At 71.5% G+C, this 109,849-nt stretch carries 94 protein-coding genes and 1 pseudogene; 35 read left to right on the top strand and 60 right to left on the bottom strand.

All coding sequences use genetic code 11. The features are described 5' to 3' along the window. Window positions 1–470: 470 nt before the first annotated feature. Window positions 471–1,496: an AI-2E family transporter gene (locus tag ABZ459_RS44035; protein WP_357984373.1), complete on the top strand. Its 1,026-nt coding sequence runs from the start codon at window positions 471–473 to the stop codon at window positions 1,494–1,496. Here the strand turns inward: ABZ459_RS44035 and ABZ459_RS44030 are convergent. The 4 genes from ABZ459_RS44030 to ABZ459_RS44015 all read right to left on the bottom strand — a co-directional run bounded on the left by ABZ459_RS44030 (window position 1,473) and on the right by ABZ459_RS44015 (window position 6,009). Further along, on the bottom strand, window positions 1,473–2,195 hold the full coding sequence (locus ABZ459_RS44030; RefSeq protein ID WP_357984370.1) for a helix-turn-helix transcriptional regulator: 723 nt from the start codon (window positions 2,193–2,195) through the stop codon (window positions 1,473–1,475). The two genes, ABZ459_RS44035 and ABZ459_RS44030, sit on opposite strands and share 24 nt — an antisense overlap. A 36-nt stretch (window positions 2,196–2,231) precedes the next feature. Continuing rightward, the gene (locus ABZ459_RS44025) at window positions 2,232–3,086 is read right to left on the bottom strand and encodes a hypothetical protein (protein ID WP_357984367.1); all 855 of its coding nucleotides are present in this window, start codon (window positions 3,084–3,086) and stop codon (window positions 2,232–2,234) included. 86 nt (window positions 3,087–3,172) lie between these two features. Further along, entirely contained in the window at window positions 3,173–4,951 is a 1,779-nt protein-coding gene (locus ABZ459_RS44020; protein ID WP_357984364.1) for a hypothetical protein, read from the bottom strand. Beyond that, a complete protein-coding gene (locus ABZ459_RS44015; protein ID WP_357984361.1) occupies window positions 4,948–6,009 on the bottom strand; it encodes a MoxR family ATPase in 1,062 nt (353 codons plus the stop codon). Before ABZ459_RS44015 ends, ABZ459_RS44020 begins: the two co-directional genes overlap by 4 nt. Window positions 6,010–6,240: 231 nt before the next feature. Between ABZ459_RS44015 and erm the strand changes: the two genes are divergently transcribed. Continuing rightward, window positions 6,241–7,068 carry an ErmE/ErmH/ErmO/ErmR family 23S rRNA (adenine(2058)-N(6))-methyltransferase gene (gene erm / locus ABZ459_RS44010; RefSeq protein WP_357984358.1) on the top strand — a complete coding sequence of 276 codons (828 nt, stop codon included), beginning with the start codon at window positions 6,241–6,243 and terminating at the stop codon, window positions 7,066–7,068. Here erm and ABZ459_RS44005 read toward each other — a convergent pair. Further along, complete coding sequence (locus ABZ459_RS44005; RefSeq protein ID WP_357984354.1) at window positions 7,054–8,397, bottom strand: hypothetical protein; 1,344 nt, start codon at window positions 8,395–8,397, stop codon at window positions 7,054–7,056. The genes erm and ABZ459_RS44005 overlap by 15 nt on opposite strands. Window positions 8,398–8,514: 117 nt before the next feature. Between ABZ459_RS44005 and ABZ459_RS44000 the strand changes: the two genes are divergently transcribed. Next, window positions 8,515–10,101 (top strand): molybdopterin-dependent oxidoreductase, encoded by a 1,587-nt coding sequence (locus ABZ459_RS44000; RefSeq protein ID WP_357984351.1) that lies wholly within the window; start codon window positions 8,515–8,517, stop codon window positions 10,099–10,101. On the opposite strand, the gene ABZ459_RS43995 is transcribed toward ABZ459_RS44000, so the two are convergent. The 6 genes from ABZ459_RS43995 to ABZ459_RS43970 form a co-directional block, all read right to left on the bottom strand. Continuing rightward, window positions 10,088–11,914 (bottom strand): glycoside hydrolase family 18 protein, encoded by a 1,827-nt coding sequence (locus ABZ459_RS43995; protein WP_357984348.1) that lies wholly within the window; start codon window positions 11,912–11,914, stop codon window positions 10,088–10,090. The genes ABZ459_RS44000 and ABZ459_RS43995 overlap by 14 nt on opposite strands. Continuing rightward, on the bottom strand, window positions 11,911–13,569 hold the full coding sequence (locus ABZ459_RS43990) for a carbohydrate binding domain-containing protein (protein ID WP_357984345.1): 1,659 nt from the start codon (window positions 13,567–13,569) through the stop codon (window positions 11,911–11,913). Before ABZ459_RS43990 ends, ABZ459_RS43995 begins: the two co-directional genes overlap by 4 nt. Before the next feature lie 76 nt (window positions 13,570–13,645). Further along, complete coding sequence (locus tag ABZ459_RS43985; protein ID WP_357984342.1) at window positions 13,646–15,334, bottom strand: carbohydrate-binding protein; 1,689 nt, start codon at window positions 15,332–15,334, stop codon at window positions 13,646–13,648. Further along, the gene (locus tag ABZ459_RS43980; protein ID WP_357984339.1) at window positions 15,331–17,151 is read right to left on the bottom strand and encodes a glycosyl hydrolase family 18 protein; all 1,821 of its coding nucleotides are present in this window, start codon (window positions 17,149–17,151) and stop codon (window positions 15,331–15,333) included. Before ABZ459_RS43980 ends, ABZ459_RS43985 begins: the two co-directional genes overlap by 4 nt. A gap of 510 nt (window positions 17,152–17,661) precedes the next feature. Then, window positions 17,662–19,491: a M14 family zinc carboxypeptidase gene (locus ABZ459_RS43975; RefSeq protein ID WP_357984336.1), complete on the bottom strand. Its 1,830-nt coding sequence runs from the start codon at window positions 19,489–19,491 to the stop codon at window positions 17,662–17,664. Window positions 19,492–19,565: 74 nt separating this feature from the next. Next, on the bottom strand, window positions 19,566–20,258 hold the full coding sequence (locus ABZ459_RS43970; RefSeq protein ID WP_357984333.1) for a nitroreductase family protein: 693 nt from the start codon (window positions 20,256–20,258) through the stop codon (window positions 19,566–19,568). A 94-nt stretch (window positions 20,259–20,352) separates the two neighbouring features. On the opposite strand from ABZ459_RS43970, the gene ABZ459_RS43965 reads away from it, so the two are divergent. Genes ABZ459_RS43965 through ABZ459_RS43955 form a run of 3 tightly spaced genes read left to right on the top strand, consistent with a single transcriptional unit; the run spans window position 20,353 to window position 22,539 of the window. Continuing rightward, on the top strand, window positions 20,353–20,829 hold the full coding sequence (locus ABZ459_RS43965; protein ID WP_357984330.1) for an Lrp/AsnC family transcriptional regulator: 477 nt from the start codon (window positions 20,353–20,355) through the stop codon (window positions 20,827–20,829). Window positions 20,830–20,869: 40 nt separating this feature from the next. Further along, the gene (locus ABZ459_RS43960) at window positions 20,870–21,781 is read left to right on the top strand and encodes an ATP-binding cassette domain-containing protein (protein WP_357984327.1); all 912 of its coding nucleotides are present in this window, start codon (window positions 20,870–20,872) and stop codon (window positions 21,779–21,781) included. Next, window positions 21,778–22,539 carry an ABC transporter permease gene (locus tag ABZ459_RS43955; protein ID WP_357984324.1) on the top strand — a complete coding sequence of 254 codons (762 nt, stop codon included), beginning with the start codon at window positions 21,778–21,780 and terminating at the stop codon, window positions 22,537–22,539. The genes ABZ459_RS43960 and ABZ459_RS43955 overlap by 4 nt, the downstream gene beginning before the upstream one ends. A gap of 10 nt (window positions 22,540–22,549) precedes the next feature. On the opposite strand, the gene ABZ459_RS43950 is transcribed toward ABZ459_RS43955, so the two are convergent. Then, window positions 22,550–25,723: a BTAD domain-containing putative transcriptional regulator gene (locus ABZ459_RS43950; protein ID WP_357984321.1), complete on the bottom strand. Its 3,174-nt coding sequence runs from the start codon at window positions 25,721–25,723 to the stop codon at window positions 22,550–22,552. 149 nt (window positions 25,724–25,872) lie between these two features. On the opposite strand from ABZ459_RS43950, the gene ABZ459_RS43945 reads away from it, so the two are divergent. Continuing rightward, window positions 25,873–26,775, top strand: a complete 903-nt coding sequence (locus ABZ459_RS43945; RefSeq protein ID WP_357984318.1) for a hypothetical protein — start codon at window positions 25,873–25,875, stop codon at window positions 26,773–26,775. A gap of 225 nt (window positions 26,776–27,000) precedes the next feature. Here ABZ459_RS43945 and ABZ459_RS43940 read toward each other — a convergent pair whose 3' ends face one another. Continuing rightward, window positions 27,001–27,609 carry a hypothetical protein gene (locus tag ABZ459_RS43940; protein WP_357984380.1) on the bottom strand — a complete coding sequence of 203 codons (609 nt, stop codon included), beginning with the start codon at window positions 27,607–27,609 and terminating at the stop codon, window positions 27,001–27,003. 2 nt (window positions 27,610–27,611) lie between these two features. Further along, complete coding sequence (locus ABZ459_RS43935; protein ID WP_357984316.1) at window positions 27,612–29,003, bottom strand: selenium-binding protein SBP56-related protein; 1,392 nt, start codon at window positions 29,001–29,003, stop codon at window positions 27,612–27,614. A 106-nt stretch (window positions 29,004–29,109) separates the two neighbouring features. Between ABZ459_RS43935 and leuE the strand changes: the two genes are divergently transcribed. Together leuE and ABZ459_RS43925 are read left to right on the top strand one after the other, a co-directional pair. Further along, complete coding sequence (gene leuE, locus ABZ459_RS43930) at window positions 29,110–29,763, top strand: leucine efflux protein LeuE (protein WP_357984313.1); 654 nt, start codon at window positions 29,110–29,112, stop codon at window positions 29,761–29,763. Between the two features lie 202 nt (window positions 29,764–29,965). Next, window positions 29,966–30,607, top strand: a complete 642-nt coding sequence (locus tag ABZ459_RS43925; RefSeq protein ID WP_357707198.1) for a VC0807 family protein — start codon at window positions 29,966–29,968, stop codon at window positions 30,605–30,607. Here the strand turns inward: ABZ459_RS43925 and ABZ459_RS43920 are convergent. Both ABZ459_RS43920 and ABZ459_RS43915 read right to left on the bottom strand, forming a co-directional pair. Beyond that, window positions 30,515–31,483, bottom strand: coding sequence for a hypothetical protein (locus ABZ459_RS43920; protein WP_357984310.1), 969 nt, complete (start codon window positions 31,481–31,483; stop codon window positions 30,515–30,517). The two genes, ABZ459_RS43925 and ABZ459_RS43920, sit on opposite strands and share 93 nt — an antisense overlap. A 16-nt stretch (window positions 31,484–31,499) precedes the next feature. Continuing rightward, window positions 31,500–32,675: a histidine kinase gene (locus ABZ459_RS43915; protein ID WP_357984307.1), complete on the bottom strand. Its 1,176-nt coding sequence runs from the start codon at window positions 32,673–32,675 to the stop codon at window positions 31,500–31,502. A 392-nt stretch (window positions 32,676–33,067) separates the two neighbouring features. On the opposite strand from ABZ459_RS43915, the gene ABZ459_RS43910 reads away from it, so the two are divergent. The 8 genes from ABZ459_RS43910 (at window position 33,068) to ABZ459_RS43875 (ending at window position 42,558) form a co-directional block, all read left to right on the top strand. Beyond that, window positions 33,068–33,685, top strand: coding sequence for a DedA family protein (locus tag ABZ459_RS43910; protein WP_357984304.1), 618 nt, complete (start codon window positions 33,068–33,070; stop codon window positions 33,683–33,685). A 36-nt stretch (window positions 33,686–33,721) separates the two neighbouring features. Then, complete coding sequence (locus ABZ459_RS43905) at window positions 33,722–34,534, top strand: DMT family transporter (RefSeq protein WP_357984301.1); 813 nt, start codon at window positions 33,722–33,724, stop codon at window positions 34,532–34,534. Window positions 34,535–34,621: 87 nt separating this feature from the next. Then, window positions 34,622–35,827: a glycosyltransferase gene (locus ABZ459_RS43900; protein ID WP_357984298.1), complete on the top strand. Its 1,206-nt coding sequence runs from the start codon at window positions 34,622–34,624 to the stop codon at window positions 35,825–35,827. Beyond that, window positions 35,824–36,498, top strand: a complete 675-nt coding sequence (locus tag ABZ459_RS43895) for a DUF998 domain-containing protein (RefSeq protein WP_357984295.1) — start codon at window positions 35,824–35,826, stop codon at window positions 36,496–36,498. The genes ABZ459_RS43900 and ABZ459_RS43895 overlap by 4 nt, the downstream gene beginning before the upstream one ends. A gap of 58 nt (window positions 36,499–36,556) precedes the next feature. Continuing rightward, complete coding sequence (locus ABZ459_RS43890) at window positions 36,557–37,312, top strand: cytochrome P450 (protein ID WP_357984292.1); 756 nt, start codon at window positions 36,557–36,559, stop codon at window positions 37,310–37,312. Beyond that, complete coding sequence (locus tag ABZ459_RS43885) at window positions 37,309–38,055, top strand: isocitrate lyase/phosphoenolpyruvate mutase family protein (protein ID WP_357984289.1); 747 nt, start codon at window positions 37,309–37,311, stop codon at window positions 38,053–38,055. The genes ABZ459_RS43890 and ABZ459_RS43885 overlap by 4 nt, the downstream gene beginning before the upstream one ends. 7 nt (window positions 38,056–38,062) lie before the next feature. Continuing rightward, window positions 38,063–41,017, top strand: a complete 2,955-nt coding sequence (locus ABZ459_RS43880) for a BTAD domain-containing putative transcriptional regulator (RefSeq protein WP_357984286.1) — start codon at window positions 38,063–38,065, stop codon at window positions 41,015–41,017. A 35-nt stretch (window positions 41,018–41,052) separates the two neighbouring features. Continuing rightward, window positions 41,053–42,558: an MFS transporter gene (locus tag ABZ459_RS43875; protein ID WP_357984283.1), complete on the top strand. Its 1,506-nt coding sequence runs from the start codon at window positions 41,053–41,055 to the stop codon at window positions 42,556–42,558. On the opposite strand, the gene ABZ459_RS43870 is transcribed toward ABZ459_RS43875, so the two are convergent. After that, window positions 42,527–43,765, bottom strand: a complete 1,239-nt coding sequence (locus ABZ459_RS43870) for an MFS transporter (RefSeq protein WP_357984280.1) — start codon at window positions 43,763–43,765, stop codon at window positions 42,527–42,529. The genes ABZ459_RS43875 and ABZ459_RS43870 overlap by 32 nt on opposite strands. Before the next feature lie 229 nt (window positions 43,766–43,994). Here ABZ459_RS43870 and ABZ459_RS43865 point away from each other — a divergent pair, with 229 nt between their 5' ends. Then, window positions 43,995–46,544: a PEP/pyruvate-binding domain-containing protein gene (locus ABZ459_RS43865; RefSeq protein ID WP_357984277.1), complete on the top strand. Its 2,550-nt coding sequence runs from the start codon at window positions 43,995–43,997 to the stop codon at window positions 46,542–46,544. Window positions 46,545–46,579: 35 nt separating this feature from the next. Here ABZ459_RS43865 and ABZ459_RS43860 read toward each other — a convergent pair whose 3' ends face one another. From ABZ459_RS43860 to ABZ459_RS43820, 9 genes are all read right to left on the bottom strand, one after another. After that, the gene (locus tag ABZ459_RS43860) at window positions 46,580–47,482 is read right to left on the bottom strand and encodes a serine hydrolase (RefSeq protein WP_357984274.1); all 903 of its coding nucleotides are present in this window, start codon (window positions 47,480–47,482) and stop codon (window positions 46,580–46,582) included. An 81-nt stretch (window positions 47,483–47,563) separates the two neighbouring features. Next, window positions 47,564–48,508 (bottom strand): zinc-binding dehydrogenase, encoded by a 945-nt coding sequence (locus tag ABZ459_RS43855; RefSeq protein WP_357984271.1) that lies wholly within the window; start codon window positions 48,506–48,508, stop codon window positions 47,564–47,566. 40 nt (window positions 48,509–48,548) lie between these two features. After that, complete coding sequence (locus tag ABZ459_RS43850) at window positions 48,549–49,442, bottom strand: alpha/beta hydrolase (protein ID WP_357984268.1); 894 nt, start codon at window positions 49,440–49,442, stop codon at window positions 48,549–48,551. 60 nt (window positions 49,443–49,502) lie between these two features. Beyond that, window positions 49,503–50,897, bottom strand: coding sequence for an FAD-dependent oxidoreductase (locus ABZ459_RS43845; RefSeq protein WP_357984265.1), 1,395 nt, complete (start codon window positions 50,895–50,897; stop codon window positions 49,503–49,505). A 176-nt stretch (window positions 50,898–51,073) separates the two neighbouring features. Then, entirely contained in the window at window positions 51,074–51,868 is a 795-nt protein-coding gene (locus ABZ459_RS43840; RefSeq protein WP_357984262.1) for an ABC transporter permease, read from the bottom strand. Window positions 51,869–51,882: 14 nt separating this feature from the next. Further along, window positions 51,883–52,734, bottom strand: a complete 852-nt coding sequence (locus ABZ459_RS43835) for an ABC transporter permease (RefSeq protein ID WP_357984259.1) — start codon at window positions 52,732–52,734, stop codon at window positions 51,883–51,885. A gap of 2 nt (window positions 52,735–52,736) precedes the next feature. Continuing rightward, the gene (locus ABZ459_RS43830) at window positions 52,737–53,930 is read right to left on the bottom strand and encodes a spermidine/putrescine ABC transporter substrate-binding protein (RefSeq protein ID WP_357984256.1); all 1,194 of its coding nucleotides are present in this window, start codon (window positions 53,928–53,930) and stop codon (window positions 52,737–52,739) included. Between the two features lie 48 nt (window positions 53,931–53,978). Next, window positions 53,979–55,046 (bottom strand): ABC transporter ATP-binding protein, encoded by a 1,068-nt coding sequence (locus ABZ459_RS43825; protein ID WP_357984253.1) that lies wholly within the window; start codon window positions 55,044–55,046, stop codon window positions 53,979–53,981. A 15-nt stretch (window positions 55,047–55,061) separates the two neighbouring features. Further along, window positions 55,062–56,495: a gamma-aminobutyraldehyde dehydrogenase gene (locus ABZ459_RS43820; protein ID WP_357984251.1), complete on the bottom strand. Its 1,434-nt coding sequence runs from the start codon at window positions 56,493–56,495 to the stop codon at window positions 55,062–55,064. 203 nt (window positions 56,496–56,698) lie between these two features. Between ABZ459_RS43820 and ABZ459_RS43815 the strand changes: the two genes are divergently transcribed. Continuing rightward, window positions 56,699–57,190 (top strand): Lrp/AsnC family transcriptional regulator, encoded by a 492-nt coding sequence (locus ABZ459_RS43815; RefSeq protein ID WP_352322709.1) that lies wholly within the window; start codon window positions 56,699–56,701, stop codon window positions 57,188–57,190. Here the strand turns inward: ABZ459_RS43815 and ABZ459_RS43810 are convergent. The 3 genes from ABZ459_RS43810 to speB are packed head-to-tail and all read right to left on the bottom strand — an operon-like array spanning window position 57,187 to window position 60,277. Beyond that, window positions 57,187–57,843: a cyclase family protein gene (locus tag ABZ459_RS43810; RefSeq protein ID WP_357984377.1), complete on the bottom strand. Its 657-nt coding sequence runs from the start codon at window positions 57,841–57,843 to the stop codon at window positions 57,187–57,189. The genes ABZ459_RS43815 and ABZ459_RS43810 overlap by 4 nt on opposite strands. Next, window positions 57,843–59,348: a cytosine permease gene (locus ABZ459_RS43805; protein WP_357984248.1), complete on the bottom strand. Its 1,506-nt coding sequence runs from the start codon at window positions 59,346–59,348 to the stop codon at window positions 57,843–57,845. Before ABZ459_RS43805 ends, ABZ459_RS43810 begins: the two co-directional genes overlap by 1 nt. Next, entirely contained in the window at window positions 59,345–60,277 is a 933-nt protein-coding gene (gene speB / locus ABZ459_RS43800) for an agmatinase (RefSeq protein WP_352322711.1), read from the bottom strand. The genes ABZ459_RS43805 and speB overlap by 4 nt, the downstream gene beginning before the upstream one ends. 70 nt (window positions 60,278–60,347) lie before the next feature. On the opposite strand from speB, the gene ABZ459_RS43795 reads away from it, so the two are divergent. Beyond that, window positions 60,348–61,802, top strand: coding sequence for a PucR family transcriptional regulator (locus tag ABZ459_RS43795; RefSeq protein WP_357984245.1), 1,455 nt, complete (start codon window positions 60,348–60,350; stop codon window positions 61,800–61,802). A gap of 9 nt (window positions 61,803–61,811) precedes the next feature. Here the strand turns inward: ABZ459_RS43795 and ABZ459_RS43790 are convergent, their stop codons facing one another. Genes ABZ459_RS43790 through ABZ459_RS43775 form a run of 4 tightly spaced genes read right to left on the bottom strand, consistent with a single transcriptional unit; the run spans window position 61,812 to window position 67,682 of the window. Beyond that, complete coding sequence (locus ABZ459_RS43790) at window positions 61,812–64,538, bottom strand: alpha-mannosidase (RefSeq protein ID WP_357984243.1); 2,727 nt, start codon at window positions 64,536–64,538, stop codon at window positions 61,812–61,814. Beyond that, on the bottom strand, window positions 64,529–65,617 hold the full coding sequence (locus ABZ459_RS43785; RefSeq protein WP_357984241.1) for a Gfo/Idh/MocA family oxidoreductase: 1,089 nt from the start codon (window positions 65,615–65,617) through the stop codon (window positions 64,529–64,531). Before ABZ459_RS43785 ends, ABZ459_RS43790 begins: the two co-directional genes overlap by 10 nt. Next, window positions 65,614–66,513: a TIM barrel protein gene (locus ABZ459_RS43780; protein WP_357984238.1), complete on the bottom strand. Its 900-nt coding sequence runs from the start codon at window positions 66,511–66,513 to the stop codon at window positions 65,614–65,616. Before ABZ459_RS43780 ends, ABZ459_RS43785 begins: the two co-directional genes overlap by 4 nt. Beyond that, window positions 66,504–67,682 (bottom strand): CehA/McbA family metallohydrolase, encoded by a 1,179-nt coding sequence (locus ABZ459_RS43775; protein WP_357984236.1) that lies wholly within the window; start codon window positions 67,680–67,682, stop codon window positions 66,504–66,506. Before ABZ459_RS43775 ends, ABZ459_RS43780 begins: the two co-directional genes overlap by 10 nt. Window positions 67,683–67,907: 225 nt before the next feature. On the opposite strand from ABZ459_RS43775, the gene iolC reads away from it, so the two are divergent. The 5 genes from iolC to ABZ459_RS43750 all read left to right on the top strand — a co-directional run bounded on the left by iolC (window position 67,908) and on the right by ABZ459_RS43750 (window position 73,482). After that, complete coding sequence (gene iolC / locus ABZ459_RS43770; protein ID WP_357984233.1) at window positions 67,908–68,846, top strand: 5-dehydro-2-deoxygluconokinase; 939 nt, start codon at window positions 67,908–67,910, stop codon at window positions 68,844–68,846. Next, window positions 68,843–69,748: a deoxyribose-phosphate aldolase gene (locus tag ABZ459_RS43765; protein ID WP_357984230.1), complete on the top strand. Its 906-nt coding sequence runs from the start codon at window positions 68,843–68,845 to the stop codon at window positions 69,746–69,748. The genes iolC and ABZ459_RS43765 overlap by 4 nt, the downstream gene beginning before the upstream one ends. After that, window positions 69,745–70,584 (top strand): 5-deoxy-glucuronate isomerase, encoded by an 840-nt coding sequence (gene iolB, locus ABZ459_RS43760; protein ID WP_357984227.1) that lies wholly within the window; start codon window positions 69,745–69,747, stop codon window positions 70,582–70,584. Before ABZ459_RS43765 ends, iolB begins: the two co-directional genes overlap by 4 nt. Continuing rightward, a complete protein-coding gene (iolD, locus tag ABZ459_RS43755; RefSeq protein ID WP_357984224.1) occupies window positions 70,581–72,416 on the top strand; it encodes a 3D-(3,5/4)-trihydroxycyclohexane-1,2-dione acylhydrolase (decyclizing) in 1,836 nt (611 codons plus the stop codon). The genes iolB and iolD overlap by 4 nt, the downstream gene beginning before the upstream one ends. Window positions 72,417–72,477: 61 nt before the next feature. Beyond that, window positions 72,478–73,482 (top strand): AI-2E family transporter, encoded by a 1,005-nt coding sequence (locus ABZ459_RS43750; protein ID WP_357984221.1) that lies wholly within the window; start codon window positions 72,478–72,480, stop codon window positions 73,480–73,482. On the opposite strand, the gene ABZ459_RS43745 is transcribed toward ABZ459_RS43750, so the two are convergent. Next, on the bottom strand, window positions 73,463–74,056 hold the full coding sequence (locus tag ABZ459_RS43745; protein ID WP_357984218.1) for a PadR family transcriptional regulator: 594 nt from the start codon (window positions 74,054–74,056) through the stop codon (window positions 73,463–73,465). The two genes, ABZ459_RS43750 and ABZ459_RS43745, sit on opposite strands and share 20 nt — an antisense overlap. A 66-nt stretch (window positions 74,057–74,122) precedes the next feature. On the opposite strand from ABZ459_RS43745, the gene ABZ459_RS43740 reads away from it, so the two are divergent. Together ABZ459_RS43740 and ABZ459_RS43735 are read left to right on the top strand one after the other, a co-directional pair. After that, window positions 74,123–75,694 carry an FAD-dependent monooxygenase gene (locus tag ABZ459_RS43740; RefSeq protein ID WP_357984215.1) on the top strand — a complete coding sequence of 524 codons (1,572 nt, stop codon included), beginning with the start codon at window positions 74,123–74,125 and terminating at the stop codon, window positions 75,692–75,694. Between the two features lie 3 nt (window positions 75,695–75,697). Further along, the gene (locus ABZ459_RS43735) at window positions 75,698–76,345 is read left to right on the top strand and encodes an HAD-IA family hydrolase (protein WP_357984212.1); all 648 of its coding nucleotides are present in this window, start codon (window positions 75,698–75,700) and stop codon (window positions 76,343–76,345) included. Between the two features lie 24 nt (window positions 76,346–76,369). Here ABZ459_RS43735 and ABZ459_RS43730 read toward each other — a convergent pair whose 3' ends face one another. Continuing rightward, complete coding sequence (locus ABZ459_RS43730) at window positions 76,370–76,870, bottom strand: DivIVA domain-containing protein (RefSeq protein ID WP_357984209.1); 501 nt, start codon at window positions 76,868–76,870, stop codon at window positions 76,370–76,372. A 137-nt stretch (window positions 76,871–77,007) separates the two neighbouring features. On the opposite strand from ABZ459_RS43730, the gene ABZ459_RS43725 reads away from it, so the two are divergent. From ABZ459_RS43725 to ABZ459_RS43715, 3 genes are read left to right on the top strand one after another with little or no spacing between them, the layout of a single operon-like run. After that, a complete protein-coding gene (locus ABZ459_RS43725; RefSeq protein ID WP_357984206.1) occupies window positions 77,008–77,766 on the top strand; it encodes an ATP-binding cassette domain-containing protein in 759 nt (252 codons plus the stop codon). 37 nt (window positions 77,767–77,803) lie between these two features. After that, window positions 77,804–78,475, top strand: coding sequence for a hypothetical protein (locus ABZ459_RS43720; RefSeq protein WP_357984203.1), 672 nt, complete (start codon window positions 77,804–77,806; stop codon window positions 78,473–78,475). A 31-nt stretch (window positions 78,476–78,506) separates the two neighbouring features. Then, window positions 78,507–79,214, top strand: a complete 708-nt coding sequence (locus tag ABZ459_RS43715) for an SGNH/GDSL hydrolase family protein (protein WP_357984200.1) — start codon at window positions 78,507–78,509, stop codon at window positions 79,212–79,214. A 60-nt stretch (window positions 79,215–79,274) separates the two neighbouring features. Here the strand turns inward: ABZ459_RS43715 and rlmN are convergent, their stop codons facing one another. Beyond that, the gene (rlmN, locus tag ABZ459_RS43710) at window positions 79,275–80,375 is read right to left on the bottom strand and encodes a 23S rRNA (adenine(2503)-C(2))-methyltransferase RlmN (RefSeq protein WP_357984197.1); all 1,101 of its coding nucleotides are present in this window, start codon (window positions 80,373–80,375) and stop codon (window positions 79,275–79,277) included. 173 nt (window positions 80,376–80,548) lie between these two features. Between rlmN and ABZ459_RS43705 the strand changes: the two genes are divergently transcribed. Beyond that, the gene (locus ABZ459_RS43705; protein WP_357984194.1) at window positions 80,549–81,571 is read left to right on the top strand and encodes a suppressor of fused domain protein; all 1,023 of its coding nucleotides are present in this window, start codon (window positions 80,549–80,551) and stop codon (window positions 81,569–81,571) included. Here the strand turns inward: ABZ459_RS43705 and ABZ459_RS43700 are convergent. The 6 genes from ABZ459_RS43700 to ABZ459_RS43675 all read right to left on the bottom strand — a co-directional run bounded on the left by ABZ459_RS43700 (window position 81,551) and on the right by ABZ459_RS43675 (window position 87,596). After that, window positions 81,551–82,390, bottom strand: a complete 840-nt coding sequence (locus ABZ459_RS43700; protein WP_357984190.1) for a phosphatidate cytidylyltransferase — start codon at window positions 82,388–82,390, stop codon at window positions 81,551–81,553. The genes ABZ459_RS43705 and ABZ459_RS43700 overlap by 21 nt on opposite strands. Window positions 82,391–82,447: 57 nt before the next feature. Beyond that, a complete protein-coding gene (gene frr / locus ABZ459_RS43695) occupies window positions 82,448–83,005 on the bottom strand; it encodes a ribosome recycling factor (RefSeq protein ID WP_352350337.1) in 558 nt (185 codons plus the stop codon). Window positions 83,006–83,048: 43 nt separating this feature from the next. Continuing rightward, entirely contained in the window at window positions 83,049–83,747 is a 699-nt protein-coding gene (gene pyrH, locus ABZ459_RS43690; protein WP_221762026.1) for a UMP kinase, read from the bottom strand. A gap of 145 nt (window positions 83,748–83,892) precedes the next feature. After that, window positions 83,893–84,726 carry a translation elongation factor Ts gene (gene tsf, locus ABZ459_RS43685; RefSeq protein WP_357984188.1) on the bottom strand — a complete coding sequence of 278 codons (834 nt, stop codon included), beginning with the start codon at window positions 84,724–84,726 and terminating at the stop codon, window positions 83,893–83,895. A gap of 1,074 nt (window positions 84,727–85,800) precedes the next feature. Then, entirely contained in the window at window positions 85,801–86,739 is a 939-nt protein-coding gene (rpsB, locus tag ABZ459_RS43680) for a 30S ribosomal protein S2 (protein WP_357984186.1), read from the bottom strand. 242 nt (window positions 86,740–86,981) lie between these two features. Then, the gene (locus tag ABZ459_RS43675; protein ID WP_357984183.1) at window positions 86,982–87,596 is read right to left on the bottom strand and encodes a winged helix-turn-helix domain-containing protein; all 615 of its coding nucleotides are present in this window, start codon (window positions 87,594–87,596) and stop codon (window positions 86,982–86,984) included. A gap of 171 nt (window positions 87,597–87,767) precedes the next feature. Between ABZ459_RS43675 and ABZ459_RS43670 the strand changes: the two genes are divergently transcribed. Further along, a complete protein-coding gene (locus tag ABZ459_RS43670) occupies window positions 87,768–89,090 on the top strand; it encodes an MFS transporter (RefSeq protein ID WP_357984180.1) in 1,323 nt (440 codons plus the stop codon). A gap of 246 nt (window positions 89,091–89,336) precedes the next feature. Then, a complete protein-coding gene (locus ABZ459_RS43665) occupies window positions 89,337–89,477 on the top strand; it encodes a hypothetical protein (protein WP_357984177.1) in 141 nt (46 codons plus the stop codon). Here the strand turns inward: ABZ459_RS43665 and ABZ459_RS43660 are convergent. Further along, window positions 89,474–90,712, bottom strand: a complete 1,239-nt coding sequence (locus ABZ459_RS43660; protein ID WP_357984174.1) for a GNAT family N-acetyltransferase — start codon at window positions 90,710–90,712, stop codon at window positions 89,474–89,476. The genes ABZ459_RS43665 and ABZ459_RS43660 overlap by 4 nt on opposite strands. Before the next feature lie 23 nt (window positions 90,713–90,735). Here ABZ459_RS43660 and ABZ459_RS43655 point away from each other — a divergent pair, with 23 nt between their 5' ends. Next, window positions 90,736–92,355: a peptidoglycan DD-metalloendopeptidase family protein gene (locus ABZ459_RS43655; protein WP_357984171.1), complete on the top strand. Its 1,620-nt coding sequence runs from the start codon at window positions 90,736–90,738 to the stop codon at window positions 92,353–92,355. Between the two features lie 1,610 nt (window positions 92,356–93,965). Here the strand turns inward: ABZ459_RS43655 and ABZ459_RS43650 are convergent. The 13 genes from ABZ459_RS43650 to rpsP form a co-directional block, all read right to left on the bottom strand. Then, the gene (locus ABZ459_RS43650) at window positions 93,966–94,982 is read right to left on the bottom strand and encodes a tyrosine recombinase XerC (RefSeq protein WP_357984168.1); all 1,017 of its coding nucleotides are present in this window, start codon (window positions 94,980–94,982) and stop codon (window positions 93,966–93,968) included. Between the two features lie 299 nt (window positions 94,983–95,281). Then, the gene (gene dprA / locus ABZ459_RS43645) at window positions 95,282–96,535 is read right to left on the bottom strand and encodes a DNA-processing protein DprA (protein WP_357984165.1); all 1,254 of its coding nucleotides are present in this window, start codon (window positions 96,533–96,535) and stop codon (window positions 95,282–95,284) included. Between the two features lie 91 nt (window positions 96,536–96,626). Further along, window positions 96,627–98,168 (bottom strand): YifB family Mg chelatase-like AAA ATPase, encoded by a 1,542-nt coding sequence (locus tag ABZ459_RS43640; RefSeq protein ID WP_357984162.1) that lies wholly within the window; start codon window positions 98,166–98,168, stop codon window positions 96,627–96,629. After that, complete coding sequence (locus ABZ459_RS43635; protein WP_357984159.1) at window positions 98,169–98,522, bottom strand: YraN family protein; 354 nt, start codon at window positions 98,520–98,522, stop codon at window positions 98,169–98,171. It lies immediately after the preceding gene. Window positions 98,523–99,692: 1,170 nt separating this feature from the next. Then, window positions 99,693–100,016, bottom strand: a complete 324-nt coding sequence (locus ABZ459_RS43630) for a DUF2469 domain-containing protein (protein WP_026215037.1) — start codon at window positions 100,014–100,016, stop codon at window positions 99,693–99,695. Window positions 100,017–100,055: 39 nt separating this feature from the next. Beyond that, window positions 100,056–100,724 carry a ribonuclease HII gene (locus ABZ459_RS43625; protein WP_357984156.1) on the bottom strand — a complete coding sequence of 223 codons (669 nt, stop codon included), beginning with the start codon at window positions 100,722–100,724 and terminating at the stop codon, window positions 100,056–100,058. 50 nt (window positions 100,725–100,774) lie between these two features. Further along, the gene (lepB, locus tag ABZ459_RS43620) at window positions 100,775–101,371 is read right to left on the bottom strand and encodes a signal peptidase I (protein WP_357984153.1); all 597 of its coding nucleotides are present in this window, start codon (window positions 101,369–101,371) and stop codon (window positions 100,775–100,777) included. Then, complete coding sequence (lepB, locus tag ABZ459_RS43615) at window positions 101,371–102,228, bottom strand: signal peptidase I (protein WP_357984150.1); 858 nt, start codon at window positions 102,226–102,228, stop codon at window positions 101,371–101,373. Before lepB (ABZ459_RS43615) ends, lepB (ABZ459_RS43620) begins: the two co-directional genes overlap by 1 nt. A gap of 142 nt (window positions 102,229–102,370) precedes the next feature. Beyond that, complete coding sequence (gene rplS / locus ABZ459_RS43610; RefSeq protein ID WP_357707128.1) at window positions 102,371–102,733, bottom strand: 50S ribosomal protein L19; 363 nt, start codon at window positions 102,731–102,733, stop codon at window positions 102,371–102,373. 137 nt (window positions 102,734–102,870) lie between these two features. After that, a complete protein-coding gene (trmD, locus tag ABZ459_RS43605) occupies window positions 102,871–103,650 on the bottom strand; it encodes a tRNA (guanosine(37)-N1)-methyltransferase TrmD (protein ID WP_357984147.1) in 780 nt (259 codons plus the stop codon). Further along, window positions 103,650–104,150, bottom strand: a complete 501-nt coding sequence (rimM, locus tag ABZ459_RS43600; protein ID WP_357984144.1) for a ribosome maturation factor RimM — start codon at window positions 104,148–104,150, stop codon at window positions 103,650–103,652. Before rimM ends, trmD begins: the two co-directional genes overlap by 1 nt. Before the next feature lie 74 nt (window positions 104,151–104,224). Next, window positions 104,225–104,470: an RNA-binding protein gene (locus ABZ459_RS43595; RefSeq protein WP_020546537.1), complete on the bottom strand. Its 246-nt coding sequence runs from the start codon at window positions 104,468–104,470 to the stop codon at window positions 104,225–104,227. A gap of 1 nt (window position 104,471) precedes the next feature. Then, window positions 104,472–104,921 (bottom strand): 30S ribosomal protein S16, encoded by a 450-nt coding sequence (rpsP, locus tag ABZ459_RS43590; protein WP_352329496.1) that lies wholly within the window; start codon window positions 104,919–104,921, stop codon window positions 104,472–104,474. 254 nt (window positions 104,922–105,175) lie between these two features. Here rpsP and ABZ459_RS43585 point away from each other — a divergent pair, with 254 nt between their 5' ends. Continuing rightward, window positions 105,176–106,540: a hypothetical protein gene (locus tag ABZ459_RS43585; protein ID WP_357984141.1), complete on the top strand. Its 1,365-nt coding sequence runs from the start codon at window positions 105,176–105,178 to the stop codon at window positions 106,538–106,540. Window positions 106,541–107,147: 607 nt separating this feature from the next. Here the strand turns inward: ABZ459_RS43585 and ffh are convergent. The 4 genes and pseudogenes from ffh to ABZ459_RS43565 form a co-directional block, all read right to left on the bottom strand. Next, on the bottom strand, window positions 107,148–108,701 hold the full coding sequence (gene ffh, locus ABZ459_RS43580; RefSeq protein WP_357984138.1) for a signal recognition particle protein: 1,554 nt from the start codon (window positions 108,699–108,701) through the stop codon (window positions 107,148–107,150). A gap of 56 nt (window positions 108,702–108,757) precedes the next feature. Further along, complete coding sequence (locus ABZ459_RS43575) at window positions 108,758–109,318, bottom strand: ATP/GTP-binding protein (protein WP_352350493.1); 561 nt, start codon at window positions 109,316–109,318, stop codon at window positions 108,758–108,760. Between the two features lie 7 nt (window positions 109,319–109,325). Then, complete coding sequence (locus ABZ459_RS43570) at window positions 109,326–109,718, bottom strand: DUF742 domain-containing protein (protein WP_352350303.1); 393 nt, start codon at window positions 109,716–109,718, stop codon at window positions 109,326–109,328. Window positions 109,719–109,723: 5 nt separating this feature from the next. Then, window positions 109,724–109,849, bottom strand: a pseudogene (locus ABZ459_RS43565) (roadblock/LC7 domain-containing protein); the annotation flags it as partial.

The raw sequence follows: 109,849 nt of genomic DNA, 5'->3' as shown, positions 1-109,849 counted from the left end.
AGATTTGGACGGGGTTATGCATGTGTTTCATGCACTGGCTTTTAACACACTGTTGAGTTCTCAAGAAACGGACGCGTACTTCCTCACCAGAACCCGTTCCCGGATCCTCGTTCAGAGGCGTTCATTTCGTCTTGCGTTCTTTCGTTGTGTCTTAATTCTTTCAGCCGTTCAAGTCTCTGTCAAATTGACCGGACTTGCTCGACCTGCTGGAATTAAGTCGCGCCCCGCTTCCGGGACAACCCCTCTAACTTACTCCCAAGTCTGACTCTTGTCGAATCGACCTTCCGTTGGACGCGGACGTCCGCCGGAGTGGCAGTGTCTGGAGGTGGCCCCCGAGTGAGGTCGGCGATCAACGCCTTCCTCGTGGGACTGGTGAACTCTATGTACGGTCCCCAGAACCGTCAAATCGGCGGGCCGCCACACGTCGGCAAGGCATGGTGGGTAGGTATTCCGGCGTGCGAGATCAATCCGTGCCGAGAGCACTCATCCTCCTGGTGGGCATCGCCGGCGCGGTGATCGCCCTGTTCGGGCTGCGCGAGGTGAATTCCATCGTCGGGCCCGTCGTCCTGGCGCTCGTGCTGGTCATCGCCGTGGCGCCGGTGCGTAACTGGCTGACGGCGCGGCGGGCGCCCATCTGGGTGCAGGTGGCCGTGCCGTTCCTGATCGTGGTGCTGGTGCTGCTCGGCATGGTGGGGATCCTGACGATCTCCGTCACCCAGCTCGCCTCGTTGCTGCCGACGTACGCTAAACAGTTCGAGGAGCTGCTGGCGGCGTCGCAACACTGGGCCAGCACCCACGGTCTGGGCAACGACGTGCTGGCCAAGGCGGTGCAGGCGTTCGACCCCGGCCGGATGCTGGGGCTGGCGCAGAGCCTGCTCGGGAGCCTGATCGGCGTGTTGTCGAGCCTGTTCCTGATCGTGGTGCTGTTGCTGGCGATGTGCCTCGACGCGCCGGTGACGGCGCGGATCCTCACCACCGGCGAGGGCAACCGGCCGCAGCTGGTGACGGCGTTGGCGACGTTCGCGCACAAGACGCGGCGGTATCTCATCGTCTCGACCGTCTTCGGACTGATCGACGCGGTTCTCGACGTCATCGTGCTGTCGTTGCTGGACGTGCCGTTGCCGCTGTTGTGGGGGGTGCTGGCGTTGATCGCCAACTACATCCCGAACATCGGGTTCGTCATCGGGCTGCTGCCGCCCGCCCTGCTGGCGCTCCTGCACGGCGGCGTCAAGACGATGGTGCTGGTCGTCGTGGCCTACATCGTCATCAACGTGGTCACGCAGTCGTTCATCATGCCGAAGTTCCTGGGGGACGCGGTGGGGCTCTCGACCACGATGACGTTCCTGTCGCTGATCGTGTGGACGTTCATGCTGGGGCCGCTCGGCGCGATCCTGGCGATCCCGCTCAGCCTGCTGGCGCGGGCGGTGCTGATCGACAGCGACCCGAGCGCGAAGTGGGCGCAGGCGCTGGTGTCAGGGAAGATGCCGGACGGGTGAGAGCAGGCGGCCCAGCGGGACGCCGCTCAGCCGCTTCACGTCGTGGGACAGGTGGGCCTGGTCGGCGTAGCCGGCGCGGACCGCCGCCTCCGCCGGTGGGACGCCCGCGCGGGTCAAGGTGAGCGCGCGCTGGAAGCGGACGATGCGCTGGAGGGTCTTGGGCGAGTAGCCGAAGGAGGCGACGCTGCGGCGGTGGAGCTGGCGTTCGCTGAGGCCGATGGCCCAGGCGACGTCGCGCACGCTGCGGCCCATGCGCAGCGCCCCGGCGATGGCGGGCGCGGCCCGGTCGGGGGCGGGGGTCTCACGCAGGCGGGTCAGGACGGCGGCGCGCATGGCCGCGAGCCGCGCCGCCATGTCGGGCGCGGGCGTCGCGTCGGACAGCAGGCGGGACGGGACGGCGAGGGCGGGCAGGGCGGCGAGCGGGACCCGGCGGTCGCGCAGCTCGTGGATCGGGACGCCGAAGACGGCGCCCGCCGCGCCGGGCTTGAACCGGATGCCGACGTAGGCGTCGCCCGGCGCCATCGGGGTCGGCACCGGGCCGGTGTCGGGGCCGGCCACGAAGAGGCCGCCGGGGCCCCAGATGAGGTCGACGCAGGCGTCGGGCACCACGAGCTGCGTGGTGTCGCCCTCGCTGACCTGGTGCCACACGCAGGCGACACGGCCGGCGAGAGCGTCGCCCGGGGGCCGTTCCGCGTACATGCCTCCAACGTACGCGACCCCGCCGACAGAATCCGTTCAGGCGGGCAGGCGGCCGTACGCGCGCAGGGTCTTCAGGTGCGCCACGGTCAGGTAGCCCGCCCATTCGTGCGCGACCAGCGGGGTCCAGGCGTTCCAGTTCGGCTGCCAGCCGCCTTCCGGGGACTGGGCGGCGGCCATGGCGTCCAGGTGGGTGTCGAGGGTGGCGGCGTCGAAGAGGGGCAGGGCCGACGGCGCGGGCGCGAAGTCGAGGGGGTGGTGGACCGCGCCTTCGGTGTGCGGGTCGAAGGTGACCGTGGCCAGGACGGCTTCGCGCAGCCGGGCGAACTCGGCCTGCGCGCGCTCCCGGTCGGGGACGTGTTCGAGGAACACGAGCAGGGCGCGGGCCTCGTACGGAGTGGTGTGCGTGAGCCCGGCGATGCGCGACCAGCAGAAGTCGGTGGCGGGCCCGAGCCAGGGGTGGGTGACGCCGTGCTTGTGCAGCAGCGCGGCGAGCACGGCGGTGGGGTTGAGGTCGCCGGGCGGGTCGTCGGGGGTCTGCCACCAGGGTGCGCGCGGCGTGTCGCGGACGGACGGCAGCACGAACGGCACCCCGCCCCCGGCGGCCGTGATGTCCGTCAGGTAGTCGCAGGCGGCGGCGACCATCGGCGAGTCGAAGGCGTCGAGCTCGTCGAGGATCCAGAAGGCGACCTCGACCGGTTGCGGCTGGCTGGCGGCGCCGCGCAGGTCGGGCTCCAGGGCGTTGCCGAAGCCGCCGTCGGCGTTCTGGTAGCAGCGCAGGGCGTCGAGCACGCGGGCGCGGGAGCCGTCCGCGAACAGGGCCTCGAACCTCAGTCTGTCGATGAGCCTGCCGTGGAGTCGCAGGAACTGTGCTGCTCGGTCGAGTGTGTCCATGTCCGCGCTTCCGTCGAGAGGGTCGTGTCCGGCGACGCTACCGTGGAGGGCGCGGACGGCTCTTGTCGGAATCGGACGCGTCCGGGTCACTTCATGAAGAAGACCGGGCCGCGCGGCCGGAAGGGCAGCGGCGCGCCCTGGGGCACCAGGAAGGCGTGCTCGCGGCGGATGCGGAGCACGTCGCACTGCCCGTCGGTGATCAGCAGGATGGGGCCGTCGGGCGGGAAGTCGTCGGCGCGTTCGAGCAGCTTGACGCCGGGCTGGAGGATCGTGCCGCCGCGGCCGCGCACCCTGACCCGGCCGGCGATCTCCTCGACCGGCAGGTAGCCGGCGTCGTAGGCCGTGGCGTCGCAGAAGACGACCCTGGCCCGGGGCACGTCGCGGGCGGCGGCGTAGGAGGCGATGGCGCCGAGGGCCTTGCCGAGCAGCTTGACGTCCATGGAGCCGGAGGTGTCGAGGACGACGCCGAACGTCTTCCTGCGTACGACCTCCTCTGGCCGCACCCGGCCGGGGCGCGGGATGCCGGGGCTGGCGGCCTGGCGGCGGGAGGCGCGGGCGTAGGAGCGGCGCGACTCCTCGGGCTGGAAGTGCTCGTCGAACCAGCGGGCGAGCTGGGCGTCCCAGGGCAGGGGCGGCTGTTCGAGCGCGCGGATCTCCTGTTCGAGCCCGGCGGGCAGCAGGCCGCGTCCGCTGGACTGGTGGTAGGCCAGGCCGGTGCACAGGGCGTTGCGGTAGTAGTCGTCGAGGTCGACGTAGCCGCCGCGGGCCTGGCGGGCCGGGCGGTCGAGCACGTCGCCCATGCCCCGGCCGCGCAGGGTGGCCAGCTTGCGCATGCGCCGCAGGTCGCCGGCGATCTGGTCGTAGACGGCCTCGGCGGACATCGTGCCGAGCGACTGGTCGAACAGCAGCCCTTCGGGCATCTCGCCGACGCCCATCTCGACCAGCCAGCCGTTGATCACGTAGTCGCAGGCGACGTTCCACAGGTACGGGTCGCGCATGCCGGCCCGTTCGCCGTGCCGCAGGGCGGCGTGCAGCATCTCGTGGGCGAGCACGAAACGCCATTCGGGCTCGGTGTGCGTGGCCAGCGGGTTGACGTAGATCTCGGCCGCCTCGGCGCTGACGGCGGCGATCGAGATGTCCCAGGCTCTGGCCAGCTCGGCATCGGAGACGATCTTCATGCCCGCGGCCAGCGCGCCGAGCAGCGGGTACGACGACATGAACCAGCGCAGCGCGCCGTCCCAGGGGCCCTTGACGTGGCCTTCGACGGGGGTGCGCGGCGCGCCGGCCCGGTCGAGCGCGGACGTGGCGGACCAGGCGACGCCAATCGCGAAGCCGCGCTGGAAGTCGAAGTGCTCGGCGTCCTCCTCGGTGCCGATGTGGAAGTCGGCCGGGCCGAGCGGCTGGAACCGGGGCGGGACGCCGACCCTGCGCCACCGTTCGGAGAGCGTCACCTCGTCCTCCTCGGGCAGCTCGTCGGGCAGCGGCGCGGGGCAGTGTCCGATCTTGACGGTGCGCAGGAAACGTTCGACCGCCACGCAGCAGGCGGCGTGGTAGGCGGGGTCGGGCAGGTCGCCGTCGACGTCCTTGGGGGCGCAGACGCGCGGGTCGGCGTGGCCGAAGCCCAGGTGGAGCAGCAGGTGGGCGAAGACCCATGCCCACTCCGCGGCGGGGGCGCGGCGCTTGGGGTGGAAGCTGACGTCGCCGTCCTCGCTGACGACGGCCCACGTCTCGGGCGGCAGCCGGCCGTCGGCGGCCTCCAGCAGGGTGCCGTGCAGGCCGGCGAACAGCGGGTGGCGGTTGACGGCGGCCCAGCCGTTCATGACCTCGGCCCGCCAGGGGTCGGCCTTGGGCTTGCGGCGGCTCACGCGCGGGCCGCCATGAGCCGGGGCACGTCTCTGCCGATCTCGACGAGGAACCAGGTGGGCAGCGCGGGCGCGCCGTCGGCGTCGTTGGCGATGACGAGCTGGGCGCATTCGAGGGAGATCTCGGCCAGCTCGACGAGCAGTGTCTTGGCGCGGAAGCCGAGGTCGCGGCCGCGGGCCGAGGCGCCGCGCTTGTCGGCGGGCAGCTCCTTGATCAGGCGGGCGCGGAAGGTCTCGGCCAGGAAGTAGAGCAGGTCGCGCTCCTCGGGGCGGCGCGGCCAGGGCGCCTCGCCCTTGAGCACGGCGTCGAGGTCGTAGGCGTGCCGGACGGTCCTGACGTAGGCGCGGAAGGCGGAGGCGTGGGCGGTGGAGAGGGTGCCGAAGGCGAGCATCGCGAGGGTCTCGTCGCCGACGTCGTCGCCGTAGGAGGTGAGCACGTCGGAGAGCATGTGCCAGGCGCGCGGCGAGGAGAACGGCTCCTCGGTCTTGGGCGGCGGGCTCCACAGGTGGTCGGGACGCTGGACGAGGTAGTCGACGATCCAGGGGTGGATGCCGGAGGCCGCCGCCCACTTCAGCCAGTCGTCGGCCGAGGCGCGCAGGTGCACGTGGACCAGGCGGTTGATCAGGGCCGAGGCCATCGGGCGGGCCAGCGCGTTGTCGGTGGCCCGGTTGCCGGCGCCGATCACGACCGAGCCGGCGGGCAGCTCGTACGTGCCGATGCGGCGGTCGAGGATCAGCGAGTAGAACGCCTTCTGCACCTCGGGCGCGGAGGCGTTGAGCTCGTCGAGGAACAGGCAGTAGGGCTCGTCGCGGGCGATGGACTCCGGCGGCGCGAACCGGCTGCGCCCGCCGACCAGCTCGGGCACGCCGATCAGGTCCTCGGGGGCGAGCTGGGTGCCGAGCAGGGTCACGCAGTCGAGACCGAGCGAGCCGGCGAACTCGCGTACCAGCGAGCTCTTGCCGATGCCGGGCGCGCCCCACAGGAAGACCGGGCGGACCACGGCGACGTGCAGCAGCACCTCCGGAAGCTGCGCCGGGGTGACGGTGACCGTTGCCTGCATGCGTCCAAGGGTGACGAACCGGGCGTGCCCGCGCATCACATTAATCGTTTGCCCTGGTGACGCCGTCCGGCCTACTGTCGGCGGCATGTGTTCCATGTTCTGCACCGTGTTCATCCGCATCCGCCGCGGCCGGGCTCTGGCCCGCTAGCGGACGGCTGACACCGCGCGTCCGCCGGCGCGCCCAGGGCCCTTCGAGACCTGTTCATCTCGAGGACCCGAAAGGGCAGTGCTGTGGCGCAGAACTTCGCGCACGGAAACTATTCACACACCCAGAAGAACGTCAGGAACGGCGGCGGCGGTCGTACGCCCGCCGACCGGCTCAGGCGTGAGCTCTCGCAGAACTTCCTGGCCGACCGGCATGCCGTGGAGCTGATGGTCAAGGCGGCGGCGCCGGAGGGGCTGGTGCTCGAGCCCGGCTCGGGGCCGGGCGTGCTCACGCTGGCGCTGGCCGAGGCCGGGGCGCACGTGGTCGGCTACGAGCTCGATCCCCGGCTCGCCGGGCGGCTGGCCTCGCGTACGCGCAACGATCCGCGGATCGAGGTGGTCAGGGGTGACTTCACGGCCGCGCGGGCGCCGCGTGAGCCGTTCGCGGTGGTGGGCAACATCCCGTACTCGATCACGTCGAGGATCGTCGACTGGTGCCTGCGGGCGCGGGAGCTGACCTCGGCGACGCTGCTCACCCAGCGGGAGTACGCGCGCAAGCGCACCGGCGACTACGGCCGGTGGAGCCTGGTCACGGTGTCGTCGTGGCCGTGGTTCGACTGGCGGCTCGGCGACACGATCGGCAGGGAGAGCTTCCGTCCCGTGCCGTCGGTGGACTCGGCGATCCTGCGCCTGCGGCGGCGGCCCGAGCCGCTGGTGAGCGACCGCGGGAGCTACCTGGAGCTGGTCGAGCTGGGTTTCGGCGGGGTCGGCGGCTCGGTGCGCGCCTCCCTGCGGCCGCACTACCGGGGGGTGGACGCGGCGCTCGGCGAGGCGGGCGTGGCCCGCGACGCCGTCGTGGGCCACGTGCACCCTGACCAGTGGGTGGCCTTGTGGCGGCGGCTAGACCGCCGTTGAGGTGATCTTCGGCGGGACGGCGGCGACTCTGTCCTGGGCCGTCGACACGCGACGGGCCCAGGGCATGGCCAGCAGCAGCACCGGCAGCAGCACGATGGAGGCCCGTGACCAGTCGCGGTGGAGGTACCACCAGTCGTTGGTGCTGAACTGCGTCATGTACAGGTAGCCGAAGGCGGCCCAGAAGGAGACGCCGATGATGGCCGGCCAGGCCCACCTGGTCGGCCTGGCCACCAGGAACGGCATGAACCACAGCAGGTACTGGGCGCCGAGGCGGGGCGTCATGACCATGAAGACGAGCAGGATGGCCGTGGTCAGGTCGATCGGGTCGGCCCGCCGCCACAGCAGCAGGACGCCGATGACGCTGACGTAGATGAGCTTCGTGCCGAACGAGGCCAGCCCCGGCATCAGGGCCCAGTCGCCGCCGGTGAACCATGGGGTGTAGCCCCATTCGCCGACGATCGGACGGATGTCCTGGATGGTACGGATGACGGCGGGGATCTCGTCGAGCGTGGTGCCCGCGAAGATCGGCGAGGTGAGCAGGAAGAACACCGGGACGATGCCGGTCATGACGAGGGCGGCGATCCTGGCGCGCAGGTGGGGCAGGAGCAGCAGCATGCCGGGCACCAGCCAGATCGGCCAGCTCTTGGCGCACAGCGCGAGGCCCATGAGCAGCCCGGCCAGCATGGCGCGCCGCAGGTCGGCACGATCGTCGGAGCCGGGCATGAGGGCGCGGCGCAGCATGGCGACAGGGCGGCGTGCCACGGCACGAAGGCCGTCGGCGTCGATGGTGGCGCCGGGACGGTCGGGCGCGCCGGGGCCGCGGGCGACCACGAACGCGGCCACGCCGAACACCAGCGCGACCGGCTCGACCTGGCCGTGGACGCTGGCGATGAGCACGGCCAGCGGGTTGAGCGCGTACTGCAAGGCGCGCAGGGACGCCTTGGGGCCGCCGGCCAGCTTGGCGACCAGCGGGACCAGCACGATGTCGGCGACGACGGTGACCAGGCGGCCGGCGTACTCCCACGGGATGCCGAGCCACAGCAGGATGCCGTAGACGTAGGGGATGGTCGGCAGGAAGTGCCAGCCGCCCTCGCTGGCCAGCACCGGGTCCTTGCCCTGCAGCACCGCCTCGCCGGCGGGCTTGAAGCTCTCCATGAAGTCGACGGGTTGCCATGAGTCGATCGCGGAGGTGTACATGATCAGCACGCGGACGGCGATGCCGACGAGCACGGCGACGTAGAGCGGCGGCCGCCAGTCGCGCCACTGTGCGACGACGGCGAGCACGACACCGGTGACGAGGACGACCCCCGTGAGAACTGCGTAATCCATGGCGGCCCCTAGCCTGCCGTAACAATCTGAGTGCCGCCACCTGGGCTTCCAATTCTTATCCCCGACATGCGGACACGTAACGCGATAGAACATGACTGTCTGTGTTGAACTTTTTCCATGGGGGGATCGCAGGTCAACCAGGCACTGGTCAGGCTCTATTTCGAGGTGAGGGACGGGGTCCGTGACCCGGTCGCGGCCTGGGCGAAACTCACAGGCAACTCTCAGGTCTACCAGGCGCGGCGCGGTGAGCGGCGGGTCCCGCTGGACGACGCCACGGCGGCCGAGCTGGCGGCGGCGGCGATCGTGCACACGGCGTCGGAGCACGGCGCGGACCGGGTGGCGGCGCTGGCGACGTCGCCGCTGGCGGGCGTGGTCGACGGGCTGGGCGGCGCGCTGCTGACCGAGCATCCGTGCGCGTCGGAGCAGGTGCTCGGGCCGCGGTTCACGGGGCCGGGGGCCGAGGACTGGGCGCGGGCGGCGTACGTGCTGCTGTGGGGGGAGAACAACCGGCTGGCGCGTACGGCGGACACGCCCTGGGTGATCGCCGGGCGGTACAAGGGCCAGAAGGTGGTGGCGATCGGCACCCATCCGACCCGGTTGTCGGACGAGACGCTGGTCGTGCGGCCGGGCACGGACGGCGCGCTGGCGATGGCGATGGGGCACGTGCTGCTGAAGGAGTTCTTCCTGGACCGGCCGCCGTTCGCCGCGCACGCGATGGAGCGGACGGACCTGCCGTTCCTGGTGCGGCTGCGCGAGCGCGAGGACGCGTACGTGCCGGGCGGGCTGCTCGGCCGGGCCTGCGACCGGCTCAGCGTGTACGGCGGCGAGGCGGTGCAGGTGCTGTTGCCGCGCTTCGACTTCGGGCCGGGCGTGCTGCGGCGCGGCGTGCCGGTCGTCAGGGACGGCGGCGAGCTGGTGACCACGGTGTTCGACCTGCTGCTGGCCGCCTACGGCGTGGCACGTGACGGGCTGCCCGGGGTGTGGCCGCAGGGGTACGGGGACCGGGAGCCGTACACGCCGGGCTGGCAGGAGATCTACACCGGGGTGGCCGCCTCGCGGACCGTGAAGACGGCGCGGGAGCTGGGCGTGACGGCGGAGAAGACCGGCGGGCGGTGCATGATCGTGCCGGGCCGGCTGGAGACGCCGCACGCCGACACCGCCTACCGGGCGATGCTGGCGCTGCTGGTGCTGACCGGGTGCGGCAGCGGGTGGGCGCAGCCGGCGGGCGGCGCGGGGATCCCGCTGGTGCCGTACCTGTGCCTGCACGCCTGCGGCGAGGACCGCGCCGACGTGGGCGCGCTGAGCTGGGCCCTGTGCGAGGGCCTGTTCGCGCGCCGCACGTCGCGGTCGGTGCTGCTGGAGGCGGTGCGCGACGGGTGGCCGATGGCTCCCTCGCCGCGCGTGCTGGCCATCCCCCGGCCGATCTACCCGCTGCCGCCGGAGGTCGACCTGCTCATCGGCCCCGACGAGCAGTGCGACCTCGCGCCGCCGGACGCGGGCCTGGTGGCCGAGGCGGTGGCCCGGCTGGCCGGGCGGACGTCCCGGGCGGACCCGGACGGCACGCCGGCGGACGGGCGCATGCGCCTGATGGTCGACCACGCCTGGATGCACGAGTACGGCGAGGCGCTGCCGACCTACCGTCCGCCGGGGTTGGGGGTGCCGCTCAAGCCCACCCAGCTCGTCCGGCCGTTCACAGGCCGTTGAGGTAGGCCCGGTGCCTCCTTGAGAACTCGAAGGCGTTGTACTTGTCCCAGTTGATCGACCAGGTCATCAGGCCGCGCAGGTTCGGGTAGACGCCGCGTGGCTTGTAGCTGCCGCAGTTGCTGCCCTTGGCCAGGCAGTCGAACGCCTTCTGGACCTCGGCGACGGTGGTGAACCCGTTGCCCGCGTTGGGTGAGGCGGGCAGGCCGATGGCCACCTGGTCCTGGCGCAGCGGCGGGAACACGTTGTTGGGGTTGCCCATGATCGGGAAGCCGGCCAGCAGCATGTCCGTCATGGCGACGTGGAAGTCGTGGCCGCCCATCGTGTGGTACTGGTTGTCCAGCCCGGTGATCGGGCCGGAGTTGTAGTCCTGCACGTGCAGCAGGGTGAGGTCGTCGCGCAGGGCGTGGATGACCGGCAGGTAGGAGGCGGCCCTGCTGTCGGCCGAGCCGTTCGGGCCGGGGCCGTAGAACTGGTAGCCGAGCTGTACGAAGAACGTCTCGGGCGCCATGGTGAGCACGAACTTGGCGCCGTAGCGGCTCTTGAGCGCGCGCAGCGCGGAGATCAGGTTGACGACGACGGGCGTGGTGGGGTTGGCCAGGTTCGTGTCGCCCTGGTTGAGGTAGAGGGAGTGGCCCTCGAAGTCCACGTCGAGGCCGTCCAGGCCGTACCTGTCGATGATGGCCGCGACCGACTCGACGAACTTGTCCCTGGCAGCCGTGGTGGTGAGCTGCACCTGGCCGTTCTGGCCGCCGATGGAGATGAGCACCTTCTTGCCCTGGTCCTGCTTGGCCCTGATGGCGGCGACGAAGTCCGCCTCGGGCTCGACGTTCGGGCACTCGGCGGCCGGGCACTGGCGGAAGCGGATGTCGCCGGAGGTCACCGAGGTGGGCTCGCCGAAGGCGAGGTTGATGACGTCCCATTCGGCGGGCACGTCGGCCATGCGGATGTAGCCGGAGCCGTTGGCGAAGGAGGCGTGCAGGTAGCCGACCAGGACGCGCTTGGGCAGGCCGCCTCCCCCGCCGCCGCCGGCGGTCGTGGTGCCGGTGGCCTCGGCGGTGTAGGGCGAGCAGTTGCCGGCGGCGTCGCAGGCGCGGACCTTGAAGCGGTAGGAGGTGGAGGCGGCCAGGCCGGTGGCGGTGTGGCTGGTGGCGGTCACGGCGGCCGGGGTGCCGCCGTCGCGGGAGACCTCGTACCGGTCCACGCCGACGTTGTCGGTGGAGGCCGACCAGGTGGCGGTGAGCGTGCTGCTCGTCGCGCCGCCCACGGTCAGGTTGCCGGGGACGGTCGGAGCCTGGTTGTCGCCGCCGCCTCCGCCTCCGGGCGCGCCGTCCAGGACGACGTCGTCGGCGGTGTAGGCGCTCTGGCCGTACCAGGCGTTGAGGTAGATGGTCACGGACGTGGTGGTGGCGCCGGTGGTGAACGTGGTGCGCAGCTGCGTCCAGGCCGAGCCGGGCGAGCCCCACGTCTGGGGGTCGGTGCCGCCGGTGCCGGTGGCGCCGAGGAAGACGTAGCCGCCCTGCACCCAGGCCGACAGCGTGTACGACGACGACGGCTGCACCTTGATCTGCTGCTGGCAGCGGGCGAGGTCGGCGCCCGCCGGGGTGGCCTTGAGTGCCTTCGTCCCGCCGTGGACGGGCGAGGTGACGGCGGCGGCGCCGGAGGAGGCGCTGCAGGTCCAGCCGGTCAGCCCGTCCTCGAAGCCGGGGTTGACGGCGATGTTGGCCGCCAGGGCGGGGGTGGCGGACAGGCCCGCCGTGCCGAGGGCGAGCGCGACCGCCGCGACGGCGGTGCGCCACCTGAAGATGCCGCTCATCCGGTGAACCCCTTGAAGATGTTCGTGAACTCGTAGCTGGACTGGGAGATCCCGCTGCAGGTCGGGGAGACCTGGCCGTTGGGGCAGCCGCCGTTGTCGCGGGCGGCGGACCAGAAGCCGACGAATCCGATGTGGTTGCTGTTGGCCCAGGTCAGGAGCTTGCGCGCGTCGGCCTGGGTGGTGGTCATGCCGGTGTCGTTCTTGCCGATCATGGGGGTGACGCCGAGCGCGCGCCTGAGCTGGGCGTCGCTCCTGGCCGGCCAGACGCCCTTCATCTGGCCGAGCGTGGCCTGGGCGGCGGCGGTCATCGCGTCGCCCCAGTTGCCGGTGTAGCCGAAGTTCATCAGCATCGGGTTGACGATCACGTCGAGGCCCTTGGCGGCGGCGTCCTGGAGGATCTGCAACGAGAACGGGTCCACGCCGTAGTCCTGGCCCTGCACGCGCAGCGTGTAGCTGATCACCGTGCCGCGCTCGGTCTGGAGCTGCTTGAGCGCGGTGTTGACCTTGTTCGCGTCGATGCTCGCCTCGACGTCGATGTCCAGGTGGTTGGTGCCGACGGTGTCGAGCACCTTCTTGTAGGCGGCCAGCAGCGCCGCCGAGGTGCCGCAGGCGTGCTCCAGGTACGGTCCGACCGCGCCGCCGCTGGCCACGACGACCTGGCCGCCCTGGGCCTGGAGGGCCTTGACGTCGTTGACGATCCGGGTGTCGGCGAGCGGGATCGTGCCGCCCCAGGCAGGGTTGCAGCCGCTGCTGTCGCCGAGGACGAACGCCAGCGTGTAGTTCTTCACGCCGGTCGCGTTGGCCGCGCCCACCAGGGACGGGCTGGTCATCGTGATGTCGATGTAGGGGGCGTACCTGATGTCGCCGGCGGGCGGGACGGTGTCCTTGGAGGTGCGGCCGCTGACCGGGGGCGAGTAGGCCGAGCAGTTGCCGGCGGCGTCGCAGGCCCTGACGCGGAAGGCGTAGGAGGTGTCGGGGGTGAGGCCGGTCGCGGTGTGGCTGGTCGTGGTGGCGGCGACGGGGGCGGCCTCGTCCCTGGAGACCTCGTAGCGGGCCACCGAGCCGGAGTTGTCGGTGGAGGGCGACCAGGTCACGGTCAGGCTGGTGCCGGTGGGGCCGCCGACGGCCACGCCGCCGGGGACGGTCGGAGCCTCGGTGTCGGGCGGGCCGCCGGGGCCGTCGAGGACGATGTCGTCGGCGGTGTAGGCGCTCTGGCCGTACCAGCCGTTGACGTACACGGTCACGGAGGTGGTGGTGGCGCCGGTGGTGAAGGAGGTCCTGAGCTGGCCCCACTGGTTGCCGGGGGCGCCCCACGTGCTGGCGTTGACGCCGGCGCCGGTCGCGCCGAGGAAGACGTAGGAGCCCTGGGCCCAGGCGGAGAGCTGGTAGGCGGTGCCGGGCTTGACGGTGACGGTCTGCTGGCAGCGGGCGAGGTCGGAGCCCTGCGGGGTGGCCTGGAGCGCCTGCGCGCCGCCGTGCGCGGGAGTGGTGACGGCCTGCGCGCCGGCCGGGCAGGTCCAGCCGCTCAGGCCGGACTCGAAGCCGGGGTTGGACAGGATGTTCGCGGCGGCGGCCGGGGTGGCGTGCAGGACGGTGAGTCCCAGTGCGGCCAGGGCCGTGGCCGCCAGTCCGCGCAGTCTCGTGCGGGGTCTCATGCGGGTCCTTTCGGGGGGTGCGGACCGCGCGCCGGTGCGGCCCGCCACCGGGGGGGTGGCGGGCCGCCTCAGCGGGTCAGAAACCAGCGGTGATCTTGGTGAACTCCCAGTTGTCCTGGGCGATGCCGCTGCAGTTCTCCGCGACGCCGCCGCCCGGGCAGGGGCGGTCGCGGTTGACCGACCAGAACGCGAGCCTGGTCAGGCCGTGGGAGTTGGCGTAGTCACGGATCTGGGTCCAGGTGCTCTGGTTGGTGAGCTCCTGCTGGTCGGACAGGCCGTTCATGCCGGAGATGCCCATGTGGGCGTACGCCTGCGCGTCGGTCCAGCCCTGGGCGGTCTTCAGGGCGTTCTTGAGCCCTTCGGCCGCGTTGACGGTGTTCTGGTACATGTTGGCGCCGCCGCCGAAGTCGAACGGCATGATCGTGTAGTTGTCGATCGGCACCGCCAGTTCCTTGGCGCGGTTGATCAGGCGGGTGCCGTAGTAGGTCGGGCCGGTGGTCGCGGTGCCGAAGGTGACGGCGATCTTGACGTTCGGGTTGGCCGCCTTGACGATCTTGAGGGCGTTCAGGATGCGGTCCTGGACGGTCAGGTTCTCGAACTCGTCGGTGTTCTCGATGTCGAAGTCGACGACGGCCGGGCCGACGGCGTTGATGACCTTCTGCACCGCGCCGGCGAACAGTTCGGGCGTGGAGCAGTTCGGGCCGAGCTTGTTGCCCTGCCAGCCGCCGAAGGACACCTGCACGCTGCCGCCGGCCGCCTTGATGGCCGAGATGGCCTGCGCGTCCTGGCCGCCGGACAGCGGGCGCTGCCCGTCCCAGGCCGGGTTGCAGCCGTTGCTGGCCAGGATGAAGGCCATCGTGAACGACTTGATGCCGGTCGCGCTCATCACCGTGGTGGGAGAGGGCGGGTCGCCCCAGCCGGTGTAGAGGTAGGGGGCGCCGGGCATCTTGCCGCCGGTCGGGCAGCCGGTCGTGGTCGCCGAGACGTCACGCCCGGCCGACTCGCCCACCGAGTTGTACGCCTTGACGGTGTAGGTGTGGCTCTGGCACGCGCTCAGCCCGGAGATCGTCGTGCTGGTCCCGGTGACCTCGGCCTTCTGGGTCGCGCCCTCGTAGACGCGGTACCCGGTCACCGTGCCGGAGGAGGCGCCCCACGACAGCGCGATGCTGGTGTCGGTCACGGTCGTGGTGACCGTGCCGGGCTGGCCGGGCGCGCCGTTGCCACCGGGGGTGGTGACGCTGAGCGCGTTGCTGACGCCGGACAGGTTCCCCGCGGCGTCGCGGGCCCGGACGGTGTAGCTGTAGGTGGTCGAGGCCGTCAGCCCGTTGTCGGTGTACGTCGTGCCGGTCGCGGTGCCGACCTGGGTGCCGCCGCGGTAGACGTTGTAGCCGGTCACGCCGACGTTGTCGGTGGAGGCGTCCCAGGCCAGGCCGGCGCTGGTGGCGGTGACGGTGGTCGAGCGCAGGTTGCCGGGCACCGACGGCGGGGTGGGGTCGCCTCCGCCGCTGCCCTGCTTCCACAGCGCGGGCACGTTCGGCGGCTCCCAGCCGGGCTGGGAGGTGTGACCCTGCAGGGCCACGTAGTCCACGCCGTTGTAGGTGACGGCGGCGCCGGTGGCGTAGGCGGTCCACGGCGCCCAGGCGGCGGCCAGCTGCTGCTGGGCGGCGGCGCCGTAGGCGGTGGGGACGCCCGTGGCCAGGCCGGCCCCGGTGAGGGCGATGGCCAGGCCGGCCACCGAGCTGATCAGTCTGCTACGTAATCTCATGGCATTCCCTGAAGGTGCGGCTTGACGGTCTTGGAGAAGGACCAGTTGTTGCTGGCGTCCCAGTTGATGGACCAGGTCATCGCGCCCCGGATGTCCGGGTAGGCGCGCGGCGGCACGAAGGATCCGCAACTGGTGCGCTTGGCCAGGCAGTCGAGCGCCTGGTTGACGAGGGAGGGCGAGACGACGCCGCCGCCCGCGGCGCCGGGCCCGGCCGGCAGGCCCAGTGCCACCTGGTCGGGGCGCAGGCCGTTCTCCAGCTGGATGCAGGCCAGGGCGGTCATGAAGTTGACCGTCCCCTGCGAGTACGCCGCGGACTGGTCGCAGCCGAGCATGGAGCCCGAGTTGTAGTACTGCATGTTGACGACCGTGAGGATGTCCTTGATGTTCAGGGCGAGCTTGAAGTACTCCATCCCGGTCGACTGCATGTCGATGGTCTGCGGGGCCATCATGATGATCAGGCCGCTGCCCGCCTTGGCGCGCAGCGCCCGCAGGGCCTGGCCCATGTAGGTGGCGTTGAGGCCGTTCTCCAGGTCGATGTCCACGCCGTCGAAGCCGTAGCTCTGCATCAGCGCGTACACCGTGTCGGCGAACTTCGTGGCGGCCGCGCCGCTGGAGACCTGCACGCGGCCGGCCTCGCCGCCGACCGACAGGATGACCTTCTTGCCGCGCTGGTGCAGGGCCTGCACGTCGGCCTTGAACTGGGCGTCGGTGTAGCCGCCGAGCGCGGTGGAAAGGCCCGGGTCGACCGAGAAGACGACCTCGCCGGCAGTCGAGGTGGCCTCGCCGAAGGCGACGGCGACGACGTCGTACTCGTTGGGCACGGCCGACAGCTTGAGCTCGGTCGCGGCGTTGACGAAGTTGTGCCAGTAGCCGGTGAGGAAGTGCTTGGGCAGCGGGTCGGTGGTGCAGCCCGGGGTGGTGAAGGTCGCGGCGTCGCTGGGCGGGCCGTCGCCGGTCGCGTTCGACGCGGTGACCGTCAGCGAGTACGAGGTGCAGGCGGTCAGGCCGGTGAGGGTGTGGGAGGTGCCGGTGACGGTGGCCACCTGGGAGCCGTTGAGGCGGACCTTGTAGCCGGTGGCTCCGGCGACCGCCGGCCAGCCGGCCGTGGCGCCGGTCTGGGACGTGCCGGTCACGGTGATCGGGCCGGCCTTGCCGGGCACGCCGGTGCCGCAGCCCGTGGTGGTCGCGGTCACGGCGTCGCCGGCGGCCGACTCGCCCGCCGAGTTGTACGCCTTGACGGTGTAGGTGTGGCTCTGGCACGTCCCGAGGCCGGAGATCGTCGCCGTGGTGCCGGTGACGGTGGCCTTGACGGCGCTGCCTTCGTAGACGCGGTAGCCGGTCACCGTGCCGGCGGAGGCGCCCCAGGAGAGGGCGATGCTGGTGTCCGTGCTGGTCGCGGTGGCCGTGCCGGGCTTGCCGGGGACCTCCACGGTCGTGCCGCCGCACGAGGAGCCGTTCAGCGTGCAGCCGGTGATGCCGGGGAAGTTCCCCGGGGCGCCGTTGAAGCCGAAGCTCGTGCTCGCCCCGGCCGCCAGCGGTCCCGCCCAGCTCGGCGCGGTGAAGGTGTAGTGCTGGCCGCTCCTGGTCAGGACGGCGTCCCAGGCGGACGGGATGGAGAACCCGGCCGGCACGTCGAACTGCACGTTCCAGGCCAGGGGGGCGGTGGTGCCGTTGACGACGGTGACCTTGCCCTCGAAGCCGGACCCCCAGTCGGCGACCTTGACGAAGGTCGCGGTGGCGGCGGCGGCATGGGCGGGCAGTGCCAGGAGACTCAGTGCGAGGGTCGCGAGCGCTAAGAGGATCGCGCGAAATCTCACTGTCGATTTCCGTTCTTCTGGCGTGCCGTACGGCTTGCACCGGGGGGTGAGAGCGCAAGCCGTACGGCACGGGCCCGTGGAGGTGAGACACGGGCCTTTTCGGGGGGTGTCAGCGCAGGCCGGTGGAACGACAGGCGCGCGCGGAGCTTGCAACGGCAGTCAGGGCCGGTGCGTCCGGCCGGACCGCGTGACCGCTCCAGCGGCTGGGAAAAGGTGGGGGGTGTGCACGCCCGCAGCGCCGGGGGCGTGGGAGAAGAGGTCGTTCGGGCGGATGTCTCCGCAGCTCAGCGGCGAGTCATGCGGGCGGCGAGCGGGTCATGGGCCATCCGATCCATGATTTCTTTTAGGAAAGTTTCCTAAGAGTTGTCGCGATCGTAGCCTTGACACCCTGTGCTTACAAGACCCAATCACGTGACGGCCCGTGACGTGCCGAAACGCGGGGTGCCGGAGCCAATGGCAGCGCCCCCTCGCCCGGACCGGGGTCCGGAGCGAGAGGGCGCGGTGGTCGGGTCAGGGCTGTTGAGTGATCTTGACGTCGTCCACGCCCGCCTCCACCAGGGAGGCCCCGGAGGCGTCGGCCGCGTCGATGAGGATGCGGACCGTCTGGCCCGCATAGGCGGTCAGGTCGGCCGACGCCACGGCCCAGGCGCCGTTGCGGTTCGTGGCCGCACCGGCCTGCTGGAACACGGTGGTCGTGGTGCCGCCGACCACGCGGACCCGGAAGTAGTCCGCGCTGGAGGCGTTCGAGCCGTGCGCCAGGTACCACGACAGCGACAGGCTCAGCGTGCCCGTCGAGGGCAGCGTGATCGGCGGCGACTGGATCGAGCTGACGCCGCCGTCGAGGTCGTAGTCACCGGCCGCGGTGCCCGCCAGGCGGCCGGTCACCAGGTCGTTCGTGCCGCTGACCGTGGTGCCGAGCTGCTTGGCGCCCGAGGAGGTGGTCGCCTCGGGGTCGCCGCGCTCCCACGCGCCCGTGGTGGCGGTGTCGGTGCCGGACGGGTTCGCCGTCCAGCCGGTCGCCGTCTCGAACGTGTCGGACCAGACCGTCACCGGCGGCGTGCCGGTGCCGCAGTACTGGGACTCCTTGCCGATGATCCGGTAGACGCAGTCGGAGTACTCCAGGAAGCGCAGCACCGCCTCCTTGTTGCGGGTGGTCTGCGGGACGATCTGCTCGTCCGGCGGGTAGAAGCCGGGGCTCGCGCCGACCGGGTACATCTCGAACGTGAAGCTGAAGATCTTGTACTGGCCCCACATCCAGTCGTCGATCGTCCCGTCGGTGATGTAGAGGTCGCTGGACTGCTCGGGCGTGTAGCCGTTGGTGCCGGCCATGTTCTGGCCGAGGGTGGCGTGGGCGTCCCGGTCGTCCTGGGTCAGGCCGGGGGCGGTGTCGTTGTAGGTGAAACCGTAGGGCCACAGGACCAGCTCGCTGTAGGTGTGCCAGTCGAGGTTCGTCCTGATCTGCTGCACGCCGCCGACGACCCGGCTGCGCACCCAGTCGGCCGCCGCCTTGACCTCGGGGGCCGACTCGGCGCTCGCGCCGCGGTAGGTCTCGCTGGAGGTCGAGCCCGAGGAGCCGCCGCAGCAGCCCCACTGGTAGGCCCAGTTGCGGTTGAGGTCGGTGCCGACGGCCGAGGAGCCGGAGTTCGGCTGCCGGTTCTTGCGCCAGGAACGGTAGGTGCCGCTGGCGATGTCGTACTCGCCGCCGTCCGGGTTGAGGTCCGGCATGATCCAGATCTCGCGGGTGTTGACCAGGTTCGTGATCCTGGCGTCGGTGCCGTAGTTGTCGGCCAGCAGGTGCATGATGTACAGCGCCATCTCGACCGTGAGGTGCTCACGGGCGTGCTGGTGGGCGGTGAACAGCACCTCGGGCTCGGCCTCGTCCGTGCCCACGTTGTCGCTGATCTTGACCAGCCGCATCGGCCGTCCCTCGTACGAGGTGCCGAACGTGCTCTGGCTCATGATCCCCGGATGGGCCGCGACCATGGTGTTGATCTCGGCCGTCATCTCCGCGTAGTTGTGGTAGCCGGAGTCCGACGGCGGGAAGTCGAACGTCCCGACGGCGTCCGGCGGCGCCGGGCGCGGCGCCTCCGTCACCCGGTAGCCGAGCCGCCTGATGGCCGCGATCTCGGCCTGCGTGGCGGTGACCAGCACCGAGTTCGGCTGCACGTCCTCGATGGCGGCACCGGTCGCCGCGACGGCGCTGCGCTGCCGCGCGTCGGCCGGGCCGGAGACCCGGTACTGCTTGTTCGCCGGTGGTTCCGCGCCGGCCCCGGCGCCGGTCATGCCGGTGAGGCTGACCATGCTCAGGACCGCCAGCAGGATGAGTAATCGGCGTTTCACCTCGTCCTCCTCGCCCGCGCGGGACTGGGGGGTTTTGACCCGCGCCTGAACTGAGAGTGAAGACGATGGGTGCCCTAGGAAAGGCCCAATTTTCCGTCGAACCGGATCAGGGCCTCTTCCAGCGGTTTCCTGGCAAGATCAGGCACCTCGGCGTCGGGGGCGGCGTACCCGACGGGGAACAGGATGTAGGGCCGCTCGTTGGCCGGGCGTTCGCAGATCTCGCTGAGGAAGGCCATCGGGTTGGGGGTGTGGGTGAGCGTGGACAGGCCCATGGCGTGCAGGGCGGTGATGAACAGGCCGCAGGCGATGCCCACGCTCTCGTTGACGTAGTAGTGCTTGACCTTGCGGCCGCCGGGGCGCACGCCGTACTTCTCGGCGAAGCACACCACCAGCCACGGCACGACCTCCAGGTAGCCCTTGTCGGAGGTCGTCTCCAGCGGGGCCAGCGCCTCGCGCCACTCCTGCGGCAGCCGGCCGCCCTCGTAGTTGCGGCGCTCCTCCTCCTCGGCGGCCTCGCGGATGCGCCGCTTGGTCTCCGGGTCGCCGATCGCCACGAACTTCCACGGCTGCTGGTGCGCGCCCGACGGCGCGGTGTTGGCCGCCCGTACGGCCAGCTCGACGCACCGGTACGGCACCGGCTCGTCGCTGAAGAACCGCACGCTGCGCCGCCGGTCGGCCAGCGCGTGGAACTCCTCCCCGCGCTTGATCATCTCGTCGGCGTCGTAGCGTTCTGGCCGGTAGGGGACGAACGGAAACTGGTGCTCCATAAGATCCGCAGTCTCGGCACGACTGGCGGCTGTGACAACACCGCTCGCCGTATGCTGCCGATCTGACAGCCGAATCGGCTTTTGGGAGGCGAATATGCCGGCACGTCGCCGCGGGCTCGACGATCTGGACCTGCGCGTCCTGCGCCTGGTCGCCGACCGGCCGCGCAGCGGGCTGCTGGAGATCGCCCGGCTGCTCGGGGTGGCGCGGGGGACCGTACAGGCCAGGCTGGACCGGATGGCCGCGGACGGCGTGATCATCGACTACGGCCCGAACCTGTCCCCCGCCGCCCTCGGCTACCCGGTGCAGGCGTTCACCACCCTGGAGGTCGAGCAGGCCGCCCGCGAGCACATCTCCAAAACCCTGGAGTCCATCCCCGAGCTGCTCGAAGCCTGCATCGTGACCGGTCAGGGCGACGTCTGGTGCCGCGTCGCGGGCCGTGACAACGAGCACGTCCAGCGGGTGATCGACCGGATGCTGACGATCCCGGGCGTGCGCCGGAGCACCACCGTCATCGCGCTGTCGACCGTCGTGCCGCACCGGGTCCAGCCACTGGCGGCGGCTGACAGGTAGCTGCCAGAGCGCTGCCAGCGCCCCCCGCGACCGTAGGGGCATGACATACGCGATCGAAGCGGAAGGGCTCGTCAAGCGGTACGGCGACAAGACCGCGCTGGACGGCGTCGGCCTGCGGGTCAGGACCGGCACCGTGCTCGGCGTGCTCGGCCCCAACGGCGCGGGCAAGACCACCGCCGTCCGCATCCTGGCCACCCTCGCCGCCCCCGACGCCGGCCACGCCACGGTCGGCGGGCACGACGTCGTCACCCAGGCCCGCCGGGTCCGCGAGCTGATCGGCCTGACCGGCCAGTACGCCTCGGTCGACGAGAAGCTGACCGGCACCCAGAACCTCGTGCTCGTCGGCCGCCTGCTCGGCCTGTCCAGGCCGGCCGCCAGGGCCAGGGCCGCCGAGCTGCTGGCCAGGTTCGGCCTGGAGGAGGCGGCGGGCCGGGCGGCGGCCGGCTACTCGGGCGGCATGCGCCGACGGCTGGACCTGGCGGTCAGCCTGGTCAGCCGGCCCCGGATCCTGTTCCTCGACGAGCCGACGACCGGCCTCGACCCGCGGGCCCGCGGCGACCTGTGGGACGTGGTCAGGGAGCTGGTCGCGGACGGGGTGACGGTCCTGCTGACCACCCAGTACCTGGAGGAGGCCGACCAGCTCGCCGACGACCTGCTGGTCATCGACCGCGGCCGGGTGGCGGCGAGCGGCACGCCGGCCGAGCTCAAGTCGCTGGCCGGCGGGCACCGGCTGGACGTCCGGCCGCTGCACGCCGCCGACCTGGAGAAGGCCGGCTCGATCCTCGGCGCCACGGCCGTGGACGGGCTGCTCAGCGTGCCCGTGCACGACCTGGCCGCGCCGCCCGACCTGCTCAGGCGGCTGGACGACGCCGGGATCGTGCTGGCCGAGCACGCCCTGCGCCTGCCCTCCCTCGACGACGTCTTCCGCACACTCACCGGAGCAAGCTCATGACCACCGCGCTCTCCCAGGGGCTGACGCTCGCCTGGCGCAGCCTGATCCCGCTGAAGAACAACCCCGGCCAGCTCGCCGGGCTGCTGCTCCAGCCCGTCTTCATGATCGTCATCTTCGTCTACCTGTTCGGCGGGGCGGCCGGGGGCGACCGGGCGGGCGCGGTGTCGTACATGCTGCCCGGCGTGCTCGTCCAGGTCGCGCTGATGGCGACGATCACGACGGGCATGAACCTGGCCACCGACATCGGCAACGGCGTGTTCGACCGGTTCAGGACCATGCCGATCGCCAGGTCGGCGCCGCTGGCCGGGCGCATCTTGGCCGACCTGCTGACCCTGCTGATCACCGTCGCCATGTCGCTGGCCGTGGGGTACGCCGTCGGCTTCCGCGTGCGGACCGATCCGCTGAGCGCGCTGGCCGGGATCGGCCTGGTGCTGCTCATGGTGACGGCACTGAGCTGGGGGTCGGCCTGGATCGGGCTGGTGGCCAAGTCGGTCGCCTCCATGCAGGGCATCGCCACCGCCGTGCTGCTGCCGCTCACGTTCGGCAGCAGCGCCTTCATCCCCGCCACCGACCTGCCGGGCTGGCTGACCTGGTGGATGGGCGTCAACCCCGTCTCGCACCTGGCCGGCGCGCTGCGCGGCCTGCTGGTGGGCGGCCTGGCGGCGTCCGACGTGTGGATCACGCTCGGCTGGGCCGCCGCGCTGCTCGCCCTCTTCGCCCCCTTCGCCCTTCGTGCCTACAACAGGAAAGTGCGGTGACCGCGCCCTCCTACGTGGTGCTGCCGACCATCGAGTAGAGCTCGGCCGGTGGCAGGGCGGCGCCCTCGGCGAAACGGCGTTCGAAGAGCTCGTCGCCGAGTGCCTTCCTGGCCGCCGCGCGTCCCTCGGTGGTGTCGGGCGAGGTGTCCTGGGGGACGACCGCCGACGCCCCGCCGAACAGCACCGCCGCCCGTTCCTGGTCGCCCGCGGCCTGCGCCGCCAGCGCGAACCCGGCCAGCGTCATCGACAGCAGCGGCCGGTCCGGGCTGACGTCGCCGAGGACGTCGAGCGCCTGCCGGTGCCGGGCCAGCGCGGCCTCCAGGTCGCCGGCGCGGGCCAGCGCCCGGCCGTAGGAGGTCAGGTACACCGCCGTGAGCTGCGGCACCCGGGGAGCCGCGGCCACGACGCCGTCCATGTCCCGGTAGATCGCCAGGCTGCCGTCCAGGTCGCCGCGCTGCGCCTGGTACGCGGCCTCGCCCAGGCCGAGCAGCACCAGCGTCCACGGCGACGTCTCCTCGCCCACCCGGGACCTGGCCATGGCGAGGTCGGCGCCCGCGCCGTCCAGGTCGTCGACCCGCAGGCGGAGCTGGGCGACCCGGATCAGGGTGGAGATCGACTCGTCGTCGCTGACCCATTGGCTGGTCAGCGACCTGGTCTCGGCGATCAGGTCGTCGGTGCTCGCGCCGCGCTCGGCCCGCAGGTCGGCCAGACCCAGCAGCGCCTCGCTCAGCCCCCAACGGTCGCCGAGCCGCCTGAACCCCTCGACCGCCCGTTCCAGCTCCCGCTCTCCCCCCGCCTGCATCCGGCCGCCGATCATCAGCGCGGCGGACGACAACCACAGGTCGTCGCTGCCGGCGTAGTCGCCGATCAGCGCGGCCGCCCGCTCGTCCTGCCCGGCCGCCGCCGCCATGACGGCCCTGCTGATCAGCAGCAGCGGGTGCACCGGCCCCTCCCGGACCGCCCGCTCCACCAGCTCCTCCATCCGGCCCGACAGCTCCAGCATGGCCGCGCGGTCGTTGCTGATCGTCCCGAACACGTCGACGCCGTAGGCGAACATGCAGGACGTGTACGCCGCCGCGAGCCCCGGCGGCGGCGTGTCCCCGGCCAGGTCGAGCGCCTGCCTGGCCCACACCGCGCTCTCCCGGCGGTAGCCGCACATCCACCAGTACCAGTTGAGCGCCCCGCACAGCCGCAGCGCGGGCCCGGCGTCGCGCCGGTCGATCAGCCAGCGCAGCGCCGCCGCGAAGTCGTCGCGTTCCGCCGCCAGCCGTTCGATCCACTCCACCTGCGTGGCGGTGCGGAGCTCGGGCACCGCACGTTCGGCCAGGTCGAGCAGGTGGCGGGCGTGCCGGTCGCGGTACTCGGCGGTCTCGTCCGCCTCGGCCAGGCGTTCCAGGGCGTAGGCGCGGATGGTCTCCAGCATCGAGTAGCGGCCTTCGGGCGACAGGCGCACCAGGGACTTGTCGGCCAGCGCGCCGAGGACGTCGGCCGTGCCGCCGCACACCTCCTCGACCGCCTCCAGGGTCGCGCCATCGGCGAACACGCCGAGCCGCCTGGCCAGCACGCGTTCCCGCTCGTCGAGCAGGTCCCAGCTCCACTCCACGACCGCCCGCAGCGTCTGCTGGCGCGGCAGCGCGGTACGGCTGCCGCCGTCGAGCAGCCTGAACCTGTCGTCCAGCCGGTCGGCGAGCCGGCGCGGCGTCATCGTGCGCAGCCGGGCGGCGGCCAGCTCGATGGCCAGCGGCATGCCGTCGAGCCTGCGGCAGAGCGCGACCACGGCCGCCGCGTTGCTCTCGTCCACGGCGAACGACGGCCGGGCCGCCGCCGCCCGGTCGACCAGCAGCCGCACCGCCGGGTACACCGCCGCCTCGGCGGGGCCTGCCCCGACCGGCGGCGGTTCGAGCGGCGGGAGGGGCAGCAGCCGCTCGCCCGGCACGTTGAGCGGCTCCCTGCTGGTGGCCAGTACCCGCAGCTCGGGGCACTCGTCGAGCAGCCGCTCGACCAGCACGGCCGCGGCCGTCACCACGTGCTCGCAGTTGTCCAGCACGACCAGCGCGGGCCGCTCGCCCAGCGCCTCGGCGACCTGCTCGACCACGTCCTTGGCCGCCTCGGGCGGGCGGTAGCCGGGGCGGTCGTCACGCAGGCCGAGCGCGTCCAGCACGGCACCGGGCACGCCGGCCGGGTCGCTGACCGAGGCCAGCTCCACCATCCACGCCGCGGCCGCCCGCCGGCCGCCGGGCTCCCCTGCCGTCCGCGGTGTGGAGGGTTGGAGGGCCGCCTCGGCGCGGGGTTCGGGGCGGGGTTCGGGGCGGGGTTCGGTGGCCAGTCGGAGGGCTGCCTCGGTCGCCAGCCTGGTCTTGCCCGCGCCGCCGGGGCCTACGAGCGTGACGAGCCGGTCGTGGCGGAGCAGGCCGGTGAGCCGTCCGAGCTCGGCCTCGCGGCCGATGAAGCTGGTGCGCGGCTTGCGTACGTTGCCCTTCGGCCGGCTCCTCGGCCACGCGACCGGGCGCGGCTCCGCCGACAACACCGCCAGGTGCGCGGCCCGCAGCTCGGCGCCGGGGTCGACGCCCAGCTCGTCGGCCAGCCGGTGGCGGGTGCGTTCGAACAGCTCCAGCGCCTCGGCCTGCCGTCCGGACGCGGCCAGCCCGCGCATGGCCAGCCCGACCAGCCGCTCGCGCAACGGGTGCGCCGTCACCTCGGCGGCGAGCTCGACCGGCCGCCCGGCGGCCAGCAGGCGCTCGGCCCTGGCCTCGACCGTCGCCAGCCGCTCCTGCTCCAGCGCGGTCGCCGCGTCGGCCAGGTACGGGACCGACGTGAGATCCGCCAGTGCCGCCCCACGCCACAACGCCAGCGCCCGGTCGGCGTCCTCGCCCGCCAGCCGCCGGAACGCCAGCGCGTCCACCTGCTCGGCGGGGAGTGCGAGGGCGTACCCGCCGGGGCGGCTGTCGATCACCTCGTCCGGCCTGAGCGCCGCCCGCAGGCGTCTGACCAGCGTCTGCAGCGCGTTGGCCGCGTTGGCGGGCGGCTCGTGCGGCCAGAGCACGTCGATCAGCCGCTCCGCCGTGACCGTACGGCCCGCTTCGAGCGCCAGCACGGCCAGCAGCGCCCGCAGCCGGAGACCGCCGACCACGACCGGTCCCCCGTCGTCCTCGACCTCCAACGGTCCCAGGATGGATATCCGCACGTACCACATCCTGCCCTGCCTGCGCACATGCTCCGGTAGAGACCTTTCCCCCGCCCGTTTCCTCCCAGGGATGAACTCTTTCCACCGTCACGCGCCTGCAATCCTTTTTTATCGGACACACAGCGTCATCGACCGCTAACGTTCCGCTCGTGATCTCCTCCCAGCACGAGGCGCTGCACCGCGTCTTCCGTGACAATCCAGAGCTCTGCACGAGCGTCTTCAAGGTGCTCGACATCCCCTTCCCGTCACCGACCGAGGTCGCGGTGGTGGACACCGACCTGACCGAGATCAAGCCGATCGAGCGGCGCGCCGACACGATCATGATGTTCACGTCCCTGGAGGGACAGCACGCGGTCATCACCGAGTCACAGTCCAAGCCCGACGACCGCAAGACCGCCGCCTGGGCGCACTACATCAGCCACGTGCACGTCAAGTTCGGCTGCCCGGTGACGTTGCTGGTGATCTGCCAGGACGAGGCGACCGCCGGCTGGGCCGCGCTTCCGAAGACGATCGGCCTGCCGGACTGGCCGACGCTGTCCGTCCAGGCGGTCGTCGTGGGCCCGCACAACATCCCCGTGATCGACGACCTCGCCGAGGCGGTGAACGACGTGGTGCTCACCATGTTCTCGGCGCTGACCCACGCCCGTTCCAAGGAGGTCGCTGCCATACTGGAAGTCCTGGCAGACGCCTTGGACACCACCGACACCACCAGCGCGGGACACATCGCCGAACAAACCGAAGTAGGCCTCGGAAACACCGACGCCCGACGAATCTGGAGAGACCTGATGGCGACCAAGACCTACCGCTACCAGTCCGAGTACGCCCAGATGCTGCGCGCCGAAGGCGAAGCCAAAGGCCGAGCCGAGGGCGAAGCCAAAGCGCTGCTGCGGATGCTCGACCGTCGTGGCGTAGTGGTCCCCGACGTCGTGCGTGAGCGCATCCTCTCCTGCACCGACACCGCCGTCATTGACACTTGGATCGACAGGGCCGTCCACGCCACCAGCCTCTCCGACATCTTCGGGATTGACGACGAGCAACCAGAACAGGGCTGACGGGCGGCCATGACGTACCGCTACCGCTCCGAGTACGCCGAGATGCTGCGCGCCGAAGGCAGGGCGGAGGCCATGGCCAGGGGGCTCTTGCGGCTGCTGGACGGGCGAGGCCTGGAGGTGCCCGATGATGTGCGGGAGGGGGTCACCGCCTGCACGGACATCGCCGTCCTCGAGACCTGGATCGACCGGGCCGTCCACGCCGACCGTCTCGGCGAGGTGTTCGCGTCAGGCTTGGAGGAGGGTGAGGAGACCGGCGGCGATCAGGGCGGTGGCCCACATGCGGTCCACGTTGAACCAGGCGCGGCGCAGGATCGTCAGGCCGAGCACCTCGTAGACCACCAGGGCCACGACGCCGGCCACCACGAACATGGCCAGCGTGTGGAGGGCCGCCACCGCCAGCCCTCCTGAGACGGCGTGCCCCGTGTGGCCCTCCGCGCGCAGCCCGGTGAGTACGGGCAGCAGCATGAGCCCGGCGCCGTGGGCCGACGACATCAGGAACGACCAGCCGGCGAGCTGGGCGAGCGACAGGCGCATGCCCACCCACCGGAAGTGGCGGGTGGACAGCAGCCGCCACAGTCCGAACGCCACCAGCACCAGCCCGCCCGCCACCGGCAGCGCCGCGCCCGTCACGAGGGAGCCGGTGACGGCCACCACCAGGGCGACCAGGGCCACCGACGCCAGGTGGCCCAGGGCGATCACGGGGATCGACTGGAGCAGCAGGTCGCGGCTGCGCTCCTGCAGGCCGCGGGCCACCGCGAAGAGCCAGCCCATGGCCGGGTTCAGGCCATGGAAGGCTCCGAGCAGCAGGACCGTCGCGGTGCTCATGGCGGGCATGGTCACGGGTAGCAGTAGGAGTCGGAGGAGGCGTCGCCGCCCTGGAGGCGTACCTGGTGAGGGCGCAGGCCGCGGAAGGCGTCGCCGTGGGGGAAGAAGGCGGTGTCGAAGGTGAACGAGGCGGCGTCGACCTTGGCGAGCCAGGCTCCGACGCCCTCGGGGTAGAACTGGTCGTCCCAGGAGCCGTACAGGGAGTTGGTGAGGTAGACGCGGCGGCCGTCGCGGCTCACCTCGACCATCTGGGGGCCGCCGCGCAGCGGGAGGCCGGGCTCGGCGGGGTGCGGGGTGCGCCGGGTGATGCCGCCGATCCGCAGGGATCCCAGCTCGACCGGCTTGTACGGGTCCGACACGTCGTACTGCTTGAGCTCGCCGGTGCCCCAGCACGAGACGTACAGGCGCTGGTCGTCCACGGAGAGGGCGATGTCGGTGACCAGCGGCGGCACGGCGGCGAACGGCTGCAGCACCGGCGGCAGCAGGGCGGGGTCGGCCGGTTCGGCGGGGATGGTGATGACCTTCCGCGCCTGCCAGCGGCCGTCCTCGTGGAACCACAGCCAGACGGAGGCCGACAGGTCCTCGACGCTGGTGACCACGCCGACGAAGCCGTACAGGCGGGTGGGGTCGTGGGCGGGGCGCAGCTCCAGCGGCATCTGGTGCTGGTCGCCCAGGTCCACCTCCTGGACGTGCCGGCGCTTGCGCAGATCCCAGAAGTGCAGCTTGTGGCCGTACTTGCGGCCGAGCAGCAGCTCGCCGACCACGCCGTCCTCGATCATGGACGGGGTGCCCCACTCCGAGGTGATCAGCACGTCGTGGTTGATGTGCCACCAGAAGTCGTAGGCGAGGTACTGCGGCCCGCGGTCCAGCTCCCACCGGCCGAGCACCTCGAAGGAGGTGTGGTCGAGCACGGCGATCCCGCCGGGGCCCTCGGCGCCGTCCGCGCCGCCGAGCGCCGAGACGTACAGGCCCTCGGGGCCGCAGTGGACGGTGTGCGGGCGGGAGTAGCCCGCCCGCCTGGCCAGCGACTCGGCGTCGATCACCTTGACCAGCTCGGGGCTGACCCGGCCCTTGGTGTCGTAGATGTGGATGCGCGAGGAGCGCAGGCCGGGGACCACCAGGTAGCGCCGCTCGACGTGCGGGTGCGGCGCGTTGGGGCACAGGGCGCTGCTGCAGGCGTTCCAGCCGAAGTGGTGCAGCTCGTCGCCGGTGCCGGGCAGGTCGGTCCAGCCGATGACGGTGCCGTAGGCCGGCGAGGCGGGGTCGGTGTCGAGCACGGCCAGCGCGTCCGGACGGTTCGCCGACCGGTCGAAGGCGGCGACGTAGGCCAGCTTCTCCACGGGGGCCTCGACGGCGTCGCGTGGGGAGGGGTAGAACGTGGGGTCGGGGGTCCAGAGAGCCATGACTCCAGATATTCACGAGTATCCCTACTGGGTCAATAGGCATCGGCGCCGCAAAGTGCAGGCCCCGGCCGACTAAATCGGCATATATCACGCGATACCGTTAAGCGTGTTCTTCGGTATCACGGACATCTGGACCTACGTCGTCGGCGCCTTCTTCATCGTGCTGCTCCCCGGCCCGAACTCCCTGTACGTCCTCAGCTTCGCCGCCCAGCACGGCGTCCGGCAGGGCTACCGGGCGGCGGCGGGCGTGTTCCTCGGCGACACCGTCCTGATGGTGCTCGCCGCCGCCGGGGCCGCGTCCCTGCTGCGCGCGACGCCCGTGCTGTTCACCGTCGTCAAGTACGCCGGCGCCGCCTACCTGGCCTGGCTCGGCTTCCAGATGATCCGCGGCGCGGTACGGGCCTGGCGGGCCGGTCCGGCGGCGGCGGACGACGCCGGGGCGGCCCCCCTGCGGCAGGCCCGGCCGTTCCGCAAGGCCCTGACGATCAGCCTGTTGAACCCGAAGGCGATCCTGTTCTTCCTGTCGTTCTTCATCCCGTTCGTGGACCCCGGGTACAGCGCGCCCTGGTTGTCGTTCCTCATCCTGGGCGCGGTGATCCAGATCTTCAGCGTGCTCTACCTCACCACGCTGATCTTCTCCGGCACGTTCCTGGCCGGCCAGTTCCGCCGGCACAAGAAGCTGAGCGCGGGCCTGACCTCGGGCGTCGGCGCGCTGTTCCTCGGGTTCGGCGCCAAGCTCGCCACGGCGTCACTCGGCTGAAAGCCAGGTTCAAGGGTGAGCTGGTTTCGTATGGAACAGATGGAACGCGGCAAAAGCGGCAGTCCTACTCGCCGGGCTCCGGTACGGTAGGCCACCGGCCTTCGGAGTCGCACCCGGCGGTGACGCCGACCGGTCCATCCGGCAAGCCTGGACCCCCGAAGCCCGGGTAGACGCTGATCGTCGGCCTATCTGCGGAGCAGCCTTGAACCACCATCCGGTCGCACTCCCCCGTCTGACCGCGCTCGCCCGTCAGGCGGCCCCCCGCCTGCTCGAAGGCGTGGTCGCCCCCCTGCTGGTGTTCTACCTCGCCATGGTCGTACTGGGTTTCAAGTGGGCCCTGGTGGCCACGGTCTCCTGGGTGTACCTCGGCGTGGCCTGGCGGCTGGTCAGAGGGGTCAAGGTGCCCGCCACCATGTTCCTGGCCGCGTTCGCGATCACGGTGCGGGCCCTGGTGTCGTTCTGGACGGGCACCTGGATGTGGTTCTTCATCCAGCCGGAGCTGGGCACGATCTGCATCAGCATGGTCTTCCTGGCCTCCGTCCGGCTCAACCGGCCGCTGGTGCAGAAGCTCACCCTCGACTACATCCACCTGCCGTCGGCCGTGCTCAAGCACGAGCGGGTGCGCAGGTTCTTCGCCAGGATCACGCTGCTGTGGGCGTTCGTGCTGCTGGCCAACTCGACGCTGAGCATCTTCCTGGCCGTCTACGAGAAGCTGGAGGGCTCGCTCGGCGCGTTCATGGTGCTGCGCACCTCAGCGGTGGCCGTGATCAGCGGGCTGGCGATCACGTTCTCGATCCTGGCGTTCAAGCGCGTCCTGGCCAGGCTGCACGTGGCCCACGCCTGACCGTTCGGCCAGCAGGAACGCTCCACACATCCCCATCACCAGCCCGGTCAGCATGCCGAACAGCTCGGCGAAGTCCGCGACGCCCGTGCCGCCGTAGGCCAGGGGGCCGCCCGTGGACCTGACGATCATCGAGAACAGCCCCCAGCCGAACAGCGAGCCCGACCCCAGCCAGGCCAGCACCAGCGGCCGCCAGAACGGGCCGTTCCCGCGCCGCCTGACCAGGGCCACCAGCGCGGCCGCCCCGCCCACCGCGAGCAGGCCCTTCAGCCCGTTCTGGACGGCCTGGACGGCCCCGTCGAACGCCATGACGACGCGCAGCACCGCGACGGCGGTCGCCACCAGGAGCGCGCCCCACGCCACCACCTCCTGGAACGATCTGGTCGCGCTCGGGAACGGCAGCGTGACCGGGGTGGCGAAGACGGCCGGCCAGCGGTCGCGGGCGTAGAGGGCGAAGGCCGTCATGAGGGCGACGCCGAGGGTGATGAAACCGCCGTAGACGACCAGATAGACCCAGGTCTGGATCGGGCCGCCGCTGAAGATCGCCAGGCCGCCGATCAGCATGATCAGCGGGGTCGTGACGGCCAGCACCGACAGCAGGCCGGTGCCCACCCACAGCGGCAGCAGCACCAGCCAGGCGGGCAGCCGCATCCCCCAGCGCATGGTGAAGGCCAGCGCCAGCAGCAGCCCGGCGGCCTCCATGGCGAAGGTGAGCGCGTTCATCCCGAGCATCTGCCCGTTGTCCATGAGCGCCGGGTCGGAGACGCCGACGGAGTCGCCGGTCAGCCAGAGCGTCTTGATCGTGAGGTAGGGCAGCGTGGCGGCGACCGCCACGATCGCGGCGGTGAGCCGGCCGATGCCCGCTCGCTGTTCTGTCATGCCCCGATCGTGCGCCTCAGGCGGGCCGGCCCCCTCCCGAGCGGCGGGGATCCGCCTCCCCCTCGTGGGGGAGCTCGACGGCCAGGCGGAAACCGTCGCCGTCGGGGCCCGCGGTCAGCGTGGCGCCGGCCAGCCGTACGCGTTCGCGCAGGCCCGCCAGGCCCAGCCCGCCGCGCCGGGCGCTGGGACGCGAGCTCGGCGGGCCGTTGCGCACGACCACCCGGTGCGGCGCGACCGACACGGCGACCAGCGCCCCCGGCGCGTGCTTGGCCGCGTTCGTCAGCCCTTCCTGGACGACGGCGTGCGCCAGCTCCGACGACGCCCCCGGCGCCAGGTCGAGGGTGATCGACATGCCGGAGTCCCTGGCCCGGCCGACCAGCTCGGCGACGTCCTCGCCCACCGGGGACAGCGGGGCCTCCTCGGCGTCCTCGCGCAGCAGGCCGATGATCTGGCGCAGCCGCTCGGTCGCGTCGGCCGCCGCCACGCGCAGCTCGCCGGCCGCCTTGACCTGGGCCGGGCCGAGCCCCGGGGCGAGTTCGAGCCCGCCGGCGCGGACCGCGATCAGCGCCAGGTCGTGGCCGAGCGAGTCGTGCATCTCGCGGGCGATCCTGGCCCGCTCGCGCAGCCGCGCCTGCGCCTCGACCGACAGCCGCGCCTGCCGCCGCTGCTGCAGCACGCCCCGCCGGAGCAGCCCCAGCAGGTACGGCACCAGGTACGTGCCGACGAGCCCGGTGCCCATCGACACCCACAGCGCCAGGTCACCGCCATGGGCCAGCACGACCCCGCAACCGACGGCCGCGATCAGGCAGAACACGGCCCCCGCGGGCCACAACCGGGTCATGCGCCGGCCGGTGAGGTAGGCGTACCAGATGATGAACGGCGAGGTCGCGAGCAGCGGCAGGATCTTCACGTTGCGCCGGGGCAGCAGCCACGTCAGGTCGACCGTCGCGAAGCCCTCGGTGAAGGTCCACGGGCCGAGCGGCAGCAGCAGCACCAGCGCCGCCAGCGGCCAGGCCCGGCCCACGAGCACGGCCAGCGCCGCCAGCCCCACCCGGGGCAGCGTCACCATGGCGAACCCGGCCGGATCGGCGAACGGGTCGGGGCCCATGGCGGTCACGAAGATGCCCAGCACGACCCACAGCAGCAGGTCGAGGACGACCTGACGGCGGCTCTCACGACGCAGACGGTTCACGCACCGACGGTATCCGCCGCCGGACCGGGCCCGTCCCGCCCGAAGGTCATGCGGCGCCCCTGACGAAAGTCAGGGTGGTGCCTGGTACAGCGATCACGGTGGGGCTAACCCCACCTGAAAGGCGGATACCTCCTCTCCTGTTTCTGGAGCTCGCAACCGGTTTGATCGTTGGTGTCACGCGGAAGTCGCACGTCCGCCCCTGACGAAAGTAGGGGGTGGCGCGTGCCGATGGGCCGATGTGGCATGACCTGCGGAATTTCTACCTTCATGGGGTAGGCGGCCCTGACCCTCCTAGGGGACGGGCCCGCGTTCGACCGGGGGCATCCCCGATGTCCCCGGTCCGCTCACACCGACAGGCTTTGTGAGTGCCCTGACGATCGGAGTCCACGCATATGTCGCACGCCATTCTCGACCTGGTCCAGCAGGTGATGTCATCGCCATGGCTCTACGTGGCGCTGTTCGCCCTGGCGCTGCTCGACGGCTTCTTCCCCATCGTGCCCGCCGAGACGTCGGTCATCACCGCGGCGGTGTTCGCCGCCTCCGGCCAGACCAACCTGGCCCTGGTGATCCTGGTCTCGGCGCTCGGCGCGTTCGCCGGCGACCACGTGTCGTACCTCATCGGCAACAGGTCGGCGGGGCGGCTGCGGGGCAAGAAGGCGTTCGTCTGGGCCCGTGGCGCGCTGGCCGAGCGGGGTGGGCTGGTGCTGGTCGTGGCCAGGTACATCCCCGGCGGGCGGACCGCGACGACGCTGACCATGGGCGCCGTGGGGCATCCGCTGCGCTCGTTCACGTTCTTCGACGCCATCGCGGCCGGCTCGTGGGCGGTGTACTCCGGGCTGATCGGCTTCTTCGGCGGCATGGCCTTCGAGAACGACCCGATCAAGGGCCTGCTGCTGGGCCTCGGGATCGCGCTGTCGATCACCGGGCTCGTCGAGCTGGTGCGGTGGGCCAGGAAGCGGCGCGCCACCCAGCCTTCCCCGGAACGCCTTCCGGTGGACACGTCCGTTTGACCCTGTCCGGCAACCATCCGTCTGAAAGGAGTGCGCATGAGTGTGCTGGCCGCGGCGATCGCGCTGGTCGGTTCGCTGTTCTTCGCGCTCGGGGCCGCGCTGCAGCAGTTCGAGGCGGCGGGCTCGGCGAAGCCCGCGCTGCTGACCCTGCTGCGCAGGCCGCGCTGGCTGCTCGGCGGCGCCTCCATCGTGGCGGGCGGCGGCCTGCACATCGTCGCCCTCGGGCTCGGCCCGCTGACCGTGGTGCAGCCGATGGGGGTGGCCAGCCTGCTGTTCGCGCTGCCCATCGCCGCCACGCTGCACGGCCGCCGGCCCTCGCGCAAGGAGCTGGCCGCGGCGGGCGTCGTCGCTGCCGGGCTGATCGGCCTGGTGCTGCTGGTACCCGAGTCCGACGGGCCGACGTACCTGGCGCCCACGGGCGTGCTCACCCTGCTCGCCGTGGCCGGCGTCGCGTCGGTGCTGCTGTGGGCGGGCTCGAAGGCCGCCTCCCCCGCCGGCCGGGCCGCGCTGCTCGCCACGGGCTCCGGCGTCCTGTACGGCGCGACCGCCACGCTCATGCGGGTGCTCGTGGACGGCGGCTGGAACTGGTGGTACCTGCTGGCCCTGCCGGTCCCGCTGCTGCTGGCGCTGGTGATGCTGCAGCGCGCCTACGCCGTCGGGCACTTCGGCGTCTCCTTCGCCTCGCTGCAGATCGCCGACCCGCTCACGGCGGTGGCCTTCGGGGCACTGCTGCTCGGCGAGCCGCTGCCGTCCGGCCTCGCGCCGATCGCGGCCGCCGCCCTCACCGCGGCGGGCACGGTCGCCCTGGCCCGGACGTCCCCGCTGGAGGCGCGCAACGACATCGCCTGATCCCCTCCCCTGACCGAAACCCCCTGTTCGTCCATCGGCCCTCCCCCAGCCGTCCCCCCTTGTGAAAGCGGAGTCACCGTCATGGCCATGCCCCTGCGCAACGTCACCGACCACGCCCAGCTCGCCCCCGCCCCCGAACGTCCCCGCCGGGTCCTGATCTCGACCGACACCTATCCCCCCGACGTGAACGGCGCCGCCTACTTCACCCACCGCCTGGCCACCGGCCTGGCCGCGCGCGGCAACGAGGTGCACGTGGTGTGCCAGTCGGAGGCCGGCCCGGCCAGCGCCGACGTGGTGGACGGCGTGATCGTCCACCGGCTGCGCTCGGCCCCGCTGCTGGTGCACCCGACCATGCGGGTCACCGTGCCGACCAGGCTCGACCGGCTGGTCGCCGACATCGACCCGGACGTGCTGCACACCCAGGGCCACTTCGTGGTCGGCCGGGCCGCCATCGCCGCCGCCCGGCGCCGCGGCGTGCCGGTCGTGGCCACCAACCACTTCATGCCCGACAACCTCTTCCAGTTCGGGCACGTCCCCGAGGCGCTGCGATCCAGGGCGGGCCGGCTGGCCTGGCGCGACTTCAGCCGGATCTTCAAGCGCGCCGACCACATCACCACGCCGACCCCGCTGGCCGCCAAGCTCCTGTCCGACCAGGGCTTCTCCCGCGACGTCGAGGCCGTCTCGTGCGGCATCGACCTGGGCAGGTTCCACCCGCACGCCGAGCCCAAGTCGTGGGCGCGCCGGCGGTTCGCGCTGCCCGACCGGCCGACCGCCCTGTTCGTGGGCCGCCTGGACGAGGAGAAGCACCTCGACGAGCTGATCCGCGCGCTGCCCCTCGTGCTCAACGAGACCGACGCGCAGGTGGCGTTCGTGGGCCGCGGGAACCAGCGGATGGAGCTGGAGAAGCTGGCCAAGCGCATCGGGGTGGGCGACCGGGTGTTCTTCGTCGGGTTCGTGCCCGACGAGAGCATGCCGCAGGCGTTCGCCGCCGCCGACGTGTTCGCCATGCCGGGCGTCGCCGAGCTGCAGAGCATCGCGACGCTGGAGGCCATGGCGTCCGGCCTGCCCGTCGTGGCCGCCGACGCGATGGCCCTGCCGCACCTGGTGGACGGCAACGGCTACCTCTACCAGCCGGGCGACGTGGTCGCACTGGCCAGGCACCTGACCGCCGTCCTCACCGACGACGACCTGCGCGCCCGCCTGGGCAACGCCAGCCGGGCGCTGGCGCTCACCCACGACGACCAGGTGTCGCTCGCCCGATTCGAGCAGATCTACGACGAGGTGGCCCGATGACCTGGCGTGCCGTGCTGGCTCCCGTGGCCGGCGCCGTGACCGCGGTGGCCGCCCTCGGCTACGCGCAGGTGACCCTGCCCGAGCAGCCGCTGATCAGCGACTACGCGCTCGTCCCCGGCGGCATGCTGCCGGTGCTGGCCGGGACGCTCGCGCTGGCCGCCGCCTGCCTGGCGCTGGCGTACGGGCTGGCCGCCCGGGAGCCGGGACGGACCGCCGCGACCCGGGTGCTGCTGCTGGCGGGGGCGGCCGGGCTGATGCTCAGCGCCATCTTCCCCACCGATCCCGGCATGTCAGACATCAGCACTCTCGGCGGGGAGATCCACCGCTGGTCGGCCGCCGTGGTCTTCACCGCGCTGCCGGTCGCCGGCTGGACCCTGGCCAGAGGGCGGGCGGCGGGCGCGCGCTGGAGCGCGGTCAAGGCCCTGAGCGTGACCTCCGGGCTGACGCTGGTCGCGTACCTGGCGGCCCACCCGGCCGCCGTCACCTCCTCGCTGATCGGCGGTGAGGCCTACTACGGGCTGCTCGAACGAGGGCTGGTGCTGGCCGAGATCGTGCTCGTCGTCGCCATGGCGCTGGCCTGCGCACCGGGCCGCGCCGCCGTACGGGTGCAGGGCACGCGGGCCACCGGGGCGCCCGCGCAGCCCGAGAGCCAGCAGCGGCTGGCGGCGTGACCGGCGGCGCGACCATACTTCGTCCGCCGTCGAACGGTCGGCGGCCTAGCGTGGACCCATGCTCATCACCCACCACGCCGAAGCCCGGGCGGTGCTGTCCGACAGCCGGTACGTGCCGCCGCCCGTCCCGCAGGACGGCGAGCCGGGGACGCTCGCCTGGCTGCGGGCCCACGTGTCGCGCTTCAGCACCGGCGAGACGCACGCCGAACGCCGCCGTCTGGTCGTCGAGCGCCTGTCCGCCCTCGACCCGGCCGCGCTGCGGACGGCCGCCAGGTCCGCGACGCGGGACCGCGGCGGCGACTGGCGGGGCGTGCCGACGGCCGTGCTGGGAGCCGCGCTCGGCGTGCCGGACACCTCTGCCGTGCCCGCGGCCGCGAGCGGCTACCTGTCGGGCGAGGGAGGCCCGCAGGCCGACGCCGCCGTCGCCCAGTTGCTCGGCCTGACCGACCTGCCGGCCGTCACCCTGCTGCTCCAGGGCCACGCCGCCACCGAGGCGCTCATCGAGAACGCGCTCGCCCACGCCGTGCCGGGCGACGACCCCGAGGCGGTGCTGCGCGAGACGCTCAGGCAGGACCCGCCGCTGAAGGCCAGCCGCAGGCTCGACACCCGCACCGGCGAGGAGGTCACGATCGACCTGGTCGCGGCCAACCGCGATCCGGAGGTGTTCGCCGACCCCGACCGCTTCGACGCCTCCCGGGACCCCGCCCCCCACCTGACGTTCGGGGACGGCCTGCGCCCGTGCCCCGCTCCCGCCCACGCCCTCGCGCTGGCCGCCGGCGTGCTCGACGCGCTCCTCGAAGGGACCCGCCGATGAACTTCCACGACCTGCACAAGCCGGGCGACCCGCTGCTGCTGCCCAACGCGTGGGACTACGGCTCGGCCGCGATCCTGGCCGCGCACGGCTTCCCCGCGATCGGCACGACCAGCCTCGGCGTGTCCGCCGTGCACGGCAAGCCGGACGCCGCCGGCGCGACCAGGGCCGAGACGATCGAGCTCGCCGAGACGGTCAAGGACCTGGACGTGCTGGTCACGGTGGACATCGAGGGCGGCTTCAGCGACGACCCGCAGGAGGTGTCGGACCTGGTGGCGAGCCTGGCCGCGCTCGGGGTGGCGGGCGTGAACCTGGAGGACGGCCGTCCCGACGGCACGCTGCGCCCGGTCGAGCTGCACCGGCGGATCATCGAGGCCGCCACGGGCCACGGCGTGTTCGTCAACGCCCGCACCGACACCCACTGGCTGGGCACCGGCGACTGGCGCGAGCGGGTGGACGCCTACGAGCACGCCGACGGCATCTTCGTCCCCGGGCTCTCGGATCCGGCGGAGATCGCCGAGGTCGTCGCGCGTACGCGGCTGCCGCTCAACGTGCTCTACCAGCCGGGCGGGCCCACCCTGGACCAGCTGGCCGAGGTGGGGGTGGCCCGGGTGAGCACCGGCTCGCTGCTCTACCGGGCCGCGCTCCAGGGCGCCCTGGCCGCCGTGCTGGGCGCGCAGGGCAAGGAGGCCCCGGAGCTGCCGACGTACGGAGAAATCGCCGCGCTCCTCCCGCAGACCCGATAATCGGGGCATGCGCTTCGAGATCCTCGGACCCACCAGCGTGCTGGACGAGGACGGCGCGCCGGTGGCGCTCGGCGGGCCGCGGGTGCGCGCCCTGCTGACCCTGCTGGCCCTGAACGCCGGCCGCGTCGTCGACGCCGGCCGGCTCGTGGACGACCTCTACGGCCCCCACCCTCCGGACGGCGTGGCCAACGCGCTGCAGTCCCAGGTGTCCAGGCTGCGCCGGGCGCTCGGCCGGGACCTGGTCGAGTTCCACCCGGCGGGCTACCGGCTGGTCGCCGACCCGCACGACGTGGACGCGCGCCGCTTCGAGCTCCTGGCCCTGGACGGTCGGCGGGCGCTGGTCGCCGGGGACGCCGGGCGGGCGGCGGCGCTGCTGGGCGAGGCGCTGGAGTTGTGGCGGGGCGCGCCGCTCGCCGACGCGCCGCACGCGGTGTCCGCCGCGGCCGGGCTGGAGGAGCTGCGGCTGGCCGCCGTCGAGGACCGCCTCCAGGCCGACCTGGAGCTCGGGCGGCACCGCGACCTGGTCGCCGAGCTGCGCCGGCTCACCGCCGCCCATCCGCTGCGCGAGCGCCTGCGCGCCCAGCTCATGCGCGCCCTGTACGGCAGCGGCCGCCAGGCCGAGGCGCTGGCCGTCTACGACGAGGCGCGGCGGCTGCTCGACCGGGAGCTGGGCATCGAGCCGGGCGCCGAGCTGGCCGCCGTGCACCTCGCCGTCCTGCGCGCCGACCCGTCCCTCACTCCGCCGATCACCGTGCCGACAGCCGTGCCGACAGCCGTGCCGAGTCCCGCGCCGAGTCCCGCGCCGACCTCGACGCCGACCTCCGCACCGGCCTCGGCGCCGGTCCAGCCGCGGGGTACCCAGTCCCTTCCCGAGCCCGTGGGGCCCGCCGTGTCGCCGGGCGGGGGGCTCAAGCAGGGGTTGCGGGCGCAGCTCACCAGTTTCGTGGGCCGGGCGGAGGAGCTGGCGCAGGTGGGCGCGCGGCTGCGGGACAGCAGGCTCGTCACGCTGATCGGCCCCGGCGGCGCGGGCAAGACCAGGCTGGCGCAGGAGGCGGCCGCTCAGGAGCCGGGCGACGTGTGCTTCGTGCCCCTCGCCCACGTCGCCGGCGCCGCCGGGGTGCCCGGCGCGGTGCTGGTCGCGCTCGACATCCGCGACGCCCTGCTGCCCGCGCCCCAGCGCGCCGCGGTCGGCCCCGTCACCCGGCTGCTCACCGCGCTGGCCGAGCGCGACCTGCTGCTCGTCCTGGACAACTGCGAGCATCTGGTCGGCGCCGTGGCCGAGCTCGCCGACGCGCTGCTGGCCTCCTGCCCCGGGCTGCGGGTGCTGACCACCAGCCGCGAGGCGCTGGGCATCACCGGGGAGTCGATCCTGCCGGTGTCCCCGTTGCGCCTGCCGCCGCCGGAGCCGGACGACCCGCTGGAGTACGCCGCCGTCCGGCTGTTCGCCGACCGGGCCGCCGCCGTGCGTCCGGGGTTCGCCGTGGACGCCGACCACGCCGCGGACGTGGTGCGCATCTGCCGGGCGCTCGACGGGCTGCCGCTGGCCATCGAGCTGGCCGCGGCCCGCCTCCGTACGCTGTCGGTCGCCGACGTGGCGGCCCGCCTGGACGACCGGTTCCGGCTGCTGACCCGCGGCAGCCGTACGGCGCTGCCCCGGCACCAGACGCTGCGCGCGGTCGTCGCGTGGAGCTGGGACCTGCTGGACGACGCCGAGCAGCGCCTGGCCGCCCGCCTGAGCGTGTTCGTCGGCGGCGCCACGCCCGAGGCGGCCGAGCGGGTGTGCGGGCTGCCGGAGGAGGTGCTGTTCTCGCTGGCGGAGAAGTCGCTGGTGGAGTACGTCGGCGGTCGGTACCGCATGCTCGACACGATCCGGGCGTTCTGCGCCGAACGCCTGGCCGAGTCCGGCGAGACCGCCGCGATCAGGGACGCGCACACCGCCTACTACCTCGACCTGGTCCTGACCGCCGACCCGCTGCTGCGGACCGCCGACCAGCTCACCTGGCTGGCCCGCCTCGACCAGGAGAGCGACGACCTCGAAGCCGCCGTGCGCTGGACGACCGCGTCCGGGCAGCCGGAGACCGGCCTGCGGCTGCTGGCGCACAGCGCCTGCTACTGGTGGATGCGCGGCCACCGCGGCGTCATCGCCGGCCTGGCCGCCGCGCTGCTGGCCAGGATCGGCGACGCCGGCCCCGCCGGCATGGAGGAGGAGTACGTCATGTGCCTGCTCGTCACCGCGTGGACGGGCGTGGCCGACGACGTCGTGCGCGAGCGGCTGGCCGAGGTGCACGAGCTGCTGCCGATCACCCACCTGCCGGAGCGGGTGGAGTTCCTGATGATGATGCGGTCGATGTTCACCGGGCCGCCGGGCGACGTCGAGGAGATCTACCACGAGCTGCAGGCCCACACCGAGGGGCTGCCGCCCTGGCAGCGGGCGTTGTCGTACAGCGGCGCGGGGTTCGTGCTGCAGATCCTGGGGCGGATCGAGGAGTCGCTGGCCTCCTTCCGGCACGCCCTGGCCGCCTTCCGGGCCATCGGCGAGCGCTGGGGGGCGGTGCTGGTGCTGTCAGGCCTCGGCGAGCTGGCCTCCCGCGAGGGGGACTACGCGGCCTCGTACGCGCTGTCGGACGAGGGGCTGACGCTGGCCCGCGAGCTCGGCGCGCGGGCGGAGATGGCCGAGGCCCTGTGCCGGCGCGGCGACGCGCTGCTCGGCATGGGCGAGCCGCTGGGCGGGCGGGCCGACTTCGAGGAGGCGGCCGAGCTGGCCCGTCGCGTGGGTTCCATGGACATGCTGGCCTGGGCGCACCTCGGGATGGCCGAGGTGGCGCTGGTCGGTGGCGAGCGCGACGCCGCACTGTCCCTGCTGGCCCAGGCCCGCGCGGAGTGCCCCGACGACTGGTTCAGCACCGAGGACATCCGCAACCGCATCGACGAGGCCCTCGGCCGGGCGGTCAGCGAACGGTAGGCGGGCCGTCAGCCGCCCCCGCCACCGTGGACGGCATGACGCGCAAATGGGCCTGTCTGGCCATCGCCTGCCTGGCGACGCTGCTGCTCTCGGTCGATCTCACCGTGCTGCACCTGGCGCTCCCCCGGCTGGTCGCCGACCTCGGTGCGAGCTCGACGCAACTGCTCTGGATCGGCGACATCTACGGCTTCGCCCTGGCCGGCCTCCTCGTCACCATGGGCAACCTCGGCGACCGTGTGGGCCGCAAGCGGCTGCTGCTGATCGGCGTGGCCGGGTTCGGCGCGGCCTCGGTGGTGACCGCCTACGCCCCGAACCCCGAGCTGCTGATCGCCGCCAGGACGCTGCTGGGCGTGGCGGGCGCGATGATCATGCCGTCCACGCTCTCGATCGTCAGGAACGTCTTCGCCGACCCGCGCGAGCGGACCGCGGCCATCGGGCTCTGGAGCGGGATGAGCGCGGCCGGGTTCGCGCTGGGGCCGGTCGTCGGAGGTGTGCTGCTGGACCACTTCTGGTGGGGGTCGGTGTTCCTGCTCAACGTGCCGATCATGGCGCTGGTGCTGGTCTGCGGCTTCCTGCTGCTGCCGGAGTCGCGCAACCCCGCCGCCGGACGGATCGACGGGCTCAGCGTGGCGCTGTCGTTCGCCGGTGTCGTGACGGCCGTCTACGCGGTCAAGGAGGCCGCCCACCAGGGCCTGGCGCACGCCGACGTGCTGGGGGCGGCCGTGGCGGGCGCGGTGTGCCTGGTGCTGTTCGTCCGGCGGCAGAAGACGCTGACCACGCCGCTGATCGATGTACGGCTGTTCCGGCGGCGGGCGTTCAGCGCGTCCGTGGGCACGAACCTGCTGGCGATCTTCGCGTTGTCGGCCATGAGCCTGCTGTTCGCCTGGTACCTGCAGCTCGTCCTGGGCTGGTCACCGCTGCAGGCTGGGCTGGCGCAGATCCCCGGCGGCCTGAGCGGCGCGGTGGGCGGGGTGCTCGCGGCCCGGCTGATCGGCCGGCTCGGCAGGAACGGCGTGGTCGCGCTCGGCCTGGCACTGAACGCCGGCGCGTTCGTCCGGTACGGCCTGCTCGGCACCGAGGTGGACTATCTCACCCTGCTGCCCGTGATGATGATCGGCGGGCTGGGAATCGGGCTCACGTTCACCGTGAACAACGACAACATCCTGGCCACGGCCCCCAAGGAGCGGGCGGGGGCGGCGGCCGCGGTGTCGGAGACGGCGTTCGAGCTGGGCGGGGCGCTGGGCATCGCGGTCCTGGGCACCGTGCTCAACAGCGTCTACCGCGCGAACCTGCTGGTGCCCGCCGGGGTGCCCGGCGAGGCGGCGCGGGAGTCGATCGCCGGGGCCACCGCCACGGCCGCGGCCCTGCCCCCGCAGGCGGCCGGGGAGCTGATGCGCGCGGCGCGCACGGCGTTCGTGGCAGGGATGCAGGTGACGACGCTGGTCACGGCGGTGTTGCTGGCCGTGGTCGCGGTGCTCGCGCTGGCCGGGCTGCGCGGTGTGCCGAAGGTCATCCAGGAAGAGTCGCCGGTCCCTCACTGAGCGCGGGGACGTCCGCCGCAGTGCCGCCGGGAAGCGGGCGCAGGCTGCCCACCCTGGCCAGCACGAGCAGCGCGGCCACCCCGGTGGCCACCGGCGCGACCACGAACGCCAGGGAGGCGCCGAAGTGGTCCACGAGCTGCCCGGCGACCGACGACCCGGCCGCGATGCCGAGGGCGATGCCGCCGTTCAGCCAGGTGAACGCCTCGGTCCGGACCTCCGCCGCGACCAGGCCCTCGACCAGGGTGTAGCCGGTGATCACCACGGGGGCGATCACCAGGCCGGCCAGGGCGGCGGCGACGTACATGTGGGGGACGGCTCCGGCGAGCGTGAACGCGCTGGTCGCGACCGCGAGCAGGGCCAGCCCGGCGACCAGCCGGACGCGGGCGGACGACCGCCAGCGGACCGCGCCGTACAGCAGGCCGCCGAGCATGCTGGCGCCGGAGAAGACGCCGTAGACGGGCCCGGCGGCGGCGGGCGCGTGCAGGGCGGTGGTGAGCGAGGTGACGCCGACCTGGAGGCTGCCGAAGACCGACCCCATGGCCAGGAACGCGGCGGCCAGCAGCGCCACGCCACGCCGCCGCAGCACGCCCTTGGAGGCGGCGATCCTGACCGGCACCGGCTCGGGCGCGGCCGTCCGGACGGCGGCGAAGACCACCGTGCCCACCAGGATCAGCACGAGCCCGCCGAGCAGCGCGACCACCGGCGAGTACGCCGTGGACAGCCCCACCAGCAGCACCGGGGCGAGCGTGAACGTCAGCTCGTCGGTGATCGACTCGACCGCGAACGCCGTGTTCAGCCTGCCGGTGCCGCCGAGCCGGTGCGCCCAGCGGGCCCGGACCATCGAGCCGACCTGCGGTCCGGACCCGCCGACGAGGGCGGCCACGGCGACCAGCAGCGCGAGGTGGGCGTGCGCGGCGGCCAGGGCCAGCAGGCCGCCCATGGCCACGGCGTGCAGGGCCACCTGCGGAAGCAGTACGCGGGCCTGACCGTACCGGTCGGCCAGGCGGCCCGTCTGGGGACCGATGAGGGCCTGGAATACGGCGGAGGCGGCGGCGGTGATCCCGGCCGCGCCGTAGGAGCCGGTGGACCACTGGACCAGCAGCAGGATGCCCATCTGGGTCATCGCGAACGGCACGCGGGCCAGCAGCGCGGGCACGAGGAACCGCCAGGCGCCGGGGGTGGCCAGCACGTCGAGATAGGACTTCAAGGGTCTCCGTCCAGATCATGACGGAGTCCTCCCCCGGGGGAGCACACCGTCGGAGGTGGGCTTCGACCGGGGTAGATACCGGCGGGTGCCGGCCGCCGAGCGGTCAATCAGTTCATTTCAGTCAAACGCGACGAGAGCCGATCTTATTGCAGGAAACGGGTGACTTAATTCATTTATCGTTGACTTCAACGATGTTGAGATTTACCGTCGGAGGTCTGGAGGCAGTGACATGGATGCGATCCTGAAATTTCCTGACATCGACGGCTCGATGCTCGCGCTGGTGGGCGGCAAGGCGGCCAACCTCGGCGTCCTCACCAGGGCGGGGCTGCCCGTCCCGCGGGGTTTCTGCGTCACGACGGAGGCGTACCGCGCGATCACCGCCGGCCTCGGCGACGTGACGGACGCGGCCGTCGCCCGCAAGCACATCCTCGACGCGACGATCCCCGCCGGCCTCGCGCGGGCCGTGACGGAAGCCCTGGCCGAGACCCTGCCCGGCGACCCGGTGGCGGTGCGCTCGTCGGCCACCGCCGAGGACCTCCCGTACGCGAGCTTCGCCGGCCAGCAGGACACCTACCTCAACGTGACCGGGCCGGAGGCGGTGCTCGACGCGGTACGCCGCTGCTGGGCCTCGCTCTGGACCGACCGCGCGGTCGCCTACCGCGAGTCCAACGGCATCGACCACCGGGCGGTCAGCCTGGCCGTGGTCGTCCAGCGCATGGTGGATGCCCGTACGGCCGGCGTGCTGTTCACCGCCGACCCCGTCACCGGACGCCGCCGGCGGGCGGTCGTCGACGCCGCCCCCGGCCTCGGCGAGTCGGTGGTGTCGGGCGCGGTCAATCCCGACCATTTCCTCGTCGACCCGGACACCGGGCGCGTCCTGGAGCGGCGGATCGGCGACAAACGCCTGGCCGTGCGCCCCCTGCCGGACGGCGGCGTCGTCCACGAGGCGGCCGGCGCCTCCGCCGAGCCGTGCCTGACCGACGGCGAGCTGCGCGAGCTGGCCGCGCTCGGCACGCGGGTCGAGGAGCTCTACGGCGTGCCGCAGGACCTCGAATGGGCCTTTGACCAGGCGGGCACGCTCTGGCTGACCCAGGCCAGGCCCATCACCACGCTGTTCCCGCTGCCCGCCGGGCACCGGGGCGAGGGGTTGCGCGCCTACTTCTGCTTCAGCGTCGCCCAGGGCGTCCTGCGGCCGTTCACGCCGATGGGGATGGCGGCGGCGCGGGCCGTGTCCGCCGGGGTGTCCGGCCTGTTCGGCTTCCCGGTGGCCGCGCCGCTGGCCGGCGCGCCGGCCTTCGCCGAGGCGGGCGGGCGGCTGTTCATCGACGTCACGGGCGTGCTGCGGAGCAGGGTGGGCCGGGCGATCGTGCCGCGCGTGTTCGACGTCATGGAGGCCAGGTCGGCGCGGTTGCTGCGCGGCCTGTTCGACGACCCGCGCCTCGGCGTCACCCGGCACTCGGTCTGGCCGTTCGTCCGCCGGCTGGCCGCGATCATGGTGCGCCATCGCCTGCCGGTCACGTTCGTCCGGGCGCTGGCCGATCCGGCGGGCGCGGAGCGGCGGGCGCGCCGGCAGGCCGACGCCCACCTCGCCAGGCTCGCCCCGCCGCCCGGCGCGAGCCTGACGGAACGCGTGGACCACGTGGCCAGGACGCTGATCGGCCAGGTCGTGCCGATCGCGCCGCGGGTCTTCCCGGTGGCCGCCGCCGCGCTGCCCATGCTGCTGCTGGCCGCGCGGCTGCTGAAGGGCAGGGTCGCCCCGGGCGAGCTGCAGACCGTCCTGCGCGGCGCGCCCAGGAACGTGACCACCGAGATGGACCTGGCGTTGTGGGCGCTGGCCCGGCGGCTGCGCGAGGACCCGGACGTGGCCGCCCGTTTCCTGACCGAGCCGCCCGAGCTCCTGGCCCGCGAGCCCCTGCCCGCCCCCGTACGCGCCTTCCTCGACGAGTACGGCCACCGCGCGGTCGCCGAGATCGACCTCGGCCTGCCCCGCTGGTCGGAGGATCCCACGCACGTCATCGGCATGCTCGCCAACTACCTGCGCCTGGAGGATCCGGCCCTGGCCCCCGACGTGCTGTTCGCGAAGGGCGCGGCCGAGGCCGAGGCGATGGTCGAGGAGCTGGCCGGGCGGGTGGGCGGCCTGCGCGGCCGGGTGGTGCGCTTCGCGCTCGGCCGGGCCAGGGAGCTGGTCGGGGTGCGCGAGCTGCCGAAGTTCCTCATCGTGCGGATCTTCGCGGCGCTGCGCGCCCAGCTGCTCGACGTGGGCCGCGAGCTGGCCGGCCGGGGGCTGCTCGACGCGCCCGGCGACGTGTTCTTCCTGACCCTGGCGGAGGCCAAGTCCGGCCGGGACCTGCGCGCGCGGGTCGCCGTCCGGCGCGAGCGCCACGAGCGGGAGCTGCGCCGCCGGCACGTGCCGCGGCTGTTGTTGTCGGACGGCACCGAGCCCGAGGCCGTCGCCTCCGGGCAGCCCGAGGGCGCGCTGACCGGCTCGCCCGCCTCGCCCGGCCAGGTGACCGGCGTGGCCAGGGTGGTGCTCGATCCCGTGGGCGCGCGACTGGAGCCCGGCGAGATCCTGGTCTGCCCGTCCACCGACCCCGGCTGGACGCCGCTGTTCCTGACCGCGGGCGGGCTGGTCATGGAGATGGGCGGGTCCAACTCGCACGGCGCGGTGGTGGCCCGCGAGTACGGCATCCCGGCCGTCGTCGGCGTCCCGCACGCCGTCGAACGCCTCCGTACGGGCCAGACCGTCACCGTGGACGGCACCGCGGGCACGGTCGTCTGAGACCGGACCCTCTGGTGCGGCCGGGACGGTCACCGTCAGGCGCCCGGGTTCCGCGGGCAGGCCCGGATCATCGTCGGTGACAGCTCGTCGAGGCGGGTGCCGATCATCCTGGCCACCCCCTCGATCGTCTCGATGCCCGCCCCCTCCCCCGGCTGCTCGTCGGTCTGCACCGCCAGCAGCAGGTCGCGCCCCGGCCCGACGACGCGGCCGTAGCTGGTCACCGCCCAGGTGTTGTGGATGAACGGGCGCGGCGTCCAGCCGTTCTTCAACGCCACCCGGTCCACCGGGCGGGCGGCCGCGCTGACACCCCACGACTGGTCCTTGACCACGCGTCCCATCAGGCCGAGCACGAGGTCGCGGTCGCGGTCGGACAGGCCCTCGCCGCCCTTCACCAGCACCTGGAGCAGGCGGATGCGGTCGGCGGGGCTGGTGTTGGTGCCGCCCCAGAAGACGCCGGGCCCGGGGACGGTCTCGGTCAGGCCCATCCGCCGGTAGAACTCGCCCATCGCGCCGCCGACCCGGCCCCACAACGCGTCGGCGGCGCCGTTGTCGCTCTCGGTGATCATGCGCTCGGCCAGGTCGCGTTCCTCCTCGCCCAGGGCGCCGCGGCCGAGCACGAGCGCCGTCAGGATGTCCACCTTGACGCCGCTGGCGGTGATCATGTCGTGCTGGTGCTCGCCGCGGCCCAGGGTGATGCCGCTGTCGAGCTCCAGCATGCTGTAGGCGACCCGTCCCGGGCGTCTGGACAGGTACTGCTCGATGTCGTGCGCGAGCCGGTCGCGGGCCGCCCTTCCAGCCCTCTTATCCTGAAATTTCAGGACGCATCGGCCGACCTTCACCGGCGCCTTCCGCACGCCCGGCACCTCGGGCAGCCGTCCGGCCGCACACCCGGTCGCGAGCCCCCAGACCACTGCGACGGCCAGCCATCTCCACCACACTCGCAAAACCCCCGTGATCGTCACGTCTCGGGGGTTTTGATCACCTTCTGCCCAGTGGCGGCAATGGTCACACCCTGCCTGTCAAGGCAGGAGCACCACCTTTCCGACAGTTCGCCGTCCGGCCAGGTCGGCCACGGCCCGGCCCGCCTCCGCCAGCGGGTACTCGCCGCCCACCAGCGGCCTCAGCCGGCCGGCCGCGGTCAGCGCGAGCAGCTCGCCCAGCGGGGGCCCGACCATCTCCCGCCGCCCCCGCAACGGACGCAGCCAGAACCCGAGGACGGCGAGGTTGCCCGCGGTGAGCCGCCCGACCTCGACCGGCCTGGCCTGCTCGCCCGACGACGATCCGTAGCTCACCAGCCGCCCGAAGGGGGCGAGCACGGTCAGCGCCGCGTCGAAGACCCCGCCGCCCACGGCGTCGAGCACGACGTCCACCGGCCGGTCGCCGTTGGCCTCGATGACGCGCTCGGCGTACCCGTCGGCCGCGCCGTCCACGGCGGCGTCCGCGCCGAGGTCGAGGGCGAGCGAGCGTTTGTCCTCGCTGGAGGCGGTGGCGATCACGCGTCCGGCGCCGAACACCTTGGCGAGCTGCACGGCCAGGCTGCCGACGCCGCCCGCGCCGGAGTGGACGACCACGCTCTCGCCCTCCCTGAGCCGCGCCGACGAGCGCAGCAGGTGCCAGGCGGTGAGCCCCTGGACGAGCAGCGCCAGCGCCTCGCCGGCCCGCAGCGAGCCGGGCACGACCACGACGTCGCCCTCGTCCAGGACGGCCCTGGAGGCGTAGCCGTTGGCGGTGAAGCCCATCACCCGCCGCCCCCGAGGGTCGAGCCCGACGACCTCGCTGCCGGGGATGTGCGGCAGGCGGTCGGGAGCGGAGTAGTGGCCGGAGATCTGCCGCACGTCGGCGAAGTTCAGCCCCGCGGCCTCGACGTCGACCAGCACCTGGCCCGGCCCCACCACCGGGTCGGGCACCTCGGCCTCTTCGAGCACCTCCGGGCCGCCGAAGCGGGTGAACTGGATGGCACGCATGAATCCCCCCCATTCCGTGCGATACCACCCAGCGTAAACGTCAGGCTCCGGAGCCGCCCGGCCGGAGGTGCTCGGCGAGGAAGTCCGCCGTGGCCTCCACGGCCTGCGACACGTACGGCTCGCGGTCGTAGAGGTCGATGTGCTGCTTGGCGTCCACCCAGACGAGCCTCTTGGGCTGGTCGAGCCGCTTGAACGCCTCCTCGGCACCCTCCGGCGGGCAGAACCTGTCGATCACGCCGTGCACGATCAGGGCGGGCTTCGGCGACAGGAAGTCGGCGCCCATCATGTTGTCCATGGTGATCAGCTCGCGCAGCCCGGCCCGGGTCACCGCGTTCCGCCAGGAAGCGGAGGCGCCGCGCTCGGTGCCGTAGTAGGCGAACGGCTCGTCGCCCGGCATCGCGGCCTCGCCCTCCTCGGCCACGGCGGGCACGTACTCGACCGGGCTGCCCCGGTCCTGCCGCTCCAGGACGCCGGCGAACCCGGCCAGCGCGGCCTGGTAGTCCATGCCCGACCGCATCGTGTACGGGTTGTTGTAGGCCCCGGCGATGCCCGCGAACGCCCGTACGCGCGGGTCGAAGGCGGCGAACCTCAGCGCGTACCCCGCGCCCAGGCAGATGCCGACCGCGCCGATCAGGTCGCCGTCCACCTCGGGGCGCGACCGCAGCAGCGACACCGCCGCCCGCAGGTCGGCCAGCTTGCCCTGCGGATCCTCCTGCCCGCGCGGCTCGCCGCCCGACTCGCCCCAGTTGCGGTGGTCGAAGGACAGCGTCACGTAGCCGCGCCGGGCCAGCCGTTCGGCGTAAAGGCCCGTGACCTGGTCGCGCACCCCGGTGAACGGCCCGGTGAGCACCAGCCCCGGCCAGGGACCGGTGCCCTCGGGCGTCCGCAGGTCACCGGTCAGGGGCACGCCGTCGGCGGCGAACTCGACTTTCATGGTGACAAGTGTGCGCCAGGCCCGCGACCGGCGGGCCCGGCGCCCCCACGGAACACCGGATCAGGAGTCGAACCCGAGGCCCATCTTGTCGAGCGTGCGCAGCCACAGGTTGCGCTTGCCCTGATGCTGGTCGGCCTGGGCGATCGACCACCGGGTGAACTGGATCACCCCCGACCGGACCGGCTCGGGCGGGAACGGGACCGGCTTCTCCTTGACCATCCGCAGCTCGGTCCGCTCGGTGGCCTCCCCCGACAGCAGGTCGAGCATCACGTTCGCGCCGAACCTGGTGGCCCCGACGCCCATGCCGGTGTAGCCCACGGCGTAGGCCAGCCGGCCGCCGTGCGCCGTGCCGTAGAAGGCGCTGAAGCGGCTGCAGGTGTCGATCACGCCGCCCCAGCGGTGCGTGAAGCGCACCTGGGACAGCTGCGGGAACGTGGTGGCGAAGTGCTCGGCGAGCTTGACGAACGTCTCGTCGCGCTGCTCGTACTCCGGCTTGACCAGGCCGCCGTTGTAGTAGACCGCGTCGTAGCCGCCCCACAGGATGCGGTTGTCGTCGGTGAGCCGGTAGTAGTGGAACTGGTTGCCCGAGTCGCCGACGCCCTGCCGGTTGTGCCAGCCCACCTCGGCGAGCTGGGCCGCGGTCAGCGGCTCGGTCATCAGGGCGTAGTCGTACACCGGGACGACGAAGTGCTTGAGCCTGCGCAGCAGGGGCGGGAAGACCCCCGTGCCCAGCGCCACCCGGCGGCCCGTCACCGACCCGTACGGGGTCCGCAGGGTGATCGTCGTGCCGTCGTCGCGCAGCGAACGCACCGGGCTGCGCTCGAAGACCCGTACGCCGAGCCGCAGGCACGCCTCGCGCAATCCCCAGGCCAGCCGCGCCGGGTCCAGCATGGCGCAGCCGCTGCGTTCCCACAGGCCGCCCAGGTAGGTCGGCGAGTTGACCTCGGCCCGCACCTGCCGCTCGTCCATCGGCACGTAGTCGAGGCCGAGCTCGGAGATCAGGTCCAGGTGTTCGCCCAGCGAGTCGAGCTGCCACGGCTCGGTGGCCACGTGCAGCTCGCCGGTGCGCTCGAAGGAGCAGTCGATGCCGTGCCGCTCCAGCGTGCGCTCGATCTCGTCGAGGTTGTCGACACCCATGCGTTCGAGCCGGCCGATGTCCTCCGGCCACCGTTCCAGGCCGTTGGCCAGGCCATGGGTGAGGGTCGCCATGCAGAACCCGCCGTTGCGGCCGGTCGCCGCCCAGCCGATCCTGCGCCCTTCGAGCAGGACCACGTCCAGTGAAGGGTCACGTTCCTTGGCCATCAGGGCCGTCCAGAGCCCCGAGAAGCCTCCGCCGACGACGACCAGGTCGGCGTCGGTGTTTCCGATGAGCCGCGCGCGCGGCTCGGGTCTGGCCGGGCTGTCCAGCCAGTACGGCTTGCGCTCCGCGTCAGCCAGCGCCTTCAGCGGATCCACAAATCCCACTTCCCTACGAAAGTCTTAGATGTTCTTTGATGATTGCGGGATCCAAAAGCATGATGTGATCACGCGCGGGTTCCCCCCGCCGAAATCCGATCTCGCCTCCCTGTTCTTGGTCGGAATACACCAATCCCCCCGCCGGATCGCGGGGGGAAAGCCTGTTGGAGCAGATCCTAGGCGCGGCGTCTGGCGGCCACCGCGTTCGCCACGGCGATCAGCACACCGATCCCGAAGATGAGCGTACCCATCACGTTGACCTGCGGTGGAATGCCGGTCTTCACCGCGCCCACGATCCACAGCGGGAAGGTGACGGTCGAGCCGTTGACGAAGCTCGTCACCACGTAGTCGTCGATCGACAGCGCGAAGGAGAGCATCGCGCCCGCGAGCACGCCCGGCATGATCGAGGGCAGCGTCACCTGCCGGAACGTGCCCCAGGCGGTCGCGCCGAGGTCCTTGGCCGCCTCCTCCAGCGACGGGTCGAGCGTGATGACCCGCGCCCTGACCGTCACCACGACGAAGGAGAGCGAGAACAGCACGTGCGCGACGATGATCGTGTTGCCGTCGCGCGGCACGTTGCCCGAGACGAACAGCGACAGCAGCGAGGCCCCCATCACCAGCTCCGGCGTGGAGATGGCGGCGAAGACCAGGAAGTTCGTGGCGCCGAGGCCCCGGAAGCGGTGGCGGCCGACGGCCAGGCCCAGCATCGTCCCGATGACGACCGTGATCACGGTGCTGGCCAGGGCGATCACGATGGAGTTGCGCAGCGCCGTGGTCAGGTCGGAGATCTCGAAGAGCTCGCCGTACCACTTGAGGGTGAAGCCCTGCCAGCTCGTGTTCGACTTGCTCTTCTTGTCGTTGAAGCCGAACAGGATCATGACGGCGATCGGCGACGACAGCCACAGGATGATCAGCCAGGTGTAGACGTGCAGCAGGCGGTCGCCGAACCTGCCCCGCGTGCCCCTGCTCATTGCCCGCTCGCCGCTCATCGCGCCGCCGCCTCAAGGACGTTCTCGGTGCCGAGCGCGCGGGCGTAGACGAAGATGCCCACCAGCAGGATCGCCATCAGCGTGAACGACAGCGCCGAGGCGGTCGGGTAGTCGAGGTTGGTCAGGTACTCGGTCTGGATGATGTTGCCGATCATGGTGTTGGCCGTGCCGCCGAGGATCTGCGCGTTGACCGGGTCGGCCGTCGCGGGCACGAACGTCATCAGCACCCCGGCGAAGACGCCGGGCAGCGACAGCGGCAGCACCACCCGGCGGAAGGCCCCGGCGCGGGTGGCGTACAAATCCTGGGCCGCCTCCACCACCCGCGGGTCCACCCGCTCCAGGGCCACGTAGATCGGCAGGATCATGAACGGCAGGAAGTTGTACGTGAGCCCGCCCACCACGGCCACGGTCGTGGCCAGCACGTGGAAGCTCTCCGGCAGCACCCCCCAGCCCTTCAGCGTCCCGAACAGGATGCCGTTGTCGGCCAGCAGGAAGTTCCACGAGATCGTCCGCAGCACGAACGACACGAAGAACGGCAGCAGCAGCAGGAACAGGTACACCGACTTGCGGCTGCCGCCCTTGAAGGCGATCCAGTACGCCACCGGGTACCCGATCACCAGCATGGCCACCGTGGCCAGGCCGCCGTACAGGAGCGAGCGCAGCAGCTGGTCGCTGTACCTGCCGAGCGCGTCGGCGTAGTTGGAGAAGCTGAACGTCATCGCGTAGCCGTCGATGGCGTTGCCCGTCTGGAGCGAGACCGACGCCATCGCCACCATGGGCACGACCAGGAAGATCGCCAGCCACAGCCAGCTCGGCAGGGCGAGCAGGTAGGGGGTGAGCCGTTTCATGGCTATGCCTGGGTGATCGACTGGAAGATGGAGTTGAACACCTGCTCCTGCTGGGTGGTCAGCTTGGTGTAGGTGCGCAGCTTGGCGTAGTCGGCCTCCGAGGGGAACATGAGCGGGCTGTCCACCATGTCCTCCAGGGCCTTCTTGTCCTCGCCCTTGGCCGTCTTGGCCTTCTCCCGCAGGAGGTCCTGGACGGCCGGGACCGGGGTGACGAACTGGATGAACTCGTCGAGCTCGGCGGCCACCGCGGGCTGGTACAGGTAGTCCATGAGGGTGAGCGCGTCCACGGGGTTGGCCGCGCCCTTGGGGATGAGCATGTTGTCGGTCCAGATCGTGCCACCCTCCGCCGGCACCACGAACTTGACCGGCTCGCCGGCGAGCTGCCGCTGGAAGATGTCGCCCGACCAGGCCATGGTCAGCCAGACGTCGCCCTTGGAGACGGCGTCGATGTAGCTCTGGTCGTAATATTTCCGGACGATTCCCGCGTCGCGCTGCTGCTTGAGCTTCTCCCCGGCCTTCTTCCAGTCGGCCTCGGTCGACTTCTCCGGATCGACGCCCAGCGCGAACATCCCAAAGTTGCCGATCTCCTGCGCGTCGGCCATCATCCCGACCCGCCCCTTGTACTTGGGGTCGAACAGGGCCTCGATGCTGGTGATGTCGTCCTTGACGTACTTGGTGTTGTACGCGATGCCGGTCACGCCCGAGGAGTAGGGCATCGTGTACTGGTTGCCCGGGTCGTAGGCGCGTTCCTTGTACTTGTCGCCGGCGTTGGCCAGGAAGTTCGGCATCCGGCTGTGGTCGAGCGGCACGATGTAGCCGAGCTCGACCATGTGCTGGAGCTGCACGCCGTTGGTCATCACGATGATGTCGTAGCCGAGCGACTGGCCGGCGCGGAGCACGGGGTCGGCCTTGCCGAAGAACTCCGCGTTCTCCTGGATGACCTCCTTGTACTCCACGGAGATCCCGGTGGTCTGGGTGAACTTCTTCAGCGGGGCCTGGTCCTCGGGCATGTACTCGGGCCAGTTGGCGAAGACGAGCTTGCCGTGCTTGCTCTGCTTGGACCAGTAGTCCTGGACGGCGTCGGCCTTCGGAGGGGCGGCCTTCTGGCCCTGGACGCCACAGGCGGCGAGCGCGAGGCCGGCGGCGGACAGGCCGGTGACACGGAAGAAGTCGCGGCGGGTGCGGGGCTGGGTCATGCCCCTCAGGAGGGCGGGGGTGATCTGGCGGGGGTTCATGGGGTGCTATCAACTTCCAATCACGTAAGAGTGCTGCGCCTCCCACGACAGCCACACGGAGTCGCCCCGCTCCGCGGTCGCCGTCGCGTCATGCGCGTTCTGCTCGAACACGGTCATCTCGGCCCCGTCGGCGAGCTGCACCGCGTAGCTGTTGGAGGTGCCCAGGTAGACCATCTCCGTGACGGTCCCGGGGACGGCGCTCAGCCCGGCTCCCGGCTCGTCCGCGCAGATCGTGATCTTCTCGGGGCGGACGGTCACCGTCACGTCGCCCTCGTGGCCCGGCACCAGCACCCGGCCGCCGCCGATCCCCAGCACCCCGCCGGTCACCGTCCCGGTGATCAGGTTGGAGGTGCCGATGAACCCCGCCACGAACGCGGTGGCCGGCCGTTCGTAGATCTCCCGCGGGCTCGCGAGCTGCTCGACCAGCCCGTCGTTCATCACGGCGATCCTGTCGCTCATGGTCAGCGCCTCGTTCTGGTCGTGCGTCACGTACACGAACGTGATGCCGACCTCGCGCTGGATGCGCTTGAGCTCGATCTGCATGGCCTGGCGCAGCTTGAGGTCGAGCGCGCCCAGGGGCTCGTCGAGCAGGAGCGCCCGCGGCCGGTTGACCAGCGCGCGGGCCAGCGCCACGCGCTGCTGCTGACCGCCGGACATCTCGCGCGGTCGGCGCTTCTCCCGGCCGGTCAGGTCGACGATCTCCAGCATCTCGCCGACCCGCCGCCGGATCTCCTCCTGCGGCGTCTTGCGCTGCTTCAGGCCGAACGCCACGTTGTCCCACACGCTCATGTGCGGGAACAGGGCGTAGGACTGGAAGACCATGTTGACGTCGCGCTTGTTCGGCGGGACGTCGGTGACGTCCTTGCCGTGCAGCCTCACGAGCCCTTTGGTGGGCTCCTCGAAGCCGGCGATCATCCTCATGGTCGTGGTCTTGCCGCATCCGGACGGGCCGAGGAGGGAGAAGAACTCCCCCTCGGCGATGTCCAGCGACACACCCTTGACCGCCTGGACGACCTCGCCGTGCGAGAGGTACTCCTTGACGACGTCCTCAAGCTGAATCGCGGATAGCTCGGTCATGTCCAGGGCTCGTCCTTATTCGCCGATGTAGTGCATGACGTGCTTGACCCTGGTGTAGTCGTGCAGACCGAACACCGACAGGTCCTTGCCGTACCCGGAGTGCTTGAAGCCGCCGTGCGGCATCTCCGAGACGAACGGGATGTGCGTGTTGACCCAGACCACGCCGAAGTCGAGGCGGTTCGACATGCGCATGGCGCGGCCGTGGTCGGAGGTCCACACCGAGCTGGACAGGCCGTACCTGACGTCGTTGGCCTTGGCCAGCGCGTCGGCCTCGTCGGTGAACGTCTGGACGGTGATGACGGGGCCGAAGACCTCGTTCTGCACCATCTCGTCGTCCTGCCGCAGGCCGTCGACGACGGTCGGGGCGAAGAACCAGCCCTTGTCACCGACGCGGTTGCCGCCGGTGAGCACCTTGGCGTGGCCGGGGACCCGGTCCATGAAGCCCTGGACCCTGGTGAGCTGGTTCTCGTTGTTGAGCGGACCGTAGAGCGCTTCCTCGTTGTCCAGGCCGCCGGTCACGGTCGCGGCGGCGGCCTCGGTCAGCGCGGCCACGAACTCGTCGTGCACGCTCTCCTGGACGAGCACGCGGCAGGCCGCGGTGCAGTCCTGGCCGGCGTTGTAGAGACCGGCGGTGGCGATGTCGGCGGCGGCCTTGGCGAGGTCCTTGACGTCCTCGAAGACCACGACCGGCGCCTTGCCGCCGAGCTCCAGGTGCACCCGCTTGAGGTCGTCGGCGGCGCTCTTGGCGACCGCCATGCCCGCGCCGACGGACCCGGTGATCGCCACCATGGCGGCGGTCGGGTGGCCCACGACCAGCGCGCCGGTCTCGCGGTCGCCGGTGACGACGTTGAAGACGCCGGGCGGCAGCACCGAGCCGACGATCTCGGCCAGCTTGAGCGTGGAGGCCGGGGTGGTGTCCGACGGCTTGAGGACGATCGTGTTCCCGGCGGCCAGCGCCGGGGCGATCTTCCACACGGCCATCATCATCGGGTAGTTCCAGGGGGTGACCTGGCCGACGACGCCGATGGGCTCGTGCCTGATGACGCTGGTGTGCTCGGCGAGGAACTCCCCGGCCGTGGGGCCCTCCAGGGTGCGCGCGGCGCCGGCGAAGAAGCGGAAGTGGTCGGCCGCGACCGGCGTCTCGTCCTCGGCCATGCGGGCGCGCGGCTTGCCGGTGTTGAGGCACTCGGCCTCGTTGATCTCGTCGGCCCGGGCGTCGATCGCGTCGGCGACCTTGAGCAGCAGGTTCGCCCGCTCACCGGGGGTGGTCCGACCCCACGACTCGAACGCGGCGGCCGCCGCGGCGTAGGCCGCGTCGACGTCCTCGACACCGGAGACCGGGGCCTGAAGGTAGGCCTCTCCCGTGCAAGGGTCGATGATGTCGGAGAACCGGCCGCTCTGGGCGTCCACGAACTCACCGTTGATGAAGTTCTGCAGACGGGTGGTCAATGCACGACCTCCTCGTTGAGGTGGCTGAGATGCCGCGACTCTTACAGAGCAGATGCATCTGGACAAGGGATTTCGTGGTGAAGATATCAAATTGCTACGAATTCGCTTGACACACCGCCAAGAACTGACAACATGTCGCACCAGGACGGCAATCGAGCGGGAACGCCCCCGTAACGCCGGACCGCTAGGAGGATTCCTCTGACATGACGACGCCGCCCCGCGTACGACGAAACAACGCCAGTTCCGGGCCCGTCGTGCTCGACGATCTCTCCAAGCAGATCATCGAGCAGCTCCAGTCAGACGGGCGCATGCCCTACGCGGCGATCGGCAAGGCCGTCGGGCTCTCCGAGGCCGCGGTCCGTCAGCGCGTCCAGCGTTTGCAGGACGCCGGGGTGATGCAGATCGTCGCGGTCACCGACCCCCTCACGCTCGGCTTCCCCCGCCAGGCGATGATCGGGGTCAACTGCGAGGGCGACCTGGAGTCGGTGGCCGACGAGCTGTCGGCCATCGAGGAGATCGACTACGTGGTGCTCACGGCGGGCTCCTTCGATGTGATCGTCGAGGTGGTCTGCGAGGGCGACGGGCACCTGCTGGAGATCCTCAGCAAGATCCGCGCCATCCCCGCCGTACGGGCCACCGAGTCGTTCGTGTACCTGAAGCTGCGCAAGCAGTCGTACTCCTGGGGCACGCGCTAACCGATCCGCGCCACGGCCCGCACGGGCGCGCCGTCGGCGCCGTCGAGCCGCAGCGGCATCATCCAGACCTCGATCGGCCGCCTCCGGGCCTGGGCGTCGAGCAGCCGGTCGAGGCCGGTCAGGTTCTCGGCGATCACGGCGTGCGCCCCGCACAGGACGCGGTGGGCCGGGAAGTCGTCGGCCGGCGTGGGGTCGACGCTCAGCGCGTCGATGCCGACCGTGCGCACGCCCCGCTCGACCAGCAGCGTGGCGGCGTCCTCGGTGAGGAAGGGGTGGCCCCGGTAGGACTCGCCGCCCCAGTGGGCCGACCAGCCGGTCGCGACCAGCACGATGGGCGCGTCCCCGCCGGATGGCCAGGCCAGGCCGTCGAGGAGCCCGGCCCCGATCGGGGACCGGGGCGCGAGCCCCCGGGCGTCGGCCACCACGGCGGGCCCGGCGAAGCGGGACAGCGGCAGCTCGCCGAGCGCCGGCAGCGCGTCGTCGATGTGGAAGGGGGCGTCGACGTGGGTGCCCGACTGCGAGCCGAGGTGCAGGCCCAGCACGTTGACGCCGTCGCGGGCGACGGTGAGCGCGGGGGCGACCGAGACCTCGGGATCGCCCGGGTAGACGGGCATCCCCGTCTCGACGGGCACCGACAGGTCGACGAGTTCCATCACGCCATCGATTCTGCCGCGTCCACGATGGGCAGGACCGGCGTGTCGGCCGAGCGCACCAGGCGCGGGCCCCGCGGGCCGTACACCTCGCGCGGTTCGGGGAAGAGCGCGAGCAGCGTCAGGTAGAGCACGGCCGCGACCGCGAGGCCCAGCGGCAGCGAGACGTCCACGCCGCCGGCCAGGTCGCCCAGCGGCCCGACGAACTGGCCGGGCAGGTTGACGAACATCAGCGCCACGGCGGCCGCGAGCAGCCACGCCGTGAGGCCGCGCCAGTTCCAGCCGTGGGTGAACCAGTACCGCCCGCCGCGCTGCCGCCGGTTGAAGACCTGCAAAGCGTCGGGGTCGTACCAGCCCCTGCGGGTCACGTAGCCGAGCATCATGATCACCATCCAGGGCGCGGTGCAGGTGATGATCAGCGTGGCGAACGTGGAGATGCTGGCCGTCAGGTTCGCCGCGAAGCGCCCGACGAAGATGAACACGATCGACAGAGTGCCGATGAACACGGTCGCCTGCACCCGGGAGAAGCGCGGGAACACGCTGGAGAAGTCAAGCCCGGTCCCGTACAGGGAGGTGGTGCCGGTGGACATGCCGCCGATCAGCGCGATCAGGCAGACCGGGACGAAGTACCAGGCCGGCGAGATCGCCAGCAGCCCGCCCACGTAGTTGGGCGCGGCCGGGTCGACGTACTCGGCGGCCTTGGCGGCGATGATCGAGGCGGTGGCCAGCCCGAAGAAGAACGGCAGGACGGTGGCGAGCTGCGACAGGAAGGCCGCCGCCATCACGCGGGAGCGCGGGGTCGAGGCCGGGATGTAGCGGGACCAGTCGCCCAGGAAGGCGCCGAAGGACACCGGGTTCGACAACACGATCAGCGCCGCGCCGATGAACGACGGCCAGAACAGCGGGTCGCCGGCCGCCAGCGTCCCGGGATAGGACGGGTCGAAGTCCCCGGCGAAGGCGAACAGCCCGAGCACGAACAGCAGCGACGCCGCCGCGACCGCGATCTTGTTGACGAACAGCATGAAGCGGAAGCCGTACACGCAGACCACGAGGACGAGCAGGGCGAAGACGGCGTAGGCCACCCCGTAGGACAGGTCGGTGTCGGGCAGGCCGACGAGCCGGTGCGCACCGCCCACCAGCGCGTCGCCCGACGACCACACCGAGATCGAGAAGAACGCGATGGCGGTCAGCAGCGACAGGAACGAGCCGACGACCCGGCCGTGCACGCCCAGGTGGGCCGAGGAGGAGACGGCGTTGTTGGTGCCGTTGAGCGGCCCGAACAGCGACAGCGGCGCCAGGATCAGCGCCCCGACCACCAGGCCGAGCACGGTGGCCGCGAGCCCCTGCCAGAACGACAGGCCGAACAGGATGGGGAAGGCGCCGAGCACGCAGGTGGCGAACGTGTTCGCGCCCCCGAAGGCGACCCGGAACAGGTCGAACGGCCCGGCGGTGCGGTCGGCGTCGGGGATGCGTTCGACGCCGTAGGTCTCGATCTCGGTGATGCTCATGTCTTCTCCTGCATCGCCAGCAGGCTGACGAGGTCGTAGGCCACGTGGGAGGCGGCGACCGAGGTGATCTCGGCGTGGTCGTAGGCGGGGGCCACCTCGACCACGTCGGCCCCGATCAGGCGGCAGCCGGCCAGACCGCGGAGGATCTCCAGCAGCTCCCGGCTGGTGAGCCCGCCGGCCTCCGGCGTGCCGGTGCCGGGGGCGTGGGCGGGGTCGAGCACGTCGATGTCGACGGAGACGTAGAGCGGGCGGTCGCCGACGCGCTGCCGCAGCACGTCGATGACCTCGTCCAGGCCGCGGCGGAGCACGTCGGCGGCGGTCAGGATGCCGAACCCGAGCCGCCGGTCGTCCTCCAGGTCCTTCTTGCCGTACAGCGGGCCGCGGATGCCGACGTGGCTCAGCGCCTCGGTGTCGAGAAGGCCCTCCTCGACCGCCCGGCGGAAGGGGGTGCCGTGGGTGTACTCGGCGCCGAAGTAGGTGTCCCAGGTGTCGAGGTGCGCGTCGAAGTGCAGCAGCGCCACGGGGCCGTGCTTCCTGGCCGCCGAGCGCAGCAGCGGCAGCGCGATCGTGTGGTCGCCGCCGATGGTGACCAGCCGGGCGTCCAGCTCGTCGGCCGCGGCCTCGATGGTCTCGACGGCCTCGCCGATGTCGAACGGGTTCGCCGCGATGTCACCGGCGTCGGCGACCTGGACGCGCTCGAACGGCGAGACGTCCAGCCCCGGGTGGTAGGGCCGCAGCAACCGGCTGGCCTCCCGTACGGCGGCGGGGCCGAACCGGGCGCCCGGACGGTAGGACACGCCCGCGTCGAAGGGCACGCCAACGACGGCCACGTCCGCCCGCTCGACCTGGTCGAGCCGGGGCAGCCGGGCGAAGGTGGCGGGCCCGGCGAAACGCGGGACCCGAGAGGAGTCGACGGGACCGATGTGCATGCTCGTCAGTGTTCGTCACGCTTCTGACCTGCGGCAATTGTTACTCCCACAAAGTAATACGGTGTGTGTTGTGGCTGACCACAAGCTGACGGTCGAAGACCTTCTCCGCTCCCCCGCTCTCCAGCTCCGCGTGCTCGCCGGCGAGGCCGGGCTGTCCCGCTCGGTCTCGTGGGCGCACGTCAGCGAGCTGGCCGACCCGACGCCCTGGCTGCTCGGCGCCGAGGTCATCATGACGACCGGTCTCGGCCTGCCGCGCTCGGCCGCCCGGCAGCGCGCCTACCTCGAACGCCTCGACGACGCGGGGGTCTCGGCGCTCGCCCTGTCGGCCCAGCTGCACGTGCCGCCGCTGCACCAGGCGTTCTTCGAGGCCGCCGAGGAGCGCGGCATGCCGGTGCTGGAGGTGCCGCTCGCGGTGCCGTTCATCGCCGTCTCGCAGGAGGTGGCGGCGGCGCTGCAGGAGGACGCCAGCCACCGGCTGGGCGCCCAGCTCCAGGTGTTCGGCGCGCTGCGCTGGCTGGCCGCCGAAGACCTCGACACCGTCACCCTGTTCAAGCGCCTGGAACGCCTGTCCGGCTACGACGTCTACCTGTGCACCCCGCAGGGCCGGCCGTTGTTGCCCGGCGTGCCGGTGCCCGCGCTCGACGTCCTGCCCGCCGAGCCCGACGCGCCGCCCACGATCCCGGGCGGCTTCGCACTGCCGGTGCCGGCGCCCGGCGGCCCAGCCGGGTTCCTGGTGGCCTTCGAGCGGGAGGGCGCGCGGCCCGCCGGGCTGGCCGTGGTCCAGCACATCGCCACCGTGGCCGCCCTCCAGGTCGCCATGGTCAGGCACGAGCGCGAGACCCTGCGCAGAGAGGGCGCCGAGACGCTGGCCGAGCTGCTCCAGGACGTGCTCGACCCGCCCGCGGCCCGGCGCCGGCTGGCCAGGATGGGCCTGCCCCTGGAGACCGGGTCGGTGCTGCTCGTCGTGCGGCACGCGCCCGACGACGCGCTGCGCAGGGCGGTGGGCGAGCTGCCGCACCTGCTGCTGCGGCGCGGCGACGACCACTACCTGCTGGGGCCGCCCGAGCTGGGGCCCGCGGTGGCCGCCGTGCCCGGGGTGAGCGCGGGCGTGAGCCGGCCGTTCCCGCCGGGCGAGTCGTTGCGGGTGGCCCAGCGCGAGGCCGTGTGGGCGGCCGCGCACGCCGCCGAGTCGGGCAAGGCGCTGGTCCACTACGGCGACGACACGACCGGCCGCTGGCTGCCCGACGACCCCTCGACGCTGTCGGCCCTGGTCGACCACGTGCTGGGCGAGGTGCTGGCCTACGACGAGGCCCACGACTCGCGGCTGCTGCTGTCGGTGCGCACGTGGATGGAGCGCAACCGCCACGTCGAGGACGCGGCGGCGGCGCTGCACGTCCACCCCAACACGCTGGCCTACCGGCTGCGCCGGTTCGCCGCGCTGAGCGGGCGCGACCTGTCGTCCAGCGCGGCGTTCGCGGAGGTCTGGCTGGCCGTGCGCGCGGCCCGCCAGCTCGGCCTGTGCTGAGACTCCGGGTCAGCGCAGCTGGACGGTGGCGATCTCCCACGGTCTCAGCGGCAGCCTGAGCGTGCCGTCCTCGGTCTCCAGCGGCTCGCCGGGGCTGCCGGTCAGGCCGGCCCGCCTGGCCCGGGTGAAGGCCCCCCGCACCACGGCCTCGGTGCCGGACGAGGTGAGCGCCACCAGGCGCAGCTCGTGCCAGTCGTCGCGGCGGCGCAGCGAGCTCATCGTCACGCCCTGGCCGGACACCGACAACCCCTGCGCCGCCGGCGGCGGGCTCAGCTCGCGATCGCCGCTGCCCGGCACGACCAGCAGGTCGTGCCGGAACGTCTCCGCCTGCGGCGGCACGTCCCGCCAGTCCATGTACGGCATCAGCGCCAGCGACACGGTGTGCGGCCCGCGTGACTGCGCGGCGGGGGTCGGCAGCTGCGGACCGGCGGGCTCGGGGCGCAGCGCGTTGTGGTTGCGCGACAGGTAGCCGACCGAGCGCAGCAGCGTGAGCGCCAGCTCGTACCCGTCGTCCAGCAGCTCGTACTCGGTGACGTGCTCCAGCAGCGCGGCGACGCCGCCGGCGGCCACCCAGCCGGAGGCGGGGAAGGTGGGCAGCGGGGTCTCGCCGCAGCCGCCCTCGGCCTCCAGCTCCCGCCGCACGATCGCGAACTGCCCCTCGGCCAGCGAATGGTCGGCCCGCCTCGGCAGCGGCACGTGCAGCCGCACCCGGTGGTCGGCGCACCGGTTGTCGAACGACACCCGCAGCCGGACGAACGGCTCGCCCGCCCGCAGCTCGACCCGCATGGTGACCACGACGTCCTCGGTCGCGCCGGTACGCGCGGGCGGCGGCCGCTCCGGCGTGTTGGGGACGGGCTCGCCCGCCGCCGGCCACAGGTAGACCCGGGTGATCTCCACGGCGGCGACGAGCGGGCCGCCTTCGACGATCTCCGTGTCGATCGAGATCGGCTCGGACACGACCAGGTCGTCGGCGGGGGGCGCGTGGTTGTAGGTGTCGCCGGAGTCGCCGCCGTCCTCGATGCGGCCCACGCCGGTGATCGTCCGGCCGTCCTCGCCGAACAGGCCGAGGGTGCCGTCGGGCTCGATCTCGACCCGCAACAGCCCGTTGTCCATCACCGTGGAGCTGACCTTGATGGGCAGGACGCCGGTGTCGGAGGAGAGCCAGCAGTCCTGGTGGTGGCCGTTGTTGCGGACCTCCGCCAGCGGAGCGGGGTGCGTGGGCTCGGGCGGGCCGGGGCGCAGGCTCGTGTGGCCGAGCGCGGGCACCTCGACGAAGGCGGCGACCGTGGACCGGGGCTCGGCCTCGACCCGGACCCAGGTCACGCCGTCGAGCGCGCGGCGCAGCTCGGCCTGGTCGAACGGCCCGCGCGGTTCCCTGCCCACGGTGATGAGGAGGATGTCGTCGAACACCTTCCAGCCGATGACGTGCTGGCCGTACAGCTCGGTGCCGTGCACGAAGCCCAGCACGGTGAGGGGGTCGATCCGCTCGTCCAGCAGCAGCACCGGCCCGCACTCCAGGGGCTGGGTGGGCACCGGCGCGCCGGAGGGGCCCACCAGCGGCCCGCTGCCGCCGGCCACGTCGGCGATCACCACGCCGCTGCGCACGGCGGGCGTCGGGTTGACGACGAGCACGCCGTCGGCCGGCACCGCCGCCGCCAGCCGCGCGGTCACCATGTCGCGGACGGCCTGCCCGAGCTGCTCGGCCTCGGCGATGCGGGCGGCGACCTGCTGGGCGGTCTCGTCCACGCCGCAGCCGGTGACCGAGTCGTGGCCACTGGCCTCCACCAGCCGCCGCCAGGCCATGTCGAGGAAGCGGCCGGGCCACGGGCCGCCCCAGAGCGTGGCCAGGGGCTCGGCGTAGCGCTCGACCATGCGCTCGGCCCGGCCCATGGCCTGCTTGACGGCGGCGCGGACGGAGATGACGCCGGGCAGGATGTTGGCGCGGGCGTGCGAGCGCAGCTCGCCGACGACCTGGGGCAGCCCCGCGGTGTCACCCGAGAATTTCTCGATATATCCAGACAAGGTGTCCATGCGGGCGCCGACGGCCGCCACCATTTCCGGCAACCCGCGCACGGGGGCCGAGTGGTCGGTGCCGTACATGGCCAGCAGCTCGCCCTCGGGGCCGTGCCAGGCGCGCATGGTGGCGACGAACTCCGCCGCCCGCTCCTCCAGCCCCTTGGCGTCGGAGAACAGGTGGGCGCCGTTGCCGTAGCCGCCCTCGGGCAGGTACTGGGTGCGGATCGCCGTGCCGTCGGGGGCCACCCAGGCGAAGGCGTCGGTCGTCACCGACGACGGCACCCCGCGGTAGACGCAGGCGTGCTCGAGACCGGCCAGCCGTAGGATCTGCGGCATCTGGGCGGTGTGACCGAACATGTCCGGCAGGTAGCCCACCCGCATCGCGCCGCCGAGCCCGTCCGCACCGGCCAGCCCGAGTTCGAGGTTGCGCACGATGTTCTCGCCCGAGCAGAGGAACTCGTCGAGCAGGATCTGCCACGGCCCCACCGCCAGCCGCCCGGACTCGACGAGCGCCGCGACGCGGTGCCGGTTCTCCGGGCGTACCTCCAGGTAGTCGTCCACGCAGGCGAGCTGGCCGTCGAGGGTGAAGTGGTAGGCGGGCTCGCGTTCCATGGTGTCGAGCACCTCGTCGAGGAGGTCCACCAGCCGCAGCCTGAAGCGCTGGAAGGGCTCGTACCACTCCCTGTCCCAATGCGTGTGCGGTACGACCACTATGTCCATGCCGCCGCCTCCCCTCCGATGGGCAGCCGATGCTGGACGGCGTAGCGGGCGGCGATCCGCTGAGCCGTCACGATGTCCTCCAGTGCGCCGGCCGCGTCGGTGAGCGGCGGGCTGCCATCGTTCACATAAGCATGGAAGGCCGTCAGTTGTACCTCGAACGCCTCGGTCACCTGGCGGTGTTCGGCGCGGGTCTCGGCCCCGGAGACCACGGTGAGGGTGGTGGGCGCGTTCATCAGGTAGGGCGTGGGGAAGACCAGCTCCAGCGTGCCTTCGTCGTGGTGGATCGCGACGGTCTCGCGGTAGGCGGGGTAGCCGTCCAGGTAGTGCCAGCGGATGTGGAACCGGCCCGCCACGGGCAGCGGCCCGGAGATCTCCACGGACCCGGGCGCCGGCCCCCAGCTGTCCACGTGCGCGATCTCCCGCGGCGATCCGGTGAAGCGCCTGAGCAGCGACAGATCGTGGCAGATCGAGCCCAGGGAGACCGCGTAGACGTTGCGCAGCGACTCCGGGGCGGCCTGGCCCAGTGCTCGGGAGACGAGCGTGTCCTCGGCCTCGCGCAACGAGCCGAGCACGCCGGGATCGACGTCGCCGGCCCGCGCCAGGTTCGCGAACGCGAGCTGCGACTCCCCGCTGGGATGCAGCACGGTCACCTCGACCGACCGGACGGCCGCCGGGCCGCCCAGCTCCTCCAGCAGCGCGACGGCCCGGCGCACGGCCGGGTCGTACTGCTTCATGTAGCCGACCATCAGCCGCCCCTCGGGCAGCGCCGCAACCTCCGCCCTGGTCAGCGCGAGCGGCTTCTCGCACAGCACGGCGTACCCGGCGGCCAGCGCCCGGCGCACGGTCTCGCCGTGGGAGCCGGAGGCCAGCACCACCACGGCCTCGAAACCGCCGTCGGCCAGCATCTTGGCCAGGGAGGTGTAGCGCCGGGACGTGCCCAGCCGGTCGCCGACGACGTCGGCCAGCGTGCGCGACAGGTCGCAGACGGCGCTCACCTCGAACAGGTCCCGCCGTCTGGACAGCAGCGGCACGTAGACCGCCTGGGTGACGGCCCCGCACCCGACCAGCGCGATCCTCACAGGCCCAGCTCCCTCAGCCGCTCGCGGTTGGCGGCCTGGTCGGCGATGTTCCGCGCGACCGGGCGACGGCCCGGCATCGTGTCCTGCTCGACCACGATCCAGCCCTCGTAGCCGATGGCGTCGAGCGCCGCCACGACCGCGGGCAGGTCGAGCTCGCCGTCGCCCAGGCGGGTGAAGCCGCCCCTGGCCATCAGCTCGCGCAGGTCGGCGCCGTCGTCCAGGGCGGCGGCCAGGATCTTGGTGTCGCCGTCCTTGACGTGCACGTGCCCGACGCGGCCGGCCCACGCGCGCAGCGCCGCGACCGGGTCCCCGCCGGCCAGCAGCAGGTGGCCGGTGTCCAGGCAGAGCTGGACGTCGGTCAGCTCCAGGAGGCGCTCGACGTCGTCGGGGGTCTCGACGTAGGTGCCGAGGTGGTGGTGGAAGGCGGGTTCCAGGCCGCGTTCGCGGCAGCGGTCGGCGGCGTCCTGGACGCGGGCGGCGTATCCGGGCCAGTCGGCGGCGGGCAGCCCCGGGGCGCTCCCGCCGGGCCTGGCGAACCTCTCGGGCGAGCCCGAGCAGGCCAGCGTGGGCCGGGGCGCGAAGAGGGCGGGCGCCTCGGGCGCGGCGGCGAACACGTCGAGCGCGGCCTCCAGCGCGGGCAGCCCCCGCCGGTAGGCCTCGGCGTCGCCGTATCGCAGGTCGACCCAGCCGCCGGCGAGCAGCAGGCCGTGCGCCGACAGCCGGGCGGCCAGGCCGGGGCCGGTGCCGAGATAGCCGATGGGCCCGGAGTCGATGCCCGCGTAACCGGCCTCGGCCAGCGCGCGGACCATCTCGTCCGGGCCCAGGGGCGGCGGCGCGTCGCTGAGCTCGAACACGCCGAAGCTCACCGGCGCGTTCGCGACTCTCCTCACTCGCATAGGGCGATCACCTCGTTCTCGTAGGTCTCCAGGCGGTGGCGTCCCTCGACGGCGGGGAGCAGCGCCCGCTCGCCGCGTACGACCTGGCGGGCGCCGCCGGGGCGGACCAGCACCAGGCCGTCGGCGTCGAGCGCGAGCAGCTCGTCGCCCAGCCGGAGCAGCAGCGGCGCGTCCGGTCCCGCCGAGACCGCGGTGCGCCCGGCGCGTACGCCGTCGAGCACCGCGCCCGGCTCCTCGGCCAGCACCCACGTGGTCGGCGCGCCCGGGAGCCCGTCGCTGCCGTGCCGGTGGAAGTCGCTGCCGCCGATCGCCACCACGTCGTCGCGCCAGGCGTCGGCCCAGGCCAGCGGCGCGCCCCAGCGGCGGTCCCACCACCCGGAGCTCCACACCTCGGCCACCCTCGGGCGTTCGTCGACCGGCAGCAGCCAGGCGCAGTCGCCGCCCAGCGGGTGGTTGATCGAGATCAGGCCGCCCGCACGCCCCGCGTGCTCGGTCCAGGAGCCCGCGGGCCGCCGGAAGTCCACCCAGCCGACCTCGCCGAACACGTTGGCGTGGCCGCGGTCGGTGGTGACCTCCTGGCCGGGGATGAGCGTGACGCCGCGGTCGGTCGCGCGCAGCCAGGGGTGGTGGCTGACGGTGTTGTGGTCGGTGACCGCCAGGAAGTCCAGGCCCCGGCCGCGGGCCAGCTCGGCCAGCTCGGCGACGGTGAGCGCGCCGTCGCTGTGGACGGTGTGCGCGTGGAAGTCCCCGGCGAACCAGCGCAGCCCGCCGACGTCGGGCACGTCCCTGCGCGGCGGCCGTTCGCCGGGCGGCGGGTCGGCGGCGACCGGCTCCGGCGGGGCCGTGCGCCCGGCCGTGATCTCCAGGGTGAAGTCGAGGCCCTGCGGCGGCACGCGGTGCAGCCCGAGCCACACGTGCCAGGTGCCGGGCTCGGGGACGCCGGGCAGGTAGCCGGGGGTGGCCCAGTCTCGGGCGATCGTGAACTCCGTGCGCGCCCCTCCCGACCAGCCGCGGAAGCCGCCTGGCGAGCCGCAGCCGAGATCGAGCACGCCCTGCGACCGGTCATGGTCGAGCCGCACGGTGACGGACTCCGACCCGGCGGGCACCTCGAAGGGGACCTCGCGCAACGACCGCTCCAGCCGGTCGTCGAGGCTCCAGTGGCCCTTCACGCCGGTCCGCCCTTGCCTGAGGCGGGGCGGAAGGAGAGCTTGGTGGTGTGCTGTTCGTGATGGACGCCGTTGGGGACGAACATGAGCGAACCTCCTCACCGCCCGACACTACAGAAGTGAGGTGACGGGGGCCCGTCCTGAAGGATCATCAACAACATAGCGGACATCCTTATGTCATGACAATATGCCATAGTGTCGAGGTAAGGTGCGTCCTCTGGAGGTGCGTTGTACGACCTGATCACGATCGGCCGCTGCGGCGTCGACGTCTATCCGCTGCAGACCGGCGTCGGGCTGGCCGACGTCGAGACCTTCGGCAAGTTCCTCGGCGGCAGCCCGACCAACGTCGCCGTCGCGGCGGCGCGTCACGGCCTGCGCTCGGCGGTGATCACCGCGGTGGGCGCCGACCCCTTCGGCGCGTACGTACGACGGGCCATCCGCGACTTCGGCGTGGACGACGCCTACGTGAGCGTCATCGAGGGCCCGGCCACCCCGGTCACGTTCTGCGAGATCTTCCCGCCCGACCACTTCCCCATCTGGTTCTACCGCGGCGAGCACCCGCCCGACCTGCGCCTCACCCCCGGCGACCTCGACCTCGACGCCATCCGCGCGACCGGCCTGTTCTGGTTCTCCCTCACCGGCCTGAGCAAGGAGCCGAGCCGCGCGGCGCACGCCGCCGCCCTGTCGGCCCGCACCGCCGGCTGGACCGTGTTCGACCTCGACCACCGTCCGGCGCTGTGGGAGTCGCGCGCGGCCGCCCGCGCGGCGGCGCGCGAGGCGCTGCCGCACGCGAACGTGGCCGTCGGCAACCTGGACGAGGTGGAGAACGCCGTGGGCGTGCGCGAGCCGGAGGCGGCGGCGCAGGCCCTGCTCGACGCCGGGGTCGAGGTGGCGATCGTCAAGATGGGCCCGGACGGGGTCCTCGCCCGCACCGCCACCGAGACCGTCGTGGCCGAGCCGGTCGAGGTGAAGGTGGTCAACGGCATCGGGGCCGGGGACGCGTTCGGCGGCGCGGTCTGCCTCGGGCTGCTGCGCGGCTGGCCGCTGGAGCGCACCATCCGCTTCGCGGGCGCCGCCGGCGCGTTCGTGGCCGCCCGCCTGGCCTGCGCCGACGCCATGCCCACCACCGACGAGGTGCACGAGCTGCTGAACGAGGTGCCCACGTGAGCGACCTCACGCTGCCCAGGACCGCCCGCTACGAGTGGCTCACGCGGATCCGCGCGACCCGCCCCGAGGAGATCGCCGAGGCTGCCGCGCGCCGGCAGCGCCGCCGGATGCCGGGGCCGGACGAGCGGCTGCTGATCATCGCGGCCGACCATCCGGCCAGGGGCGCCCTGTCCGTACGCGACCGCCCGCTGGCCATGGGCAGCCGCCACGACCTGCTCGACCGCCTCCAGGCGGCGCTGGCCCGGCCCGGCGTGGACGGCATCCTCGCCTCCCCCGACGTCCTGGAGGACCTGCTGCTGCTGGGCGCGCTGGAGGGCAAGCTGGCCTTCGGCTCGATGAACCGGGGCGGGCTGCAGGGCTCGGTGTTCGAGCTGGACGACCGTTTCACCGGCTTCGACCCCGAAGCCATCGACACGATGCGCCTCGACGGCGGCAAGATGTTGTGCCGCATCGACCCCGGCGACCACGCGACGGCCGCCACCCTGGAGTCGTGCGCCCACGCGGTGACCGGGCTGGCCCGCAGGCGGCTGGTGGCCATGGTGGAGCCGTTCTGGGCGGCGCGCTCGGAGTCCGGCGTGCTGCGCAACGACCTGTCCCCCGACGCCGTGATCCGCTCGATCAGCGTCGCCCAGGCGCTCGGCGCCACCTCGGCCCACACCTGGCTGAAGATCCCCGTGGTGGCCGAGATGGAGCGGGTGATGGCCGCGACCACGCTGCCCACCCTGCTCCTCGGCGGCGACCCGCCCGACATCGGCACGGCCTACGCCGACTGGCACCGCGCGCTGGCCCTGCCCGGCGTGCTCGGCCTGGTCGTCGGCCGCGCCCTGCTCTACCCATCCGACGACGACGTGGCGACGGCGGTGGACGGCGCCGCCGCCCTGGTACGAGAGGCACACGCATGACCTACCTGCCCTACGGCAAGGCCGCCAGCGGCCCCTGGTCGGTGGAGATCACCCCCTCGCTGGCCGGCTGGACCTACTCCGGGCTGCGCGTGGCGGACCTGACCGGCACGCCGCTGTCGTTCGGCACCGGCGCGGAGGAGATGATCGTCCTTCCGCTGTCGGGGTCGTGCACGGTCGAGGTCGGCGGTGAGACGTTCGTGCTGGCCGGGCGCGGGTCGGTGTTCGAGGGGCCGAGCGACTTCGCGTATCTGCCGATCGGCGTCCAGGTCACGTTGAGCGGCGGCGGACGCATCGCGCTGCCGTCGGCCCGCGCGACCCGGTCGCTGCCGCCGCGCCACGTGCCCGCCGCCCGGGTGCCGGTGGAGATCAGGGGCGCGGGGCAGGCCAGCCGACAGGTGAACAACTTCTGCGCCCCCGGCGTGTTCGACTGCGACAAGCTCATGGCCGTCGAGGTGCTGACCCCGGGCGGCAACTGGTCGTCCTACCCGCCGCACAAGCACGACACCCCCAACCCGGGCGAGGCCGTGCTGGAGGAGGTCTACTACTTCGAGGTCGCCGGCGACGGCCCCGGCTACCAGCGCGTCTACTCCTCCGAGCGGGGGCAGATCGACACGCTGGCCGAGGTCTCCTCCGGCGACGTCGTCCTGGTGCCCTACGGCTACCACGGGCCGTCCATGGCCGCCCCGGGCTACGACCTGTACTACCTCAACGTGCTGGCGGGGCCGGCGGAGGAGCGTTCGATGGCGTTCTGCGACGATCCCCGTCACGCCTGGATCCGCTCGTCCTGGTCGGGCCAGGACATCGACCCGAGACTGCCGTTCGGAGGGCACGCATGACCCGGTTGACCGTCGCGCAGGCCGTCGTGCGCTTCCTGGCCGCCCAGTGGAGCGAGCGGGACGGCGAGGAGCGCCGCTTCTTCGGCGGCTGCTTCGGCATCTTCGGCCACGGCAACGTCGCCGGGCTCGGCCAGGCGCTGGCCACCGCGGGCGACGACCTGCCCTACTACCTGGCCCGCAACGAGCAGGCCATGGTGCACACCGCCGCCGCCTACGCCCGGACCGCCGACCGGCTGGCCACGCTGGCCTGCACGACGTCGATCGGCCCCGGCGCGACCAACATGATCACCGGCGCGGCCGGCGCGACGATCAACCGGCTGCCCGTGCTCCTGCTGCCCGGCGACGTCTTCTCCACCCGTGCCGCCAACCCGGTGCTCCAGGAGCTGGAGGACCCGCGTTCGTACGACATCTCGGTCAACGACTGCTTCAAGCCGGTCTCGCGGTACTGGGACCGGATCAACCGGCCGGAACAGCTCCCGTCCGCGCTGACGGCGGCCATGCGGGTGCTCACGGACCCGGTCGAGACCGGCGCGGTGACGCTGGCGCTGCCGCAGGACGTGCAGGCCGAGGCGTACGACTGGCCCGAGGAGCTGTTCGCCCGCCGGGTGTGGCACGTGCCGCGCCCGCGACCCGAACGCGCCGCGCTGGCCAGGGCGGCCGAGGTGATCAGGTCGGCGGCCCGCCCGCTGATCGTCTCGGGCGGCGGGACGATCTACAGCCGGGCCACCGCCGAGCTGGCCGCCTTCGCCGAGGCGCACGGCATCCCGGTCGCCGAGACCCAGGCCGGCAAGGGATCGTTGCCGCACGGCCATCCGCTGGCGGTGGGCGCGGTGGGCGCGACCGGCACCACCGCCGCCAACACGCTGGCCCGCGAGGCCGACGTGGTCATCGGGATCGGCACCCGCTACAGCGACTTCACCACGGCGTCGAGGTCGCTCTTCGCGGCGGAGGCCAGGTTCGTCAACGTCAACGTCGCCGCCCTCGACGCCGCCAAGCTGTCGGGGCTGCAACTGGTCGCCGACGCCCGCGAGTGCCTGGCCGACCTGGTCGCGGCCGTCGCCGGCCGGCGCTCCGACGACGCCTGGACGGCCAGGGCCGCCGCGCTCTCCCGGGAGTGGGACGCGCAGGTGGACCGGGCGTACGCGCTCGACGGCTCCCCGCTGTCGCAGGCGGCGATCATCGGCGCCGTGAATGCGGCGGCGGGCCCGGACGGCGTCGTGGTGTGCGCGGCCGGTTCCATGCCGGGCGACCTGCACAAGCTGTGGCGGCCGAGCGGCCCCGGCGGCTACCACGTCGAGTACGGCAACTCCTGCATGGGCTACGAGATCGCGGGCGGCGTCGGCGTCAAGCTGGCCGTGCCGGAGCGCGAGGTGTTCGTCCTGGTGGGCGACGGGTCGTACCTGATGATGGCGCAGGAGCTGGTCACCGCGGTCGCCGAGGGCGTCAAGCTGGTCGTCGTCCTGGTGGACAACTCGGGCTTCGCCTCCATCGGGCGGCTGTCGGAGAGCGTGGGCGCGCGCCGCCTGGGCACGTCCTACCGCTCCCGTACGGGCGGGCCGCTGCCGGTCGACCTGGCCGCCAACGCCGCCAGCCTGGGCGCGGCCGTGCTGCGTCCGGAGTCATTGGCCGACCTGCGCAAGGCACTGGAGGAGGCCCGCTCGTCCAGCGAGACGACGGTCGTGCACGTGCGCACCGACCCCATGGCCGACGACGTCCCCTCCTCGCAGGCGTGGTGGGACGTGCCCGTGGCCGGGGTGGGCGCGCCGGCCGAGCGGGCGGCGTACGAGGAGGCCAAGCGGTCGCAGCGCGCGCACCTGACTCCGCCGTCCTGACCAGGGTTGCCCTCGATCACCGCCGGGAAGGCCACTGACCAGGCACGATAGGGGGTTGGGCATGAGGCCGTGGCGGGCGCTCGGGTGGATCGCGATCATCGCGGTCGCCTTCTTCTGCCTCTATCACCTGCGCACGGTCGTCATGTCCGTGATCATCGGCGTCTTCCTCACGGCGCTGCTGCACCCGCCGGCCCGCTGGCTCACCTCCCGCGGGCTCGGGCCGGCGCTGGCCACCACGATCGTCTTCGTCGGCGGCCTGCTGCTGGCCGGCGCGCTGATCGCGCTGCTGGTGCCGCCCACGGTCGACAGCCTGAGCGAGATGCGCACCAGCCTGGGCAAGGCGCTCGGCGACCTGCACGGCCTGGCCGCCCGGTTCGGACTCGACGACCAGCGGCTCCTCGCCCAGGCCAGGGAGTACCTGTCCAAGCAGGGCAGGCAGATCACCAGCGGCGCCATCGCCGGGGTCAGGACGGCCGGCGAGATCGTCGTCGGCGCGGTGCTCGCGGTCATCCTGTCGGTGTACTTCGTGCACGGCGGCGAGCGGCTGTTCGCCTGGATCGTCGATCTGCTGCCCGAGGGGGCCAAGACGCGCTGCCGCGACACCGGCGTGCTGATCTTCGGGGTGATCGGGCGCTACATCCGCGGGGTGGCGATCGTCGGCGTGGTCGACGGCTTCTTCATCGGGCTCGCGCTGTGGATCCTCGGCGTGCCGATCGCGCTGCCGCTGGCCGTGCTGACGTTCGTGGGGGCGTTCCTGCCGGTGGTGGGGGCGTTCATGGCCGGGCTGCTGGCGGCCGTGGTGGCACTCGTGGCCAAGGGGTGGCTGGTGGCGCTGATCGTGGTCGCGGTGACGGTGGCGGTGCAGCAGCTCGAAGGGCACGTGCTGGCGCCACAGGTCTACGGCAAGGCGCTCGACCTGCCGGGGGCGGTCATCCTGGTCGCGATCACGGTGGGCAGCGTGATCGCGGGCATCACCGGCGCGTTCCTGGCCGCGCCGGTGACCTCGGTGCTCGTAGCGCTGCTGCGGCGGCCGCGCCCGCACCTGATCACTCCCGGGCCGAGCTGACCTGTTCGAGCTGCTCGCGTGACCACTCCAACCGCCCCTCGCGCAGGTCGGCGATGACGGCGCGGAGCCAGCGGGCCTCGGCCGCCGTCACCTCGCGCAGGTATTCGCACTCCAGCATCGTGACCCGCGGCAGGTCCTCCTCGGCCAGGCTCGACTCCAGCTGGGCGAGCGTGCGCTCCACGGCCGCCGCCCGCCGCTCCAGCGCGTCGGACAGCCCGCCGGGGCCGAGCAGCATCGCGTTCGCCAGCGCCGCAGGGAACTGCGGGAACTCCTGTTTGGGACGGCTGAGCATGTCGTCCAGCCAGGTCAGCAGCCGCTCGCGGCCCTCGTCGGTGATCTCGTAGACCGTGCGCTCCGGGTACTGCTGGTCGCGCCCGGTCTCCCTGACCCTGATCAGCCCGGCCTCGTCCAGCCGGTCGATCGTGCGGTAGAGCCCTGCCCGCTGGCCCACGTTGACCACCAGGTCCTTGCCCCACTGCTTGAGCAACCGCTGGATGCCGTACGGGTGCAGGGGTTGGTGGTTCAGCAGGGTCAGCACGGTCAAAGCGAGCGGCGAGCCGCGGTCGAGCGCCATGGGCTCACCCTATCGTTCAGCGAAACTAGTTGACTTGATACTAGTTGCAATGCAACTATCAAGCCCATGACCACAGCAGACCGCCCAGAGGGCGTCATGACCGAGATCCCCGTGCTGATCGTCGGCGGCGGCTACGCCGGGCTCACCTCCGCCCTGTTCCTGTCCCACCACGGGGTGCCCTGCGTGCTCGTCGACCGCCACCCCGGCGTGTCGCTCCTGGGCCGTGCGCGCGGCATCACCCCGCGCACGATGGAGATCTACCGGCCGCTCGGCCTGGAGCAGGCCGTCAAGGAGGCCGGGCGGCCCTTCGACGAGGAAGCGGGCGTGGCCCGCTGCACGACGCTGGCCGGCGAGTGGCAGTGGCTCTTCGAGGGCGGCTCCTCCCGGGCGCTGCCCGAGCTGACCGCGGGCGAGTACGGCCTGGCCGACCAGAGCACGGTCGAGCCGATCCTCGCCGAGGCCGCCCGCGCCCGGGGCGCCGACCTGCGCTTCGACACCACGTGCAGGTCGATCGAGCCCGACGCGGACGGCGTCACGGTGGTGACCGAGGACACCCGCACCGGCGAGCGCCGGACCCTGCGCGCCCGCTACCTGATCGCCGCCGACGGCTACCGCGGCACGATCAGGGAGCGGCTGGGCATCGCCCGCGAAGGGCTCGGCGTCCTGCGCGCCTACCAGTCCTTCGTCTTCAGGGCCGACCTGTCCGAGCTGGTCACCAAGCGGGCGCTGTTCTGGATCCTCGGCGCGCCCGGCGGGACGGCCTCGGGCGCGATGGTCTCCCACGCGCTGCCGGACCATTGGGGCATGGCCCTGGCGTACGACCCCGCCGCCGAGTCGCCGGACGACTTCACCGACGAGCGGCTGGTCGCCTCGGCCAAGGAGCTGATCGGCCGCGACCTGCCCGTGGAGATCGTCAGCAGGGCGGCGTGGGAGGAGGCGGTGGGCGTCGCCACGCGCTACCGCGAGGGACGGGTCTTCCTGGTCGGCGACGCGGCGCACGTCTGGCCGCCGGCCGGCGGGCTGGGCGCCAACTCGGCCGTCCAGGACACGCACAACCTGGCCTGGAAGCTGGCCGCCGTGCTCGCCGGCCGGGCCTGCGACGCGCTGCTCGACACCTACGAGGCCGAGCGCCGCCCGGTCGCCCTGGAGCTGGCCGACCTGACCGTACGCAGCCAGGCGGCCAGGTTCGGCCCCAACCCCGAGGACGACCCGCTGGACCACGTCGTGGCGATCCTGGGGCAGCGCTACCGCTCGTCGGCCATGGTCGGCGCGACCCACGAGACGGTGTTCGGCGACTCGGTGGCCCAGGGCGCCCGTCCCGGCACCCGCGCCCCGCACCTCTGGCTCGACCGGGACGGCGTGCACATCGGCGTCCACGACCTGTTCCACGACACGTTCGTCCTGCTGTGCGGCCCCGGCGGCGCGGACTGGGCGCGGGCCGCCGGGCCCGGCGTGCGGGTGCACCAGGTGGGCGGTGACGTGCTCGACGTCGAGGATGCCTGGGCCGAACGCTACGGCGACGCCACCGCCGTCCTGGTCCGCCCGGACGGCTACGTGGCCTGGCGGTCCGAAGGACCGGCCGTCGAGGGCGAGATCGGCCGGGCGCTCGACCAGGTGCTCGGAAGGGTCATCATGTGACCTATGCGATGGATCACGTTCGACTGTTTCGGCACCCTCGTCGACTGGCGGCACGGCATCGGCACCAGCCTTGAGCTGATCGCCCCCGGCAGGGGGGACGAGCTGCTGGCAGCGTACCTGCGGCACGAGAGCGCGGTCGAGGCCGAGACGCCACGGGCCCGCTACCGGGACGTCATGGCCGAGGCGCTGCGCCGCGCCTGCGCCGACGCCGGAGTCCCGCTGAACGACGACGACGCCTCGCTGCTGGCCGCCACGCTGTCCTACTGGCCGGTGTACGGCGAGGTCGGGACGGAGCTGTCGGCCCTGCGCGCGGCGGGCCGGCGGCTGGCGCTGCTGACCAACTGCGACCGCGACCTGATCGCCCAGACGCTGCGGCGGCTGCCCGTGCCGTTCGACGCGGTGGTGACCGCCGAGGACGCCGGGGCCTACAAGCCGGACGAGGCGCACTTCGAGCACTTCAGAAGGGCGTACGAGCCGGCCGAGTGGGTGCACGTGGCGCAGAGCCACTTCCACGACATGATCCCGGCCGAGCGGCTGGGCGTGCGCCGGGTGTGGATCAACCGGCACGGCGAGCGGCCCGCCGGGCCCGAGGTCGTCCGGGTGGTCCTGCCCGACCTCCGCGGCCTGCTCGCGGCCGTCGAACGGGCGTAGCGGAGCTCGGGCCGGCTGGTGGGCCTAGCGGGGTTTCTCCAGGATCTCGGCGACGCCTTCGAGGAAGGAGTCGACGTCGGCGATCAGGTAGCCGGCGCGCAGGAGCACGGTCGAGAACCGGGCCTGGCGCACCTCCTCCGCGGTCACCGCGAACTCGGTCGTGCCGCGCAGGGTGGCCACGATGCGGTCGAGGAAGGCGTCGACCTCGTCCTCGTTGTAGCCGGTGCCCATGCGGCCAGGGCGGAAGGCCACGCGTTCGACCCGGGCCGCCTGGGTCTCGAACCACTCCTCGCGCAGCAGCTCCCCGGTGGGCTCGGCCATGGCGAGCCGTACCGGGCGCCTGGCCTGGGTCTCCAGGGCCACGACGAACGCCTCCAGCGCGAAGTCCACCGCGGTCTCGTGGTAGCCGCCGCGCTTGGCGCGGAAGGTCGCGGTGCGGACCTCGTCGGCGGTGACGGGCTCGACCGTGTGCGGGCCCCTGCCCAAAGTCGACTCGATGCGCGCGATCAGGGCGTCGACTTCCACGGGGTCATAGCCTGAACGCATACCCATGACGCGTGGAAAGCGGTTCAAGCCCACTCCTCCTGAGATGTGCCGGGGGTTTCTCCATTGTGAGGCCCTTTATCACGGCCCTGCGCCCTGACATATACCGTTACAGCACCATGCGACTGTTACAGGTCTCTTTTCGCTACCGAAGACGTCAGCCCTTCATCCTCGAAGAGGCCGACGCGCAGCTCGCGCCGGGCGACGCGATCGAGCTGACCGGGGTCAACGGGGCGGGGAAGTCCACGCTGCTGCGGCTCCTCGCGGGGCTCGCGCGGCCGACGCGGGGCCACGTCACCGACCGTCCCGGCGTCGTGGGCTTCGCCCCCGACCGCTTCCCGACGGCCCAGCCGTTCACGGTGACCTCCTACCTGACGCACATGGCGTCCGTACGCGGCGGCGCCCGGTGGCGGCCCTGGGCCGAACGCCTGAACATGGGCCACCTCCTCGGCCTGCCGCTCGGCGAGCTGTCCAAGGGCAGCGCGCACAAGGTCGGCCTGGTCCAGGCCCTGATGGCCGACCCCGGCCTGCTGATCCTGGACGAGCCCTTCGCCGGCCTGGACGCCGACGCCCGCGAGACGCTGCCCGCCATCGTCACCGAGGTCACCGGGCGCGGGGGCATCGTCGTCGCCAGCGACCACCAGGGCGGCCTGCGCGGCCTTCCCGGGCTGCGCTCGTGGTCGATCGTGGACGGCCGCCTCAAGGAGGCCGCCCCCGCGGCCCCTGTGCCCCCTGCTCCGCAACGCCCGCTGACCACCGTGTCGGTCACCCTGCCCGCCGACGAGCTCCCGCTCTTCCTGGCCAGGATGCGCGACCAGGGCTACCGGATCTCCGACCTCGACCACACCCATCCCGACCCGCCCGAGGAGTCCGGTTGATCACCCTGGCCGTCGTCCGCCCGACCGAGGAGTGCCGGTGATCGCTCTGGCCGTCTTCCGGCTGGCCGCCTACGTGCGATCGCACCGCGTCCATCAGGCGCTCCTGCTCACCCTCGCCATGCTCGCGATCGTCTACGGCAGCCGCGCGCCCAGGGGCACGGAGGCCGCCGTGCTGGCCGACGGCGCCGTGCTGATCATCCCCATCCTGGCCTGGGCCACGCGGAGCCTGCTGGACACCGAGCCCGACCGGCAACGCGAGCTGTCGGCGGTCACCGCGGGCGGGCGCGGCAAGGAGGTGGCCGCGGGGCTGGTGGCGAGCCTGGTCGCCGGCGCCGTGCTGGCCGGCGTCGGCCTCGCGTGGGCCGTCCTGCTCGGCCTGAGCGAGCGCCCCGGCCGGGACGTGCTCGGCGCGGCCCTCGTCCTGCACGCCCTGGCGGTGCTCGCCGGGACGGCGCTCGGCGCGCTCACCAGCCGGGCCGTGCTGCGCTCCCCCGCGGTCTCGATCATGTCGCTGGTGCTCGGCTACCTGGTGATGCTGCTGCTCAGCGCGTCCCCCGCGTACTGGCTGACGGTTCCGCTGGTGGTCTGGATGCGTACGGCGGGCGCCGGCGAGCTGCTGGACCAGCTGCCCCAACTGTCCGCGATCTCCCTGGCGTGGTGCCTGGCGGGACTCGCCCTGTATGCCTGGAGGCGCCGTAGGGTAGGTTAGTAAGCGTTCACTCACCCCTGAGGAGGCAACGGTGAAGGTGATCTGCCTGGGTGACAGCATCACCCGCGGACAAGTGAGCGTCGACTATGTGGCCATGCTGCGCGACCGGCTGCCCGGCGAGACTGTGATCAACGCGGGTGTCAACTACGAGCCGTCGTCCGAGCTGCTCAAGCGTCTCGACGACGTCGCGCGGCAGGATCCGGACGTGGTCACCGTGCTCATCGGCACCAATGACGCCAACGCCACTTTGAGCGAGAAGCGGGCCAGAGCCCTGCGCAAGCGCTGGAAGCTCACGCAGACCCCCACAGCCGCCGCGTACGCCGCCAACCTGACGGCCATCGCCGCCCGCCTGCAGAACGAGACCATGGCCCGCGTGGCGCTGCTGTCCCCGCCGGTCATCGGCGAGGACCTGGACTCGGTCCCGGTGCGCCGCACCCAGGAGTTCGCCGAGATCGTCAGGACGGTCGCCGCCGAGCAGGGCGTGACCTATCTGCCGCTCAACGAGCGCATGACCGCCGACCTGGAAGGCACCTCGCCCCGCACCCACTACCGTCCCGAGAGCAACCAGGCGCAGACCGCCGCCATGCAGCACTTCCTGCTCGGCCGCAGCCTGGACGCCATCTCCAGCAGCCGCGGCCTGCGGCTCACCACCGACACGGTGCACCTCAACAGCCGGGGCGCCGCCATGATCGCCGACCTGGTCGAGACCTTCGCCGCCCGCTCGACCGCCACGAGGTAGGCGAGCGGCGACCGCCGCCTTGCTAGGGGCGATCGCCGCCTTGCTAGGGGCGGTCGCCGGTTACTCGGCCGCGGCGAGCTGGCCGCAGGCGCCGTCGATCTCGCGGCCCCGGGTGTCGCGCACGGTCACCGGCACCCCGTGGAACTCCAGCCGGCGCACGAACGCCCGCTCGTCCTCCGGCCGGGAGGCCGTCCACTTGGAGCCGGGCGTGGGGTTGAGCGGGATCAGGTTGACGTGCACGAGCTTGTTCCTGACCAGCTTGCCGAGCAGGTCGGCCCGCCACTCCTGGTCGTTGACGTCCTTGATCAGGGCGTACTCGATGGAGATGCGGCGCTTGGTCTTCGCCGCGTACGACCAGGCCGCGTCGAGGACCTCGGCCACCTTCCAGCGCGTGTTGATCGGGACGAGCGTGTCGCGCAGCTCGTCGTCGGGCGCGTGCAGGGACAGCGCGAGCGTGACCGGCAGCCCCTCCTCGGCGAGCTTGCCGATGGCGGGCACCAGCCCCACGGTCGAGACCGTGACCCCGCGCGCGGAGATGCCGAGACCGTGCGGCGCGGGGTCGACGATGCGGCGCACGGCGCCGATCACCTGCTTGTAGTTGGCCAGCGGCTCGCCCATGCCCATGAAGACGATGTTGCTCACCCGGCCCGGACCGCCCGGCACCTCGCCCGCCGCCAGCGCGCGGGCGCCGGAGACCACCTGCTCGACGATCTCGGCGGTGGACATGTTCCGGGTCAGGCCCGCCTGGCCGGTGGCGCAGAACGGGCAGTTCATGCCACAACCGGCCTGCGACGACACGCACATCGTGACCCGCTCGGGATAGCGCATGAGCACCGACTCGACCAGCGCGCCGTCGAACAGCCGCCACAGGGTCTTGCGGGTCGTGCCGCCGTCGGTGGTCAGCTCCTTGACCGGCGTGAGCAGCGTCGGCAGCAGCGCCGACAGCTTGTCGCGGGCCGCAGCGGACAGATCGGTCATCTCGGCCACGTCGGCGGTGTGGCGCTCGAAGTAGTGGCGCGAGAGCTGGTCGGCGCGGAACGCCTTCTCCCCCAGCTCGGTGACCGCGGCCCGGCGCTCGGCCATGGACAGGTCCGCCAGGTGCCGCGCGGGCTTGGCCCGTCGCGGTGCGACGAAGGTGAGCTGGCCTGGCTGCTGGGACACGTTCCTGCCTTTGCTTGGGGGGACTTCCGGGATTCTGCTTGGGCTTTCGGGATTCTGGTCGGGCGTCCGGGATTTCTCACCGGCCAGGTTAGTGAACGCCGGCCGCGGAGGAGGCATTCCTGATCACGGTACGGCTCGCGTCAGGGTCACCGCCCGATCTACAGTCATCTCGTATGGCGATTTTCCGGTCGGCATCTGGCGAGGGTGGGACCGAGGTCGTCCTCGCCGCCGGTAACCCCTACGGCAGCCGCACGCTCGTGGTCGAGCGGGACGAGGACTCCTCGGTAGCTTACCTGTGCTCGCCCGAGGGCGCCGTCCACGGAGCGGTCTGGCTGGCCAACCACCGGCCGGCCCCGTCCGTGGTCGACCTGGCCCGGATCAACTCCGGTCTGCCCCCGCTGATGCCCAGGGGCAACACAACGCACCCCGAGGGGCGCAGGCCGCTCGGCCAGCTGTCCGCCCTGTGGTTCGAGGAGGGCGACGGCGTCGCGCTCTACGAGGACGACGACCTGCTCGCGGTCATCCCCGGCTGGGCCGACATGAGCAGGGGCATGCCCGGCTACGCCCGTGACGCCGTGGGCGAGTCGCCGTTCGCGTGGGCGCTGTCAGAGGCGCTGGAGGGGCTGCGGCCGCGCATCTCCAACGCCACGTCCTACTGGCGCTGGCGGCACGGCGAGGGGTCGTGGCCGTCGTTCCAGCAGTTCGTCATGGGCCATCTCGACCGGGTGCTCGGCCCGGCCGGCCGCTACTGGGACGCCAGCGGCGAGCGCCTGCCGACCGTCGGCATCACCGAACGCCCCCCGTACGAGGGCCGCGAGCCGACCGTGCTGTCCACGGTGGGGATGAGCTGCCAGCGCATGCCGACCGTCGAGCAGTGGATCGACCGCCCCGACGCCTACGCCCGGATCGAGCTGGCCGTGGCCACCCACGACGACCCCCGGGACGCGGCGCTGCTGCTGGTGTGGCTGGCCCAGTATCCGTGGCACTCGGTGACCTGGCTCGGCCACGGGCACACGGCCAAGTGGTACCACGAGCCCTCGACGTTCCCGCTGGGGTCGCAGTACTCGGGGGTCCTCATGCGGGCCGACCCGCCCGACATGCCGGACATGTCGGGGTTCGCGTTCGGCGGGGAGGCCGTTCGATGGTTGTGGCTCACGCCCGTCACGACGGAGGCGTTAGAGGAACAGCGTCAGTAGCAGCCAGACCGGCACCAGCGTGGTCACCAGCGAGTCGAGGCGGTCCATCAGGCCGCCGTGCCCCGGCAGGATCGTGCCGAGGTCCTTGATGCCGAGGTCCCGCTTGATCATCGACTCGATGAGGTCGCCCACGGTCGCCAGCAGCGCCGCCAGCGCCCCGATCAGCGCGCCCAGCCAGAGCGGGCCGTCCAGCAGCCAGGTCACCAGCCAGCCGCCGACCAGCGTGCAGGCGATCACCGACCCGGCGAAACCCTCCCAGGTCTTCTTCGGGCTGATGACCGTCATCTTGTGCCTGCCGAACAGCACACCCGCGACGTATCCGCCGATGTCGCTGGCCACGGTCACCGCGATGAAGATCAGCACCCGGTCGCGGCCGTCGGGCGGCGCCAGCAGCAACGCCGCGAACGCCGCCAGCATCGCCGGGTAGAACAACGTGAACACCGACGCCGTGCCGTCGCGCACGTAGCCGTCGGTGCCGTCGCTGAACATCCGCCAGACCAGCAGCACGAACGCGAACACCGCGAACGCCCCAAGCAGCCAGAACGGCCCGCCCCAGTACGCCCCGGCCTGCATCGCCACCAGCCCCGCGAGCACGGGGACGGCCGGCACCTTGATCCCGCGCGTGGCGAACGCCTTGGTCAGCTCCAGCACGCCCACGCCGACGCACACCACGATCACCAGGAGGAAGAGCTCCTTGATCGTGTAGAGGGTACCGAGGACCAGCGCACCCAGCCCCACACCCACCGCGATCGCGGCCGGCAGGTTCCTTCCGGTACGGCTGCCGCCGTCCGGGCCGGTGCCGGCCGTACGTTCTTCCACAGACACTCTCCATAGCCACGGCCCCCGCCTTCCGGCGAGGGCCGCGAGGCGTGCCGCTCAGACTTCGAGCAGCTCGGCTTCCTTGTGCTTGAGCAGCTCGTCGATCTTGGCGACGTGCTTCTGGGTGAGGTCGTCGAGTTCCTTCTCCGCGCGACGGACCTCGTCCTCGCCCGCCTCGCCGTCCTTGATCATCTTGTCGAGGGCCTCCTTGGCCGTACGACGGATGTTCCGGATCGACACCTTGGCGTGCTCGCCCTTGTTCTTGGCGACCTTGATGTACTCCTTGCGGCGCTCCTCGGACAGCTCCGGGAACGTCACGCGGATCACGTCGCCGGTGTTGGTCGGGTTGACGCCGAGGTCGGAGTCGCGGATGGCCTTCTCGATCGCGCCCATCGCGCTCTTGTCGAAGGGCTGGATGATGACCATGCGCGCCTCGGGCAGGTGGAACGAGGCCAACTGCTGCACCGGTGTCGGAGTGCCGTAGTACTCCGCATTGATCTTGTTGAACATCGCGGGGGTGACCCGGCCGGTCCGGATGGTCGCGAAGTCTTCCTTCGCGACCGAGACGGCCTTGTCCATCTTTTCCTCGGCTTCGAGGAGGGTTTCGTCGATCACAGCGGCTCCCTGTCTACTAGCTGGCGGTGTCGGGCTAGCTCCCTCATTTGCCTGCGGGACTCACCAGCGTGCCGATTTTCTCACCGCGTACCGCTCGCAGGATGTTGCCCTCGCCCATCAGGTCGAAGACCACGATCGGCAGATCGTTGTCCTTGCACAGGCTGATCGCGGTCGCGTCCATGACCGCGAGGTCGCGCAGCAGCACCTCGCCGTAGTCAAGATGGTCGAACCGGACCGCGTCGGGGTTCTTGCGCGGGTCGGAGTCGTAGATCCCGTCGACCTGCGTGCCCTTGAGCAGCGCCTCGGCGCCGATCTCCAGGGCCCGCTGCGACGCCGCGGTGTCGGTGGAGAAGTACGGCGAGCCGAGACCCGCCCCGAAGATGACCACGCGGCCCTTCTCCAGGTGCCTGATCGCGCGGCGCGGCAGGAAGGGCTCGGCGACCTGCTGCATGGTGATGGCGGTCTGGACGCGGGTCTCGACGCCCCGCCTCTCCAGGAAGTCCTGGAGCGCCAGACAGTTGATCACCGTGCCGAGCATGCCCATGTAGTCGGCCCTGGCACGGTCGATGCCGCCCTGGGACAGAGTGGCGCCGCGGAACATGTTCCCCCCGCCGACCACGACCGCGACCTGCACGCCCTCGCGCACGGCCTCGGTGATCGAGTCGGCCAGGTGGTCGACGACGCCCGGGTCGATGCCCAGTGGGTCGTCTCCGGCGAACGCCTCGCCTGACAGCTTCAACATCACCCGCTTCCACCTCAGTGGACCCTGCGGGCTGGGTGATGAGGAAGCCGCCGTCCGTGTGGATTCGTGGGCTGACTCCCGGTGGTCCTGCACGGCGGCGGCCTCCTTCATTGGGTGGAACTCTGGGCAGGCAGTTCGCTCAAGCCTAAGCCTGGCCGACCTTGAATCGGACGAAGGCGAGCACCTCGACGCCGTTCTCCTCGGCGTACTTGCCCACGCTCTTCTTGTTGTCCTTCACGAAGGCCTGCTGGACCAGGGTGAAGTCCTTGTACCAGCCGTTGACGCGACCCTCGACGATCTTGCCGATGGCGGCCTCGGGCTTACCCTCCTCGCGGGTCATCTCCTCGAAGAGCTTGCGCTCCTTCTCGACGACCTCGGCGGGGACGGACTCGGCCTTGAGGTACTGCGGGGCCATCGCCGCGGCGTGCTGGGCGATGTCCTTGGCGACCTCGGCGTTCGGCTTGTCGAGCTGCACGAGCACACCGACCGCCGGCGGCAGCGCCGGGTCCGTCTTGTGCATGTACGCACCGATGTAGCCGCCCTCGAGCACGGCGAAGCGGCGGATCTCGATCTTCTCACCGAGCGCGGCGTTGGCCTCGTCCAGGTGCTCCTTGACGGTCTTGCCGCCGAAGGAGGAGTCGAGCAGCGTCGCCACGTCGGCGGGCTTGCTCGCCAGGATGTGCGCGACCACACCGGCGGCCAGCTCCTGGAAGCGCTCGCCCTTGGCCACGAAGTCGGTCTCGCAGTTGAGCTCGAGAAGAGCGGCGGAGGAGTCGCTGTCCTGCTGGAGCGCGACGAGGCCGTTGGAGGCCGTACGAGCCTCGCGCTTGCCCACGTCCTTGGCGCCCTTGAGGCGCAGGAGCTCGATGGCGCGGTCGAAGTCGCCGTCGGACTCCTCGAGCGCCTTCTTGCAGTCCATCATGCCGGCAGCGGTGATCTCGCGAAGCCGCTTGACGTCGGCCATGTTCACGGAAGCCATTGCTCTTATTCCTTGTGGGATTTCGTCGTCGTCGTGGATCGGAGAGGACGCCCTGGGCGCCCGCCCCTGGTCGGTACGGCAAGCGCGTGCCGTACCGGGGCCTTGTCGTGCGCGGGTCGTGCGCGGGTCGTGCGTTCTGCCTCGGTCTTGCGCGGTCTCAAGCGGTGGTGCCGGGTCGTGTCGGGCTGTGCTCGGACGGTGGTGCCAGGTCGTGCTCGGACAGTCGTGCCCGGGACCGGTTCGAAGGACGCCCTTGCGCCGGGCTCCCTCCCGACCAGCCGGACTCCCGTCCGACCGACCCGGCCCTCACCCAACCGACTGAACTCCGACCCGCCGAACCTCCGCCCGACCGGCCCGGACTTCCATCCGACCGGGTTGAACTTCCGTCCCACCCGCCAGACTTCCATCCGACCCGTCGAACTCCCGTCCGACCGGCTGGGCTTCTGCCCGGCCCTTGGCTTTCGCCTGACTGGCCCGGCTTTCACCTGGCCCGTCCGGCTTCCACCGTGACCTTCGCTCGTACCTGGGCTTGGTCTGGGCTCGGGCTTCGTCCGGCCTGGGCGCGGACTCCGCTCGGGCCCGAGCTTGCGCCCAGGTCTCCGCTCAGCAGGACGGGCTCCGCCGGTGGAGCTCCGCTCCTCCTCGCTCGGCATACTGCCCAGCCAGGCTCGGCTTATCGCTCCGGCCCGATGGTCATCCACCTCGGCTCACCGCCTCGGTTTCCGATGCCCCGGCCTCGGCTTACCGCCTTGGCCCGACTGCCGACCTGCCTTGGCTTACCACCTTGGCCCGATGGTCACCCTGCCTTGGCTTATCGCCTCCGCGGGGTGCCGTCCTGCCCGGCTTGCCGTCCCGGCTCGGCCGTTTGCCCAGTCGAGACGCGTACCTTGCCCTATCAAGCCTCAGCCCGCGCAGGACCTCGGCCTTTCACAACCTCGGCCCGCGCAGGACCTGGTTTCCGCTCACCCTCGATCGGCCAGATGCCCGCCCCGCACCGCGGTCGATGACGACCTGCGGCGCGGAGCCGGCGCCTGCACCGTGCCCGGCCTCACGCCCGGGCCCGGCGGCCGTGTCTCAGGCCTGCGGCTCGGACTCGGGGGTCGCGTCGGCAGCCGGAGCGGCCTCGGCGGCGGGCGCCTCCTCGGCCGGAGCCTCGGCAGCGGGGGCCTCCTCAGCCGGAGCCTCGGCAGCGGGGGCCTCCTCGGCGGCGGCCTCGGGAGCGGCCTCGGCGGCCTGGCCCTGGCCCTGCTCGATGAGCTCGCGCTCCCACTCGGCCAGCGGCTCGGCGGCGGCCGGCTTCTCGTCACCGCGGGCGGCGCCGGAGCGAGCCATCAGACCGGCGGCGACACCGTCGGCGACGACCCTGGTGAGCAGGCCGACGGCGCGGATGGCGTCGTCGTTGCCCGGGATCGGGTAGTCGACCTCGTCGGGGTCGCAGTTGGTGTCGAGGATCGCGACGACCGGGATGCCAAGCTTCTTGGCCTCGCTGATCGCGATGTGCTCCTTCTTCGTGTCCACGACCCACACCGCGCTGGGCACGCGGCCCATGTCACGGATGCCGCCGAGCGTGCGCTCGAGCTTGTCCTTCTCGCGACGGCGCATGAGGAGCTCCTTCTTGGTGAGCCCCGAGCCGGCGACGTTGTCGAAGTCGAGCTCCTCGAGCTCCTTCAGACGCTGAAGCCTCTTGTGCACGGTGGAGAAGTTGGTGAGCATGCCGCCCAGCCAGCGCTGGTTCACGTACGGCATGCCGACCCGCGCGGCCTGCTCGGAGATGGCCTCCTGAGCCTGCTTCTTGGTGCCGATGAACAGGATCGTGCCGCCGTGGGCGACGGTCTCCTTGACGAAGTCGTAGGCACGGTCGATGTACGACAGCGACTTCTGCAGGTCGATGATGTAGATGCCGTTGCGCTCGGTGAAGATGAAGCGCTTCATCTTCGGGTTCCACCGACGGGTCTGGTGGCCGAAGTGAACGCCGCTCTCGAGCAGCTGTCGCATGGTGACGACGGGGGCCATGTGATGGTCCTCCAGGTCTGGGCGCCCTGCGGATGGGCGCAGTTCTCGGTTGTGCCGCGGCAGCGCGTTGTCTACCGCCCTGATGCCCCAAAACCGCTCCAGCCGGGCCGAAGCCCGGACCGAGGGTGCGGTCCGCAACGGGGCATGCGAAGTCGGCCTGTTGCCACAGGCCATCGAAAAGTCTACCTCCCACACCGCCCCAGGCTGACCGTCGGAGGTCAAACCGACATACCGGGTACGGCTCACCCCACATCGTGGTCCTCCGTGGGCAACCCGGGCGACGTCCTGGGTGCGATCGGGAAGAGGTTGATCTGCGCCTCCGCGATCCTGGCCCCGCTCGGCGCGTCCTCCTGGCTGCGCTGGTGAGCGATGTACGGCTCCAGCAGCTTCTCGATCTCCGCGCTCAGCCGTCCCAGTTCGCTCGCGTCGACCCTGATCCGGGTACGGCTGAAGCGCGTCGCGTCGCGCCATTCGTCCGTGTCGTGCTCGATCCCGGCCAGGGCCCGGTCGGCCTCGTCGCCGGCCTCCTTGCGGAACGCCTTGATCAACAGGGTCTTGGCGTCACGGACCTCCGGCTGGTCGTCCGGAAGCACTCCCACGCTGAACGGCTTGTGCGTCGATCTCCACAGCCGTTCGCGTCCGTCCCCTCTGGGCGGGGCGTCCTCGACGAACCCGTACTTGGCCAGCATGCGCAGGTGATAGCTGGCTGCGCTGGGCGTGATCCCCGCGATCTCCGCCACCTCGGTCGCGGTCGCACTGTCCTCCACGCCGAGCCGGTTGAGGATCAACAGCCTCGCCGGGTGAGCCAGCGCCCGCATCATCTTGGGATCGCTGAGCCCCTCCATGTCCTGCGTCATGTGCCAAAGGTACCCGGCGGGAGATATGAAGCATTCCCTTTACAACTCTGAAGGGATCCCTTCATACTTATGAAGTCTTCCTTTCACATCTCCCGCCTTCACCCACGCTCCTCGCAACCGGCACCTCTTCAAGCCCCACCCGGCCCGAACTCGCCACCGGAGACCCCCAGCATGGACACGACGCCCCCACTCCCCCTTCGCAAACAGCGCGACTACCGCCTGTTGTGGAGCGCCCGCACGATCTCGATCACCGGCTCGGAGGTCTCCAAGCTGGCCGTCCCCCTGACCGCCATCACACTGCTGACCGCCTCACCCACCGAGATGGGGCTGCTGACCGCCGCCGCCCCGCTGCCCGCCCTGCTGTTCGGCCTCCAGTCGGGCGCCATCGCCGACCGCCTCGCCCGGCACCGCCCGCTGATGATCGCCTGCGAACTCGTCTCCTGCGCCGCCGCCGCGACCGTCCCGCTGGCCTGGCTGCTCGGTGTCCTCACCGTGCCCTGGCTGGTCATCGTGGCCCTGGTCATCGGTACGGCCGGCGTCATCTTCAAATCCGCCAACTTCCCCTACATAGCCGCGGTCGTGGACCCGTCGCAGCGCACCGAGGCCATGGCCGGCTTCCAGGCCTCGTACTCGGTGGCCTCCGTGAGCGGCCCCGGCCTGGCCGGCATCCTGGTCCAGACGCTCACCGCGCCGTTCGCCGTACTGGCTGAGGCGCTGTCCTTCCTCGCCTCCGCCCTCCTGCTCCGCTCGATCCGCACCCCGGAGAACAACGAGCCCACCCGCTCGTCCAGCATGTGGCGCGACATCGTCGAGGGCCTGCGAACCAGCCTCACCCACCCCACACTCAGAGCCGTCCTGGGCGCCGGCGTGACGATCAACTTCTTCGCCATGGCGTACATCGCCGTCTACATGCTCTACATGGTCAACACGCTCGACATCCCCAAGGGAATGATCGGCTTCCTCACGGCACTGAGCGGCGTGGGCGGCCTTCTGGGCGCCTGGCTCACCTCCCGCCTGTCCAAGCGCTACGGCGAGAACCGCATCCTGCTCGTCGCGGTCCTGTTCTTCCCGCTGGACATCCTCGCCGTCGGCCTCCTGACCGGCCCCCTCTGGGTGAAGCTCACGGTCCTCGGCCTGACGGGCGTCCTGACCGGCGTCATCGTGGTCGCCTTCTCCACCTGCATGGGCGTGATCACCCTCCGCGACACCCCCACCGCCCTCCGCGGCCGCGTGAACGCCACCATGACCTTCGCCGTACAGGGCGTCCTGGCCGTCGGCGGCCTGACCGGCGGCGTACTGGCCGAGTTCATGGGCCTTCGCCCGGTCATCCTCATCAGCGCGGCGGGCATCGCCCTGAGCAGCCTCTGGATCTGGCTCTCTCCCCTACGCCCCAACCGCCCTCAGGCCACCCACATCCCGCCTCCGCCCCCGCAGAACCCCCTCCCCCAGGCACTGACCCACCTGATCGAATCCAAGCGCCACTCAGTCATCTAGCCACCTCCCCCATACGGACCACAGACGTCCCGCTTCCGCCGCCCCCACGCCGCCCACCAGCACGTACGCCCACAGCGTCTGCACCGGCTACGGCATGCAGCTAGACCCCCTCACGGCCTACGACTCCCCCGGCCTCTCGTGGACGCCTCCACCTCGGCGTCGGCGGGTCACCGTCACCGGGGCGGCCCGTCCCCCGGCCAGACAAAGATCGACCTACCCTGCTTCGTCAACGTTCTGAAGCCACCCGTGAGCACCCATCGCTGGAAGCGGCCGTTGACGGTCGACCAGGAGCCGCAGCACTCGGCCATATCGCGCCAGATCACGCCGTTCAGCCGCCTGCACGGTCAGACGGCCGAGCTCCGTGACCTGAAGCTGGAACAGGCCTAATACGGCAGGTAGTAGCTGAGCAGATCCGCGGTGAGCGGCGGGAAGAGCGCCTGGAACAGCTCTTCCTCCCCGGTGTAGACGTCGGGCCGGATCCGGGTCAGCCCCTCTATCCCGTGCGGGCCGAACAACAAGGCTGGCAGGTGGTCGGGTGCCACTCCGATGCCCTTCACGGATCCGGGTCTCTGCATCGGGCCGCCGGTGACGACCTCGCCGAGGCCATCGGCGCCGACGGGGATCCGGTAATGGGCGCCGAAGGTGGAGATGACGATGTCATCGCCGGTGTGGTCCGTCCCCTCTGCGGTGAGGCGCTGCCAGAGCAGCGGCCGCAGGCGGTCGAACAGCACCGCGACGTCCGGAATGCGCACGTAGTACTGCTCCGCCCGCTTCCGCGGTTCGTGTTCGAGGTACTCCTGCCAGGCGGTGGCAGTCACGGATCCGGCCCGATGGACGACCTTCAGCTCGCTCCCGGGGAACTGAGCGACGACGGCACGCAGCAGGTCGCGGGCCGCGGTCTCGTTGGCGGCGGCGGCCTCGGCCAGCAGAACTTCGTCGTCGTCGGGGGGCGTGGTGCGTCCGGTGGCGACGACGGTGCCGGCGTGCTCCAGGACCCAGGAGGTGCTCGCCTGGTGGTCCAGCAGCCATCGCCAGCATGCGGCCGAGTGCGGCATGGCCACGTCGAACCTGTCCTGAGCCATGTCCTGCAGAGCTGCCATGGCGGGGATGTCGGCGGGCCGGGCGGCGCGGAGTGCGGGTGTGCCCTCACCGGCCGGTGGCGTGTGCACGGTCAGCGCCGACGGTATGTCGATGGCGTACTCGTAGCCGAACAGCCGGTAGAAGTACGGGATCCCGATCATCACCTGAACGACGTGACCGCGGGCGGCGGAGCGCTCGTGCGCCCATCGCATGAGCGCTCGTACGAGTCCGCGTCCTTCGTATTCGCGGTCGGTGGCGACCAGTTCGACCTGGCCGGCGGGTAGGCGGATGCCGCCGATGCGCACTTCCTCGTCAAGGAGCGTCGCGGTGGACACGACCCGGTCTCCGTCCACGACCACGGCACAGGCGGGCCAGCCGGCGTCGGCGTCTGAGACGACCAGCCGGTGGTCGAGGGCGTCGGCCGAGTCGCCACGTTCGGTGAGAAGCTCGCTGATCTGATCGAGGTCCGCAGGCCGTGCCCGCCGCAGGACGAGGCCGTCGGCCAGCGGGACGGGTGCAAGGGAAGCTGCGGTCGGGCTCACGGTGGGACTCTTGCATCGCCCGGATGACCTCGTCCATCGGATTTCCACCGGGCGGCGCAGCCCGGCACAAGGCTGGTTGTCCACAGGAGACTCCCCGCCGCTTCCTCTGTCCACAGAATCCCGCTCACCTCGGCCTCCGCAGGCCGCTCCCGGCAAGACTCCCCGCCATGCCCCCTCGCCCACGCCTCCCCGCCATGCCTCCTCGCCCACGCCTCCCGGTCATGCCTCCTCGCCCACGCCTCCCGGTCATGCCTCCTTGTCCACGCCTCCCCGCCATGTCCCCTCGCTCAGCACCACCACCGCCGAGACCCCGCATGCGGAACGTGGCTTGCCGTGCCGTGATCTACCTGGTCGTGCTCGCGACGGCGATCCTGCTCACGGCCATCGCCACCCCGGCTCCGCCGGCGAAGGCCGCCCCACCTGCCTGGCGATGGCCACTCGACGGCAGCCCCCGCATCCTGCGCCGCTTCACCCCGCCCTCCGCTCCATGGCTGGCCGGACACCGAGGCGTAGACCTGGCCGCCCCGGCCGACACCCCTGTCCTGGCCGCAGGCTCTGGCACCGTCCGCTACGCAGGCCCAGTAGGCGGACGAGGAGTCGTCACCATCGACCACCCAGGCGGCCTCCGAACGACGTACCTGCCGATCAGCGCATCAGTGAAGCGGGGTGAGCCGATCACGATGGGCAGCCGTCTGGGTGTCGTACAAGCCGCACAGAGCCACTGCCAGGAGTCATGCCTGCACTGGGGCCTGATCCAAAGCGTCCGCTACCTGGACCCTCTCCTCCTCCTCGGCCACGCCCCCATCCGCCTCCTCCCCATCTGGCCTAAATCCGCCACGCCCCCGATCACCCCACCCCTGCTGCCTCCGGCCCCCAACACACTCTCCGAAGCCCCCCTTGCCTACCCCTTCGAGCCTTCCGCAGCGCCTCTCGCTGTCCGCATCGTCCCCTCCGAAGCACCCCTTGACGTCTCCTTCGCCCCCACGCAGGCCCTTGCACGCAGCACATCAACCCCACCCACCCTTCCCCTGCTCACCAGCCTGTCCGCCGCCTTCTACCGCCCGAACCCATCCCTACTTCCGCTTCCGGACCGGGCTGTTCCGCTGGCGCGGAACCTGCTCTCCAGCGCCCCCGTGCCTCCTCCGCCCCCGCTTCTCGTCCCCCTACCCCCGCCCCTGCTCACAGTTCTCGCGCACCATGACTCATCCTCGGCCCCTCGGAACGCGCTCCCATCCCCCTACTCCACCGTCCTGCAGGCACTTGCCCTCACTTCAGAGCCACCCACCGAGCCCCCGTTCGTCCCCCCTGAAGTCACCCCCTCGCGCCCGGAGATGCGTTCCAGCGACCTTCCCCTCCGCAACGAATCAGCCAGAACTCCCGAGCAGCGACATGACCCGACTCGCGGCCCCGCCAGGCGCCTCCCAGCCGTCCTCCGACTCCTGACACGTGGGGCTTCGCTGCCAGCAGCCCCAGCAATCGGACTGGGCACCCTCCTCGGCGCCGCCGTCCTGATCACGGCCCTACGCCGCCGGCGACGCCCCCACAAGAAGCACTACGGCTCAAGAAGCGGCCAACACCGCAAACCCCCAAGATCGGAAGGGGTCCACAGACGCCCCACCCCACCCTCACGACGCTCCTCCTGACCTCCCCGAAGCCACCCTCAAAAACCCCCTCTGCAAACCTTCAACCGCGGACACCCAACCAAAGACCTCCAAGCTCACGACAAAAGCCCCACAACGGCAATCCACCCGCATCCAGAAGATCCTCTAAGCAACCAAGCTGCCCATCCACCGCGACTGGATGAACACGACCCGCAGGCCTCATCGAGACACGCGTGCCCCTGTGAACCAGACCAGGCCGTGATCCACCCCCGGCGCCTTGTTTCGTCCTGCAGCCCCTCCACCCCCATGGCCACCACCGATCGCCCGTTACCGTCACCCGTCACCCGTCACCCGTCACCCATCGCCCATCGCCCACGCCCGACGATCCAACGATCCGAGACCCGACGACCCGACGCCCATCGCCGACGCCCGACGCACCGCACGCCCACACCGCCTGCACCGCCTGCACCGCCGGCACCCGCCGCACCGCCGGCACCCGTACCGCCGGCATCCGCCGCACCGCCGACACCCCGCACGCCCGCACGCCCGCACGCCCGCACGCCCGCACGCCCGCACGCCCGCCGACCAACCGTCTCTGAACCCTCCGCCCTTCGCGCCCCTTGCCTTCGAGCCCTCTGCTCCTTTGCACCCCTCACCCCCGAGCCAGGAACCGAAATACGCTGCACCAGGGCCGCTCCACCAAGTTGCGGCCTACATACAGCGCATAGGGCGCCAGCGCCATGAGTGTCGTGGTTGCCTGTAGCGGCATACTGAAACTGCGCCATGTGAATGGCGACTACGCATCTCTCGGCCACCGTAAGTCAACACAGCCGCCGCATGACCACCGCTCCCCTGTATGCGAAACGCTTCTCTCCGCCGCAAGAGGAAGCTCGTCCAGCAGGGGGGCCGCACCCCGACGGGACTGGACCCGCGCCGGAGCCCACGCCCGCTGGCGAGGCGGGAGACTCACCCCTGCGGGGACTGACCCTGGCGGGAGGGCTGAACCTGCGCCGGAGCCCACGCCTGCTGGAGGGGCGGGGGACTCACCCAGGCGAGGGCTGGCCCTGGCGGGAGACCATGCCCTCGAATACGCCCTCCAACGCCGGAGTGGCTTCGTTCCTCTACCGTCCGCGACGCTGTCGTGCGCGACCCTTCGTTCTCCACTTCTTCGCGGAGGGGGCCGGATACGGACGCATCGTGCCTTGGGATGAACGGCGGATGATCTGGAATGTCCGGCGAAGCGGCGCCAGCCAGGAGCAGCAGGTCCTCAACCAAGGCGCTGCACGTCACCCACGCCTCCCCCCTGCCGCGCACTCCCGTCCGGCAGAACAACCGTCGGTTAGGTGGTCGCCGCCAATCTCTCGTTCCACACCGTGGATCCATCACGACCTGCGCGGCAGGAGCATGCTCTTCACGTCATTGCCTCTCGCGCCTTCACACGCCTCACGCATCAACGCCACTGCCGTGTCGACACACCGTCGGGTTCTCAGGCCGGCGTGGCTTCAGGTCATGGGTCGTTGGCATCGGTGGGAGGCGGGCTCGGCCGGGCCCTCTGCCTTCGTAGGCGCTTGCTGCGACGTCTTGTGGCCCTTGCCGCTCAGCCGGGCAGCGAGGGGTTGTCATGGGAGACAACGACGTTCTGGTGTCTGTGGTCAGGCGCGGGGGTGGGCTTGGCGGTATGCGGTGCGGAGGCGGTCGATCGAGACGTGGGTGTAGATCTGGGTTGTGTTGAGGGAGGCGTGACCGAGTAGTTCCTGGACGCTTCGCAGGTCTGCTCCCCCTTCGAGCAGGTGAGTTGCCGCGGTGTGCCGCAGTCCGTGCGGACCCATGTCCGGGGCGCCCTCGGTCTGGGCCAGTCGCGCGTGCACCACCCGTCGTACGGTGCCGGCGTCGATCCGGCCGCCACGGACTCCGAGGAAGAGAGCCGGTCCGGAGCGTTCCCGAACCCAGATGGGACGCCCGTTGATGCACCATCGGTCCAGAGCTCGAAGCGCTGGGAGCCCGAACGGCACGGAACGCTCCTTTCGTCCCTTGCCCAGGACCCTGATGACATGCCGGTCCCGGTCCACGTCATCGACGTCGAGCGCGCAGAGCTCACCCACGCGCACACCCGTGGCGTACAGGAGCTCCAGGAGAGCCTGGTCTCGCAAGTCCTTGGGGTCGCCGGTGGAGGGGGGCGCGTTCAGGACGGTCTGCGCCTGCTCCTGGTCGAGCACGGCAGGCAAGGGACGGGGTGCTTTTGCGCTGCCCAGCAACAGGCCGGGGTCGGCGGCCAGCCAACCCCGGCGGTGGCAGTACGCGGTGAAGGTACGGACACAGGCCGTCCTGCGGGCCAGCGTGGCTCTTGCCTTGCCTGCACTGTGCTGGTCGGCCAGCCAACCTCGCAACTCGCTGATGTCCAGGCCGTCAAGCCGTCCACGGAGGTGGTCGAGGAGGGCGGTGATGTCGGAGAGATAGGCACGCACTGTATGTGGGGAAAGGTCTCGCTCGAACCGCAGATACCTCTCGAACTCGGCAAGCACTTCGTCGGCATTCAAGTCACGGTTCAGATCGGGGATCAGGTCGGGGGTCAGGTCACGACTCAGGTCGGCGTTCATGTCGGGGTTCAGGTCGTGATTCGGGTCGTGATTCGGGTCGCGGTTCAGGCTGTCGTTCAGGTCGTTGTTCAAGGCTTCACCCACTGTCCGCGCGAACATCTGCCATTTGTGTCACTGCTGTGTCGCCCCATGCCTCGGAGTCGCCATGGGAGCGGTGTGCGCTCAACCGTCCGAGCGTCCGCCCGAGCGGCCGGGCAAGGCACGGCGGGGACGCCGGCTGCGGCTTGGTTGCGCGTCGTGCTGGCCATATGTCAGTCATTTCGATCGACCTCATGCCCCCTTCCCCCACCATCTCACCCCATGAACTCGCCACCTGGGTCATGGTGGCTGTCACATCGGCGGGGTGCATGCCGCTACGTCGGAAGAGTCGGTCAGGTAGGGGTGGCGAGTTCTTCGGGGTGGGGTGGAGGCGGGGTGTCGTCTTCGGCAGGTGGCGGAGGGTCTGTGACTGGGGCTTCGTTCGGCGAGGGTGGGGTCAGGGCCATGGCTTCGGGGGCTTTCGGGTAGCTGGATGTGGTTTTGCGGAGGCGCCAACCGCCGCCCGCTCGTTCTATGTATCCGGCTGCGGCCAAACCGCCCAGGGCGCTCAGTGTGATGTCCATGCTGACGCCTGCGGAGACCGCTATCGATGCCGGACCGGCGCCGCCGCGGGTGGGGATGGCGTCCAGGACTCTCTTGGTGGATTCGCTGAGACCGTCGCGGGGGACGATGGGCGGTCGGGTCTGTGGGGCCAGGTCGTCGCCCATGACGCCGACGAGTTCGATCATCTCCTCCGGAGTGGTAACACAGACCGCCTTGCGTTCGCGCAGGAGTTTGTGGCAGCCGGCCGACAACGCGGACGTCGTAGGCCCGGGCACGGCGCCCAGGTGCCGGTTGAGAGTGAGCGCGTGGCCGGCGGTGTTCAGGGCACCGCTGCGGAGGGCTGCCTCCACGACGGCCGTGCCTCTGGTCAGGGCGGCGATGAGGCGGTTCCTGATCAGGAAGCGGGCGCGGGTGGGATGGACGCCGGGCGGGCATTCGCTCATCACGACGCCCTGCTCGCGGGCCTGGACGAAGAGGGTCTGGTGGCCGCTCGGGTAGCAGATGTCCACTCCGCAAGCGAGCACGACCACCGTGGGCGAGTCGGCCAGCAGGGCGCCCTTGTGGGCCACACCGTCCACGCCGTAGGCGCCGCCGGAGACGACGGACCAGCCCGCTTCGCTGAGGCCGATGCCGAAGTTGGCCGCGATGTGCAGGCCGTACTGGGTGGCGGCTCGGGCGCCTACGACTGCCACGGACTGCAGACAGGCGAAACGGAGATCGGCCGTGCCGTGCAACCAGAGGCCGAGGGGGCGGCTCGGGCCAAGATCGTCCAGTTGCGTGGGCCATTCGGGGTCACCGGGGACGATCAGCCTGGCTCCGTGCTTCTCGCCGGCCTCCAGATCGGCGGCGGGTTTCGACGCCGCCAGCCGGAGGAACCAGGCGTTCAGCCGCCCCGACAGGTCACATGGACGTTCCTGCCGGGACTCCTGGGCGGTGAAGGCCGGTGGCAGTGTGCGCTCGCGGATCGCCTCCACCGCTCCGGACGCACCGAGGTGCGCCACCAGACGGCCCATGGCCGTGTCGCCCACGTCGGCGGCTCGCATGAGAGCCGCACGTGCCTCATGCTCTGGACTAATCACAGGGGCCTCCTGGTGATCTTCATGGGCGGGTTCGTGTGCAAGCAGATGGCCGGGGTCACGGTCGTACTCCGAGCCAGAAGCCGAGGGCTGCGGTGGTCTCGTCTTCTTCCGGACGGTCTTTGCCGGCGAGGTCGGCGAGGGTCCAGGCGACGCGCAGCGTGCGATCGAGGCCGCGGGCGGTGAGGGAGCCCGAGTCGAGGCAGGAGGTCATGGGCTTCATCGCCGCATCGGACGGACGGAATTCAGCGTGGAGGACGGAGGAAGGAATCTCGGCGTTCGTCCGCCAAGGGGTGTGGGCCAGGCGTTTCACCGCACGCTCGCGGGCCAGCAGAACACGTTCGGCCACTGTTTCGCTGGATTCCACGAAGTGGCGGTCGGCCAGGAGCTCACGCCTGGACGAACGGGCGACCGTGACCTTCATGTCGATGCGGTCGAGGAGGGGGCCGGACAGCCGGCCCAGGTATCGGCGCCTTGTGGTGGGCGAGCAGCGGCAGGTCGCGCCGACCTGGTCGTCGGCCTGGGCGCAGGGGCACGGGTTGGCGGCAAGCACCAGCATGAACCGGGCGGGGAACGTGACCGACGCCGCGGATCTGGACACCGTGACGCGCCCCGACTCCAGCGGTTGCCGCAACGAGTCGAGGACGTGACGAGGGAACTCGGGGGCCTCGTCCATGAACAGCAGGCCCCTGTGCGCGAGGGAGACCGCTCCCGGACGGACGACCGTGCTGCCACCACCGATGATGGCGGCCGCCGTCGCCGTGTGGTGGGGGCTGACGAACGGAGGACGGTTGATCATGGGACTGTCGGGCGGCAGCAACCCCGCGACGGAGTGGATGGCCGTGACCTCCAGGGCGTGGTCGAGCTCCAGGTCCGGCAGGAGGGTGGGAAGGCGTTCGGCCAGCAGGGTCTTGCCGGTGCCGGGCGGGCCCACCATCCACAGGTTGTGGCCGCCCGCGGCGCAGACTTCCAACGCTCGGCGGGCCACGGGCTGGCCGACGACGTCCGCCAGGTCGACGGCAGGCTGGGACACGGGTGTAGGCGTGTCGACGCGGGCATCGACCTCGGGTTCGGGTGGATTGTCGCCTTTGCGGAGCCACTCGACCAGCTGGCGCAGGTGAGCCACCGGGACCACGTTCACGTCGGGGACCAGGCCGGCTTCCCCCGCATTCTCCGACGGGACGATGATCGTGGCGTCTTCGTGCGCGGCCGCGGCACCGAGGATGGACGGGAGCACTCCGCGTACGGGCCTGATGCGGCCGTCGAGGCCGAGCTCGCCCAGGAAGAAGGGCTCCGCGATGCGTTCCGCCGGGACGACTCCGGCGGCTCCCAGGATTGCCATGGCGATGGCCAGGTCGAACTGGGATCCGCGCTTGGGGAGGCTGGCGGGGAAGAGGCTGACGGTGATGCGGGCGTCCGGCCATGGGTAGCTGCTGTTGACCACGGCGGATCGCACCCGATCGCGGGCCTCGCTGAGCGCCGTGTCGGGCAGGCCGATGAGGTGGATGCCGGCCAGGCCGTTGCCCACATCGGCCTCAACCTCGACGCTGCGGCCGCTCACGCCGACCAGCGCGACGCTGCGGGTACGGGCCACGGCCATCTAGATCGCCCCCCGTATGTGGCGCAGGGCGAAGTTGCCCGCGAAGCGCTCAAGGGCGATCACGTCTATGCGCACGGCTTCGAAGGACCGGGACTGCGCCGACAGCCATTTGGCGGCCAGCATGCGGAGCCGCGCCAGTTTGGTGTGGTTCACCGATTCCAGGGCTGTGCCGTGGGATCTGCTCGATCTGGTCTTGACCTCGACGACCACCAGGACCTGACCGTCCATGGCGATGATGTCGATTTCGCCGCGACGGCAGCGCCAGTTGCGTTCGAGGATCGTCATCCCCTTGGCTTCGAGGTAGATCGCGGCCAGGTGCTCGCCTTCTTTGCCGAGCTCGTCTTTCGGGGCCATGGGTGGCGTCCCTTCGTCCGTCGTCGGTGCGGTGTTCGGTCACCGACCTTGGCGGATGGCGGGGAGATCAGAAGGAGGCGAACGGGATTCTGGGGATAGCCGGGAGAGGTGGCTGGCGGCTTGTGGATAACTCCTCGCGACGGGGGCCCGTTGCCGGTCATCGAGGGCCACACCCGCGACACCCGTGCTCCCATGCCGGGGAAATGGGACGAGATGTTGTGTGGTCAGGCGCAATGTGCGGCGTGACTGTCCTGCGGGGACGGCTCGCCGCGGCGCGAGAGCCGCCAGCTCGCACAGCGCAGGAGGCGGTGACGCCCATGGGCCTCACGGGGCCCTGCGACCCGCTGTGCCCTCCGTCCCCTACAGACCTCCTCGGCCCCTGAAGCGATGCGGACGGCTGACGGCGACGGCATTGGCAGGCCGCGTAACGCATCGCACGAGGCGGCACGTGGCAGGGAGGCGGCACGTGACAGGCAGCACGTCGCAGGGAGGCAGCACGTGGCGGGCAGCACGTGGAAGGGAGGCGGCACATGGCATGGCGCACCGGGCGGGTCGCACGTACCGGGGCGCACCCGGCGGGTCGCCCGTGGCGGGTCGCACGTGGCGGTCGCACGTGGCGGTCGCACGTGGCGGGAGGCGGGCAGACGCCTGCGCTGTGGGCCAATTGACGCCCATCTTGAGCTGGCCGCCAACGATCATCGCGGGCCAAGGGCCGCTACCCTGAGCTGGCTACCGCGTCCCGCATGTCAGGCAACCCTCACCTTGCGTTCGACGACGACTCACCGCAGGCCGGATGGCGCCCCAGCGTGCGCAGATGAAGCCCAGCGTGTGCCGGCAGTGCCCAGCAGACAGCAGCGGTGCTCAGCATGCAGCAGGCGGTGCTCAGCATGTGCAGGTGGGCAGTGCGTACGTGCCCAAGTGCGCACAGTGTGCGCAATTGTGCAGGGCATGGGGCCGATGAGGTCAGGCGTTGGTCAACCGGCAACAGGCTTCCTGGGACCTGTAGCCCACTCGAAACAGCGAGTACCCGGTGTCGGCGTCACGCGCGACACCAGAACCCTGGAACTCCAGGTGCGAGCACAAGCGCAGCCGCCCCCGGCACGCCGCCGCCGGACGCACCAACGACACCCGCCGTCTCGGCCCCCCGCCTCGACGGCGCCCCCGGCGGCCCTACCCCGAGAACCCTTCCTTGGGCATCTCCAGGTCGGCCTTGGCCAGCTCTTCCACGTTCACATCCTTGAACGTGACCACCCGCACGTTCTTCACGAACCGCGCCGGCCGGTACATGTCCCACACCCAGGCGTCCTGCATCTTCACATCGAAGAAGACGTCGCCGTTCTCCGCCGTACGGACGTCGAGGTCGACCGAGTTGGTCAGGTAGAAACGACGCTCAGTCTCGACGACGTATGTGAACAAACCGACGACATCACGGTATTCGCGGTAAAGCTGCAGCTCCATCTCGGTCTCATACTTTTCGAGATCCTCTGCGCTCATCGCGGTCCTCCTGTCGTACCGGTCCCCCGGTTCGCCTGCTCAGGCAACCCCGGCCCCCATCTCATTTTCACCCATGCCCCTGGCCACCGTGACGAAGGAGTAACGGTGTTCGGGGCACGGGCCATGTCTCTCCAGTGCCAAACGGTGTCCTGGCGTGACATACCCCTTGTGCTCGGCAAAACCGTACTGAGGGAACCTTCGATCCAGCTCGACCATCAGGCGGTCCCTCGTCACCTTGGCCACGATCGACGCGGCCGCCACACAGGCGGCCACCTGATCCCCCTTCCACACCGCCAGGGACGGCGCGGGCATGCCGGGCACCGGGAAGCCGTCCGTGAGGATGTACTCCGGATCACATGGCAACTGCGCCACAGCCCGCCGCATTCCGGAGATGTTGCTCCTGTGCAGCCCCCGGGCGTCGATCTCGGCGGCCGGGATCACCACGACGCCCACATGGGCGGTGGCGATGACGCGGTCGTACAGGCGCTCGCGCACCAGCGGGGACAGCAACTTGGAGTCACCGAGACCGTCGATCTCCCTGCGCAGGACGACGGCCGCGACGACCAGCGGCCCGGCGCAGGCGCCGCGGCCCGCCTCGTCGACCCCGGCGATCGGGGTCAGCCCACGGCGGGCCAGCGCCCGCTCATAGGCGTAGAGTCCGGAATCGCGCCGGACGACGCTCGGTCGAGGGCGGAACGCAACTGTCATGACACTCGAAGCGTACGCCCCATTCGCCGCAAACCGCGACCGAAAGCCCCTTACTTGACCTTGTCGAAAGTCTCGGGCGTGGAGAACAGGTAGCCGCGCGACAGCGGCCAGTAACGGACGACCGCCTTGCCGATCACGTCGTCGACGGAGATGAAGCCGCCGCCGGGCTCGTCCATGTGGGCGCGCGAGTCCGCCGAGGCGGTGCGGTGGTCGCCCATCAGCCACAGTTTGCCGGCCGGGACGGTGACGCTGAACTTGTCGCCGCCGCCGAAGTCGCCGGGGTAGAGGTAGGACTCCTCCTCGAGCGGCGTACCGTTGACGCTGATGCGGTGCTTGGAGTCGCAGCAGACCACCTTGTCGCCGCCGACGCCGATGACCCGCTTGATGGTGTCCTCGCCGGTGCGCCAGCCCTTGAAGACCACGATGTCGCCGCGCTCGGGATCGCCCGCCAGCTTGTTGACGAAGACCCGGTCGTTGATGAGCAGGGTGTTCTCCATCGACTCCGACGGGATGTAGAACGACCCGATCACGAACGCCTGGAGCAACAGCGCGATGCCCACGCCGAGCACCAGCAGCAGGACGGTCTCCCGGAAACCGCCCTTTTTCTTCTCTTTGGCCACGCCCTCCGCCTTCTTGGTGACGGCCATCAGCGCTTCCTCCCCAACCGGCGCCGACGAACCAGGACCAAGGGTACGGCCAGCCCGAACCCGGCCACCAGCGGTACGGCGCCTCCGAGTGCCTGGAGCGCGGGCTGCGCGAAGGTGTCGGGTATGGACAGCACGCCCGCCCGGTTGAACGGCCAGACGATCACGAAGGCCCGGCCGATGACCTGACCTTCGGGGATCGAGCCGCCGCCCTGGTCACCGGTGTGCGAGCGGGAGTCGAGCGAGACGGAGCGGTGGTCGCCCATCACCCACAGCCGCCCGGGCGGCACGGTGATGTCGAAGAACCTGTCGGACGGCACGTTGCCCGGGTAGAGGTAGCTCTCCTCGTCGATGGCCGTGCCGTTGACCGTGATGCGGCCCTTGGAGTCGCAGCACTTGACGTGGTCGCCGCCCACGCCGATGACCCGCTTGATGTAGTCCTTCTCGCCGGGGACGACGCCGAAGGCCGTGCCGACCCAGCGGAAGAAGGCCGCGATCGGGTTGGACGGCTCCTCGACCTCGAACTCGCCGTCCCAGGAGTCGACGCCGGAGAAGACGACCACGTCGCCGCGCTCGATGTCACGGGTGTGGTAGACGAGCTTGTTGACCAGGACCCTGTCGTTCTTGAGCAGGGTGTTCTCCATGGACTCCGACGGAATGTAGAAGGCCTGGATCACGAACGTCTTGATGATCAGGGCCAGCACGAGGGCCACAACGACAAGAACGGGGAGTTCTTTCCAGAACGACCCCTTCTTCTCCTTATCACCCTTTGCCGGCTTCTGAGTCTCTTCGGCGACCACGTCCACCTCGTCCTCGACAGGGCGGCGCGAGGCGCCGTACTCCTGGTCTTCGCTTGTCATCGCTGACGAGCCTAGATGATGGAACGGCTCGACAAGCCTCGACCGACGTTACACCCACGCACGAGTCGCTCCACATAAAGGAAATGGCCCCGCAAAGCCGAAAGGCCCGTGCGGTGCACGGGCCTTTCGGAAAAGATTGGGGTTACTTCGCGGGCGTGGCTTCGCGCTTCTCGCGGATGCGGGCGGCCTTGCCGCGCAGGTCGCGCATGTAGTAGAGCTTGGCGCGACGCACGTCACCGCGGGTCACGAGCACGATCTTCTCGATGACCGGGCTGTGCACCGGGAAGGTGCGCTCGACGCCGACGCCGTAGCTGACCTTGCGGACCGTGAAGGTCTCGCGGGCGCCGCTGCCCTGCCGGCGCAGCACGAAGCCCTTGAAGACCTGGATACGGGAGCGGTTGCCTTCGACGACTCGTACGTGGACCTCGAGCGTGTCACCGGGGCGGAACGCCGGGACGTCGCTCCGAAGGGTCGCCTTCTCGAGCTCCTGGATCTTCGTGTGCATGAGAGCTGTCCTCAAGTCCTCGCGAGCACGCGGAGGTCCACCCGGCCGAAGCTCGCGGCGGACACGCTTGCTGATTTGATGAACCCGGGACCGTTACCCGGGCATGACGGACCAACCGTGTGATGGTCGGCAGCGATTCAGTTTGCCACATCTTCCGGCCGGACGCGAAACGAGAGCTCGTCCAGCAGCTTCCTGTCGTGCTTGTCGAGCGTCTCGGGATCGAGCGCCGCCGCCAGTTCCGGCCGGTTCCGCACCGTACGCCGGAGCGCCTCGTCCCGTCGCCATCGGGCGACTTTTCCGTGATGTCCGGACAGCAGGACGGCGGGAACCTCGTGCCCGCGCCAGACCGGCGGCTTGGTGTAGACCGGGCCTTCGACCAGGTTCTGCATCGAACCCGGCGCGAAGGAGTCGTCCACGGCCGACTGGGCGTTCCCCAGCACGCCGGGCAGCAGCCTGCCGACGGCCTCGACCATCACCAGCACCGCGACCTCGCCGCCGGCCAGCACGTAGTCGCCGATGCTGACCTCGTCGACCCGCAGTCGGGCGCCGTACTCGGCCATGACCCGCGAGTCGATGCCCTCGTAACGCCCGCAGGCGAACAGCAGCCACGGCTCGGCGGCCAGCTCCTGGGCCAGCTCCTGGGTGAACGGCCGCCCGCTCGGCGTCGGCACGATGACCCGAGGCGCGCCGTCGCCGATCACCGAGTCGATGGCCTCGCCCCAGACCTCGGGCTTCATCACCATGCCGGGACCGCCGCCGTACGGCGTGTCGTCGACCGTCCTGTGCACGTCGTGCGCCCAGTCGCGGAGCTGGTGGACGCGTACGTCGAGGGTGCCGCGCTCGCGCGCCTTGCCGATGAGCGAGACGTCGAGCGGAGCGAAGTACTCGGGGAAGATGGAGATGATGTCGAGGCGCATCACAGCAGGCCCTCTGGCGGGTCGACGACCAGGCGCCCGCCCGTCAGATCGACCTCGGGCACCAGGGCCTTCACGAACGGGATGAGCGCGTCGTCCTGCCCGCGCCGGCGTACGACCAGCAGGTCCTGACCGTGGTGCAGCACGTCGGTGACCTCGCCGACGGGCTCGCCCGACACGGTCTCCACCGCCAGCCCGATGAGCTGGTGGTCGTGGAACTCGTCCGGGTCGTCCGACGACTCCACCTCGGCGGAGTCGATGACCAGCATGGTGCCCCGGAGCTCCTCGGCCGCGTCTCGGCCGTGGACCCCCTCGAACGCGATCAGCAGCACATCCTTGTGCCAGCGACGGCTCTCGACCACGAGCGGCCCCGCGCTCGCCGGGTCGGTCGCGACGGCCATGCCCTCGGCGAAGCGCAGCTCGGGATCGTCGGTGCGCACCTCCACGGTCACCTCGCCGCGTACACCGTGCGGACGGCCTATCCGGCCGACGACCAGCTGCACGTAAACCCACCTTCTCCTAACGCAAGCGCCCCCATCGGACCTTTCAGGACCGATGAGGGCGCGAATTCCTGACGCTAACGGACTGCTTCGTCCAGGTCGAGCAGATCGACCCGTACGTACTTCCCGTCGGCCAGGGCGTTCACAACGGTGCGCAGCGCCTTGGCGGTGCGCCCGCCGCGTCCGATGACCTTGCCCAGGTCCTCGGGGTGCACCCGGACCTCCAGGACGCGCCCGCTGCGAATGCGGCGAGCGCGGACCCGGACATCGTCTGGATGTTCGACGATGCCCTTAACGAGGTGCTCGAGAGCCTCCTCGAGCACGTCAGCCCTCGCCCTCGGTCGGGGTCTCGGCGGCGGGGGCGGCCTCAGCCTCTTCCTTCTTCTTGGCACGCTTGGGCGCCGTGGTGGCGGCCGTGCCGGTGTCGCCACCGGACAGCGCCTCCTTGGCCGCGGCCTCGTAGAGGGCGTGACGGTCGGGCGCGGGCTCGGCGACCAGCAGCGGCGCCGGGGCGGCCTCGCCCTTGAACTTCTGCCAGTCACCGGTGAGCTTGAGCAGCTTGAGCACCGGCTCGGTCGGCTGCGCGCCGACACCCAGCCAGTAGGCCGCACGCTCGGCGTTGACCTCGATGCGCGAAGGGTTTTCCTTCGGGTGGTACAGGCCGATCTCCTCGATCGCCCGGCCGTCACGCTTGGTGCGGCTGTCGGCGACGACGATTCGGTACTGAGCGTTGCGGATCATGCCGAGCCGCTTGAGCTTGATCTTGACTGCCACTGGTGTGGTCTCTCCTGCATTCGAGCGTGGGTGAACGGCACCTCATCGAGTGGGGCACGATGAGACGACGCTCCAGGGACAGGCGTGGCCGGCGGGAGATGAGAGGGCACCCACCTGGTCACGGTGTTCCAACATGTCATTCTGCCAGACCGCGGACAGTGCCTTCGACCTGTCCCGGCAGGCCGCGGCAAAGGCTCGGCAAGGGCCGCGTGTCACCTCGCCCGACTTGATCAACTTCCCTGCGGAATGGGTGGGTGACCACCACGACCAATCCGCTGTTCACGCGCGCGCGGCTGCTCACCGCCGGCGCGTCCGTCCTGCTCACCGGCGCCTTGTTCGGGCTTACGGCCACCGCCGCGGCGGGCGAGTTCGCCAATGCCAACGGTATCGGCCTGACCATCACCGAAATCCCGGAGCTGGGCCAGCCAGGCTTCTCCGGCATTTGGGGCACGGCGTCCGTCGGGCCCGACCCCGGCACCGACACCGGCGACTGGAGCGACCCTGACGGGGTCACCGAGTTCGCCGACCTGGCCAACCAACAACTCCAGGCCGACGGCCTCGACGCGCCGGACGTCTGGGAGGCCAGCGCCCAACTGGTCGTCAACACCCTTCAGCTCAACCCGGACGCGTCCGAGCCGCTGCTGGTCACGGGCAACGTGGAGACGCACGCGCGGTGCACGCCGCCGGCTCCGGCGATGTCGTCCGTACAGGCGGCGCCGGGGACCATCACGGTGCTCGGCGTGCCCGTGGCGCAGGGGACCACGGAGGTGCCCGCGACGGGCGCGCAGCTCGGGTATCCCGGCGTGTACGACGGGATCCTGACGGTGGTCAGGACCGACAACGCCACGACGAACGACGCGACCTCCGCCGAGGCGGACATGACGATCTCGATCTCGGCCCTCCTGCGGGACGCCGAGGGGAACGTCGTCTACGAGGGGCCGCTCACGGAGGTCACCATCGGCCGGGTGGAAGTCAACTGCGTCCCCAACCAACCCACCCCGACACCCACGATCACGCCCACCGTGACCCCCACCCCCACCCCCACGCCGACGCCCACACCGACCCCGACGGTGACCCCGACACCCACGATCACGCCCACCGTGACCCCCACCCCCACGCCGACGCCCACGCCCACGCCGACGCCGACCCCGACACCCACGGTCACGCCCACTGTGACGCCCACGCCTACCGTGACACCGACACCCACCGTGACACCGACGCCCACGGTCACGCCCACACCAACGGTGACGCCGACGCCTACCGTGACGCCCACACCGACGGTGACGCCGACGCCGATTCCGCCGCCCATCCCGACTCCGACGCCCACGCCGAGCCCGACGCCCACGCATGACTGCACTCACAGGCCACACAAGCCGCACAACCCGCACGAGAGCTACTGGCCCCCTTGCGGGTGGCCGCACAACCCGCACCACCACGGCGACCCCAGCGGTCATCAATGGCCCGCCGACCACGGCGGCGAGTTCGGCCCGGCGCCCGAGGACGCCTGGCTGACCCAGAAGTCGCCGCTCACCGGCCTGCCGATGTGGATGCCCGCAACGGCCGCCTCAGGGTGGCTCCTCATGGATCCCGCTCTGCAGTGGATGCTCCTCTGCCGTTAGAGCGGGCTGAACGGCCTCAGACCCGCGCGCCCGGTGACCGACCATGGTCCCGGGCGCGCACCCGTTCGGGCGAACACGAACGCGCCCGAGGGCGGCGACGCAGCCCCGACGCACGATCCGCCGTCATGAAGCCGACGCGAGAAGGACCGGCACGAAAACGCCGGCGCATGAAGAGCCGACGCAAGAACGGCCGGCGCATGAGGGGCCGGCGCATGAGGGGCCGGCGCGAAGACCGTCAGCACCAAACCCGCCGGCACAGGACCACCGGTGCAGGGGCCACCGACGCAAGGGCCGCCGGTGCAGGGGCCCATCGGTGCAGGCGCGCCTGGGTGCCCAGGCCTTCCGGTGCGGGGCGAGGCCCCGACGTGGCCCGCGCACAAGACACGGTTCCGCGTCGCGCGACGGACAGGCGCACGGCGAACAGACACCGACAGGCACGCACGCGACAAACAGTCACGTGACAAGCACGCGCCCGACAAGCAGGCGCCACAGACAGACGCCGCAGGCAGAGCAGACGGACCGGGCAGGCAGACAGGCAGGGCAGGGCGGACGGATCGGGCAGGCAGGGGCGGGCGGTGCCAGGTGGGGTGCCCGCCCCGGTCGGCTCTTACTGCCCGGGCAGCTTCAGCTTCGACGGGTCGAAGCCCGGCGGCAGTTCGAGGCCCGGCGGCAGCTTGCCACCCAGGTTCCCCAGCACTCCCCCGGCCTTGGGCGCGCCGCCCTCGCCGTCGGGCGACGGGGACGCCGACTTCTCCAGGCCCGCCTTGCGCGGGTCGCCGCTGACGCGCCGCCCCTTCTTGGCCTTCTTCTGCGCCTTGGACGCCTTCCCGCGCCCCCCGGGCATGCCCGGCAGCCCCATGCCCCCGGCCACCCGCTTCATCATCTTCTGCGCCTCGAAGAAGCGCGTGACGAGGTTGCTCACGGCGCTGACCGTGACGCCGGAGCCGGCGGCGATGCGGGCGCGGCGGGAGCCGTTGATGATCTTCGGGTCCTGCCGCTCGCCGGGCGTCATCGAGCGGATGATGGCGGCGATGCGGTCGAGGTCGCGGTCGTCGATGGAGTTGAGCTGGTCGCGCATCTGCCCCATGCCGGGCATCATGCCGAGCAGGTTCTTGATGGGGCCCATCTTCTGGACCATCATCATCTGCTCGAGGAAGTCGTCGAGCGTGAAGTTCTCGCCCGAGGTGAGCTTGCCCGCCATCTTGGCGGCCTGCTCCTCGTCGAACGTCTTCTGCGCCTGCTCGATCAGGGTGAGGATGTCACCCATGTCGAGGATGCGGGAGGCCATCCGGTCGGGGTGGAAGGCGTCGAAGTCTTCCAGCTTCTCGCCCGTGGAGGCGAACATGATCGGGCGGCCGGTGATGTGCCGCACCGACAGCGCGGCGCCGCCGCGGGCGTCGCCGTCGAGCTTGGTCAGCACGACGCCGTCGAAGCCGACGCCGTCCATGAACGCCTGGGCCGTGGTGACGGCGTCCTGGCCGATCATGGCGTCGACCACGAACAGGACCTCGTCGGGGCGGACCGCGTCGCGGATGTCGGCGGCCTGCTTCATCATCTCCTGGTCGATGCCCAGGCGACCGGCGGTGTCGATGATGACGATGTCGTGGTTGAGGCGCCTGGCCTCGTCGATCGAGCGGCGGGCGACGTCGACCGGGTCGCCGACGCCGCTGCCCGGCTCGGGCGCGAACACGGCGACCTGGGCGCGCTCGCCCACGACCTGGAGCTGCTGCACGGCGTTGGGCCGCTGGAGGTCGGCGGCGACCAGCATGGGCGCGTGGCCCTGCTCGCGCAGCCACCGGGCCAGCTTGCCGGCCAGGGTGGTCTTACCGGCACCCTGGAGACCCGCGAGCATGACGACGGTCGGCGCGGTCTTGGCGAAGCGGAGCCTGCGGGTCTCGCCGCCGAGGATCTCGATCAGCTCGTCATTGACGATCTTGACGACCTGCTGCGCCGGGTTGAGCGCCTGGGAGACCTCGGCGCCGCGGGCGCGCTCCTTGACCTGGGCGACGAACGCCTTGACCACCGGGAGCGCGACATCGGCCTCGAGCAGGGCGATGCGGATCTCGCGGGCGGTGGCGTCGATGTCGGCGTCGGACAGCCGACCCTTGGATCGGAGGGAGGAGAAGACCGATGTCAGCCGGTCGGAAAGCGTCTCGAACACGTGGTTGGCCAGTCCTCGAAGCGAATGTACGTCAAGACTTCAGCCTATCCGCTCTCCTAGCCGCTCCAGCCTGGCACAGCCATCCGGACGGTCAACGCGTGCTCGACGAGGTTGATCAGAGCGCTTTTGACCGAGTCCTTTTGGCGGGCGTCGAGGCGCACCAGCGGGATGTGGGGGGCCAGCGTGAGGGCGTCGCGGACCTCGGCGTCGCTGTGGGCGTACGTGCCGTCCCAGCCGTTGATCCCCACGATGAACGGGAGTTGCGCCTCCTCGAAATAGTCGATCGCGGGGAAGCTGTCGGCCAGGCGGCGGGTGTCGACCAGGACGACCGCGCCGATGGCGCCGCGGACCAGGTCGTCCCACATGAACCAGAACCGGTGCTGTCCGGGCGTGCCGAACAGGTACAGGATCAGGTCGCGGTCGAGCGAGACGCGGCCGAAGTCCATCGCGACGGTCGTGGTCGACTTCAGCGGCGTCATGCCCAGGTCGTCGATGCCCGCGGAGGCGTCGGTCATGACGGCCTCCGTCGTGAGCGGCATGATCTCCGAGACCGCGCCGACGAACGTCGTCTTGCCCACGCCGAAGCCGCCGGCCACCACGATCTTCGTCGAGGTCAGACCGGGGCTAGAGCCTGCGAAGTCCACTGAGCACCCTTTCCAGCAGGTTGACGTCCGGCCTACCCGCATCCAGCTGCGGCTGATGCACCCGCACCAGGCCCTCGGCCGCCATGTCAGCGATCAGAACACGCACCACACCGAGCGGGATCCGCAGCAGCGCCGACACCTCGGCGACCGACCGCACCTGACGGCAGAGCTGGCTGATCGCCTTGTACTCCGGCGTGATGTGGGAGAACTCCCGGTGTTCGGCCGTAGCCGACGAGACCAGGGCCTCCATGGCCAGCTTGACCTTGGGCGCGGTACGTCCGCCCGTCACCGCGTACGGGCGCACCGGCGAGGCCGGGTCCGAGCTGACCGGCGGCTGGGGCTCCCAACCGCCGCTGTTCCAGGAATCCGTCACCTACATCACCTGGTCTGGCTGGCGCGCAGCTCCGCGCGCACCGCCGGGGTCAGCACCTGACCGGCGCGATCCACCATCAAGGTCATCTGGTACGCCACCAGCCCCATGTCACAGTCCGGAGCCGCCAGGAC

Source organism: Nonomuraea sp. NPDC005692, from assembly GCF_040631115.1.
GTDB lineage: Bacteria > Actinomycetota > Actinomycetes > Streptosporangiales > Streptosporangiaceae > Nonomuraea.
Note: the sequence above shows the minus strand (reverse complement) of the source record. Positions and strands in the feature narration are given on the sequence as shown.

What these genes read in the sequence shown, in the direction of transcription:
- ABZ459_RS43890 (WP_357984292.1), top strand. Translation starts at nt 36,557, where the DNA reads ATGCTCATCACCCACCACGCCGAAGCCCGGGCGGTGCTGTCCGACAGC.
- ABZ459_RS43850 (WP_357984268.1), bottom strand. Translation starts at nt 49,442, where the DNA reads ATGAAAGTCGAGTTCGCCGCCGACGGCGTGCCCCTGACCGGTGACCTG.
- ABZ459_RS44030 (WP_357984370.1), bottom strand. Translation starts at nt 2,195, where the DNA reads ATGTACGCGGAACGGCCCCCGGGCGACGCTCTCGCCGGCCGTGTCGCC.
- ABZ459_RS43830 (WP_357984256.1), bottom strand. Translation starts at nt 53,930, where the DNA reads ATGACCCAGCCCCGCACCCGCCGCGACTTCTTCCGTGTCACCGGCCTG.
- ABZ459_RS43835 (WP_357984259.1), bottom strand. Translation starts at nt 52,734, where the DNA reads ATGAAACGGCTCACCCCCTACCTGCTCGCCCTGCCGAGCTGGCTGTGG.
- ABZ459_RS43655 (WP_357984171.1), top strand. Translation starts at nt 90,736, where the DNA reads ATGACCTCGTCCATCGGATTTCCACCGGGCGGCGCAGCCCGGCACAAG.
- ABZ459_RS43880 (WP_357984286.1), top strand. Translation starts at nt 38,063, where the DNA reads ATGCGCTTCGAGATCCTCGGACCCACCAGCGTGCTGGACGAGGACGGC.
- ABZ459_RS43825 (WP_357984253.1), bottom strand. Translation starts at nt 55,046, where the DNA reads ATGACCGAGCTATCCGCGATTCAGCTTGAGGACGTCGTCAAGGAGTAC.
- ABZ459_RS43675 (WP_357984183.1), bottom strand. Translation starts at nt 87,596, where the DNA reads ATGACGCAGGACATGGAGGGGCTCAGCGATCCCAAGATGATGCGGGCG.
- ABZ459_RS43630 (WP_026215037.1), bottom strand. Translation starts at nt 100,016, where the DNA reads ATGAGCGCAGAGGATCTCGAAAAGTATGAGACCGAGATGGAGCTGCAG.
- ABZ459_RS43705 (WP_357984194.1), top strand. Translation starts at nt 80,549, where the DNA reads ATGGCGATTTTCCGGTCGGCATCTGGCGAGGGTGGGACCGAGGTCGTC.
- ABZ459_RS44000 (WP_357984351.1), top strand. Translation starts at nt 8,515, where the DNA reads ATGGGGGGATCGCAGGTCAACCAGGCACTGGTCAGGCTCTATTTCGAG.
- ABZ459_RS43790 (WP_357984243.1), bottom strand. Translation starts at nt 64,538, where the DNA reads ATGGACATAGTGGTCGTACCGCACACGCATTGGGACAGGGAGTGGTAC.
- ABZ459_RS43810 (WP_357984377.1), bottom strand. Translation starts at nt 57,843, where the DNA reads ATGGAACTCGTCGACCTGTCGGTGCCCGTCGAGACGGGGATGCCCGTC.
- pyrH (WP_221762026.1), bottom strand. Translation starts at nt 83,747, where the DNA reads ATGTTGAAGCTGTCAGGCGAGGCGTTCGCCGGAGACGACCCACTGGGC.
- ABZ459_RS43840 (WP_357984262.1), bottom strand. Translation starts at nt 51,868, where the DNA reads ATGAGCAGGGGCACGCGGGGCAGGTTCGGCGACCGCCTGCTGCACGTC.
- ABZ459_RS43955 (WP_357984324.1), top strand. Translation starts at nt 21,778, where the DNA reads ATGACCACCGCGCTCTCCCAGGGGCTGACGCTCGCCTGGCGCAGCCTG.
- speB (WP_352322711.1), bottom strand. Translation starts at nt 60,277, where the DNA reads ATGCACATCGGTCCCGTCGACTCCTCTCGGGTCCCGCGTTTCGCCGGG.
- ABZ459_RS43985 (WP_357984342.1), bottom strand. Translation starts at nt 15,334, where the DNA reads ATGAGATTACGTAGCAGACTGATCAGCTCGGTGGCCGGCCTGGCCATC.
- ABZ459_RS44015 (WP_357984361.1), bottom strand. Translation starts at nt 6,009, where the DNA reads ATGCAGGCAACGGTCACCGTCACCCCGGCGCAGCTTCCGGAGGTGCTG.
- ABZ459_RS43940 (WP_357984380.1), bottom strand. Translation starts at nt 27,609, where the DNA reads ATGCCCGCCATGAGCACCGCGACGGTCCTGCTGCTCGGAGCCTTCCAT.
- ABZ459_RS43780 (WP_357984238.1), bottom strand. Translation starts at nt 66,513, where the DNA reads ATGCGAGTGAGGAGAGTCGCGAACGCGCCGGTGAGCTTCGGCGTGTTC.
- ABZ459_RS43990 (WP_357984345.1), bottom strand. Translation starts at nt 13,569, where the DNA reads ATGAGACCCCGCACGAGACTGCGCGGACTGGCGGCCACGGCCCTGGCC.
- ABZ459_RS43865 (WP_357984277.1), top strand. Translation starts at nt 43,995, where the DNA reads ATGGATGCGATCCTGAAATTTCCTGACATCGACGGCTCGATGCTCGCG.
- tsf (WP_357984188.1), bottom strand. Translation starts at nt 84,726, where the DNA reads ATGGCTTCCGTGAACATGGCCGACGTCAAGCGGCTTCGCGAGATCACC.
- iolD (WP_357984224.1), top strand. Translation starts at nt 70,581, where the DNA reads ATGACCCGGTTGACCGTCGCGCAGGCCGTCGTGCGCTTCCTGGCCGCC.
- ABZ459_RS43640 (WP_357984162.1), bottom strand. Translation starts at nt 98,168, where the DNA reads ATGGCCGTGGCCCGTACCCGCAGCGTCGCGCTGGTCGGCGTGAGCGGC.
- rpsB (WP_357984186.1), bottom strand. Translation starts at nt 86,739, where the DNA reads ATGGCCCCCGTCGTCACCATGCGACAGCTGCTCGAGAGCGGCGTTCAC.
- lepB (WP_357984153.1), bottom strand. Translation starts at nt 101,371, where the DNA reads ATGGCCGTCACCAAGAAGGCGGAGGGCGTGGCCAAAGAGAAGAAAAAG.
- ABZ459_RS43970 (WP_357984333.1), bottom strand. Translation starts at nt 20,258, where the DNA reads ATGGAGCACCAGTTTCCGTTCGTCCCCTACCGGCCAGAACGCTACGAC.
- ABZ459_RS43805 (WP_357984248.1), bottom strand. Translation starts at nt 59,348, where the DNA reads ATGAGCATCACCGAGATCGAGACCTACGGCGTCGAACGCATCCCCGAC.
- ABZ459_RS43750 (WP_357984221.1), top strand. Translation starts at nt 72,478, where the DNA reads ATGAGGCCGTGGCGGGCGCTCGGGTGGATCGCGATCATCGCGGTCGCC.
- ABZ459_RS43735 (WP_357984212.1), top strand. Translation starts at nt 75,698, where the DNA reads ATGCGATGGATCACGTTCGACTGTTTCGGCACCCTCGTCGACTGGCGG.
- ABZ459_RS43895 (WP_357984295.1), top strand. Translation starts at nt 35,824, where the DNA reads ATGACCTGGCGTGCCGTGCTGGCTCCCGTGGCCGGCGCCGTGACCGCG.
- ABZ459_RS43995 (WP_357984348.1), bottom strand. Translation starts at nt 11,914, where the DNA reads ATGAGCGGCATCTTCAGGTGGCGCACCGCCGTCGCGGCGGTCGCGCTC.
- ABZ459_RS43900 (WP_357984298.1), top strand. Translation starts at nt 34,622, where the DNA reads ATGCCCCTGCGCAACGTCACCGACCACGCCCAGCTCGCCCCCGCCCCC.
- iolB (WP_357984227.1), top strand. Translation starts at nt 69,745, where the DNA reads ATGACCTACCTGCCCTACGGCAAGGCCGCCAGCGGCCCCTGGTCGGTG.
- dprA (WP_357984165.1), bottom strand. Translation starts at nt 96,535, where the DNA reads ATGCGAGCCGCCGACGTGGGCGACACGGCCATGGGCCGTCTGGTGGCG.
- ABZ459_RS43670 (WP_357984180.1), top strand. Translation starts at nt 87,768, where the DNA reads ATGGACACGACGCCCCCACTCCCCCTTCGCAAACAGCGCGACTACCGC.
- ABZ459_RS43920 (WP_357984310.1), bottom strand. Translation starts at nt 31,483, where the DNA reads ATGACAGAACAGCGAGCGGGCATCGGCCGGCTCACCGCCGCGATCGTG.
- ABZ459_RS43635 (WP_357984159.1), bottom strand. Translation starts at nt 98,522, where the DNA reads ATGGCCCCGAAAGACGAGCTCGGCAAAGAAGGCGAGCACCTGGCCGCG.
- ABZ459_RS43740 (WP_357984215.1), top strand. Translation starts at nt 74,123, where the DNA reads ATGACCACAGCAGACCGCCCAGAGGGCGTCATGACCGAGATCCCCGTG.
- ABZ459_RS43625 (WP_357984156.1), bottom strand. Translation starts at nt 100,724, where the DNA reads ATGACAGTTGCGTTCCGCCCTCGACCGAGCGTCGTCCGGCGCGATTCC.
- ABZ459_RS43935 (WP_357984316.1), bottom strand. Translation starts at nt 29,003, where the DNA reads ATGGCTCTCTGGACCCCCGACCCCACGTTCTACCCCTCCCCACGCGAC.
- ABZ459_RS43905 (WP_357984301.1), top strand. Translation starts at nt 33,722, where the DNA reads ATGAGTGTGCTGGCCGCGGCGATCGCGCTGGTCGGTTCGCTGTTCTTC.
- ABZ459_RS43885 (WP_357984289.1), top strand. Translation starts at nt 37,309, where the DNA reads ATGAACTTCCACGACCTGCACAAGCCGGGCGACCCGCTGCTGCTGCCC.
- ABZ459_RS43725 (WP_357984206.1), top strand. Translation starts at nt 77,008, where the DNA reads ATGCGACTGTTACAGGTCTCTTTTCGCTACCGAAGACGTCAGCCCTTC.
- ABZ459_RS43875 (WP_357984283.1), top strand. Translation starts at nt 41,053, where the DNA reads ATGACGCGCAAATGGGCCTGTCTGGCCATCGCCTGCCTGGCGACGCTG.
- ABZ459_RS43745 (WP_357984218.1), bottom strand. Translation starts at nt 74,056, where the DNA reads ATGGCGCTCGACCGCGGCTCGCCGCTCGCTTTGACCGTGCTGACCCTG.
- ABZ459_RS43815 (WP_352322709.1), top strand. Translation starts at nt 56,699, where the DNA reads ATGACGACGCCGCCCCGCGTACGACGAAACAACGCCAGTTCCGGGCCC.
- ABZ459_RS43910 (WP_357984304.1), top strand. Translation starts at nt 33,068, where the DNA reads ATGTCGCACGCCATTCTCGACCTGGTCCAGCAGGTGATGTCATCGCCA.
- ABZ459_RS44005 (WP_357984354.1), bottom strand. Translation starts at nt 8,397, where the DNA reads ATGGATTACGCAGTTCTCACGGGGGTCGTCCTCGTCACCGGTGTCGTG.
- trmD (WP_357984147.1), bottom strand. Translation starts at nt 103,650, where the DNA reads ATGCGCCTCGACATCATCTCCATCTTCCCCGAGTACTTCGCTCCGCTC.
- ABZ459_RS43960 (WP_357984327.1), top strand. Translation starts at nt 20,870, where the DNA reads ATGACATACGCGATCGAAGCGGAAGGGCTCGTCAAGCGGTACGGCGAC.
- ABZ459_RS43855 (WP_357984271.1), bottom strand. Translation starts at nt 48,508, where the DNA reads ATGCGTGCCATCCAGTTCACCCGCTTCGGCGGCCCGGAGGTGCTCGAA.
- rplS (WP_357707128.1), bottom strand. Translation starts at nt 102,733, where the DNA reads ATGCACACGAAGATCCAGGAGCTCGAGAAGGCGACCCTTCGGAGCGAC.
- ABZ459_RS43965 (WP_357984330.1), top strand. Translation starts at nt 20,353, where the DNA reads ATGCCGGCACGTCGCCGCGGGCTCGACGATCTGGACCTGCGCGTCCTG.
- lepB (WP_357984150.1), bottom strand. Translation starts at nt 102,228, where the DNA reads ATGACAAGCGAAGACCAGGAGTACGGCGCCTCGCGCCGCCCTGTCGAG.
- ABZ459_RS44025 (WP_357984367.1), bottom strand. Translation starts at nt 3,086, where the DNA reads ATGGACACACTCGACCGAGCAGCACAGTTCCTGCGACTCCACGGCAGG.